The organism is Proteus sp. GOKU (assembly GCF_015475555.1).
In the GTDB taxonomy this organism is placed as follows: domain Bacteria; phylum Pseudomonadota; class Gammaproteobacteria; order Enterobacterales; family Enterobacteriaceae; genus Proteus; species Proteus mirabilis_B.
This window is the reverse complement of record NZ_CP034105.1, coordinates 4,028,358-4,141,308: the sequence shown is the minus strand read 5'-3', so window position 1 is coordinate 4,141,308 and position 112,951 is coordinate 4,028,358. Positions and strand designations below refer to the sequence as shown.

Here is a 112,951-nt window from a genome sequence, read left to right as displayed (position 1 = left end):
GGCGGACTCCCCTAAAAAAACAAGACTAAAAAATAAACAGGAAAAATGCAGTTAAACACTGTGTGCCTAAATACAAAGTGCACAACACCGTTCCTCTTCAATTCTTAATAAGGAACAACTCTTGGTGACAACGATTTTTTTTACATCGTGACTCACGATCGCAGACTGGCTATTCTGATCGTGACGGGGGATCATATCGCAAAATGAAACGAAGATCCTCTTTCTTTTGCACAGTTTTTATGGTTTTTATCCACAGGCTTGCTGATTTACGATAATTCACCAAATGAAATATGCAAAGGCGTTCTAGTGTACTTGAGTCGTCCTATAAATAGCAATTGGGGATAACTTTCTCTTTGCATAAATCTCCCTTTCTTATAGTAAGTGATCAAATATCTCTCATTTGATCCACTAAAGATCCTTGCGCTTTCACCATGAGTCCGTATAATCTTGCACCCTGCGTGCTTGTACCAACAAAGTCACTTATTAAGACCTTTTTTAGGCCGCTAATAAGCGTACTCGTTGCGCATAAGTCAGGATTGATTATCGGGTTTGCTAAAAAAGACGACAAAAATCGGTACTTAAAGCGTCATCTTCATTGACGCATTTGAGTGATTTTATTACAATCCCGCATCTTTCCATCATTGATGCTGCGATTGAAGTACCGGTTTGTTTATTTATTGCACGCCTGTCTGTCAACGCATTTGCTGAATCAGTAATTATATTAAGTAGGTAGAAATCGCCATGAAACGCACTTTTCAACCGTCTGTACTGAAGCGCAACCGTAACCACGGCTTCCGCGCTCGTATGGCCACTAAAAATGGTCGTCAGGTTCTGGCTCGCCGTCGTGCGAAAGGCCGCGCTCGTCTGACCGTTTCTTCGAAATAATAAAAGCTAACCATTCCGTGGTTAAGCTCGCTTTTCCAAGGGAGTTACGTTTGTTAACTCCCAAGCATTTCAATTTTGTTTTCCAGCAACCACAACGTGCGAGTTCTCCAGAAGTTACTATTTTGGGTCGCCAGAATGAGCTGGGGCATCCCCGCATCGGTCTAACAATCGCAAAGAAAAACGTTAAACGTGCTCATGAGCGTAATCGCATTAAACGATTAGCCCGTGAATACTTTCGTTTACATCAGCATGAATTACCGCCGATGGATTTTGTGCTATTAGTAAGAAAAGGGGTTGCTGAACTTGATAACCATCAATTGACGGAAGTATTGGGTAAATTATGGCGTCGTCATTGTCGCTTGGCTCAAAAGTCCTGATCTTGCTGATTAGGGGCTATCAACTGGGGATTAGTCCTCTGTTGGGGCCTCGTTGTCGTTTTAATCCTACATGCTCTAATTACGGAATTGAGGCATTGCGCAGGTTTGGAATGATAAAAGGTAGTTGGTTAACAGTGAAACGCATATTAAAATGCCACCCTTTACACGAAGGTGGTGATGATCCTGTCCCACCTAGAAAAAACGACGATAACAGAGAAAATTAACGATGGATTCGCAACGCAATCTTCTATTCATCGCTTTGCTGTTCGTTTCTTTCCTGATCTGGCAGCAGTGGGAGGGTGATAAAGTTTCACAAAACACCACCACTACCGCTCAGGTCTCGCAACAAGCGGACGTGCCAAGCAGTGATAGTCTTGCTGTAATTGGTAACAGCAATGAGCAGGCAAAATTGATTACCGTAAAAACTGACGTACTTGATATTCGTATCAATACTCAGGGCGGTACTATCGATGAGGCTGATTTGTTAGCCTATCCCGCCGAGCTTAATTCACAGACACCTTTCCGTTTACTGGAAACTACACCACAATTCCTGTATCAGGCTCAAAGTGGCTTAATCGGCCCAGATGGTCCAGATCAGAAATCTCGCCCAGTTTATAGTGCTGATAAAAACGAATTCGTACTTGGTGAAAACCAAGATGAATTACGCGTACCTATGACTTTCGTAAATGAAGAAGGCGTGAAATTCGTCAAAACCTTCATTCTGAAGAAAGGTCAGTACGATATCGGTATTGATTACAAAATTGAGAATACAACAGATAGAACGCTGACCATGAACTTCTACGGCCAGTTAAAACAATCTGTTAAATTGCCAGAAAGCCGTGATACAGGTAGCAGCAACTTTGCGCTACACACTTATCGTGGTGCGGCATACTCATCAGATGAAACCAACTATAAAAAATATAGTTTTGGTGATATCGAAGATAAAAACTTATCTCTAACCACAAATAATGGTTGGGTTGCAATGTTACAACAGTACTTTGCAACAGCATGGGTTCCTTCTAAAGATAGTCAGAACAATAACTTCTATTCTATCACTTTAGAAAACAAATCTATTGCTCTGATTGGTTATAAATCAGCACCGGTGACAATTGCACCAAATAGCAGTGCTGATATCAGCTCAACATTATGGGTTGGTCCTGAAATTCAGTCAGAAATGTCAGCCATTGCGCCACATTTAGACCTGTCTGTAGACTACGGTTGGTTATGGTTTATCTCTCAGCCACTGTTTAAACTGTTGAAATTCCTTCACAGCTTTATCGGTAACTGGGGCTTCTCCATCATCATGATCACCTTTATCGTTCGTGGTATCATGTACCCGCTGACTAAAGCACAGTACACCTCCATGGCGAAAATGCGTTTACTGCAACCAAAACTGGCTGCACTGCGTGAGCGTATTGGTGATGACAAACAACGTATGAGCCAAGAAATGATGGCGTTATACAAACAAGAGAAAGTGAATCCTCTGGGTGGTTGTTTACCACTGATTATCCAGATGCCAATCTTCCTTGCGTTGTATTACATGCTGATGGGCTCTGTTGAATTACGTCATGCACCATTCATGTTATGGATCCAAGACTTGTCTGCGCAAGATCCGTACTACATCCTGCCATTATTAATGGGTGTGACAATGTTCATCATTCAGAAACTGTCTCCAACAGCAGTCACTGATCCGATGCAACAAAAAATCATGACCTTTATGCCGGTTGTATTTACCGTATTCTTCCTGTGGTTCCCATCAGGTCTGGTTCTGTACTATATCGTCAGTAACTTAGTGACCATTATCCAGCAGCAGTTAATTTACCGCGGTCTGGAAAAACGTGGCTTACACAGCAGAGACAAAAAATAAGGTCACATGAGGAAAAACCTCTTCCTTGGTTACATTCAAAGGAAAGTGACATAAAATAGCGAAGGCGGTCTACAATGACCGCCTTCTGTTTTTTATATTGATATGATTATTCTGATTAAGCGAGTACACCATGCATAGCACTGATACTATCGTCGCTCAGGCCACACCTCCGGGAAGAGGCGGTGTTGGTATCCTACGCGTTTCTGGCCCTAAAGCGGCCCTTGTGGCACAAACCGTTTTAGGCAAGTTGCCTAAACCTCGTTATGCCGATTATCTGCCATTTCGCAATGATGACAACTCAGTACTTGATCAGGGTATCGCCCTTTTCTTCCCTAATCCGAACTCATTTACAGGTGAAGATGTTCTAGAACTACAAGGCCATGGCGGCCCCGTTATTCTGGATTTATTACTAAAACGTATTTTACAAATTCCCGGTGTGCGTATTGCAAACCCTGGGGAATTCTCTGAACGTGCATTTTTAAATGACAAGCTTGATTTAGCACAAGCAGAAGCGATTGCCGATTTAATTGATGCCAGCTCAGAACAAGCGGCTCGTTCAGCAATTAATTCATTGCAGGGTGCATTTTCCTCTCATATTAACGAAATGGTGGAATCATTAACTCACCTACGTATCTATGTTGAAGCTGCCATTGATTTCCCTGATGAAGAGATTGATTTTCTTTCTGACGGCATCATCGAAGGAAAACTTAACGCGGTTATTGCTGAATTAGATGACGTTCGTGCTCAAGCTCGCCAAGGTAGCCTGTTACGTGAAGGGATGAAAGTGGTTATCGCTGGTCGCCCTAATGCGGGCAAATCAAGCCTATTAAATGCATTAGCAGGTCGAGAAGCAGCTATTGTCACAGATATTGCTGGTACAACTCGTGATGTATTGCGTGAGCATATTCATATTGATGGAATGCCTTTACATATTATCGATACAGCAGGCTTACGTGAAGCCAGTGATGAAGTTGAACGCATTGGTATTGAACGTGCTTGGAAAGAGATTGAGCAAGCAGACAGAGTGCTATTTATGGTTGATAGCACCACAACCGATGCCACAACACCTGAAGATATCTGGCCTGAATTTATGGCTCGTTTACCAAATACCTTGCCTGTTACTGTTATTCGTAATAAATCAGATTTAACAGGGGAAAATGTCGAGATCACGGCACAAGGTAACTACCCGATGATCCGCTTATCTGCTCGTGATGGTATGGGTATTGAGTTACTTCGCGATCACCTAAAAGAAGCGATGGGCTTTAACAGCAATACTGAAGGTGGTTTCTTGGCTCGTCGTCGCCATTTGCAGGCATTAAATACCGCGGCAGAACATTTACAGCAAGGTCATGAACAACTGGTGTATGCAAAATCAGGTGAATTATTAGCTGAAGAGCTACGACTGGCTCAGCAAGCATTAAGTGAGATCACTGGTGAATTTACTTCAGATGACTTATTAGGCCGTATTTTCTCAAGCTTCTGTATTGGGAAGTAACCATTAAATATTACCTGCTATAGCGTGTAAATTTTAATTTAACGGTTATAGCAGGTAAAGTTCGATTTACACGCTATAACCACTAAACCTTGATCTACACGCTATAACCGGTATATTAGACATTAACGCCTATAACCGGTAGAAAATGATGATTATAATTAACGCCTATCAACTCAGCGTACATCTAAAAGATGTCCGATTAACAAAAAAACTTTCTCAAGGTAAAGTCGCCCAAAAAGTGGGAATTCGACAAGACACCGTGTCCAATTTTGAACTTAACCCTAATTCCACCAAACTAGAAACCTTTTTCAAACTACTCTCCGCACTAAATTTAGAGATGGAAATTCATCCTAAAGATGCTAAAAATAATTTAGCGCACAAAAGTGAATGGAAAGAGGAGTGGTAAATGGCGAGCCTTGATGTGTATATGAATGAATATCATGTGGGCATTTTTACTAAAAAAAGCTCAGGTGCGCATTCATTTCAATATGCTGAAGATTGGGTTAATCAACCGGGAAGTCGCCCTATATCTCTTTCTATGCCACTACAACTTCAAGAATATCAAGGAGATTGTGTCTATAATTTCTTTGATAATCTTTTACCTGATAATACTGAAATTAGAAATCGTATTGTGAGTCGCTATAATGCAAACTCAAATCAACCATTTGATCTATTAGCTGCCGTGGGTGCGGATACGGTTGGTGCATTACGGTTACTTCCTAGTGGTAGTACACCAGCTAATATAAAAAAAATAGAATATAACGAACTTGATAACGCTGAACTTGAAAAAATACTATTAGGATATCAATCCAATACACCACTCGGTATGCTTGAAGAATATACTGATTTCAGAATTTCTATTGCTGGTGCGCAAGAAAAAACAGCATTACTTTTAAAAGATGATCATTGGTGCGTACCACATAATAATACGCCGACTACACATATAATTAAGCTACCCATTGGTGTTATTGAGGGGCATTCCTACACAATGGATTTATCCGATAGTGTAGAAAATGAATATCTTTGTACCTTAATTGCCAAAGAATTTGATCTTCCTGTTCCTCACTGCTTTATTGTTAAAACAGAAAATATTAAAGCGCTTGCTGTAGAACGCTTTGATAGAAAATACTCATCAGATAAATCGTGGATAATACGCTTACCCCAAGAAGATTTTTGCCAAATTCTAAATATACCTTCAGCTCTAAAATATGAAAATGAAGGAGGACCTGGCATTATTAGTATAATGAATTATTTGCTTGGTTCATCAAATGCTGATCCAGACCGTTTTCATTTTATGAAGGCACAAGTACTATTTTGGCTTTTGGCTGCAACAGATGGGCATGCAAAGAATTTCTCTGTTTTTATCAATCAAGAAGGACGTTTTCACCTCACGCCTCTTTATGACATCATGTCTATCTATCCCTATTTTGAAGGACGAGGGTTTAATCCACGAGATGCAAAACTCGCTATGGGATTACAGGCAAGCCGACGCAAAAAATATGCCATAGAGCAAATTTTTCCTCGCCATTTTTACCAAACAGCCGAAGCTGTCGGCTTCGATCCTTCATTGATGACAGATATTCTTCGTTATTTTTATAAAGAAATGGACGATGCCATCAAACGCGTAAAACAACAACTACCTGATGATTTCCCTTCTGAAATTCGCAATAAGATATTGGATGGAATGAAAGCTCGCTCGGCAAGATTAGCCAATATTTAGCAGCTTACCTGCTATAGCGTGTAAACCTTAATTTAACGGTTATAGCAGGTAAAGTTCGATTTACACGCTATAGTCGTTTTTTAATAATTAAGTGATAGCTTTACTCATCTTTGTAGTTTGTTTTTTAAACAATTAATCCTTATTTATACTAATCAACATTACTATATTTTCCAGAAAGAAAATCATAGGAGATATCTATGGCCACGACTTCTTTTAGCAAAAATTTCATTGTTAAGGACAAACAGTCTATTGAACTTATACAGAATGCTTTAAGTTATCCTCGACATATAAAAATAGTAAAACGGAATTACGAAACAGAAAATAGACAAGGAATTGCGTTATTAAAACAACGATTGTCCAACTTGGAAAACTACTAAAAGAGTTTGGTAAAGAAACAACAATTAAACTCTTAAGTAGTTTTTCTAATAATTTAAATTGTGACGTTGAGAAATTTTTAACTTCTTCTACTAAAGCAATAAGATTTGAGCAAACTAATAATGCACAAACCTATTTAATATTAAATGATAATGGTGAAATTCTTGCTTACTTCTCTTTATCCTTTAAAGAACTTATTCTTGATAATGCAAAAATAAGTAAAACAAAAATACAACAACTCGATGGAATTTCTAAAAAAGCTGAAAGAATTAAAGCTTTTCTTATTGGTCAAATTGGGAAAAACACATCTATAATAAATAACCCTATTTCTTTAAAGTTAATCTTGAATGAGATTTATGCTGTCTTATCAGAAGCAAAAGCCCTTATTGGTGGTAGGATCATTATATTAGAATGGGAAAATAATAAAAATCTAATTCAACTTTATCAAAGATATGGTTTTACACTAATTGAAACCGAGAACAATTGTCCTTATTCTCTTCGCACTCTTTATATTCATATTATTGAAGAATAATAATAAATTAAATATCAATAAATAATACTTAGTTAAAATATTTATTTTTACATTTAATAAATAAAACTGATTACGCAATCGTTTACTTTTTACTTTTTCTATCTTGAATAAAGATCAATATATCTAACACGTATTAATACCATTATTAAATGTGCTTTTTAATGATCTAAATATAGAAAATCAGTCAATGACAATGCTAAACTTCGTTTTTAGTTAACTGGGTAAATATCCCCCTTATATTTAAGAGTCTATCGTGAGAACGCTTTATTTTACTGCGCTGACAACAGGCATTCTTTCTGCCATTTGGGCATTTGTTGCTAATCAATTTGACTTATTAAGCTGGGCTGGCTTTTTAGGTTGTACCGCCTATTTTGCTTATCCTAAAGAGGGTATTAAAGGATTAGCTGTCACTATGGCTACTATTATGAGTGGCGTAATTTGGGCATTGGCGATTATTTATGGTAGCCAAGTATTTAGTGATATTTCCATTTTTGGCTATGCTGTCACAGGTGTTATTGCCTTTGTGATGTGTATTCAAGCTAAAAGTGCACTACTCGCTTATATTCCCGGTACCTTTATTGGAGCATGCACTATATTTGCCGCTCAAGGGGATCTCTCTCAAACTATCCCTTCATTAATCGTTGGCGTTTTATTTGGTTACTCGATGAAAATGAGTGGACTTTGGGTTGCCAATAAATGGCCAAAAACAGCATAATTTATGCTAACTCAAATCTAAAAGCGGTATTTAGTTATGCTAAAGCCGCTTTTTTCTTTCTTAGCTATATAGTCAGCAATATAGTTAGTTATATAGTTAGCAAGGCACAATCATCGGTGTCCCAACAACAGGATCAGGAATAATTTGGCATTCCAAATCAAAAACTTGTTTGATTAGCGCTTGATTGATAATAGATTTTGGCTCTCCTTGCGCAATGATTTTTCCTTTCACCATCACCACCAAATTATCGGCATAACGACACGCTTGGTTTAAGTCATGTAAGACGGCAACAACGGTACGCCCCTGTTGTTGATTGAGTTTTCGAAATATATTGAGTAATTCAATTTGATAAGCAATATCTAAATATGTTGTTGGTTCATCTAGCAGTAAAATCTCTGTTTGTTGCGCTAATATCATCGCCACCCAAACACGTTGCCGTTGACCGCCAGATAACGAATCTACTGTTTTATCTGCAAATTCCACAATCCCAGTCTCTTTCATTGCGGTTTCTACAGCTAACTTATCTTCTTGGCTCCATTGATGCATAAAGCTTTGATGAGGAAAGCGTCCTCTTGCCACTAAATTAGCCACCGTGATCCCCGAAGGTGCTTGCATCGTTTGTGGTAATAACGCGATTTGACGAGCGAGTTTTTTGGTCGGTAATGACGTTAAAGGTTGAGCATCTAATGAAACATGGCCTGATAATGGTTTCAATAAACAACACAAGCTACGCAGTAGCGTTGATTTACCACAACCATTGGGGCCAATAATGACAGTGACCTTTTTATCAGGAATAGAAAGCGAAATATCTTGGCAAATCGTTGTCTGTTGATATCCCAACTTTAAACTGTGTGTCTGTAATCGGCTATTGTGCATAACATTATCTTTTTATTGAATGATCACATTAAGCAAAATAAGGGTGATAAATTAACACCACCCTTTGCTGTGATTTATATTTAGAAACGAACTTCTACTGAAGCACCAACCATACGAGGACGTTGGTAAATAGCGGTATCTTTATTATTATCTGGAATAAGAATTCGTTTATCAGAATCAAATAAGTTCTGAGCAAATAACGTCGTTCTACCCCATTTAAAGTTATAGCCAAGCTGTAAATTAGCTAACCAAAAACTATCTACTTTGCCGCTATCTGCATTATTCGCATTCGAGAAATAATCTCCCGAGAACTAAACATTACCGCTAATATCCATCGCCTGTGTTAATTGATATTTAGCACCGACATTCGCAGTATAACTTGGTGCTCGAGCTAACTCTTTTCCTTCAATACCACTGTTACCAAAGTCTTTGATTTTCGTTTTTAATAAACCAACACCTGTATTTAATTCAAGAGAGTCTATTGGTTGATAAGCAACTGTTAATTCAGCACCATAAGTTTCAACCTTTTTTGCATTACGAATAGTGGAAGAGTTTGGCCCTAAATAAAATGGCAGTTGCATATCTTTATAATCGTTGTAGAACAAGTTTGTCATCACACTTAACTTGTTATCCAACAGGCTATTACGTGTATAAAGGCTATAATTCCATACATATTCAGGTGAATACACGTAAGTAACGATCGGCTTACCAATCGTCACACCTGCGCCACCACCGTTATAGCCTCGGCCGACAGCAAAACCAACAGTTTGATTCACGGCAGGTTTCCACGCGATATCGGCTTTAGGGAGAAACGTGTTATAGGTTTCATCAAAATCGATAGCAACGGCTGCACTTCCCCCATTACGGGTGTGGTGCTCTCGTTCAAAACGCCCTGATAACGTTATGTCAATTTCAGGAAATAGTGCATAAGTTAATGAACCATAAGCAGAAGCTGTTTCTGTTTTATCATCAAAATAGCTACCACCAAAGATATTCACAAATTCATCTTGTTTGGCGTGGAAATAACGTAAACCAAAAATTCCGCTTAATGCTTCACTGTCTGTTTTAAAACGAAGCATAGGTTCAAATTCAAACTCTTTAGCATCAATATCTGCACGCGGGCTTTGTGCTTCAGTTAAGCGGCGTGTAGAAAAATCAGTATAAATCAGTGTGTTTTCAACACTCAAATTATCATTCGCTTCCCATGTGGTATTTAAAATACCGCTGGTTGTTTTACGTTTAATAACCGGACGAAAACGTGAAGGAGCATTTGGCGCTAAATTACTCGCCATATTGGCTTCATTTTGCGGTGATCGACTATCAAGATGGCTAACTGTTAACTTGGCTTTAAAATCAGGATTATCTAAAGAGTCATAAAGCAGTTTTCCACGAAATGTATTGGAATGGATATCGCGTGGATCACCCGTTGGCGAGTATTTATCCATGTGAACAAAGCTTTCACGCTCTTGTCTTTCTGCGGTAAAACGAAATGCTAATTTATCTTCAATCAGAGGCCCTGAAGTCATCACGGCATATTCACGAAGATCTTGCTGACCCGCCCCCAGTTTTACCGCATTTTCCCAATAGAATGTGGGATCTTGAGTTTTCACCAAAATCGCACCAGCAATCGCATTACGACCTTGCACATAGCTTTGCGGATCACGGAAAATTTCAACGGTATTCACATCCCACAACGATTGAGCACCATAACCAAACTCGTTGTAGGTAAATGAACGACCATCAACGGAGAAGTTAACTCTGGGGCGAGTACCGCCTAAAAAGGCAATCGCACCTTGTGCAGGTCCTGAACCATCAACACCACGAATAGCAGGTAAAGCATTGCTGTTTCCGTTATCCACAATGTTGGGTGTCATTTGCAGTAATGTGTTCACATCTGCATTTGGTGTGGCTTCTATTTTTTTCGCATCATAAACCGTGACACTCGAGCCTGTGTCATAGATAGATTTATTCAGTTTTTCACCAGTCACAATTAATACATCCACTTTTTCATCGTGTTTTTTGTTGTCTTGTGACGTTGACGTTTTTTCTATTTCTTGTGCATTTACACTAGGAGCGGCAATACATAAAGTTCCTAATAAAGCCGTTTGCACTAGTGTTGTTATTGTGGCTTTTTTAGCGCGTAGAGTAAGAATAGTAGACATAAGTCTATACCTTTCATGCCATAGAGCATGCCATTAGACGATTTATAAAATACCCTCATTACATCCCAAATGTTTAATTAGTCTTTCTGGCGACCATCCCATGACTCATCCTTAAGTTAGTAAATATTTACTTCCTTTATTATTATTTTAAGTTCTCTGTTTTCTTGTTAGTAACCACAACAAATAAAGCCCACCAATAACACCCGTCATTAAACCAACGGGCATCGTGATATTGATGGGTAGGCTTTGTGATAACACATCAGCAGAAAGTAAAAGGAGTGCGCCCATTAATGCAGAGCCCACAATGGGTAACTTTCCTGAATGGCTTAATCTGATCACTAATTGAGGTGCGGCGAGTGCAACAAAGGCAATTGGCCCTGCGCTGGCTGTCGCTAATGAGGCAAGTAATACGGCACTAAAAATCATCACCCATCTGACTCTGCCCACATGAACACCCAATTGCTGTGCCATGTCATCTCCCATTTCCATTAACGTTAATGACTTAGCATAAAAAATAATAAGTGGAACAAGGATCAGTAAACCAATAAAGGTAGGATAAACATGCTGCCAAGTACGGGCATTTAGTGAGCCCGCAAGCCAAAGGTTAGCCATGATGGCATTATCAATATTGCCCTTTACCAACAATAAACCATTAAAGGCATGTAAAATGGCACCGATACCAATACCGATTAAAATCATGGTGTAACCAGACATAACACCATTTTTTAATGACAGCAGATAAACAATGAGCGCCGTTGCCATTCCGCCTATTAACGTAGAAATAGCGATATCCACAACGGTGCCATTAAAAATAATAATTTGAAGTAATGCACCTGTTGCTGCACCTGTTGTAAAACCAATAACATCAGGTGAACCTAAAACATTACGAGAAATCGACTGGAAAATAGCCCCTGAAATACCTAATGCAGCGCCAACGCCCATTGCGGTAAGCAGACGAGGCAAACGGATATCCATGACGATTTTTTCTTTAATGCCGCCTTCTGATTGCCCAACAACAATATCTATCAATGTAGAAAATTCGATAGGAAACTTACCTGTTGTAAGGGCGAAAAATGCCAGAGAAATCATCAATAAAAACAAAATAAAGGCGATGATGATATCTTTTGGAGAGAAGATCCAAGACCATGTACCCAATTGGCAGATAATCTCATTATTTTTAAGTTTCATAATGTAATGATCCGCCAACGTTTAACCAGATAGATAAAGAAAGGTCCACCAATCAGTGAGATCATAATACCAACGCTAATTTCCCCCAGTGTGCCAATTAACCGCCCTAAGCAATCTGCGACTAACATCACTAATGCACCAATCAACATCGACATAGGTAAGATACGTCGATATTCAGCACCGACTAAGCGGCGAGCAAAATGAGGTGCGGTTAATCCTAAAAAGCTAATAGGTCCAACGGCTGCGGTTGCACTCCCTGCAAGAAGCACTATTGCAAAAGCCGATAATAACCAAACTCGTTTTTGGTTAGCGCCCAACGCATGGCTAATATCATCACCTAACGTCACGATATCTAACGAACGCGTGAGTGAGTAAGCAATCACACTTCCAATTACCACTAATACCGTAATTGGGTACAAAACATCGAAGCTACGTCCTTGTAATGAACCCACAACCCAATGACGGAATTGATCGAACACGCGTTCATCACTATTTACCGTAACAAGCTGTGTAATAGCGAGTAAAACAACGGAAAGCGCAACACCTGCAAGCACCATTCTCACAGGGTTAAGTCCGTGTCTTACCCCGCCAAGAAGATACACACCAATACCTGCGAAGAAAGCCCCTAATAAACCAAACCACATGTAAATAGTGACATCAGTGATCCCCGTTAGCGCAATTAAAGAGACAATCGCAACCATGGCTCCAGCATTAATGCCAAACAAGCCCGGATCAGCGAGTGGGTTGCGAGTCAAAGCTTGCATTAGTGTTCCGGCTCCGCCTAATGCGACACCAATCACTATTGCTAATAATGTGCGAGGAAAGCGTAGATAGCGCACTAATAAGTGCTCACTATTTGTCGTATCAAAATCGATAAAAGCCTGCCATGTTGTGTACATAGAAACAGGTCGGCTTCCTACAAATAAGCTTAATAGTGCAAAACAGAGCAATAGAAGAATAGCGCCTCTTATTCCCCACTTTATGCTATGGTGAGAAGTGAACATGCGTTATTACTTCTGTTGGCCAAAGCGCGTAACCATATCACTGATAATTTCTTGCGCGCTGTAATAATCAATACGAAACGAGTTTGCACCTAAACCATAAACTTGATTATTTTTTATAGAAGGTAGATTGGCAAGAATGGGATCAGCCATAAATACATCGGCTTCTTTGGCGGTTCCACTTAATAGGAACGTTGTAGGTGCAGTGAGTTGTGTTAAATGCTCATATTGAGCCCACACAAAATCTGAAACGGGTTTATCTTTCGGTTGCCACGCAAGATCTGCACTTTCAATGGTAAAACCGAGTTGTTGTAATAATACCGCGTGAGGGCTGGTGGTTAGCGAAACGGGATTAACAGTACCAGCGCCAAAATAAGAGATAATATTGACCTGACCTTCAGGGAGTTGTAGCGCTTCTTTCCCTTCTTTTACTATATTTGCAAAATGCTGTAATAGTGTAGCGGTCTCTTCTTCTTGTCCTGTTGCTTGTGCCAATTGTAACGCCAAGCTTTCCCAGCTCTGTTTGCCGTAATCTAAAACAATGGTCGGCGCGATTTGTTTAAATTGTTCAACTTGAGGATAGACCGTATCACCACCATTGATGGAAACAACGATTAAATCAGGTGCATAAAGATAAGCCATCTCTAATGAAACACTGCCCGCAGACCACAGTTTTTCAACCTTTCTCTCTTTTGCCACTTTATCCCATTGGGCAAAAAATTGGCCATTTGCCGCCGTTGAACTGGCAACCACCGGAGCTTGCATTGCAAGGAGCGTTCCGGTGATAGAAACTGATGCCGATAAAATACGCTGAGGTTTTGCGTTAATTTCAGTTTTAGTGCCATCAACGTTGGTAAAAGTGCGAGGCCAAGATTGGCTATCAGCGCCAACATCAGAAGCATTTGCTGTATTAACAATAAAAGAAAAAATAAAAAGACAGGCAATAGAGACAACGGATTTAAACATGACCACTTTCCAAGTAAATAATCTTTACTTTAAATAATAAATGTAATTATTAATGTTAATCATAATCAATATCATTAACAATAAGGATTTATGGGTTTGTGATCGGAAAAGTGAGAATGAGCGCACAAAAACAACTTTATAAAAAAACACCCAAGTCCAAGTTGTACTCAGGTGTTTCCGTTATTTTATTAATTTAATTGAAAATCTAATGAAACAATCAAAGGATTCAATAGGTTTTCAGGTTTAGGGCCTATGGGCTTTACACGTTTAACCGCAGCAATAGCCGCATTATCAAGAGAGGAAATACCCGAGGTACTTTCTATCTCAACCCTTGAAATCACACCTTCAGAGGTTAGTGAAAAGCTCACCACCACCTGACCTTCATGTTGCATGCGACGTGCTTGTGATGGATAACGTTTATGGCGCTCTATTTCTCGACGCAGTGAACTAATATAGTGATTATCAGATTCGCCTTGCCCTATTCCTTTCTCGCTTAATGCATGACTTCTTCCTGCTAACGAGCTTGCCGTATGTTGCGTTAAGCTTTCTGCCGATGCTTCTGAAGTCGTTTGCGCTACTTGGCTTTCTAAATCACGCTGTTTTATCGGCTCTACTTTTTCTTGCACCACCTGTTTTTTTACAGGTGTAATTGGTTTTATAGGTATAGGCTTTTCTTTTATTTTTTCAGGTATTTTCTTTGGTGCTTCAACAAACTCCCCTTTTTCGGCAATGGGTAAAACAATAGGCGTTTCTTGTGGCTCCGTTTCCACTAAAGGTTCCGGCACGACTGTAGATTGTTGAGGAGGTGAAAATACCACTTGGTAAACGGATAATGTATTTTCTTGTTGCTGATGAATATGGTGCGCACTTTCTGTCATAGAAAGTGAACGTAACACCCAACTTAATACGCCGATATAAACTAACGATATGCCAATCAGCCAATAATAAATATTAAACGGATGCCTGACAGAAAGTGCCAACATAAATAAAAGCTCCTTACTCTCTTTTAATTAAAATTGTGCAGTCACACCTAATCGGAATGTTCTTCCCGGCGCAGGCATACCTGATCGCGTTAAAGGATCAATGTAGTATTCGTTTAATAAATTACTGCCCGTTATTTCAAAAGATAAATTAGAGCTATATTGATAGTTAATGTAAGCATCAACGGTAAAGACTTTTGCCCAACGCATTGGGTTGTTATTTCTGCCATACATTTCTCGTGGTAATTTTTCTTTTAGCCATTTTTCATCTTTATTTTCCACTTCTGATGAATAAAGCCAGCGACTTCCAATTTCTAATTTATTGTCGAACCAACGAGTCCCTAAATGTAAATTAACCGAATATTTAGGTTGAAGAGAAGTACGTAAAAAACCACCAGGATAACCGCCCGTCATACACTCTTTAATACCCAAAAAACCAAATGGATCATAGTTACTAAAGGCATTTTTATCACATACTTTATTTTTATGGCTATAAACTAAAGCCGTATCCATAAAAATAAAGCCATTATCAAAGCGAGCTTGAACCTCCAGCCCCTCTAATATTTGCTTTTCAAATTGCCTAATTTGCCAATTCGCATCTCTATCAAACACATTTTCAATATTGGTACGAAAATAATTAATTTTAATATCGGCATGGCGCTCCACATTTAGCCAATCTGTCAAATCAAACACAACACCTAACTCAGTACTTTTTGCTCGTTCGGGTTTTAATTTAAAACCGTAATAACGCGCTTTTGACCCAGAAAAACCACTGGTATCTTCAAATAAACTAGGTAATCGTAGCTGCTCAGTATAACGTCCATAAAAACGCAATATATCGTTGGCATAAACCGTCGCAGATACTAAAGGGGAAAATGCGCCATGATGATAACTGGGCTCTGGTGCAAAATTATCTTTATCATAATCAAGATAAATAGGTATTGAATTAGAAACGCCCATTTCATACTTATTAACTAGTTCACCTGTAATTGGATCAGGTACTTTTTCATTAATATCAACATAGCCACTTAAGAAGATGTTTTTACTTTTAGGTAACTCTCCATTTTCATCATAAAGTAAGACTGTATGTTCCGTGATCATAAGACGTTTTTGGGCAGATTTTATGTTGAGATTTCCTTGTTTATCGCGAAGAAAATCATCCTGCATCATATCAACTTGAACTCTATTCACTTTTATCTTTTCTTTTATTTCTAATGGTAAGTTTTCATATTCAGGGTAAATAAACTTAGATTGCACAAACTCACGTATTTTTTTGTCTATTTCTGGATAACGTCGATAATTCTTTAGTTCTTCCGGTAAACCCTCTACATCAATACTGTGGTAGGCTCTATATAATAAATATTCCTCAGCAGTTAAAGTTCGTCGATAAGGAAGAATAAAGCCTCTTATTGATGGGGATTTTTCATAACCTTTTACGTTATTCCGTCGCTTATTATTTAAAAAAGTATCCGTTAAATGATAATAATGATATTTTCCGCCAGCAGTAATAGCTAACCAAGAAAGTGGCTTCCAATCTGTGGAAAGGGCTAAATTAATTTCATGACGTTGCCCTGCTCGCCCTGAGGTAACAAAATCAAGTCCTGTAGGTACTTCCAATTCATCACTGTCTAATTTTTCAAATTGATAATTACTAGAAAATGAAATAGAAAATTGAGGTGATAATTTAAATATCGAAGATAAATCCACGCCATAGCGGTTATTCTCTTGATAAAGAGATGCTGTATCAATAAAACGGGTATCTACTTTTGCATCCCATTTAGATAAATACCGTTCTTCATAATCAACCTCCTTTGAGACTCTGGGTTCACCACCACGAGTATTCGTATGCCCAGAAGTTAAATTACCCCATAAACGTAACAGTACATCCGCTTGCTTATCTTCTGGTTTCCACTGATAAGTTAATATTCCCGCCTGTTGATTAATCGTTGCTAATGGCCATTGAGTCACGACATTTTTTTCGTAACGAGCCCACTCTAATCTCAGAGGCATAATATCGCCAAATAGTAAGTCAGTGTATCGATAGTTAATCGAAAAACGGTGTGTTGATTCAGGGAATAATGTTCCTTTTACTAAAAATGAACGATTACGACTGGAGGTATTAGGTACTTCATTACCAGGACGATAAATATGGGCAATAAAAGGAACATAAGGCGTTAACCTTAATTTATAATCAATAGAATGGATTGCCTTCATATCATCCGTTTCGAGATAAGCTTCTGTATTTCTTTTTCCTGCTAAATAATTTCCTTTTTCTCGCAGTGCATAGGCAAATAATAAATTAAATTTTTCTTCTTCAAAACCAATCCCAAGTCGAAATGAATGATCATGAAAATTCCAATCTTTATTTTTTTGAGGGGTTATTTCTAAAGCAGGATCAACGACTCTTGAACCATAATGATAAAAATAAGGATAATTGCGATAATCTCCGAGCATATCTAAATAGGCTTCTTTATACCGTGTAGAGTTATTACTAATATCTCCTTTAAAATTAATCCCAAAAGAATCACCTATAGGCACAATATCTCGAATATCTAAGGTTTTTATCGCAATACCGCCACCAATACCAGTTTTCATATCAGGTGTTAATGAGGGACCTTTCTCAATATAGATACTGCTAATCAGATTAGAATCAATATAGTTACGATTAGATGCACCACTATAACCACGATAAACAGTAATTGCCTGCTCTGTCCCATCGACAGTCACAGGTATTCGACCTTGCCCTTGAATACCTCGAATATTAGGATCAAGCGCTCCCCCATTACGCGCTTCGCCACTATAAACACCAATAGCGCTTTTTAGTAAATCAGCGGGAGAAACGCCTTGATAACGCTCTAATAGCTCTTTTCCTAAATAAACATTAGAAACATCTTTCTCATAAACGTGTGAATAACCCTGTTTATCTTTTTCTTTATTATCAGAAATTTGAATATGACCAAGATCGGTTTTATCTTCTTTGGCTTGCAGATAAAAGCAAGGAGAATATAGCGATAGAGAAACGAAGATTGAAACAATTTTTCGCTTTTTAAAAAGCATTACATGCATTGTTTTACCTATTCAATTAATAAAGGAAGTCACTTATTTAATTAAAATTGTTTTTCTAATTTAAATAACACTTCATGTTGCTGATATTGATATAACCAATCCACATTGCTTAATCTTCGGGTATAACGTAGTTCTATTGTGGGATAAAACCCTAAAATAAAAGGCGATTTACTTTTAATATTAGTTGTGAAAATAACGCCATTGTCTTTTCTTCTCTTTTTTAATAAAGGATTATAGTTATTAAAGCATTTAATTTGATACTGTAAAAAAAGAGAGATATGCCAATTAGCTGACAATGGATAATAAACGCCAGTTTTTATACCATACAGCTGATAATTTAATAAAGTGTTTTTTTTACGATCTAACTGATAATTTAATTGATTAACTAATTGCATTCCATTATTAAAATAATAGTTATGGTAAGCACTATAACTTACTCGCTTATCATTTAAATTATTTAACGCTTTTTGATATTTCTTTATTTTATAATCCAAGCTTAAATTAATAGTTTGCTTTTTATTAATAAAATAAGAAAGCTGTGTTTCATTCCCCCATGCTTGATATTCATATTGTTCCCGTGATGATTTTATTTCGTAATAAGGTGTTATTGACCACTGATATTGAGGTTTTTGATAGCGATAACCCAGTTGTGTATATAATGCAAAAAAATTAGCATTACGGTGAGAGTGGTAATCTATATATCGAGCATAAGTATAAGAAGAAAAAGTATGGTGAGAATAAATAATAAAAGGTTGATAAAAAGAAAAATAATGAGTAATTCCTGTAGATGCAATAGGTTTTGCACCTCTTAGCGTCGTTTTTCCTTGGGTTGATTGAGAGACAATTTTTTCAGATAAGTAAGGTGCATGATTAATATTATCATCATAAAAAAAGCCAAGTTGATAGAAACGTTGGCCTTGAAAATAAGAGGCTAACTTAACCTTATAAAACTCAATAGATTGGATAATATTTTTAGATAAATCAACGATATTGCTCAGTTGATTAAGTTGTTGCTGTGCTTTTTTATATTCTCGTAAATGAAAATAAAGTTGAATTAATCCTGTTTGGGCTGGGATAAAATCGGCTTTTTGCTTAAGTTGTTGCTGATAATAAATTTCAGCGTTTAAAAAATCACCTCTGTTTTGTGCCAATAACGCCTTTGCGTAATTAACAAGTAATGCTTCATGTTGAGGTTGTTGTTGATAGTAAAGCAGTAATCTTTCTGCTTTTTGCCACTGTTGTTGTTGCAAATAGTGATAAAGTTGCTGACCTACTTTAGCTGTACTCGTTGTTTCAAGATAATAAAATAGTTTGTCGCGGCTCTCTTTTGCACTCCCATTAAATGAAAATAAAATTAGCGGTAAAGCCAGTAACCCTTTGGTTAAGAGTTGATAATAATTCATTATATATCCTTATAAAAACAAAAGAACAATTCCTTCAAATCGGCTTAATTTAGATAAAAAAAAACAGATAACCCTATACCAGATTATCTGTTGCTAACATTTAGCGTAATGACCACTAATACCACTTTTAAAGAATTAACCGATTGTTTTACCAAATAAATCTATAATATTATTTTTGAAAAAATCAAGAAGCATCCATGCTTACTGTCATTTATTCACTGTCACTGCTATTTTTCGTACCACCAAAACTAATATCTTTTTTATGATCTGAACTAAACACCACAATACCCGCTAACGCCTCTGCACTTTCACCAAAGAAAGCCCCTTCAACAACCCCTGATGTTGACCCTTCATTTGCATCTGCAGAAAACGTCACTTGATTATTTGCGGTATAAAGATTTCCTCCTGCTAAATCAATCGTACGTTGGCTATTAGTCAGCGAACCTGTAATTTCTTTTTGTGAGAAATTAACATCGAACGAGCCAGTAAGTAAGTTATTACCACTATATTGACTAATACCCGTTACCGTATAAGTAGCACTGTCTGTCGGTAATGTGGTTGTAACATCTTTACCAACATAATAGGTTTGGTGTGTTGCATCCGTTGCTGATGTTGTTTTTGCCCAGTCACCAAAATAGACATTGGCATCCGTGATTTTGGCAAAGTGAAAAACACCCATATCACTATGTTGATGATTAGATTGAACTGTATAAATTCCATTACTATCCGCTCCACCACTCATTCTTGCTGATGTTAACGAAGCAAAACCAATTTTTTTCCCACCTCCTACTGTACTAATACCAACACCCGGCTCTCCACCAGGCATTTGATGAGAACCATATTGAACAGCATCACTAGCTCCCACAGTCATGATGTTTAAAGGTCCGCTTTGATTAGAGTGAATTTCAGCATGTACTGCATGAGAGCCCATTAATATAAATAATGCACAGGTTAATTTATTACGTTTTTTCATAATAACTTCCTTATTATTCATTGGAGGGTGTGGCTACTTATTATAAATAGAAATAACAAGTAGCCACTTACAGAAATATTAATATTTTATCTATCTTTCCAGCTTCACTTACGAATATAAAGTTTGCTGTGTTGTTCGTAGGTAATATTAAATAAATCTCTTGTATTGTAAATAACACATTTTAATTAGAGAGATTTTAATTAACCCTATTTATGTTATGAGAATTAAATTAATTAAATGATTTACTTTGATTTTTTATTTAAACACATAAAAAACCAATAAATATTTCATGTTTATTTTTGTGAACAGTCTCGCAATTATTTATCTTTATTTGTTTTGAGACTAATTAATATTTATTAGGTGTTTTAGCTTTCTTATAAGTTATATATTAGAAATATAATCATTAATAAAATAAAAAAGCCTATCTCATTCATTATATTTTATTTATTTCCTCAGAAATTATTTTTATAAATATATCACGATCTTTATTCTGAATATTATTATTCCAAATAACACCTATTTCCCATTGTGTATACAAACCAGACAGTGGCAATAAAGTGATTTTTTGTTTATCACAAATAAGTTCTGCACTTTTAGGTACCAATGCCATTCCTAATCCTGCGGCAACTAATGCTAGCTGCGTTTGAATATCTTGCGATTGTTGTAATACACGAGGTTTGATTTGATGATGTTTCAGAAAATCATGGATTTGTTGATACAGTTTTTTTCCTTTTTCAGGAGACAACTGAATAAGCCCAAGCGTATTAAAGTAGTGTAGTGGATCATCATCAGCCTCTAGCACCATAATAGTTTGCGTGGGAATGGCTAACATCAATCGCTCTTGCACTAACGAAATACTTTTTAGTGGCTCTGTAACCGGTAAACGTGAAAACGCTAGATCAAGCTCACCTAAAAGTAATTTATCTTCCATTGTGTTAGAAGGCATATCATCAATATGAACGGTGATATCAGGATGAACATGATTAAATTTTGCCAATAGTGGTGTAATAAAATTTAATGAGGACAGACCAAATCCTGCATACAGCTCTACTTTTTGAGGAGCACTCAATTGGCGAGCTTGTTTTTCTAGAATACGGGCTTCTCTTAAAACTGATTGAGATTGGCTTAGTAAATACTGTCCTTCAGGGGTTAATTTTGCGCCGTGACGTCCGCGCTGGAAAAGAGTGACACCCAATTGAGATTCTAATGTTTTTATCTGCTTAGTTAGCGCCGGTTGGCTAATACAAAGCTTTGATGAAGCTTCACCAAAATGTTCTGTTTCAGCTAAAACAACAAAAGCATTCAATAAACGGGTATCCATGATTAATCATTAATCCTATCTTATTTTTCCTTTTATTATTCTAACATAGAATAAATAAATAAAATTAATAACCGCCGCCAATATATTAATAAATAAAACAAATAGATTAAATTGAGATTATTCTTTAACCAAAACAAAAACAGCTAACAAAATAAAAGCTGTTTTTTATTGAATTACGCTTTACCAAATCGAACTGAAATAGGATCTTGTTCATTTCCTAATTTTGTCGTTAATATCGAATAAAGTTCAGGTCTTCGCCCTGTTAGCCAACGTCTTCCGGTTGAGTTTTCTAATAATGAGAGATCAATATCTGCAATCACCATATCATCATTAATCGCTTTGCTCTCTTTTACTATCCGTCCATAAGGGTCGATGATCATTGCATTCCCTGTACGAACTTCTTCCTCATCACGACCTACACCATTACTAAATAACACAAACATGCCGTTATCATGAGCTCTTGCTGGTAACCAACGCATTAACCAGCCTCTTCCGTGCTCACCTTGAAATGCCGCTTGTAATGATTGAGGATCTTGATGTCGATTTTCCCAAAGTGTCATAGGGATCGGCTTCATACTATGTGGACTACGTGAATTTGTTCCACCAGTTTGATGAGGTGCGAGTAAAATATCGGCACCTAATAATGCATTAGCGCGTGCATTTTCTACCAAGTTATTATCCCAGCAAATTAATACTCCCATTTTAACGCCCCAAGGGGTTTCAAATACGGTGTATTGCTCACCACTTTTGATGATCGGATGTTCGAAAGCATGTAATTTCCGATGCTTATGCAAAGAGCCATCAGGCATACAAACAACCCATGTATTATAGAGTGTATTGTCTTCTGCTCGCTCAATAAGTCCGACACCTATCGCCATTTGATGCGCCATCGCTTTTTGTTTGATTAACGCTAAAGATGCGCTATCAGAAATGCGTTCGCTTAATGCGTAGACTTCATGCTTTGGCAATTGAGGAACGTGCCAATATCCTGTAATGCACATTTCAGGAAGCACTAATACCTTTACCTGCTGACTGGCTGCACTCTCTATAAATTGATGAATTTTCGCTAAATTATAAGCTTTGTCGTTTGCTTTATGCTGAAACTGCACAGTAGCAACGCGTAATGTTTTAGATGTGTTCATACGTTTTTACCTGTTAAGCCCTGTATTTATCTCAATATAAAAACGTATTTATTGCTTAAAAGATAATCACTTATTCTCTACTTTTGATAACCTTTTGGAATGAAATAGGATAACAGCAAGAAATAACAGGGTTCTACACCTCTGTTTCACGGAACAAATACCTTATTTTTTGGCATCATAATGGCAATAAAGGAGTATTTATGTCTGCTAAGTCCCTATTTATAATTCTTTCATTGTTAGGATTATCTGTTTCCTGTTTAGCGGGAGATGGTTTAGTGGATAGAACATGGCCAGCTTCTGGATTAGATACACAAAGCTATCGACAAGCATTAAGACAGCCGACTGCAAGCTCTCGATATACTCTTTTTAATATCACACCCGATATGCCTGTTCCGGGTGGTGCAAGCCATTCTGATCCTCAAGGTATTCGTTATATTGCAATGAAATATGGCCCTTATGGTCAGCCAGAGCACTATAAAACCTACCAAATTATGTTTTCTCACTATTCAAATAGTAGTACGAAGAAAATCCGCTATTTAGGTGAACTATATACCGTTGTCGGCGATATCTATTTAATTGATCCTTTTGCAACAACCAATGAATGGCAACGTGGTCGTAGCCAAATCGTTGAAGAGTATTATGAGATATTAGATGCTCACGGAAATAGAACAGGAAAAGGATTACGCTTTAACAATTGGGATAAACCAATTCATATAACTAAATGGTCATCAAATTAATATACTCTTAATCAATATTCCTTTTTGTTAACTCTTCCTTAATGTCGTCATTTTTTCTTTTATTAAAATAAGTACTTTGAATATTAACCCACGTTAATACTTTCGAAGTTTATATAAATAAAAAATATAAGAATATCAATAACTGACATTATTCTCTTAATTTCTATTTAATTTAATTATTTCTTTATATAGAAGTTTAATTCAAAGAAAAGTTAGTTTTTATTTCACTTATCTATTTAAAATAATCATTAGCTTATGAAAATCATAGAATATTATTTCAAACAGTTTCGCACTATCGCATTACCTGATCGTGTGTATTTAAAGAACAAGTTTATACGTAACTTAGGTTATCAACCTAACTTTAAAATACCGACATCACTTAATGAAAAAATTAATGCACGTATGTTATTTGATAGAAATCCAATTTATACGCGTTTAGCAGATAAGATTAAAGTGAGAGACTATGTGATAGAAAAGATTGGCCCACACTATCTGGTTCCTATCATTAACACCTATTCTCATCCTGATGAAATCGATATTACTCAACTTCCTTCACGCTTTGTACTCAAATGTAACCATGACAGTGGTAGTACAATCATCTGCCTTGATAAAACCACTTTTGATTTTGAAAAAGCAAAGAAAAAGCTTCAGTTTCATTTAAAACGCAATCTCTATCCTGTCACGCGCGAATGGCATTATAAAAAAATCAAAGCTCAAATTCTCTGCGAAGAATATATCGATTTATTTGATACACAAAATCCAATGATACCAACGACTTGTCGTCTTCACTGTTTTAATGGTCAGCCTCTTTATGCTGAAATTGATATTTCTGATACTAAAGGGAATGAGTACATTAATGTGTATGATACAAATTGGCAGTTACAACCTATCACATTAGAAGATCCCAACACCCCAGAACTTGTTGAAAAACCAGCTCAATTTGAAAATATGCTGCAATTAGCTGCTAAAATGGCAAGTGACTTTAATTATTGCCGAGTCGATTTTTTAATGTCTGAAAATAGGCTTATCTTTAGCGAAATGACTTTTACTCCAAATGCAGGACGTATTCCCATCAAACCTAAAGAGTGGGATTACAAATTAGGTGCATTGTGGTCATCGGTCAAATAGGTGTAATGCGATAACATGATCGCATGTAGTTATTACACCTATTTTCAGTAATCGCACTTTAGTCAGTCAGTCGTTGTGGATGAGTAAACACCGTTGCTCTTCCGCGACGACAAAAACCCACCAGCGTCACATTGTATTTATTAGCCACTTCAACCGCTAAAGAGGTTGCCGCAGAAACAGCGAATAAAATTTCTGCGCCACACATAGCGGCTTTTTGCACCATTTCATAACTGGCACGACTAGAGACTAATACTGCACCTTCACTCCACTTTTCTTTCGCTTTCATACCTAAAAGCTTATCAAGTGCGACATGACGACCAACATCTTCACATCCTCCCTGCATTTCACCTTCTGGCGACAACCAAACAGCAGCATGTGTACAACCCGTTAGCTCACCGATTTCTTGAACGGTTGTCATCTGCTCTAAGGCTTTATCAAGGTTTGAAAGTGAAAATGTTTGTGTAAAAGGTAACGGCGTAATCGGTCGGAAAATCTCTTCCAGTTGTTCAGTTCCACAAATACCACAGCCAGTACGACCAGTCATATTGCGGCGTCGCTCTTTTAATCCCATAAAACGTCGGCTTGATAATTCAACTTGAACTTCAATGCCTCCGTTACAACTTTCTACAATTTCGATACTGCGAATTTCATTAGAAGATTCTATAATGCCTTCTGATAAAGAAAATCCGACAGCGAACAACTCTAAATTTTTAGGGCTTGCCATCATAACGACGTGAGAAATTCCGTTGTACACTAATGCAACAGGAACTTCGAGTGCAATATAATCGTCTTCTTGTCTGTTAAGCGATCCTTTGTGTTGCACAATTGTTTGATCTACGCCAATGATTACACGTTTAGTTAACAATTTTGTCGATTTTGTTTCATCCATAAGATGAATTCCTAAATTTATTAATACATAATAACAATACGGGTAAAACGATTTTACACTACCTATCAGGCAATGAACCTGATCCTATTAAGGATAATAGGAATAAAAAAACAATCAGCTCCATTTTCGTGAAGAAAATCAGAGTCAGTAAAAGCAATGTATGATGAGGAGAGACCCCATGCAGGTCAGCAGAAGACAGTTCTTTAAGATCTGTGCTGGCGGTATGGCAGGTACTACAGCGGCGGCGCTCGGTTTTGCACCAGCAGTTGCGCTAGCAGGTTCACGTCAGTATAAATTACTGAGAGCCCGCGAAACCCGCAATACCTGTACGTACTGTTCTGTCGGTTGTGGACTATTAATGTATAGTCTGGGCGATGGCGCGAAAAACGCAAAAGAAACGATATTCCATATTGAAGGTGACTCAGACCATCCAGTAAACCGCGGTGCATTATGCCCTAAAGGTGCTGGTCTTGTGGATTTCATCCACAGTGAAGGTCGTTTAAAACACCCTGAATACCGTGCACCCGGCTCGGATAAATGGGTAAAACTCTCATGGGAAGAAACGTTTGATCGTATTGCGCGCTTAATCAAAAAAGACCGCGATGCCAACTTCCAGAAATTCAATAAAGAAGGTGTAGAAGTCAACCGTTGGTTAACAACCGGTATGCTTTGCGCCTCTGCAGCAAGCAATGAAACTGGGTTTTTAACTCAGAAATTCTCAAGAGCTCTTGGGATGCTAGCTGTCGATAACCAAGCGCGTGTCTGACACGGACCAACGGTAGCAAGTCTTGCTCCAACATTTGGTCGCGGTGCGATGACCAACCACTGGGTTGATATGAAAAACGCCAACCTTATCGTCGTTATGGGCGGTAATGCGGCAGAAGCACACCCTGTGGGATTCCGCTGGGCGATGGAAGCTAAAATCCATAATAACGCCAAGCTCATTGTTATTGATCCTCGCTTCACCCGTACTGCGGCTGTTGCGGATTTCTATACGCCTATCCGTTCTGGTACTGATATTACGTTCTTATCGGGCGTTATCTTATATCTGCTCGAAAATAAGAAATATCAAAAAGAATACGTTGAGGCTTATACCAATGCTAGCTTGATTGTCCGTGAAGACTACCATTTTGATGATGGTTTATTCAGCGGATATGATGCGGAAAAACGTAAATACGATAAAACCACTTGGAACTACGAGATGGATGAAAATGGTTTCGCAAAACGCGACACCACATTACAACATCCTCGTTGCGTCTGGAATCTGTTAAAACAACACGTTAGCCGTTACACGCCTGATGTGGTTACTCAGATTTGTGGTACACCAAAAGACGATTTCCTAAAAGTCTGTGAATATATTGCTGAAACAGCAGCGAAAGATAAAACAGCTTCTTTCCTGTATGCATTAGGCTGGACTCAACATACCGTTGGTGCCCAAAACATTCGTACCATGGCAATGATCCAATTACTGTTAGGTAATATGGGTATGGCTGGTGGCGGTGTTAACGCACTACGTGGTCACTCTAATATTCAAGGCTTAACTGACCTCGGTCTATTATCTCAAAGCTTACCGGGCTATATGACTCTGCCTTCTGAAAAGCAGACTTCATTAGAAACCTACTTAGCTGCGAATACGCCAAAAGCGACAGTACCAGGACAAGTTAACTACTGGGGCAATTATCCTAAATTCTTCGTCAGTATGATGAAGACATTCTATGGCGATAATGCTCAACGTGATAATGATTGGGGCTTCTCACTGTTACCTAAGTGGGACAAACCTTACGATGTTCTACAATACTTCGACATGATGGATAGAGGTGAAGTCAACGGCTATATCTGCCAAGGCTTTAACCCAGTTGCATCATTCCCGAATAAGAACAAAGTTGTTCGTTCATTATCAAAACTGAAATTCCTTATCACAATGGATCCGCTAAACACTGAAACTTCATGTTTCTGGCAGAACCACGGTGAAGAGAACGACGTTAAAACAGCAGATATCCAGACAGAAGTATTCCGTCTGCCAACAACCTGTTTCGCAGAAGAAGACGGTTCTATCGTTAACTCTGGTCGCTGGTTACAGTGGCACTGGAAAGGTGGTGATGCCCCTGGTGTTGCTATCCCTGATGCTGAGATTTTATCTGGTATTTTCCATCGTTTACGCCAACTCTATAGAGAAGAAGGCGGCGCGATGCCAGAGCAGGTGTTGAATATGACTTGGGATTACTTTGATCCTGATAATCCAACATCCGCAGAAGTTGCACAAGAAAGTAATGGTAGAGCATTAGTTGATTTAAAAGACGCTGATGGCAATATCATTCTGAAAAAAGGTCAACTGCTTAGCTCGTTCGCTCAGTTACGTGATGATGGTACCACAGCAAGTGGCTGTTGGATCTTCGCTGGTAGCTGGACAGAGAAAGGCAACCAAATGGCTAACCGTGATAACTCCGATCCATCAGGATTGGGTAATACATTAGGTTGGGCATGGGCATGGCCTCTTAACCGTCGCATTATTTATAACCGCGCATCGGCAGACCCACAAGGTCAACCGTGGGATCCTAAACGTAAGTTAATCGAATGGGATGGCAGCAAATGGACTGGTATTGATGTACCTGACTATAGCAACGCTGCACCGGGTTCTGATGTTGGTCCATTTATTATGCAGCCGGAAGGTATGGGACGTCTGTTTGCTATCGATAAGATGGCAGAAGGTCCATTCCCTGAGCACTATGAGCCAATTGAAACACCATTGGGTACTAACCCACTACATCCAAATGTGGTTTCAAACCCAGCAGCGCGTATTTTTAAAGATGACTGGAAAGATATGGGTAAAGCAGAAGATTTCCCATATGTCGGTACAACTTATCGTCTGACAGAACATTTCCACTTCTGGACTAAACACGCGCGCTTAAATGCGATTATTCAGCCACAACAATTTATTGAAATTGGTGAGCGTTTAGCCGCAGAAAAAGGCATTGTTCAAGGCGATACCGTAAAAGTCAGCTCAAAACGTGGTTATATCAAAGCTAAAGCGGTGGTTACTAAACGTATTAGAACCCTTGATGTTGATGGGCGCAAAGTGGATACCATTGGTATTCCTATTCACTGGGGCTTTGAAGGTGTCGCAGTGAAAGGCTTTATTGCGAATACGTTAACACCATTCGTTGGTGATGCGAATACACAAACGCCTGAGTTTAAAGCGTTCCTTGTTAATGTGGAAAAGGTGTAAGGAGATAAATTATGTCACTGCAATCCCAAGACATTATTCGTCGCTCTGCTACCAATTCCCTCACTCCCGCGCCTCAGGTGCGGGATTACAAGGAAGAAGTGGCAAAACTTATCGACGTAACAACCTGTATCGGCTGTAAAGCCTGTCAGGTTGCTTGTTCTGAATGGAACGATATTCGCGATAAAATTGGCACTAACGTCGGTGTTTACGATAACCCAACTGACCTAACTGCGAAATCATGGACAGTGATGCGTTTCTCTGAAGTGGAAGAGAACGGCAAACTGGAATGGTTAATTCGTAAAGATGGTTGTATGCACTGTGCTGATCCGGGCTGTTTAAAAGCTTGCCCAGCAGAAGGTGCCATCATTCAATACGCTAACGGTATTGTTGATTTCCAATCAGAACACTGTATTGGTTGTGGTTATTGTATTGCAGGTTGTCCTTTCGATGTGCCTCGCATTAATGAAGAAGATAACCGTGCTTACAAATGTACGTTATGTGTTGACCGTGTAGAAGTTGGTCAAGAGCCTGCATGTGTGAAAACTTGCCCAACAGGTGCGATTCATTTTGGTTCGAAAGAAGCCATGATCAATCTTGCTAGTGAGCGTGTTTCTGAACTGCAAACTCGTGGTTACGACAATGCTGGTCTTTACGATCCACAAGGTGTGGGTGGTACACACGTGATGTATGTTCTCCATCATGCTGACAAACCTAACCTGTATCATGGTTTACCAGAAAACCCAGAAATTAGCTCAACCGTTAAATTCTGGAAAGGTATTTGGAAACCATTAGCAGCAGTGGGTTTTGCCGCAACCTTCGCGGGTGCAATTTTCCACTATTTAGGTGTCGGTCCAAACCGTACAACTGAAGAAGATGAAGAAGAAGCGCTCAAAGAGATGGAAGCATCTTCTAAAACACAGACCTCTGTGAATAAGGAGGAGCAGAAATGATGAAGAAGAAAGGCGATAAAATTCTTCGCCACACCGCTTCTGAGCGTATTAACCATTGGTTAGTAGTGATTGTATTTCTGTTTACTGCTATCAGCGGATTGGGTTTCTTCTTCCCATCTCTGAACTGGTTCATGAATATTTTAGGTACACCAGAACTGTCGCGTCTGTTACACCCATTCGTGGGTAGCGTGATGGCGTTCCTCTTTCTCTTTATGTTCTTCAGATATCTGAAGCACAACTTTATCGATAAAGATGACTTAGTCTGGGCTAAAAATATTCATAAAGTGCTGCAAAATGAAGAAGCTGGCGATATTGGTCACTACAACCTTGGTCAGAAAGGGATCTACTGGACATTAAGTATCAGTCTGATCTTACTGACAGTTAGTGGTGTTATCATTTGGCGTCCTTATTTCGCAGAGTATTTCTCGATCCCAGTAATTAGAATTGCCTTATTAGTTCACTCATTATCAGCAATCTTACTGATAATCACCGTATTTGTTCATGCTTATGCGGCATTCTGGGTGAAAGGTTCAATTCGTAGCATGATTGAAGGCTGGGTAACTCGTGGTTGGGCTAAAAAGCACCACCCTCGTTGGTATCGTGAAATTCTCGAAGAAGAGAAAAAAGAAGCCGAAAAGCAGTCACAGAAATAATGCCCTAAAGTGTATTTCTGAACAAACGGAGGCTTGATCAGCCTCCGTTTTTTATTCAATTTACGCCCGTTTTTAAGACGTAAAAAAACAATAAAATCACGCTATTATTACCCACTGTCATGGCTTCATGTTTGCTTTTGATTTATTCTGAAGCCAAATCCTGTGGGTATTCACTATAAAATTTATGATAATAGGAAGATAGAACGTTATGAGTATTCGCATCGTTCCTAAAGAGCAATTAGGTAAAGAGCAATCAGAAAAAGGGATCAGTTTTATTCCACCCGTATTATTCCCTAATCTGAAAAACCTTTATCAACGTCGTGCTGAACGTTTTCAAACACTAGCAAAAGATAATCCTTTCGCAGACTACCTTGAATTTGCAGCAGAAATTGTCAAGGCTCAAGAGAAAGCACTTCATGACAATCCACTTGTCATTGATCTTGCCCCACTCCTTGCACAACAAGCCGGCGTAGCGCCTTTAGATAGAAAAACATTTAAACGCAGTAAACATTGGCACGCTTTATTAGCCTCGATTATTGCTGAATTACGTCCAGTTGTGCCTGAAAGTGCCACTATTACTTTAGAAAACCTCTCTAAAGCTTCTGAAACTGAATTAGAAGAAATGGCAACAGCATTACTTAATGATGAATATTCAAAAGTTTCAGCTGATAAATCTGTCTTTATTTGGGCAGCACTGTCTCTGTACTGGGCACAATTAGCAGCAAATATTCCAGGTAAAGCGAAAACAGAATACGGTGAAAATCGTCAATTCTGCCCAGTTTGTAACAGTATGCCAGTGGCAAGCATGGTACAAATCGGCACAACACAAGGTTTACGCTATTTACACTGTAATTTATGTGAAACACAGTGGCATGTTGTACGCATTAAGTGCACCAACTGTGAATTAACAGGTAAATTAAATTACTGGTCTTTAGACAGCGAAAATGCCCCAGTGAAAGCAGAAAGCTGCGGTGATTGTGGAAGCTATCTGAAAATTTTATATCAAGAAAAAGATGCCAATGTAGATGCTGTTGCTGATGATTTAGCGTCTATTGTTCTTGATGCAAAAATGGAAGAAGAAGGCTTTGCTCGTAGTAGCATTAATCCATTCCTGTTCCCAAATGAATAACAATTAGGTATTAGCATGACAAATGATACGCGCTCACTTTATAGCCAACTGCCGTCTATTGATAAGTTACTGCACCAAGCAGACATTCAAGCCCTTGTGGCTTCTTATGGTCAGACATTTATTGCAGAGCATTTACGAAAGTTACAAGAAGAAGCGCGTATCATTATTCGTCAAGAAAACGAGTTACCACAATGGCACAACCATTGGGCTAATGAATTAAAAAATCGCATTACACTACAACGAAAATCCTCAATTAAACCTGTTTTTAATTTAACAGGTACTGTTTTACACACCAATCTAGGGCGTGCATTAATGGCAGAATCCGCCATTGAAGCCGTTAGCCAAGTTATGCGCTCACCAGCAACCTTAGAGTATTCTCTTGATGGTGCGTCAAGAGGACACCGTGATCGCGCTATCGCTGACTTATTATGTGAATTAACAGGGGCAGAAGATGCCTGTATCGTGAATAACAACGCAGCCGCTGTTTTACTGATGCTAGCAACGGTAGCACCCAATAAAGAGGTTGTTGTTTCTCGCGGTGAATTAGTTGAGATTGGCGGTGCTTTTCGTATCCCCGATGTGATGACACAAGCAGGCTGTACACTCAAAGAAGTCGGAACAACAAACCGAACTCACCTTAAAGATTATCGTAACGCCATTAATGAGAATACGGGTTTGCTAATGAAAGTTCATACTAGCAACTATTGTATTCAAGGCTTTACCGCTGAAGTGCATGGCGACGAACTTGCAGCGCTTGGTAAAGAGATGAACTTACCAACCGCTATCGATTTAGGTAGTGGCTCAATGACTAATTTAGCCGCCTTAGGCTTACCTTCAGAGCCAATGCCACAAGATTATCTGCAACAAGGTATCGACCTTGTTACCTTCTCTGGCGATAAACTATTAGGTGGTCCACAAGCAGGGATAATCCTTGGTAAAAAAGTGTGGATTGAGGCTATTCAGCGCCATCCTTTAAAGCGTGCATTACGTGTTGATAAAATGACATTAGCCGCTTTAGGTGCCACATTACGCCTTTATCAGCAACCTGAAAAAATGGCTGTTGAAATTCCGACATTACGTTTGTTAACTCGGACACAAACAGAAATTAATGATATGGCGCAACGGTTATTGCCTCATTTTCAGGCATATTATGGGGATAACTACCATATCACGATATCCTCATGTGCTTCTCAAATAGGCAGTGGTTCGTTACCTATTGAAAGTTTACCGAGTGCAGCACTTACCTTTGAAGCCAAAGATGGAAAAGGTAGCCAGTTAGATGCGCTAGCTGCGCATTGGCGTAATTTAGAAAAGCCGATTATTGGTCGAATTACTGATGGTCGCCTGTGGCTTGATCTGCGCTGTCTTGAGGATGAAAATGCATTAATACAGGCACTTTTACTATGATTTTTGCGACAGCAGGTCACGTAGACCACGGAAAGACCACTCTTATACAGGCCATTACTGGGGTAGATACTACCCATTTACCTGAAGAGAAAAAACGCGGCATGACCATTGATTTAGGTTATGCCTATTGGCGTCAAGATAATGGCACCTCAATTGGTTTTGTGGATGTTCCCGGCCATGAGAAATTCCTTTCAAATATGCTCGCGGGTGTCGGTGGGATCTCTCATGCACTCTTAATTGTGGCTTGTGACGATGGCGTTATGGCACAAACCATCGAACATATTTCTATTTTACGTCTTGCTGGCTGTCCTCAAGTTACCGTTATTCTCACCAAAGCAGATCGCGTTACACCTGAGCGAATTGAAGAAGTTCGTTCACAAACAATCGACGTATTAGCCAATTTAGGCTGGCAACAACCTGATATTTTTGTCACCTCAGCCCCTTCTGGTGAAGGTATTTCAGCACTTCGTGACTACCTTGTTGAGTTACATCAACAAGAGCAACAACACCCTCAATGGCATAAGCGTTTTCGTTTAGCAATAGACCGTGTTTTTAGCATTAAAGGGGCAGGATTAGTTGTCACAGGTACCGCACTTGCAGGGCAAATTTCTGTTGGCGATACATTTTGGCTAACTGGCGCAGATAAACCAGTAAGAATAAGAGCCTTACATGCACAAAATCAGCCCGTAGAGCGTGCTGGTGCAGGTCATCGTATTGCAATTAACATCACAGGTGATGTCAGTAAAGAAAACGTCTCTCGTGGTGATTGGCTGCTTTCTCAAGCACCTAACTATCAATCTCATAAAATATTAGTCAGTTTAATTGCAGATGAACCTTTAAAGCATTGGCAGCCTGTACATATTCACCACGGTACACGCCATATTACGGGTCGTGTTGCTCTTTTAAATGATGCTAATGAAACACCACAGTTAGCTGAGCTTATTCTTGATGAACCCCTTTGGCTGGTGGATAACGATAGACTTATCTTGCGTGATATCAGTGCTCAACGCACTTTAGCCGCCGCAAAAGTCTTACATTTACACTCGCCACGTAGAGGTAAACGGCAAGCTGAGTTCTTAACTTGGTTACACCAACTTGATAGTGCAGATAACGTTAGTGCCCATTTAGCGTTATGTTTACCAAAAGGTGAGCTCTCTCTAAGTCAGTTTGCTTGGGCTCAGCAATTAACGGAGAGTGCGCTAACTCAGTTATTAGAAACCTTTGATCTAGTTAGCGTTGCAGGCGTTATTCTTTCTAAAGAGAATGCTGATAACGCAAAACAGAAATTACTCGATACCCTTGAGGAATATCACCAACAACATAATGATCAAATGGGTGTGGGTCGTTCTCGTTTAAAACGAATGGCACTACCTACTTATCATGATGAATTGGTCTATCACTTAATTGATCAATTACGTAAAGAAGGTGCTATTAGCCAAAGTCGTGGCTGGCTTCATCTTCCAACTCATGGTCTTGCCTTTTCTCCAGAACAAGATGCGTTATGGCAAAATGCTAAAGCCTACTTTGAGCAATCTGAACCTTGGTGGGTACGTGATCTCGCCAATGAAATGAAAAATGATGAGAAGGTGATCCGCTCATTATTACGTAAAGCAGCGCAATTAGGTTTAATTATTCCGATTATTGCTGATCGCTATTATACACACCAAGCAATAGAAAAATTTGCATCTATCATTGTGAAATATAATGAAAGCAATGGCAGTGTTACCGCCGCAGACTTCCGTGATGAATTATCCGTTGGGCGTAAATTAGCAGTGCAAATTTTAGAATATTTTGATCGCACAGGTTTTACTCGCCGCAAAAAAGATCTTCATATTTTACGAGACAAAGGGTTATTCTAAATACAGATGTTAACTTAGGCTAAATAAAATTATTTAGCCTATTTAAGGTTATCGCCTACAATATTTGTAAAATACCCCTTTATTCTTTATCGCTATACTCGGAAGAGATATGAAAAAAATATTAGGAAGTGCTTATCTTGCACTTATTCTTATAGCCTCACTCTTTATTGTTTTTGAGAAAACAACATTTATTTATACGGCACTTCTTTCAGTTGGTGCTTATTTTATTCTTTTCTCTCTTTGCTTTATTTTATCTGCTCGTATCTTATTTTCGGCTATTACCACCGGTACACTCTTCCTGATAACTAAGTTTATTAATCAGCTCAAAGTCCATTATTACAAAGAAACATTAATGTTCTCTGACTTTGATTTGGCTTTTGATAGCTCGAATTTAGGGACATTAGGTCATTATTGGGAAGCCGGTGTTGCATTGGTTGCGATGCTAATATGGCTTCTTATCAATATGTCTATTGCTTGGCGTTTTTCCCAAAAATCACGCCCAGCCTTGCGTATAAGTAGCTTACTCTTAATCGTCATCGGATTTACTACCATCCATTTCACCGTAGAAAAATGGCAAGCCGAATGGGAAGGTACACTTCCGGGAGGTCGAGGTACTGTCACTAATTTAATCATGTCTGGCTACCAAACGGCTTATCACCCTCCTTATTTCAAGGAAGATGCAAATTATTTTCTTGAACAAGCCAATAAAACCGTATTACCAGAAACACAGACAGACATAAAACCTGACATTGTCGTTTTATTACAGGAATCGACAGTTAACCCTCATATTTATCAATTTGATACCGATGTTGCACTGCCTGATTTATTTATGTTCCAAAAAGATGAAAATGTCAGCGCGCAAAGCCCTTTACGTGTACAAACCTTTGGTGGCGGTACTTGGCTTTCTGAATTTTCTGTATTAACAGGGCTAAATACGGATGATTTTGGTGCGCGTAAAAACTCTGTATTCTATTTTGTTGTCGATAATCTTAATGAAAGTTTATTCCGCCAACTAAAAGCTGAAGGTTATTACACCGTTTTACTCACCCCGTTTAATCGTAGTGCTTACCATGCTGGTTACGCTTATGAAAAAATGGGAATTGATGAAATCATTCAACCTCAAGAGCTTGGCTACCCGGGAACATTAGAGGAAAACCTCTGGAAAATATCGACAGTAGATATGCTGGGTTACGTTGAAGAGGTACTGAAGAAACGCACAGATAAACCCTTGTTCATATTCTCATTAACCATGTATGAACATGGCCCTTATGATGAATCGCACAGAGATATGTACCAAATTGCAGGTCATACCGAAAGCAGTAATGCACCGGGTAAATTTAGCCACTATATGGAAAAAATCGTTACCAGTGATCCAGCAATTAAAGATTTCTCCAATTTTGTTGCACAAAGAGAAAAGCCAACGATGTTCCTCTATTTTGGTGATCATCAACCTAATATAGAGTTAAAAAATTATCAGTCACCTTTTAATAACCCTTCGTATATTACTCAGTTCACCTTGAGAGATAACCTGTCGCAAGGCGCGCCAATAACAATGGGTGAATTAACTGATATTAGCTTCTTAGGTGGCATGATCTTAGAACGCGCTCGTTTGCCATTATCTCCTTTCTACAAAGCAAACATTCAAATGCGCCATTTATGTGAAGGTAAATTAAATGACTGTGAAGATGAGAAATTAGTTAACAGTTATAAAAATTATATCTATGACAAACTGAAAGTCGCAGGTAGTACAGATAATTAATTTTTATTACCTGAATAAAAGATGATCGGGATAATAAATTCAAAAAGATAAGTAATATCAAAAAGAAAGAGGCTAAATATTTAGCCTCTTTCTTTATTTCAAAAAATAAACCTGTAATTATTTGCGTGTCGCAACAATCACACTTGATGCTTTCACTAGTGCTAAAACATCACTGCCTTTTGCCAATTTCATCTCTTGTAAGCTTTCATTTGTAATAACAGCTGTCAGTTCTAAGCCTTTAGCTGTTTCTAAATGAACGGTAGAGTTCACCGCACCTTGTGCGATATGAGTTACTTTACCTGCAAATTGGTTACGTGCAGAGAAATTTAAACCGCAATCAGGTAGTGCTAAGACAACCCACGGTGCTTTAATAATGGCAATTGCTTCGCCATCTTTTTTGATCTTTAAACTATCACAGCTCTCTTTAGTAATAATCGTGGCAAGTTTTTCACCATGGGCTAAAGATAAAATCACTTCGCTATTAACGGCACCTTCAATAATATCAACAACTTTACCGACTAACTGATTGCGTGCTGAAACTTTCATTTATCCACCTCTATTATTGATGAGAAATTATATTAATAACACTATCAAATTACTGAGATAACTTTAGCATAAATATCATTAAATAAATTATTCTTAGATCATAGTTTAATGTTTATTTATTATTTAATAAACATAGCGTTATAAAAAAATAGAGATAACAAATTACTATTAAATTATTAAAAACGAATAAGTATAAATAATTTAGAAAGTTATGTTTTTAGCACTATCGATATAAACAAAATAGATAGCTTAATGCCTTTCTGTATTAAAAGGCATTTAAGCTATCTATCATTCAAATTAACTAAATATACTTATTGCCCGTTTTGAGCAAATGCCGCTAATAAGTGTAAAGCTGAAGAATAATAATCCGTATCTTTACTTAAATCGACATCTTCAATAGGTGTTTTCATCGTTAAATCTCTCACCGCCATCATGCCGGGAGTAAGGTTATATTCAGCGCGCTCTTGAGCATCAATACTTACCCAAGCAGGCGTTTTATAACGATCAAATTGCTGCCAATACTGCACAAAAGGTTGTAGTGCTAATTCATCATGTGCCCAAGCTAAATAAAGCGGAATACGTATTGCATCAAAGCTAAATCGCGCAGGCCATTTTTCACTAGGCTCTATCTTTCCATCTGGATATAAACTTACCCAGTCAGTGGGTAATTGATATTCACCAAATCGCATATTTCTAAGTAAAGACTGGCTATCATTAATTAACACTTTCCAACGAACATCGTTGCTTGTGCGATAAAAATCTTTCCATGCAGGGAAAATAAAATAGGATGGATTAATAATAATTTCTTCTGGCGTTTTAAAACCATTAATACCGGGTAAAAGTACGGTATAATTTTTTGTCTTAACTAAAGTATGTTCCAAAATAGCGTGTTGAATAGAATCAGAAGCTGAAAGATAACTTTCATCATTCCATTTCTCACCCGCTTTTAATAATGCCCACGCAATTAAGATATCACCGTCTGTCGCATTATTAGGATCAGGGGTATGTTCACTATTTTCTGGCTCATAACGCCATTTAAATAAGCCTAAATCACCACGATAAAGAGAAGCAGCTGTCCAGCGCCATAACTTATTAAATGTTTCATGATCATCACTCATTACAGCCATTAACATGCCATAGCCTTGACCTTCAGAGTGTGAAATATTTTTGTTAGCGCTGTCTATAACTCGCCCATCATCCTTAATATAGCGCTCTTTAAATTGTTCCCATCCTACTTGAGTATCTGCTGCCTGTATTGAAGGAGAAACCATAAGCAACAAACCTAAAATAAAAAAGGTAGAAAATAGAAAATTACAACGAGATAAGTGCCTAAAAGACATTGCCTTTCTCTCCTGCTATTGCCGACCGCTATCTGAGTTCGGTCGGCAGATTGCATATTATTTCAAGATAAACTCAAAAGATAGCAACTATCTTTTGTTCTTCACTTACTTCATCTTCTTCTATGACTTCTGTTTTGGGTAACAATGTTTTTTCACAAAAGTCCTGCATCCAAGAAGCAAATTCTTCTTTTAAGGCAGAATTATGTAAGCCATATTCAACAAAGGCTTTCATATATCCTAGCTTATTACCACAGTCATGTGATTTACCCACCAAGGTATATGCTTCAGCGACTTCTTTTTTCAATAATAAATCAATCGCATCCGTTAATTGAATTTCACCGCCTACGCCAGCAGGTAGACCATCTAATAATTCCCAGATAGTTTCAGAAAAAACATAACGACCAACAACAGAAAGGTTAGAAGGCGCATCTTCAGGATTTGGTTTTTCTACGATACGACGAATAGGTGCCCAATTACCTTGAGGACAGAAAACACCTTCACAATCTACAACACCATATTGTTGCACTTGGCTCATTGGCACAGGTTCAACCATGATTTGGCTACGTTCTGTTTTTTCAAAACGTTTTATCATTGCTGATAAATTATCATGTTGAGGATCGCAATAGTGTGCATTTAATAAAACATCAGGCAGTAAAACAATAAATGGATTATTGCCAATAACTGGACGTGCACAGCAAATTGCATGGCCTAAACCTAAGGCGTGACCTTGGCGAATTTGGACAATTTTGACATTGTCAGGACAAATTGAACGCACTTCTTCTAATAATTTATTTTTAATACGCTGTTCCAGCATATTTTCTAATTCAAAGCTGGTATCAAAGTGATCCGCAATTGAATTTTTAGAAGAGTGAGTCACTAAAATAATTTCCTCGACGCCAGCCTGAGCACACTCTTCAACAATATATTGAATTAAAGGGCGATCAACAATAGGCAGCATTTCTTTAGGAATTGATTTCGTTGCAGGTAACATACGAGTACCTAATCCAGCAACAGGGATAACCGCTTTCATCATAATAAAATCCTCTAATAAACATTTATCTAAAACTAATATTTAGTATTATTTTAAATTTACTCTTATATTTCATCAGGAATACTAGATATATTTTAAAAACAGTCACCTCCCTCTTCGTTAAAAAGAGATAACGTTATTTTTAATATATCTTTACTAAAAAACTTTCTATTTAAAATCCGGAATAAAATCCATATTTGTTACCACCCATTTCTTTTATAGAATAAAGTGTTTCATCCGCAGACTTTAATAATTCAGATAATGTTTTTCCATCTTTAGGATATTCAGCAATACCTAAACTAATTGAAGGGGTTAACATAAAATCTGAATTAATATCGATGGGCTTTTCCATTGATTTCCAAAGTGATTCTATTATTTCTAACAAAATCACAGAACAAGAACGTAATCCTTTAGGGAAAAGCACAGCAAACTCATCGCCACCAAGCCGCCCACAATAGACTTCATTATTTTCTAATTGTGACAACCGTTTTGATATTTCACATAATACTTTATCGCCTGCATGATGCCCGAATTGATCATTGATAGATTTGAATTTATCGCAATCTATAATACCAAGGCAAAATGAAGATGGCTGTGAAATATTTAAGCGTTCATTTTCGATTTTTTCAACAATACTTAATCGATTAGATATTCCAGTTAATGAATCAATATAGCTTTTATTAAATAACTCGTTTCTTAGCTCTACCTTATCAGTAATATCCAAGCTAATAAACACATAGTGAGAAATTAAATTACTTTCATCAAATACAGGGATAATACTAATATCTTCCCATACATCTTGTTGTGTATCGTTATTTCTCTTGGCTTCTAATCGATATACTCCCTTATTATCATTATTGCCATTCACACAACAATTAATTTGATTCTCATCAATTAAGTTAAATAATCTGTATTTTTTACCTTTTATATTTTCAAAGTGAACATTATTAAATTCACAATATTTTTCATTTGCATAAATAATGATGCCATTAATATCTGTTACTAACATCATGAAAACGTTATTAGTAAATTGCTTTATTAATAAGCATTTAGAATTATCATCGTTAAATATCATTTCATTCATTTTTGACCTCCTATGCTCATCAATAAAGCATATATATTATTATTCGGCTGATGAGTTATGCGCATAGCGGAAAATAAAGACATCTTTTGCATCAGTAGATTGACGATGCACTTGCATTTTGGCATTACCACCTTGATTCGTTAACCAGCCTTCATATAACCCTTCTAAAACACTGGCACTTGCAACACGCCACTGAGCATCATCTTGGCTTTGCGTAAAATGAGGCCATGCACAATGAACCAGTAAAAGTTCGCTCATTGCAGGAGATATCGTGACAAAACCCCATTTAAATAGTGTTAATACGCGATTAATATGTGATTCAAGTAATTGAATATTTTCGCTTTCAGGTAAAGGATAACGTAAGGCAATATCCTTACCTATATTTCTTAATTTATTTCCAGCAGTAGAAATATCATTGTCATTTAAGATTTGAAAAAATAATAATTGAGTTAGATCTTGCCAGCCACTTTCAAAAGGTAATTGTAAGATATCACTGTCATGCTTATTCATTATTTGTCTCCTTAATTATTTAGACAGGAAGTCTGGGGTATATTTTAAGTGTAACCACATATTATCTTCAGCATAATCACCCGATGTATCATGCGATAAGCTGACACCTAACTCGGTTTCTTTGTTTAAATAATATTTCGCGTCTAAACCTAATCTGTAAGTAAAATTCGTTTCGTCTTCTTCTGCGTACTGAGATTTAATACGAGGATCGCTCGCATTCTTTTTATTTAATGCGTTTTGCATATAACCATGCGTTGGGAAATAATCGCTGCCTTTTTGTTTGTAACTTTGTATCCCTATTGCACCATTTAATGAGACTTCACCTTTTTCAAAACGGCGGGTATAAGCAACAGGCAATGAAACAGACACATAGTCTTGTGGACTAAAGTAACCACCGTGTCCTAGTGAGAAGTAGTTCTGGTTATTTCTAAAGTTCATATAATCAACATGCACACCTGCTTTTACTTCTTGTTGATCGTCTTTATAGAACTTAGCATAAGAGCCAATCCACGCTTTCACTTCATCATTACTCGCAACACTTTTACCTTCGTAGTTATAGAAACCACCACCAGCATAAGCCCCAATTTTTCCATCATCCCAAGCATATTGAACTTTAGCGCCGTTACGAGTTACACGACCCCAACTTTCGCCAGTCATTGGATCAGTACGCCCCATATAAGAAAGTAGACTATCTTTTATGGCTCTGCGCTCTGCGGTCAGTGTTAATTGCCCATTTTGGCTAATTTGAGGTGAATATGTGAGGCCACCGACAACCGTTGCCGTATCTTTACCTAATGGCGTTGAACCCACATCAAAGCTGATATCCTTGTCTGATAAACGCAGTCCTAATTCAACACCAGAAGCACGTTGGCTTCCTGCTTCATCGGCATTAATTTTGTTTTTCTCATCATGGTTATCGCTATTCTTAGCAAAGCGTTCAGCATGTTGAAGCTGACCAGAACCAAAGCGGTTAGCTCTTTCTCCTGAAACCGAACCACTTGTCATCGAAACTGGATTAACACTAAATTCCCAACGGAACTCTTCACCAGGTACACTTGAAATACTCATTGGTGCTGAAATTTCGGTGACGTTAGATAATCCTTTATCACCATTACGATGACGTATAGCTACACCACCTTGTACCCAAGGTGAGACTTTTTCTTCTAGCTCACGAATAGTGCGCTGAACCGATGCCATCTCTTTACGTTCATAAATAGAACCCGCAATAGCAGAATTATCACTGCCTCCTAATGCATTTAATTGACCGGCAGAGGTGTTCAGTGTGCTACCACTGTTTTGCCATTGCGCACTACGCAGTAACGTTAATGCTTTACGATTTTCACCATTTAATTGCGCAATTTGCGCGGCTTGTAATAAATAAGCCGGTTGCGAGGATGAAGGAATTTGCTGCAACAACTGCTGTGCTTTTCTTCCATCTTTCTGAGCTAATGCCACTTCGATTTGAGCTTGGATTAATTTGCTATCTTTTCCTTGCTCTTTTTCTAAGTAAGAAAGAATTTTGTTTGATTGTTCAGGCATTGATTGCGCTAAATAAACACGACTTAATGCCATTAATAAATCAGGATCATTTGGTGATGCTTTTAAAGCAACAACTAACGTGTCATAAGCTGCTTTAATTTCGCCTTTTTCACGTAAGCTATCGGCTTGCGCAACTTTAGTCGCAACTTCTAAACGTTTTTTCTCAACAATCGGTGTTTCTTGTTGTAAAGCGGGATCATTAATCAAGCTAGATGCTTGTGTATAATGACCTAACTCATTGAGAACGTTGATGTGACCTGCGTAGTTACCTACCGAGCCTTTAGTGCCTTTTGCAATATCACTTTCAACTAATTGCAATGCTTCATCGTTTAATCCACTGTTAACCAATTTCTCTGCTAATTCACCCACATCATTTGGATAATCAGCGACTTGATTAATTAATGGACGTAAAATATTACGCATTGCTACAAGGTTTCCAGCCTGACGATAATGGTCAGCTTGCGCAAGTTGGCGATGAAAACGAGCACGCTGTAATAACTCTTTTTCAGCTTCAGTTTGTTGATTATGGCTACTTAGTAAGTTAAAAACTTTATCCCACTCTTTTTGCTCAACATAAAACAGAGATGCCACATAATCAGAATCTCTTGTTCTACGGTTTTGTAACTGTGAAATAGTATTTTTTGCGCCAACACTGTCGCCGTCAGCTGCCATTAAGCGTGCTAAATCAAGGTAAACCCAGTTATTTTGTGGGTTTTTACGCTGTGCTTGTAAAAGCAATTGTCTTGCTTGAACACGATTACCATTTTCTAACGCTTTTTGCGCTTCACGGCGTAATTTCTCAGAAGGATCGGTATTCGCTGTTAGTTTTTGACGCAAAGAGGCAGATTGTTGTGCCAGTAATTGTTCTGCTTTCGTATTCTGTCCTTCCTGAACTAATAAATAGTAATAAGCAGAAATCACTTTTTCATTATGGCTATTTTGCTGATAAAGCCCTGACAACAATTGGTGAGCAGCTGGTAAATTACCTTGCTTACGTAATAAGTCAGCTTGTAATAAGTTGGCAGATAACCCCTTTTCACCTGAAGCACTGGTTAATGGGGCTAATTGTTCAATAGCTTGTTGAATGTTTCCTTGTTTAGCGCGTTGTTGTGCGCTGCGTAATTGCGCATAAAAACCCGCATCTTCCGCTTGTTGCTTCCATTTACTGCCTTGTTCGCCACCCGATTGCGCAGCTTGATTTAATAAACGCTGACCTGTGGTTAAATCACCTGAACGTAATGCGATATAACCTAAACCCGCTAAGGCTTGCGCATCATTGTTATCTGACGCTAAAGCTTGTTTGAAATAGCCTTCGGCTTCTTTCAATTTACCTTTGTTTAATGCGGTATAACCTGCTTGGCGTGCATTACCTTGAATAGCACCTTGGTAATGCTCTGCAACCGCTTTATCGTTCGGGTTTGCTTGCAAATAGGTTTTATATAACACGTCATCATCAGGACGGACATTCAACCATAACAAAGCTTGACGCATACCTTTTTTGGCTGACTCATCACCTGAGATATTACCTAAAATAGTTATCCCTTCACGACGAGTCTCTTCGTTATAAGTTAATGTTAATCCTAATGCTTTTTGCGTTTCTTTATTATCAGGCATCAATGCAGCACGTTGTTTTAATCCCGTAATGGCTTGAGGCAACATTGCGGGTACACCTGCCATTGTTTGATAATATTCTAACGCCAGTGTTTCAGGTGGCTCACTGCTCACAAATAAACGTTGGTACGCTTTTATCGCTTCTTCGTGTTGGCCTTTTTTCGCTAACTCTCTGGCATATCCTAATTGCTGTTCACTAAATTGTGATGATCGGATGTTTTTTAATCCATCAATTCGTGGATCTTGCGGTGCAATTTGCGCAAGTTTTTCTCGCCAATAAGTTGCTTGTTTTTCATTACCTTGTTGTGCAGTAAAGAACGCCATTAAATACAGCGCATCCTGATTATTGCTTTCCATAATCAGTACTTTTTGCAGTGCTTCTACTGCACGCTCATCGTGCGCTCTACCATGCCAATAGTTAGCTTGTTCAATAAGAGAACTGACAATATTTGGATCAGTTGCTGCTATATTTGCCTCAACCGCCGTTGCTTGTACTTGGCTTGAAGCCCCTAAAATGCAACCTGCGTAGATGACTTTAACGATGATATTAAGTGCGTGATTTTTCATCTTATATCCCCCCTTATTTGTCTGAACGATGCTGTGATATCTGATGTAAACGACGAGTTGAACGACGTTGTAACCAGTAATAAGTCACGAGGCCCGTCAACGCACAAAAACCAACAGCTAAAAGACCCAGCAAATAGACGTGTCTAGAGCTATACCAAAGGAATTGTTGTAAGAAAGGTAAGTCACCTTGCGAGAAGTGTTCACCTAAATGGAAACTTTTTACGGTGTCTTTGCCACTAATAAGTGTGATGTCACCTTTAATCGCCGCATTTATTTGGGCTAAATTTAAGTCATTGATAATGGTTTTTATCGAATCATTACCTTTAGCTGTAACTAATACGACAACCCTATCGCTTGCCCAAGGTGAGATAAAACTCATCATGCCACGCCAGTCTTTCACTGAAGATAAGTAACTTGCAGCATCACCACTTTGAGATAAATAATCGCCAGCCATCCAACCTTTTGCTTTATCAATCAATGATTGAGGTTTAATTTCGACGTTTTTATTTAAAAATGAGAAAGCTTGTTGTGAAAAACGAGCGGGTAAAAATCCTTCACTACTTAATGAACCAATCGCTAACACATCCTGTTGAGAAAGATTATTTTTCTCAAGCTCTTTAGCACCTAAGAAAACTGATGCATGAGAAACCGGTGTACCAGTGGCATAACCCGATCTCGCCATTAAGTTCACTAAGGTATAAAGTTCTTCGATTGTTGGATTTTCAGGTAATAGCAGTGTGGTTTGTGAAAAATCCGCACGACGGCTAAATGGGAATGATGCTCCTGAAAAATAAGCCAAGTTCGGCATTCTTGAGTAGTGCCAAGTATTTTTAAATTGCAGCGTTGATTGCGGATCAATTTGGCTAATTAAGCTGCTGCCATCCGTTAAAATACAAGGAGCATCCTCAGGTTCACGTAAATCAAAATAAAACTGCAATTGATTCTGACTGTAGATCTGACGAGGATTTAAATAGAGCGTGCTATTTTGCTGCTCACTCTCCATTCCTAGCCATTGTCTTAACATACCTAAAGGTTCTGAACGCGCCGGATACAATGCACCTAAGAATTGGTTATTCAAAGAAGCAATCAATGAAGAACGACGACTATTTAGTTTATCCGAATGAGGGAAAACATATTTCAAATCTAAAGGCAGCGCATCACCATCCCACCAAAAGAGGTCGGGAGAAACACGAAACGAAAACTGATTCGGTGCATGGTTAATACCTTGACGTGAGAAGTCATCACTACCATTAGCAATTTGACTTAACGAAACAGGTTTATTGGTATTTAACCAACGAGGTGCATCATAATCTTTACGCATAGCAAGCGTTTGAGAAGGCACCACTAAGTGATCGTTTTGTGGCAATTTACCGTTGTTTAACGCCCATACAGCTTGGCGAAGAGATTTCTCATTATCACCACTGATCAGTAATAATTTGAAAACAGGATCGACCGGGTTATCAACAATGGTTAATTGCCCACTATTTCCTGAAGGTAATGTAATACCCGCAATAGTTTGTCCTGAATAGCCGACTAAAATACCATCACTTTCAGGTAACTGATTCATTAAGACAGGTAAATCAACTTGCTTAATATCATGGCTAAAACTGCCAAACCATGATGCAGCAATAGCTGCTGTTGTTACCTCTGCATGGTCAGGTTTATCTGACAATATGATAGGTAACGAGGTCGCTGTCATTCTGTCAGGGTCAAAGAACGGTAGGGGCAATCGTTCCAGACTATACCCGCCATTAATCCAGCGACCTCGATAATCTAATGATGAATCAGGTGAGATAACCAGACTTAATCCTTCAGCCAATGGAGGAATACATTGGTTTTCATCCAACGCATCACGATTGGCTAAACGAAAGCTAAGGTTATTCACATTCGTCAACATCATTTCAGGGATTTCTAAAACATATTCATGTTCTTGCCCACCTTCTTCTAAAGGTAGAAATCCCATAGGTTGACCATTTAGCATTAAGTGAAGTGTTTGATCGGATTGAATTAATCCTTGAGACGCTTTCACTTTCATCGTTAATGTAGCGTTATCAATAAATAAATCATTCGCCATATTAAACGTCACACCAGAAAGTAATTTTCTTCCTGATAACACGATAGGTGATGGATTTCCCATCTGTGCCAATGTTAATTGCTCTTCGATATTACGCGCTTCAGACAATACACCCTCTTCAAGTTGGATCGGGTTATTCGCATTTTGTTGCACAGGCGAATGTGTATAAGAAGTTGGATCAGGTAAAAGCTCCCCTCCTAGCTCTAACATTCCGGTATCTGCTTGGGAAAGATTAATACTTGCGATAGCTATCGCCGTTAGGCTTAGCATTAATGTCAGTTTCTTTTTCATGCTTAGTCATCCCCGTTAATAGATTGCACAGAGAGTGAAGCTTTTGCTTTTGTTCTTGCTGCTGGTGCTTTCACTTTTTGGCGACGACCAAAGAACAATTCAAAAATACAACGCGTAATGCCTGCCAATTCTTTAAATGGTTTGTCTTTATAATCTGCTTGATGGATCCATGCATCAGCACGACCAAAGATAATGCGCACTAATTTACGGCGAAGATTTAAATCAATAGGTAAGAATTCAAGGCGTAGTTGATTGCTTTCTAAACTCACCATATCAACAGGAACAGTAACTTCATCTCGTTGTACATTCAGAGTGATTGAAGTGACATTACGTTGGCGAAGTTCAGACATCTTATTTACGGCGATGCGAACGCCACCCATAGAAATATCTTCAGTGGTCGTCGTTAACTCAGCACCATCATCAAAATGTAATGTGATCGGTAGAGATGCGTTGATACGTGTATTCTTACGAATTTGTCGAGTCTCTTTACCAACCGCAATAGAGGCAAGAATGATAAATAAACTGTAAGTCGCCCAAGTAAGGTTTAAAACAATAACCAGAGGGTCAATACCTTGGAAGTCATTTAATAGGTAACGAACAACAACCCATGAAATCCCAGTGATAAGAAGAAGTGCAGTAATAATTAATGGACGCACAGTGAGGTAATCCATATAGCTTTTATCAAGCAAATCACCTTTATCTGTTACGTTAAATTTACCTAATTTTGGTGAAACTAAGCTCAGTAAAGTAGGTAATACCAAACTAAATGCCATAACGGTTTCATAAATTTCACCCCAGAAAGAGTAACGGTATTTACCGATATTTTTCGAGTTTACATAAACCGACATGATTAAGTGTGGTAATGCATAGGCAAATATCATGCTGGCAGATGAAGCGATAATATTGAGGTTAAATAACATAAACAGTAACGGAGCAGTCAAGAAGATGATACGAGGCAAACCGTACTGAAAGTGGAGCATGGCATTGAGATAACATAAACGCTGAGGGAATGTTAAACCACGACCTAACATTGGATTATCAACACGGAATATTTGCGTCATCCCTCTAGCCCAACGAATACGTTGGTTAACGTGTAATGCTAAACGTTCTGTTGCAAGGCCAGCAGCTAAAGGAATATCAATAAATGCAGAGTTCCAACCTAAACGTTGTAATTTAAGCGCAGTGTGAGCATCTTCAGTTACCGTTTCAACAGCGATACCACCGATTTCTTCAAGGGCACTACGACGCATAACAGCACATGAACCACAGAAGAATGTCGCATTCCAGTTATCATTACCACGTTGAACAGGACCATAGAAAAGTGCGCCTTCATGCGGTGCATCTTTAGCCGCACTTAAGTTACGTTCAAATGGGTCTGACGAGTAGAAATAGTGTGGTGTTTGGATCAGCGCTAATTTTGGATCTTCAAGGAAGCTTCCTACCGTTGCCTGCAAGAAAATACGTGTTGAGATGTGGTCACAGTCAAAAACGCAAATAAGCTCACCGTCTGTTAATCCCATCGCATGATTTAAGTTACCCGCTTTTGCGTGATCATGGACTTCACGTTCAATGTAAGTTACACCAACATCACCAGCGAATTGTTTAAATTCTTCACGGCTACCATCATCCAATATATAAACTTTCATTTTATCTTGTGGATAATCGATAGCTTGTGCAGCTAAGACGGTATCACGTACTACATCTAAGCTTTCGTTATATGTTGGAATATAAATATCAACAGTAGGCCATTGAGAAATATCTTTAGGTAAAGGTGCTATTTTTCTATTTAATGGCCATGATGTTTGGAAATATCCTAGGACTAATATTATCCAAGAATAAATTTCAGCCATAAATAAACCGCTACCTAAAACAGCCTCAATAGTTGTATTAAAATTTAAGGTATTTGTTGCACGCCAGTAGAGATAACGCGTTGACATCAACAATGAAATAAAAACCATTGTTAATAATCGTTTTTTTGATTTTTTAAAACCGATAACAAATAACAGCAATATATTGATAATACCGAATATATATTGTTGTTCGGCACTCATTGGCATAACAATGAGTGAAAACATTGTTATCAATAGAAAAGCCGTAATTAATGTTTTAAATATTTTATTCATAAACCCATACCTTTGTCATCGCCATAGATCTTTTCTTAAGACAAAGGCACCCCATCGACATTAATAAATATCGAAAAGAAATAAACCCATCTTAAAAAATAAAATAACAATGGCTAAAGATTGACACCAGTCAATATTATTTATTTACACAAAGAGTTTTGCTTATTTAGATTAGACAGAGGCAATAAATGACAATATATCTTTTAATGATATATTTTCATGAGCATGAACTCTATCCGTTTCTTTGCTATCAAATATTTTATTATCTGCTAACAAATTTTGCTTACTCTTAATTAAATTGTCTTTCTTTGCTTTAACAACTAAAGCATCCTGGTGATAAGAAGGAATAGACGATGAAGTAACAGGCTGTTTTGGTTCGTTTTTCACAACAAGTGAAGTTTCAGAAAACGTATTATTACTTAAATTACTAATTTTATTATTATCTTCTTTATTTATAACTACTGGTTCTATTTTGTTATCAACATCTTGTATTGTAGAGGAAGAAAAATCCTGAAAAGCAAAGGCATCTTCCTGAAACTTATCTTTTAGGTTACTAATATCATCATACATAGTGTGGCCCCTTTAATAACAGTACTCTAAACCTTGTTCAATAATTTGATGCTCATCCAAAATAAGGAAGAGAGAACCTTATAGATAATTTTCACAATAAGTTAAAAATATATCTTTATAAATTCATATTTAAACTCTCATTAAATCATCAATTAATGAACATCAACTATGTAGGGTAAAATAATCTTATAAATACTGATTTATTTAATAATAAATAAGCATCATCCGATTAGGAGTAATGATTATTTAAATTAAATTGTATAATTATTTTAATGAAAAAGACAACATCAAAAAAAGTGTAAAAAGTAAAACGGTACTCATTTTCACTTTATAAAAATGGGTACTTTTACTTAATTTAATATTTATTATCACTATCAAAAATAGCGTCTTTTTCACCTAAAAAAATGGGTTTTAAAACCAGATAATAACTAGAGTTAACTAATAACAATTTGTATAAATTTTATAAAAATAAAATTCTAAAATAATCATTTATTGATATTATTTCTTCTAAAAATCAAAGAACCCATCAAGATCAATTTTAATATCCCCTCATTTTTTCATTCTAAAAAAGACTAAAAAAATAACAATTAAAAACATAAAGAATTATTTATCCATATTGATCATCATCAAAACAGGTTTCTTTTTTACACCTAAAAGGTGACTTTATTGCTTTTTATCATATTACGACCGTTTTATTTTATTGAAATAAAATAAAATACATCAGCGTTGATTAAGTTTTAGAAAAAAACATCCAAATAAAAAACAAAAATAGATTATCAATCTATGATGTGTTTTATTCTTTACTTATAGTAAATACCGCTAAGAATAACCTGTATTCCAGAATAATTAACTTAAGCGATATTTTACCTATAAAATGATATTGTTAATTTAGCTTAACAAATATACAAGCGTGATGTGGTTCAAATAATAAATGTAACGATGAAAATCAGCACACTAATAACCACAACATATTGAATTAATTATATAATAAGTATTTTATTAGTTACAAATACTAATAATTAGTACAAATACCGATACTTACGCTTTTTTATATTAAAAATACTTAATTAACTACACCTTTCTACTAAGTAAGCAGTATCGTTTTAAGATTATCTTTTTATGTAACTATATAAATAAAGATATTCTTTAGATGAATTCTTTTAAGAGTAATCCTAAGAAACTAAGTTCTATTTTTTTTATTATTCAGCAAAAACAAATCAAATTAAGACTAATTTAATAAAAATAATTTAAAATAGCGGAATCGCTTCACCTACTCACAGAATAGCAAAAAGGCACTCTATCCTTATTTACTTCTATGCTATCTTTATTAAATGAATTAGGAGTATTCGAGATAACTGGAAAAAAGATGGATTTAGAACAATTAAAAAAAGAATTTCGTACAGGCAAGAAAATAAAGTTCATTTACTTTTGGGGACACAAAAGTAAAGGTAATGACATAGCAAAAAGTTGCTTTAGCCAATGGTATCCAGCACCTTTTATATTAGATGAAGTACGTTATGCCAGCGCTGAGCACTATATGATGGCTGAAAAAGCAAGGTTATTTAATGATATAGAAGTCAGAGAACGCATAATTACCACCTCTAATCCAGGTTCAGCAAAAGCATTAGGTAGAGAAGTAAAAGGATTTGACCAAAACATTTGGGAACAACACCGCATGGATATTGTTATCCGTGCCAATGTCGCTAAGTTTTCCCAAAATGAAGAACTTGGTAAATTTCTGATTTCAACAGGCAATCGTGTGCTTGTTGAGGCAAGCCCCGTTGATAAAATATGGGGCGTCGGATTAAGTGAGCAAGATAACGAGATTAACAACCCTCTTCTTTGGAATGGATTAAATTTATTAGGCTTTGCTCTAATGAAAGTACGTAGTGTTTTGATTGAAGGTAGTAATCAATAGATAAAGAAAACTCAACTGTCACCAATCACTGTTCTTCTTTAACCTAGTGTATATAAGCAGTAGAGATAACTTAAGTATTGACTGAAATAGAAATGGCCACGTAACGACAACCTTGTCGTTGCTATAAATAATATTTACAGAATAATTAAGAGACTGATATGTATTATGGTTTTGATATGGGCGGCACAAAAATTGAGCTTGCCGTTTTTGATAAAGATCTGACTCAAGTATGGCAAAAACGAGTTCCTACACCTAAAAATGACTATCAGGCATTATTGAATGTTTTTAAGGACCTGACTTTAGAAGCTGACAATGAACTAGGTTGTAAGGGAAAAGTGGGTGTAGGTGTTCCCGGTATTGTGAATTCTAAAGAAGGAACGGTATTTACTACTAATGTTCCAGCAGCTAAATACAAACCAATGGTTCACGATCTCGCACATATACTCAATAGACCCGTTAAAGTCGAAAATGATGCTAACTGCTTTGCTTTATCAGAAGCTTGGGACCCTGAGTTTCGTCATCACCCTTCGGTATTAGGTCTTATATTAGGAACGGGTGTGGGTGGTGGTTTTGTTATTGATGGCAAAGTATTGTCTGGCAAGAATGGGATTGCTGGTGAAATCGGTCATATGAATCTGAATGTGGATGCAGATAATGTGATCGGTGAAACGATGCCAAAAATTATTTGTGGTTGTGGTAAAAAAGCGTGTTTTGAAACCTATTTATCTGGTCGTGGCTTTGAGCGTATGTATAAAGCCTTCAATGATGCCCCACAAAGAGCTGTTGATATTGTTGAACAATATTATGCAGGAGATGCAAAAACACAAGAACATGTTGATCGCTATATGAAAGTACTTGCGATTTACCTTAGCAATATTCTTACTGTGCTTGACCCGCATTTAGTTGTTATTGGTGGTGGATTATCTCAATTTAACGCGCTGTATGAGCTATTGCCTGAATATCTTTCACGCTGTGTTTACGGAAATGCACAAATCCCATTAATAGAAAAAGCACGTCATGGTGATGCAGGTGGCGCTCGTGGGGCTGCTTGCCTTAATTTATTAGACTAATAAATAAAAAAGAGCCTTTCTTCTTTTATTAAAGGCTCTTCTATTTATGGCTTATAGTGTTTTACCAGCGTCATCACATTATTAAGGCTATCGTTATGGATAAGATTTGGTTTAAAAAAAGACTAACCTTTCTTGGTGGATTAACTATCACATTAGTCTTACTTCAACTTATTAACTCACTACTCTCCATCTCTCTTCTTCAATGGGGTATTATTCCAAGAACAGGAGAAGGTTTAATTGGTATTTTTATCGCGCCTTTTATTCATGGATCTTGGTCTCATCTATTTAGTAATCTACTCCCACTTCTTATTCTTAGCTTTTTATCCATGACGCAATCTCTACGAGAATATGTCTTATCAAGTATATTTATTATTATCGTAAGTGGTTTATTAGTTTGGATTTTTGGGCGAAATGCCATTCATGTTGGTGCAAGTGGATGGATTTTTGGATTATGGTCTTTGCTTATTGCTCACGCTTTTACTCGCCATAAAATTATCGATATCGTGATCGCACTCTTTGTTTTATTCTATTATGGATCAATGGCCTATGGCTTAATTCCGGGACAGTTAGGTGTATCAACAGAATCGCATATTTCAGGTGTTGTTGCAGGGTTACTTTATGCATGGTGTGCAAAAAAGCTAATTCGCCGTAAAAGCCAAGTAGTAGAAGTGGCTAAATAGCCACTTCTCTATAAAACGGTTACTTATGACCAATTGGCAGTATTGTTCTGCCATACATCTCATTTAATACTTCAGCCATTGCAAGATAAAAAGCACTGGCACCACAAATAATACCTTCAAAACCGGCAATTTTTAAAATCAGTGCATTACCAGTGATATTTCCAATCGCCAATAAAGCAAATAAAATTGTCAGACTTAAAAAGACAAACTGTAGCGCTCTATTGGCTTTTAACGTGCCAATAAACATGAAAAAGGTAAAGATCCCCCACAGCGCTAAAAACACACCTAAAAAGAGAGGTGTTGTTGGCTCGCTTAAGCCCATCACTGGTAATAACCAAATTCCTACCAATGTCACCCAAAAGAAGCCGTAAGAGGTAAATGCAGTGGCACCAAAAGTATTGCCTTTTTTGAACTCAAAAATTCCAGCAATAACCTGAGCTATCCCACCATAAAAAATTCCCATACTCATAATGACTGAGACTACTGGGAAAAAACCGGCATTATGTATGTTCAACAAAATCGTTGTCATACCAAAACCCATTAAACCTAATGGACCCGGATTGGCAATGCGTTCGTTAGTCATAAAACCTAAAACCTCTAAAAATAATAGGGGAAAATTAAAAAAAATTTGAAGGCGCTGGATGATAAGAGGTAACACATCTAAAAACAATGATCCCAAAGGGTATATTTTTGAATAACCGCTGGCACCGATCCCAAGGGTAAATAACTAGTGGATTTAACTTAGAGAAAAGAAGTATTTAGTGATAGATGCTTATATCACCAAAAAGAACAATGAAAAATAAAGGTCTATAATTTAAAGGTTAATATTAATCAGTTGATATATTAATACTTAAATTTACCTTAAAATGCGGTTTTATACATAGAAATGAAATAAAATCTAACATATTAATTAGTTGAATTATTAACCTATAAGCGAGCTTGTTATGAAAAAAATACTTGTATTATTAATCGGTAGTACTTTGGCTTTTGCATCTCAAGCAAGTACAACACATGAAGGTGGCTTTCAAGGCTCTATTCAAGCATCCACAATTGAACAAGGTGGATTCAAAGGCCCTTCTATTAGTGAAACAACAGTAGCTAAAGCAAAAGATCTTTCTGATGACACTTGGGTTATCTTAACGGGAAAAATTACCAAAAAAATTGGTGATGAACTGTATGTTTTTGAAGATAGCACTGGCGGTATCAATGTAGATATTGATAATAAAAGATGGCGCGGACAAACAGTCACACCAGAGAATACTGTCAGAATTGAAGGTAAAGTTGATAAAGAGTGGACAAGTACAGAGATCGATGTAAAACAAATTACCATTATCAAATAATTACCATCAAATAATTTGTCTTTAAATTAAATATAGCCTGATTATTACAAAGCTAATATATTGAAATATATTAGCTTTTTATTTTTCACTTTTTTATATTTTAGTTTAATCAATAAAATTGGATCCTTTATACAAATTTCTCCGCTTTAACCTCAAGCTAAGTTTAGGTTTATAGTTATTACCAGTTAAAGCACAACCACTCTTCGCAAGAGGTGCTTTAACTCATGAGATACCCTCATAGTCGTTTACATCCTAACTACTCTACGTTTACCCTGTTTTCTCCATTTTAAGCCTGCTATGCAGGCTTTTTTTCTACTTGTATCAAGTAATACTCTCGCAAAACATCAAAAAAGGATAAGCAAAGTATTATTTATACCTTTGTTTTCTATAAATATTTTTTTACAAAACTCTACGCGTTTATACCTTAATTAAATTGACCTTCCAGTAGGGGGAAAGATTATTGTTTCGTCTATCAACTTAATGAAAGGAATGAACAATGAAAAAGTTATTACTGCCTTCTATCATTGCAATCTCTGCTTTTACTAGTACAGCTTATGCTTCTAATCATAATGTTGTTGAAGTTTATAAAACAGAGAGTTGTGGATGCTGTACTTTATGGGCTGATGGTGTAAAAGAAGCTGGCTTTAACGTTAAAGTGAATATCGTTTCAGAAACACAATTAATGGAAAAGTACCAACAAGCAGGTGTACCCAATAATTTATTAAGTTGCCACTTTGCGACTTATCAAGGTAAAGACTTAGTCGGACATATCCCAGTTGATAGCTTAAAAAATATCGACTTAGTGGATAAATCTAAATCGGGTATTGCGGTTGGGGGAATGCCTGCAGGAAGTTTAGGTATGTATGCCGGTGATTATAAAGAGCCTTACCAAGTTATTGCTTTTGATAAATCAGGTAATCAATCTCTATTTAAGGCTTACAACTAGGTTTTTCTTACTGATTTTTCTTAGTTAGTTTTGTTCTTACTGTAGTGTTGTTTTAATAGCGATATATCTCTCCGATAGTGCTATTTTCCTCTGCCTGTATTCCGTTTACAGGCAGAGTTTTATTTTTGAATAGTAAATAATGTTGGCACAATAGGATTAGCAGGTGAAGGTTTTAAAAAAAATAGACAAATCAATCCTAAAACAACAAACCATGTTATTAAATGAAATCCATCTATAAAGGATGCGACATGAGACTCCCTTGTTATTAAAGCCATAACATCTTGAACGTTATCAAGCCCCTTTCCTAATAATTTTTGTTCCCCTGTTTGTACATAACCCCTTAGTGATCCTTGGTGTATATCATAAGATATTCTTAAATACGTATTCATTAAGGCTCCAGCTAGTGCTGGCATTAATACTCTTGCTATTGAAATATAAGCCCCAAGGTGCAACGCTTCACTGGGTTTAATGTTGGTCACAAATGAAGCAATTAAACCAATTAATAAAATACATTCTCCAATAGCTTGTACCACAATAAGCAAAAAGAAATCATCCGATCTCCACTGATAAGTAATTTGATGACCAAGTAAACAAGAAGCACCAATAATAGTCATTCCGATCATCATCACTAAACGAGGCTCTAGCCGACGTGCGATAATAATGGCTAAAGGACTACAAAGAAGATAGGTAATAAAACCAACATTGCTTATTTCTCCTATTTGTTGTGCTTTTAAACCTGCAACAATACTCAAAAAAGAAGGCACAAATAATGAGTTGGGCAACATTAAAAAACCGTATAAACAAGCAATGACAAAACAGACCCTTAAATTATAATTTGTCAGCCAATTTAGATATCCAAAACTTTTGCTATAAGTTACCGCTCTAATAATAAAAGTCAGTATTAAAATAGCACTACCAAGTAAACAAGAAATAATTAGCCCAGAGTCCCACCATCCAAGTAATTCACCTTGAACAACACTAATATATAATAGAGTTAAACCTAGGCATTTTAATGTCATTCCTCCCCAATCACTTTGTGCAAGTTGCTCTTTATTGATAGGTGTAATTGGCATTCCACGCCAAGCAAAAAACATAATAGCTAACGAAAATAACATTGAAACCCAATAGAGCCAGCGCCAATTTAAGATCTCAAATATTGAACCTGAAATTCCTATTCCTGCATCCATTCCTACTGAAACACGTAGGCTATAAGCCGCCATAACGATTAACCAAACATTAGGGTTTAAACTTCTTAATGCCAAAGAAATTGTCATTGGCAAATAGACACCCAAACAAAAACCAATCAAAAAATGCAGTATTAATAAAAAAGGTAGCCCAATAAAATCGCCATAACTAGAGACAAAAATACAACAGACAAAAAGTAATAAGCTTGAACTAATTAATATTTTCTCAGCACCATAAATCACCATAAACCAAGGTACTAATGTCATACTGATTAACTGAGCAGAATTAATTGCCACGTTTAACCAAGATCCTTGGACTACATCTAGAGCAAAAATGCCTCGTAGATCAGCCAAAGAAATAGAAAACATACGAATAAATAACGTAGATAAAATAGCACCAAGAAAAACAGAAAATACGATAAATAAAGGTCTATTTTCTTGTGCGCCAGACAAGAAATTAAGCGTCACCATCAACCTCCTCTATAGATAAACTTTCTGTGTCTATTTTTACCTCAACAGACATGCCAGCACGCAATTTAGCTAATAATTTATTATTACTATCAAAAGTGATGTAAACAGGGATACGTTGAACAACTTTAGTGAAATTGCCACTCGCATTATCGGCAGGAATTAATGCCGATTCGCCACTACTTTGCGCACCAATATAACGAACTTTTCCTTGATATATTTCATTAGGAAAAGCATCTATATTGATAGAAACAGTTTGTTCAGGAAGAATTTTTTTTATCTGTGTCTCTTTTAAATTCGCAATGATGTAAATATGATTTAGAGGAGTCAGTGTGACGATTTCTGTGCCAGGAGTAACTAAACTACCAAGATTGACTTTTATTTTATTTAACTGAGCATCAAAAGGGGCTTCTATTCTTGTATAAGTAAGTTCTGTTTCTGTTTGTTGATAACGTGTTTGAGCAATATTTTTTTCTGTTAGACGTATTTCTTCTTGAGCTTTAAGTAATACCAATGATTGTTTAGCTTGCTCCCATTCATTTTTAGCTGCGCTTTGTAATTTTATTAAACGTTGTAAATCAGATTGAGCGTCAAGGTAATTTTGTTGAGTTATAGCCCCACTTCGAATCAAATCTTTTCGTAATAAAGGATTTCTTTTCGCTTGAGCGACATCAATAACTGTCGCTTCATAGCGATTATGTAAAGTTTCGATATTAAGTTCAGACGCTTTTATCTCTTCTTTTAAATTATTAAACTGTAATTGTGCCTTTTTAAACTCGGCAATAGCGGTCTCTTTACTAAGTAACTGTTCGTTATCATTAATAATAGCAATAACATCTCCTTGTTTAACAAACTGATAATCCTCCTTTTTTATTTCAGAAATAAATCCCGTCATTCTTGATTTTAATATTGTAGGGTCTGTTTTTATGTAGGCATTATCAGTGGATTGATATCGTGCATCACTCCACCATTTATCCCAATCTAACGTTGCAGTTGTAATCAATACAATAACTAAAATGACAGCAATCCAAGGAGTATAAGTCATTATAAATTCTGTTATTTTTTCTTTTCTTGATGGCGTGTTTTTCATATTTCATTCCCAAATAACGATATTTCCACTCACTTAACTCGCAATCTAACATTGTTAGGTTGTATAAATATGGTAAACTAACATTGTTAGATATAAAAGAGGGAAATGAGAATTATTTATGAAAACACCTAAAATTGAACGGCTGAAAGTAGTAGATACCGCCCTTGCATTACTAGAGACAGAAGGTATTGAAGGCTTAACAATGCGTAAACTAGCGGATGCTTTACAGATAAAAGCAGCCTCTCTCTATTGGCACTTTGATAACAAACAGACGTTAATTGAAGGGATCGCGGATAGAATAGTCAGCGATGTTGCCGTAAATTTTGAATTTCATAATGATTGGAAAAAAGATATAACACGCCTTTCTTATGATTTAAGAAACGCATTTTTACGTCATAGGGACGGTGCCAGAGTATTTGCAGGTACTTATGTCATTTCTGAAAATGTATTACGTATAAATAATACTTTTATTAATGCAATTATGCAGTCAGGTACTTCAGCTCAATTAGCCAGCAAAATGACAATGGCGTTACTCTATTTTATTTTAGGATGTTGTATAGAACAACAATCCGTCATGCTCATTGAAAAAGCAGAATTAATGGATAAAAGAGAGGCATTTGAGCAATTAGTCCAAGATAAATTTCCTCAAACTTGGCAAGCAAGAGAGGTTCTTTTTGCTGATGATTTTACAAGTCGCTTCGAATTTGGATTAGAGCAATTATTGCTCGGTTTTCAGCATCAAATTAATTAGAATTGAAAAAATAGCCGCTTATAATAAGCGGCTATTTTATTTTCTTATTTTATAAATCAGACAGGGCCATAGCTAATAGCGGTTGCGATACCAATCGCCGCCATACCAATCACGGTCCAAACCATCAAGATTGGGAAAACAAATTTAACCCAACGAGTCCAAGGCACTTTTCCTACGGCCAATACTGCCATTAATACGCCAGATGTTGGTGTAATTATGTTAGTAAATCCATCGCCTAATTTAAGGATCAATACACCAGTTTGGCGAGTGAGATCCAAGATATCTAAGATAGGTACCATAATTGGCATCACTATAGAAGCTTGTCCGGTTCCTGATGTTACCAATAAATTAAATAATAAATTAAAGAAATAAAGTAACTGCGCTCCCCAAAAATGAGAGGTTTGCTGTAATGGAACGAGTGTGGCTTGAACAATAGAATCCAGTACACGACCTTCATCTAAAATAACAATCACAGCTCTTGCAATACCGACGACTAATGCACCATAAACTAAGGATTGAGCGCCTTTCATAAAGGTTTTTATATAGTCATTAGGGCCAATTTTAAACATCGCCGCAACCACAACACTCATCATAATAAAGATGGCAGATAAGTGCTCAATTCCCCATTTATATTCAAATGCACCGTATAAAAACAATCCAATAAATGCAATAAAGACCACAAGACTCAATTTCTGCATTAAAGAGAAAGTACCGTCCACGGTTTGATCTTTGTTAGCATCATAATCAGGATCATCTGTTGCTAGTCCATACATATAACTTTTAGCTGGATTATTCGCGATACGTCTTGCATACCAAACAATATAAGCAATAGTGACCACAATCAGAACTGAGAATAATACAATTCTAAAAATCACACCTGAAAATAAAGGCACTTCAGCTAAGGTTTGTGCTGTACCTAAAATAGTAGGATCTAAAACACCAACTGCATTTCCTGCATAATATCCTAGGTAAACAACAGCAACTCCCGTTATGGCATCTAATTTCATCGAACGCGAAAGGGCTATTCCTATTGGAATAAAAGCAATAACCGCATTTGCAGCTAATCCTAATGATGAAAGCATTCCAAATATAAACGCAACGGTAATAATCAGTGCTTGATAATTACCTTTTGTTTTGACAATTAACGCATTGATCCCTGAATCAATAGCGCGAGTTCTATCATAAATAGCAATCGCACCACCAATCATAAAAATCAGAAAAATAATACTCGCTGACTGCTTCAATCCCACAGGAATGGCATAAAAAACATCCATTAATGATGCAGGGTTTTGGTCAACATAACCAAAACTACCCGGTACAACTCGATTTAGTCCATTTACTGTTTCGCGTTCGTAAGTACCTGCAGGAATTAAATAAGTTGCAATAGCGGCTAAGATAACGATGCCAAAAATAATAATAAAAGCATCAGGCATAGCCCATTTTATTTTTTTATTCTTATCCATACATTCACCTTATTGAGACAAGCGCTTTAAAATATTGGCAAATAGCACCGTTCTTTCGGTTAATGAAGGCAAATCAATATATTCTTTATCGCTGTGTTGATATCCCCCAATAGGGCCTAAACCATCTACACTAGGTGTGCCAACTCCTGCTGTAAACGAAGCATCAGAGCCACCACCTGTTGAAATATCTTCAATATCAAGACCAAGCAGACGAGCTTGCTCTTTGATGATGTCAATTAATGCACTACTTTCAGGTGTTTTAACCATAGGAGGGCGATTAATACCACCATTAAGTGTAAGCTTAATTCCTTCTAATACAGGTTTGCTGCATACTTCTCTTACAAGTTTATCAATTTCAACACCTTGCTCATCGGTTGAAATACGAACGTCAATCTCAGCACGTGCATTAGGTGCGACGGTATTAACGGATGTACCACCAGAAATCAATCCTACGTTGACAGAAAGGCCGTCATCATGACGAGAAAGTGCGTGCAATGCTTGGATTTTATAAGAGAGCTCTTGAATAGCACTAATTCCCGCTTCTGGTGCAATACCAGAGTGAGATGCTTTACCTTCAATTAAAAGCTCATAAGTTCCCACACCTCGACGCGCACTCACAATCGCTCCATTAGCACGAGCTGGCTCCATCACTAAGGCATAGGATTTATTTTTGGCATACTGTTCAATCAGACCACGAGAAGTTTTTGAGCCAATTTCTTCATCACAATTTAAGAAGATTTCAACATTTTTATAAGCATTATTACCTGATTGCATAAGTGCATTGATAGCATAATAAGTCAGAACATGGCTGGCTTTCATATCAATAACACCAGGACCATAAGCACGAGTATCTTCGATACTAAATGGGCGTTCTGCCACTGTTCCTTTAGGAAAAACAGTATCAAGATGGGCAGCAATGAAAATCTGTGGATCTTTGGCTTCTTTATGAACTAAGCGATAATTATTGCCCAGTTTTTCATTATTAAAAACCTCAACAATAAAGCCTAATTGCTCATAACGTTGAATCAGTAAATTAGCAACGGCATCAACGCCCTCTTTATCATAAGATCCGCTTTCTGTGTTCACTAATTCTTTTAAAAATTCAACCATTTCATTGTATTGTGAATTAATTGTGTTTTGCATTTCTCTTACCTCTTGTAATTATAATTTGCAGTTTTTCTTAGCTTACTTTTGAGCTTTATTTCTCCTGAAAGAACTCGCTTATAAACTGCAATAAAACGCTAAAGAACGATCATTAGCGCTAATTTGTAATTTTCATTATTTATTAATAAATAAAACAACCTTAAACTTTACATATATTTAATATGATTGCATCTATTTTTTAAAATCATAACAACAATTAATTAAACTAGCGATAAACCGTAATTTGAAGAAATATAACTATTGAATAAGAGATCGGATGAGATAAGAGAATTAACCTGAATATTACTTGACTATTTAAATAAGAAATTAGACAAATAAAACCAAATAAAACATAAATTAATACTTCTCTAAATCAAATTAATACAGAAAGAATAAAACATAAATATAATAAAAATTTAAATTAAAGCATAATATTTATAAAAAATTATTTTAATAAAAAAACAAATACTATTAAAAAAACAATGTATTACAACACATACCTTTATTTATTTTTAAAATATAAAATATATTTTAGATTTTACTATTTAATATTCTATTCCTAGAAAAGGTAAATAAACACTCCTATTGAATAAGCGGTTTAACTTTAGTGATTTATTCTATAAGTTAAGCCCTCTTCATCAATAATTATTAAACATTATTATTACTAAGATTGTTGTTAATTCGCAACGCTAGCCTTATTTAATAAATATTATTTATAACTAAAGGCGAAAAACACTATAAATATAATAAAAAACCCAGTGATCTAATTAAGATTTCACTGGGTTTAAGTATAAATAACAATAAATTATTTATAAAAAGCTAATTTTTATTCAACTGTAACCGATTTTGCTAAGTTACGAGGTTGGTCTACGTCTGTGCCTTTAATTAAAGCAACATGATAAGACAACAACTGTAATGGTACGGTATAGAAAATCGGCGCGATAAGCTCTTCAACGTGAGGCAGTGAAATTAACTTCATCGTTTCGTTTTCTTCAAAGCCTGCATCTTGATCTGCAAACACATACAATAAACCACCACGTGCCCGAACTTCTTCGATATTAGATTTTAATTTCTCTAATAACTCATTGTTTGGCGCAATGATAATAACCGGCATATCTGCATCAATTAAAGCTAATGGACCATGTTTTAATTCACCAGCAGCATATGCTTCAGCATGAATATAAGAGATCTCTTTTAGCTTTAATGCACCTTCTACCGCAATTGGGTATTGGTCGCCACGACCTAAGAATAAAGCATGGCTTTTTTCTGAGAAGTCTTCAGCCAACGCTTCAATCACTTTATCTTTCGATAACATGCTTTCAATGCGGCTTGGCAATGCATGTAATGCTGTTGAAACTTCCTGTTCTAATGTCGCAACACCTTTAATACGTCCCATATATGCCACCAGCATTAATAGAACGGTTAACTGTGTTGTAAATGCTTTGGTTGATGCAACACCAATTTCAGCACCTGCTTTAGTCATTAAAACAAATTCAGACTCACGAACTAAAGAAGAGCCCGCGACGTTACAAATTGCTAAAGAAGATAAATAACCTAGCTCTTTAGATAAACGTAAAGCAGCTAATGTATCTGCTGTTTCACCTGATTGAGATAATGTGATCAGTAAGCTATTACGGCGAGTTGCTGGTTTGCGGTAGCGATATTCTGATGCAATTTCAACATCACAAGGAATACCTGCTAAAGATTCAAACCAATAACGAGAAACCATACCTGCGTTATAAGAAGTCCCGCAAGCTACAATTTGAATATGTTCAACTTTAGATAAGATCTCTTCAGCTTTAGACCCTAACTCACTGAGATCGATAGTTTCTGATTTTAAACGACCTTCAAGGGTATTTTTAATCGCCAGAGGCTGTTCGTAGATCTCTTTTTGCATGTAGTGGCGATAAACACCTTTATCACCCGCATCGTATTGAACATTTGATTCAATCGTATCACGATTAACTTCATTGCCATTCACATCAAAAATATGAACGTGGCGACGAGTAATTTCAACAATATCCCCTTCTTCAAGGTAGATAAAGCGACGGGTAACAGGTAATAATGCCAATTGGTCAGAAGCAAGGAAGTTTTCACCTACGCCAAGACCTACCACCAGCGGGCTACCAGAGCGAGCAGCGACTAATAACTCTGGTGTACGGCTATCCATAATCACGGTACCGTAAGCACCACGTAATTGAGGAATAACGCGTTGTACAACTTCACGTAATGTACCACCTTGACGCTGTTCCCAGTTAACAAGGTGAGCAATCACTTCAGTGTCAGTTTGAGAAGCAAACTGATACCCTTTTTTAATTAATTCTGCTTTCAGTTCTTGGTAGTTTTCGATAATACCATTGTGTACCACGGCAATAGTGCCCGATACATGAGGATGCGCATTATCTTCACAAGGTTCACCATGTGTTGCCCAACGTGTATGAGCAATACCTGTACCACCAATCACTTGTGTCTTTTCTGCTTCTTCTGCCAGCATTTGTACTTTGCCAGCTTCACGCAGACGTGTCATTTTACAGTCATTATCCACAACCGCTAAACCCGCAGAATCATAACCGCGGTATTCTAAACGACGTAAGCCTTCAATTAAGATTTCAGCGATATCGCGTTGTGCAACTGCACCTACTATTCCACACATTGTGTTATTCCTAAAACTGTGCGTTTATTCGCACTTGGATGTCTTATACCTGATTGGTTTTATTCCCCAAGCCATTGTAGAAAGCGGGGATATTTTTTGTTTTTAGAATAATAGCGTACAAGAAAAGGGCGCTAGTTAAATATACGCCCTTATCTTAAAATTATTGTTTTTTCTTCACTGGACGTTTCCATCCACTGATATGAGTTTGCTTAACTCGACTGATCACTAATTCGTTTTCATTCACATTTTTAGTGAGTGTTGTTCCTGCACCAATGGTTGCACCATTAGCAACAGTCACTGGCGCCACTAATTGGGTATCTGAGCCAATAAAGACATCATCACCAATAACTGTTTTGAATTTATTCGCACCATCGTAGTTACAAGTGATAGTACCTGCACCAATATTAACGTTAGCACCGACTTCAGTATCGCCTAAGTAAGTCAGATGACCCGCTTTAGAGCCAACACCTAGGCTTGCTTTTTTCATCTCAACAAAGTTACCAACGTGAGCTTTATCCGCTAATTCACTGCCAGGGCGAAGACGTGCAAATGGTCCAACAGTACACTCTTGTGCTAAGTTTGCATCCTCGATCACCGTATATGGGCTAATAATCGAGTTATCACCAATCACACAGTTTTTCAGGACGCAACCTGTACCAATTTCAACGTTATTTCCTAAAGTTACATCACCTTCAATAATAACGTTAGTATCAATCACGACATCTTGACCGTGAGTTAATGTGCCACGTAAATCAAAACGAGCAGGATCAAGCAACATAACGCCTTCTAATAATAAACGCTCTGCTTGTTCTGTTTGGTAAATACGTTCTAATGCAGCCAGTTGTAAACGGTTATTCACGCCTTCCATTTCACTATGACGACGAGGGTGAGCCGTTTCAATTTTACGACCTTCTTTATACGCTAACGCGATAATGTCAGTAATGTAATACTCTTTTTGTGCATTGTTATTATTGAGCTTACCTAACCAACGTTTTAAATCACCACCGTTTGCGACTAAAATACCCGTGTTGATTTCAGTAATTTTGAGTTGTTCTTCAGAAGCATCTTTTTGTTCGATAATGCCAGTCACTTCGCCATTTTCACGAACAATACGACCATAACCCGTTGGGTTATCTAAAATGACCGTTAATAAGCCAATACCGCCTTCTGGTTTTACTTCAATTAAACGTTCTAACGTTTCTTTAGTGATAAGTGGAACATCACCATAAAGCATCAGGATATCTTCATCATCAGCAAAGAAAGGCGCAGCTTGTTGCATTGCGTGACCTGTTCCTAGTTGCTCTGCTTGTAGTACCCAATTAACAGGTTGTGAACCTAATTTTTCTTTCATTAGTTCACCACCATGTCCATAGACAAGGTGTGTTTGTTGAGCACCTAGTGACTTGGCAGTATCAATCACATGTTGAACCATGGATTTACCCGCAAGTTTATGAAGAACTTTAGGTAACTGTGAATACATGCGGGTGCCTTTTCCCGCAGCAAGAATAACAACGCTTTTAGCTGAATTAGACATAATTAACCCGATAACTCCCGTAAAGAATGGCAAGTAAACCTGTTTATGCCAAATAATACTACATATTTCGTCACACAAAATATTTCATGACGCAAAAAAGCCAGTTAGCTAAGAACCAACTGGCTTTTTTATTCATAGACTGCCTATTTACATCAACGTCGAGTCAATTCGATTACACGTAGTTTTGCAATCGCTTTGGCTAATTCTGCTGATGCTTGAGCATAGTCAACATCACCATGAGAGGATTGAATGTGTTCTTCAGCTTTACGCTTAGATTCCAACGCTTTCGCTTCATCCAAATCACGACCACGGATAGCTGTATCTGCCAGTACAATGACGCCAGTCGGCTGAACTTCGAGAATACCACCTGAAAGGTAGATAACCTCTTCTTCGCCCGATGTTTTTACGACACGTACCATGCCCGGTTTTATGGCAGTTAATAACGGGGTATGCTGCGGATAAATACCGAGCTCACCTTCGCTACCAGTTACCTGAATTCGTTTGACTTCGCCGTCATATAACTGCTTTTCAGCGCTGACAACTTTCAGGTGGAACGATGTATCGGCCATATCAACCTCCCGTCAGCCGTATTAAAGCTTCTTAGCTTTTTCTACTGCTTCTTCGATAGTACCAACCATGTAGAACGCCTGCTCTGGCAGGTGGTCATAATCACCGTTCAGAATACCTTTAAAGCCACGGATAGTGTCTTTCAGGGAAACGAACTTACCTGGTGAACCGGTAAATACTTCAGCAACGAAGAATGGCTGAGATAGGAAGCGCTGGATCTTACGCGCACGCGCAACAACCAGTTTATCTTCTTCTGACAGTTCATCCATACCTAAGATAGCGATGATGTCTTTCAGTTCCTGATAACGTTGCAGGATAGACTGAACACCACGAGCAACATCATAGTGCTCTTGGCCAACTACCAGTGGGTCTAACTGACGACTGGTTGAATCCAGTGGGTCAACCGCAGGGTAGATACCTAATGAAGCAATTTGACGGCTCAGTACAACGGTCGCATCTAAGTGAGCAAACGTTGTTGCTGGTGATGGGTCAGTTAAGTCATCCGCAGGTACGTATACAGCCTGTACAGAGGTGATTGAACCCGTTTTGGTTGAAGTGATACGTTCTTGTAGAACACCCATCTCTTCAGCCAATGTTGGCTGGTAACCTACCGCTGATGGCATACGACCTAACAGTGCTGATACTTCAGTACCTGCTAAGGTGTAACGATAGATGTTATCGACGAATAACAGTACGTCACGGCCTTCATCACGGAATTTTTCAGCCATAGTCAGACCAGTCAGTGCTACACGCAGACGGTTTCCTGGTGGCTCATTCATCTGACCATAAACTAACGATACTTTGTCAAGAACGTTAGAATCTGTCATTTCATGATAGAAGTCGTTACCCTCACGAGTACGCTCACCAACACCAGCAAATACAGAGTAACCTGAGTGCTCGATCGCGATGTTACGGATCAATTCCATCATGTTAACTGTTTTACCAACACCCGCACCACCGAACAGACCTACTTTACCACCTTTAGCAAACGGACAGATTAAGTCCATTACTTTGATACCGGTTTCAAGCAGTTCTTGTGAGTTTGATAACTCTTCGTAGGTTGGTGCTTCACGGTGGATAGACCAACGTTCTTCAGTTGCAATATCACCTTTCATATCGATAGGTGTACCCAGAACGTTCATGATACGTCCCAGTGTTGCTTTACCTACTGGTACTTCAATTGGGTGGCCCAAGTTTTCAACTTTTAAGCCACGGCTTAAACCGTCTGATGTACCCATTGCGATACAACGAACGATACCACCGCCTAACTGTTGCTGAACTTCCAGCACCAGTTTTTCTTTACCATTCATAACCTCAAGAGCGTCGTATACTTTAGGGACGCTATCCTGAGGGAACTCGGCGTCCACTACGGCGCCGATTACCTGGACAATCTTTCCAGTAGCCATCTTGAATCCTCTACGTAATTCGTAAACCTAGCTGTTATACCGCGGCTGCACCAGACACAATTTCTGTAAGTTCCTGAGTAATGCTTGCTTGGCGTGCTTTGTTGTACACCAATTGCAGTTCTTTAATCAGGTTACCACCGTTATCTGTAGCGGCTTTCATCGCGACCATTCGGGCGGCCTGCTCACTCGCTAAGTTCTCTACGACGCTCTGGTAAACTTGCGATTCGATATAACGACGCAGTAAAGTATCCAGTAACGCCTTAGGATCAGGTTCGTACAGATAATCCCAAGATTTTTCTTTCAGCTCTTCGTCATCACCTGGTGGTAATGGTAAAACCTGAAGAATTTTAGGCTCTTGAGCCATGGTATTGATGAACTTATTTGCCACCACATACAGTTTATCTAAACGACCTTCGTCATAAGCCTGCAACATGATATTGACTGGACCGATAAGGTCTGACAGTTTTGGATCATCACCCATACCAGTTACTTGACCAACAACATTCCCGCCTACTGAGCCAAAGAATGAAGCGGCTTTAGAACCGATTAGTGCTAAATCTACCTGCACACCTTTTTCAGACCACTCTTTCATGTCTGCCAGCAGTTTTTTGAACAAGTTAATGTTCAAACCACCACACAAACCACGGTCGGTCGAAACAACCAGGTACCCGACACGTTTAACTTCACGCTCTTCGAGGTATGGATGTTTGTATTCCAGATTCCCTAACGCAAGGTGACCAATCACACTGCGCATGGTTTCTGCATAAGGACGGCTGGCTGCCATGCGTTCCTGCGTTTTACGCATTTTCGACGCGGCGACCATCTCCATCGCTTTAGTGATCTTCTGTGTGTTTTGCACACTGGCGATCTTCGAACGTATCTCTTTTGCGCCGGCCATTTCTGCTTCTCCTCATGAACCAGACGGCCTAATGTTTAACTATTAGGCCGAATAGTTATTACCAGGACTGAGTCGCTTTGAAGTTTTCTAGCACGCCTTTCAGCTTCGCTTCGATTTCTTCGTTATAAGTACCAGTCTGGTTGATTTCTTTCAATAAATCAGCATGTTCACGAGAGGCATAAGCTAATAAAGCCGCTTCAAATGGCACAACTTTTGAAATTTCAACATCTTCCAGATAACCACGTTCTGCTGCAAACAGTGATAAAGACTGTTGTGCGACAGACATTGGTTCGTACTGTTTCTGTTTCAGCAATTCAGTCACTTTCTGACCGTGGTTCAATTGTTTACGGGTAGCATCGTCCAGATCTGAAGCGAACTGTGAGAATGCTGCCAGCTCACGATACTGCGCAAGTGCAGTACGGATACCACCAGAAAGTTTCTTCATGATCTTAGTCTGAGCTGCACCACCCACACGAGATACGGAGATCCCTGGGTTAACAGCTGGACGGATACCTGCGTTAAACAGGTTAGATTCTAAGAAGATCTGACCATCGGTAATAGAGATTACGTTCGTAGGAACGAATGCAGAAACGTCCCCTGCTTGCGTTTCGATAATTGGTAACGCAGTCAGAGAGCCGGTTTTACCTTTAACTTCACCATTAGTGAAAGCTTCTACGTACTCAGCATTAACGCGAGCAGCACGCTCCAGTAAACGGGAGTGCAGATAGAAAACGTCACCAGGGTATGCTTCACGTCCAGGTGGACGACGAAGTAACAGTGAAATTTGACGGTATGCGACAGCCTGTTTAGACAGGTCATCATAAATTATCAGGGCATCTTCACCACGGTCACGGAAGTATTCACCCATTGCGCAACCTGAATAAGGAGCTAGATATTGCAGCGCTGCTGATTCTGATGCAGAAGCAACAACAACAATGGTGTTTTCTAACGCGCCATGTTCTTCTAATTTACGAACAACGTTCGAAATAGTAGAGGCTTTCTGACCGATAGCGACATAGATACATTTAATGCCAGAGTCGCGTTGGTTGATGATCGCATCGACAGCCAGAGCAGTTTTACCTGTTTGACGGTCACCGATGATCAATTCACGCTGACCACGACCGATTGGGATCATGGCATCGACGGATTTGTAACCTGTTTGTACAGGCTGATCAACTGATTGACGGTCGATAACACCAGGAGCAATCATCTCAACAGGTGAGAATCCATCATGCTCTACTGCACCTTTACCATCAATCGGCTCACCCAGTGTGTTTACCACACGGCCAAGCAGACCACGCCCTACAGGTACTTCCAGAATACGACCTGTACATTTAACTTTCATGCCTTCTGCTAAGTCAGCATAAGGACCCATCACAACCGCACCAACAGAGTCGCGCTCTAAGTTCAGTGCGATAGCGAAACGGTTACCCGGCAGTGCGATCATCTCACCCTGCATAACTTCGGCTAAACCGTGGATACGAATGATACCGTCACTAACGGATACAATCGTACCTTCATTGTGAGCTTCACTCACTACATTGAACTGAGCAATGCGCTGCTTGATCAGTTCGCTGATTTCAGTGGAATTCAGTTGCATATGCTCCAGTCCCCTTAAGACTGCAAGACGTCCGTTAATCGCTCTAAACGGCCACGAATACTGCCATCGATGACGAGGTCACCGGCGCGTATAATCATGCCTGCGATAACAGACTTATCAATTTTGCAATTCAGCTTCACTTTGCGTGATAGACGTTTTTCCATCGCTGCAGAAATGTTAGCTAGCTGCTGTTTAGTTAGCTCAATGGCAGAAGTTACTTCAACGTCAACCGTTGACTCTAGTACTGCGCGCAATTGAATAAATTGGCTCAATACTTCAGGCAACGTTGATAAACGGCCATTATCAGCCATAACACGAATTAAATTCTGAGCATGACCATCTAATTGTTCGCCACAAAGGTCGACAAAGATGTCAGCCAGTTTTTCTGATGCTAAAGAACCAGAAAGTAATTCGGTTACCTGCTCATTGCGTGCTACTTCAGCGGTGAACGCCAGCATAACCTGCCATTTATCGACAGCCTGGTTTTCCACAGCAAAGTCAAAAGCTGCTTTGGCGTAGGGGCGAGCTACCGTTGCTATTTCAGACATGCCCCTCCCTCCTTACAGTTCAGCGACCAGTTTATCAACGATGTCGCTATTAGCAGCTTCATCCACGGAACGTTCAATAATTTTCTCGGCACCTGCGATAGCCAGCATTGCGACTTGTTTACGAAGTTCTTCACGAGCACGTTTACGCTCTGCATCCAATTCGGATTGAGCTTGTGCAACGATCTTACTACGTTCTTGCTCTGCTTCTGCTTTAGCATCTTCAATCATTTGAGTGCGTTGTTTATTCGCGGATTCAATGATTGCTTGAGCTTCTGCTTTTGCTTTCGCTAGCTGATCGCCTGCATCGGCTTTCGCTAAATCTAAGTCCTTTTTAGCACGTTCTGCAGATGATAAACCGTCAGCAATTTCTTTTTGACGTTTTTCAATGGCCGCCATAATTGGTGGCCATACGAATTTCATACAGAACAAAACAAACAGGACAAATGCGACGGCCTGGCCGAGGATTGTTGCATTTAAATTCACAGCACAATACCTCTTTCTTGGTTATTAACTAACTTGATGCTTTTACTGCTCATTGCCATCATTAGGCAACAGCAAACATCACGTAAAGGCCCAGACCCACAGCAATCATTGGGATGGCGTCAACCAGACCCATAACGATAAAGAACTGTGTACGCAGAAGAGGGATCAGATCAGGCTGACGAGCAGCACCTTCTAAAAATTTGCCTCCGAGGATTCCGATACCGATTGCAGCACCGATTGCAGCTAAACCCATCATAATAGCGGCAGCCATGTACAGCAGATCCATACTCAGGTTTTCCATGACAGTCTCCAGTTTGTTTCAGTTATTTCTTCAAAGAGTTAATAATTAATGTTCTTCAGATGCCATCGACAGATAGACAATCGTTAGAACCATGAAAATAAATGCTTGTAACGTAATAATCAGTATGTGGAATATTGCCCAAGGAAGGCTTAATAACCACTGTGACCACCACGGTAACAGACCAGCAATAAGAATAAAGATCAGTTCACCTGCATACATGTTACCAAACAGTCGAAGACCGAGGGAAACAGGTTTTGATAGCAGGCTTACCCCTTCCAAGATTAAGTTGACAGGAATAAAAATTGGGTGATTAAAAGGCTGTAAAGTCAGCTCTTTTGTAAACCCTTTTATGCCTTTCATCTTAATGCTATAGAAAAGGATCAGGATAAATACACCAATTGCCATCGATAGAGTAATACTCACGTCCGCAGTCGGAACGATGCGTAACGCTGGTAACCCTAAGATGTGTTCACCGATATAAGGGATGAAGTCGATTGGTAATAAATCCAGGGCATTCATTAACAGCACCCAAACGAACACAGTCAATGCCAAAGGTGCAATGACCTTGCTCTTTCCGTGATACATATCACGGACGCTGCTATCAACGAAACCAATGATCATTTCTACTGCAGTCTGGAATTTTCCCGGTACGCCACTGGTTGCTCTTACTGCTACTTTTCTAAACAGCCATAGGAACAGAGCTCCCATCAGTACTGAAAAGAAAAGTGAGTCAATATTTAACACCCAGAATGATGGCGCATTTTCAGCATGGGGATTGACCAACTCGAAAGTACGCAGGTCCAACTGAAGGTTATTCAGGTGGTGACCTATGTAGTCTCTAGTGGTTAATGCTTCTCCTGATGCAGACATGATGCCAATTACCCTTTTGTTGTTAAAAACGCTAACCGTTAATGACGGCTGGTGCAACGACCTGCATAACAAGCACCGCTAAGTAGGTCATGACCAGTGGTGCAAATGCCGCTTTAAACACTCCTAAAGCAACAATCAGCAAGGCTATTGATAATATAACCTTCAACCCTTCACTGAAAGCAAAAAGCCAGTTTATGCGAACTGGAGCTTCTTCTTCGTTGACTTTCTGTAAGCGCATTAACAAAAGAAAAGCAATATTGGGTAACCAACATGCCAATCCGCCTAAAAAAGCCGAAAAACTCCAGTCTGTACTCTTTAAGTAGAAACCCGCACTGAGAATAACAAAAGTCATAAACTGCAAAAATAACAGTTTCAGTGCAACTTTCCCGTTGTAGAGGGAGACAGACATGACGTTTGTATTCTCCAGACTAGCTATCGTAAAAGGTATTACTGAATGATGTATCAAACTGTCTTTGCTATAAAGTGTCAAGTGACAAAAACGAGCAAATTATACGGGGCGTGGCAATGAATTCAATCAATAAGTAGCGAAAAAGTGAAGATTAATTTAAATTTCTTACCAAGGTTCCATTTATGAAAAATGATTAAGAACAAAAAGAGTAAAAATAATAGTGCTGAAGAAAATAAATAGCGTGATACACATCACAAATATAAAAGTATAAATAAAGCTTATTTCATAAAATATATAACAGAGTTAACAATTAAACTCCCTTTTATGAACAATTTAGTGGCAATTGAAAAATAATTAGCCAATTTTCAATTAAATAAATTCAATATTTTTATAATGCACAGAATTATTAATTTATTTTGGAAATAAAAAGAGAAAAACTGAGGTTACAAAGAGAATTAAAGTAAAAGATAATGAATTGTTAATTTATTGTTTTATTGAGGTGAATTTTAATGACTCTCATAAATCCCCATAAAACAAATGGCGATAACATTGTAAATATTATCGCCAGAGCACAAAAAATGAAAAAAGGATCTGTGAGACTCAAGATATTTGATTAAATAATCACCAAATGTCTTTGTTCATTCAATTCAGGTATCGATAAGCTAATCACTTTTTCAGGCATTTTTAATCCATTATCAGCAAGTTCATCTAACTCTTCTTGATGAATTTGTCCTTTCAATGCATAAAAACGACCATGTTCTTCAGTCACTAAATGAGAGCACCAAGAGAGCATATCGTTCATAGAGGCAAATGCTCTACTGATAACGCCATCAAAAGGCTTCTCTGTTTGGTATTCTTCAACGCGATATTGAACAGGTTCGATATTATCAAGTCCTAGTTCGTGCTGAACTTGCTTCATAAAGCGAACACGCTTACCTAAGCTATCCAATAATACAAAATGGTGATCGGGACGCATTATCGCCAGTGGAATACCGGGCAATCCAGGACCTGTTCCCACATCAATAAATCTTTCACCTTCAAGATATTGACTCACAACAATGCTATCCAAAATATGACGGATAAGCATTTGCTGTGGATCTCTTACAGAGGTGAGGTTGTAAGCTTTATTCCATTTATCAAGCATCGCGACATAACCCGTAAGTTTTTCAGCTTGAATATCTGTAAGCTCAATATTGGCTTGCTTAGCCAGCTTTTTTAGCCGATTAAGTAAGTCACTCATGATGCACTCCTGCGTAATAGGCCTTGTTTTTTCAACCAAACTAATAAAATGGAAATAGCAGCAGGTGTGACTCCTGAGATCCGCGATGCTTGTCCGATCGATGTCGGTTTGTGATCGTTAAGTTTTGCAATAACTTCGTTAGATAATCCGCTGACTTGTTTATAGTCCAGATCAATCGGTAACGCGGCATTTTCATTGCGTAGTTGTTTTTCGATCTCTTCTTGCTGGCGACTAATGTAGCCTTCGTACTTAACTTGGATCTCAACTTGTTCAGCAGCTTGTGGTTTTGAATCATCAATACCCGGTGCAAAACGAGTGATATTCTTCAGTATGTCGTAAGTCATCTCAGGGCGACGTAATAAATCTTCGCCATTAGCTTCTTTGGATAATGGCGTATTTAGCAATTCATTGATTTCTGAAAGATTATCAGCTTGTGGATGAACCCAAATATTTCTTAAACGTTGACGTTCTTTTTCAACAAGCTCAACTTTTTCACTAAATTGTGCCCAACGGTTGTCATCAACCATACCTAATTCACGACCAATTTCAGTTAGACGTAAATCAGCATTATCTTCACGTAACATCAAGCGATATTCAGCACGAGAAGTAAACATGCGGTATGGCTCTTTTGTACCAAGAGTACAAAGATCGTCAACTAATACACCAATGTATGCTTGGTCACGACGTGGGAACCAACCTTCTTGATCGAAGGCATAACGTGCCGCATTAAGTCCTGCGAGCATGCCTTGAGCAGCGGCTTCTTCATAACCCGTTGTACCGTTAATTTGGCCAGCAAAGAATAACCCGTTGATAAATTTGCTTTCTAGGGTTTGTTTTAGATCTCTAGGATCGAAGAAGTCATATTCAATAGCATAACCAGGTCTAATGATCTTCGCATTTTCCATACCTTTCATGGAATTTACTATTTGCATTTGAACATCAAAAGGTAAGCTGGTTGAAATACCATTTGGGTAAATTTCGTTACTTGTTAAACCTTCTGGCTCTAAAAAGATCTGATGTGAATTACGATCAGCAAATCTCATCACTTTATCTTCAATAGATGGGCAATAACGAGGCCCTATTCCTTCGATGACACCAGCGTACATTGGGCTACGATCGAGGTTATTACGAATAACATCGTGCGTTTTTTCGTTTGTGTATGTGATGTGGCAAGGCATTTGTTCAGGATGCTGATCCACATTTCCTAAAAACGAGAAAACAGGCATTGGAGTATCACCCAACTGAACAGCTAGTTGACTAAAATCGATAGTTCTCGCATCAATACGAGGTGGTGTACCTGTTTTTAAACGACCTACACGTAGCGGTAATTCACGTAATCTGTGTGATAACGAAACTGATGGAGGATCACCAGCACGACCACCACTGTAATTTTCTAAACCAATATGGATTTTACCATCTAGGAAAGTACCAACAGTTAGAACAACAGATTTAGCACGGAATTTTAAGCCCATGCGAGTGACGGCGCCCGTCACTTGGTCGTTTTCAACAATGAGATCTTCAACAGGTTGTTGGAAGATCATTAAATTAGGTTGATTTTCAAGAGTAGTACGAACAGCTTGGCGATAGAGAACACGGTCAGCCTGTGCTCTTGTTGCTCTTACAGCTGGACCCTTACTTGCGTTAAGGGTTCTGAATTGGATCCCTGCATGGTCAATAGCGGTTGCCATTAATCCACCCATGGCATCGATCTCTTTTACCAGATGCCCTTTACCAATCCCACCAATAGCTGGGTTACAAGACATTTGGCCCAAAGTATCAATATTGTGGGTCAGTAATAGGGTTTGACGCCCCATACGAGCTGCAGCCATAGCGGCTTCTGTACCGGCGTGACCACCACCGATGACAATGACGTCAAAGTGTTCTGGATAAAACATGTGTGAACCTTAAATGTTACGAATGCTGAATGTGTTGCATTGGGAAAACGAATTCTACTCAACTTTTTGACAGATACAAGCGAGCAGATCCGCAGGTAATTATTTAAAGATCTTTTTATTTAAAGATCTCTTTATTAGATCTTTTATTAGGGAAGCGATCCTCTGTGGATAAGTGGATTTTCTATTTAAAGATCATAAAAGTGTAAAGGATCATATACTGTGAATGATCCGTGATCTATCTGCTGATAAGCTGGGATCAAAATGACGACTTATACACAGGTCATTTCTTGATATAGCCTTATACAATGGATAACTACGGGTTAACCCCTGCTTTTAAGCAGAGTTATCCACATTCGTTTGCTGTTTTTTTGTGCAAATTAAAGTAAATTTTTCCAAGAAGCCATCCATTCTTCTGCTGGATCTTCCGGAATGTCGTACTTTTGAATATCAATTTCGAGACGATCGCCAAGGCGAGTTGCCCCTTTTTCCACCAATTTTTGATCCAATGTTCTGATCGCACCGCAGAAAGTGTCATATTCACTACTTCCTATGCCGATCGCACCAAAGGTGACATTACTAAGATCAACGGAATCAGCAGATATCTCATTAGCAAAAGGCAGTAAGTTGTCAGGAATATCACCCGCACCATGCGTTGATGTGACCACCAGCCAGATCCCTTCATTTGGAAGATCATTAAGAGAAGGTCCATGGTGCAGATCTGTCTCAAATCCTTCATCAGATAAGATCTCTGCAAGGTGTTCTGCGACATATTCAGCACTACCCATGGTACTGCCACTAATAAGAGTGACTTTTTTCATTAATGATCTCCTTATATTCAAGACGCGCTATTGTACGCTGTGAATCACTTGGGATCTACCTGTGGATAATGTGGTTATAAAAAAAAATAAGAATTTACCCTTATGGCTTGATCGTCCTTATTATCGGGTTTTGCAGTGAGATCAGGGTTTCTGTTGACTGAATTTCATCGATTGTCTGGATTTTGTTGATAAGTACGTCTTGTAAGGCTTCTATACTTTTACACATAACCTTCGTAAAAATACTGTATTGCCCTGTTGTGTAGTACACCTCTACAACTTCATCTAACTTATCTAGTTTATCTAATGCAGTGTGATAGTCTTTTGCGCTCTTAAGAATAATGCCAATAAAGCAGCAGACATCAAAACCGAGTTGCTTTTCACTAATATCAACTCGAGTTCCTGTAATAATTCCCGCCTGCTTCATTTTCTCAACTCGAACATGAATTGTGCCTGGGCTAACTTCGAATTTTTTGGCCAATTCAGCGTAAGGTGTTCTCGCATTCGCCATTAATGCGTGAAGTATGTCACGATCGAGATTATCGATCTGATAAATATTGTCCATAAATTCCCTCTGTTTTTAACGATAATACATTTTTATAGCGTTATTTTTAACGATTTAAAACAAGCAAGGCTATTATTAATGAAGTATATTGAATTTAGTACCCATTTTGTTGCTTAATCTATATCAGCAAAACACGACATCACCACTAGGGATACAAAAATGGAAAAATCATTCATCCAGACTCAACAGCAAATTAGCTTTGTTAAATCTTATTTTTCACGACTGCTGGAAAAAGAATTAGGACTGATTGAAGTTCAAGGACCGATCTTAAGTCGCCTTGGTGATGGAACTCAAGATAACTTATCTGGTCATGAGAAGGCAGTACAAGTTAAAGTCAAATCTTTACCAGATTCTACTTTTGAGGTTGTCCATTCATTAGCTAAATGGAAACGTAAAACATTAGGTCGTTTTGGATTTAGTTCTGGGCAAGGTCTTTATACTCATATGAAAGCTTTGCGACCAGACGAAGATCGCTTAACTCAAATCCACTCAGTTTATGTTGATCAGTGGGATTGGGAAAAAGTGATGGAAGATAAAGAGCGTACAGTTCCTTATCTTAAACAGACAGTGGGTAAAATTTATCAGGCAATAAAAGAAACTGAAAAAGCCGTCAGCGAAGAATTTGGTCTGGTACCGTTCCTGCCAGATCAAATTCAATTTATCCACACTGAAGAGTTACTGCGCCGTTATCCTGACCTTGATGCTAAAGGTCGTGAAAAAGCGATTGCAAAAGAATATGGCGCTGTTTTCTTAATTGGTATTGGCGGTAAGCTTTCTAGTGGTGAATCTCATGATGTGAGAGCACCTGATTATGATGACTGGACGACGCCAAACGAAGATGGATTTGAAGGTTTAAACGGTGACATTCTTGTCTGGAACCCTATTCTGCAAGATGCGTTTGAATTGTCATCAATGGGTATCCGTGTCGATCCTGAAACATTAATGCGTCAGTTAACATTAACAGATGATACTAAGCGTCTTGAGTTGGATTGGCACAAAGCATTAATGCATGGTGATATGCCACAAACTATCGGTGGCGGTATCGGCCAATCTCGTTTAGTGATGCTACTGTTACAAAAAGAGCACATTGGACAAGTACAATGCGGCGTGTGGGAAAAAGACACCCGTTTAGCTTTCGCCGATATGCTGTAATTATTGGCGCCAGCGTCGAAGTAAACGACTTTTTAATCCAGTATCAAAACGCCATATATGGTCAAAGATTTTCATGATGCTGGGTTTACCGTAATTGGATAGGGTAACCGCATGGAAGCGATTGTGCTGTTGCTGTTGGCTTTTTTTGATTTTGTTGATTAGGTTTTCGGGTAACCTTTGGGCGACAAAGTCAGAAATAACAACAGCATCAGCATCTTTCCATGCTGGGCTATTGAGTTTTTCTGCGACATTATCTAAACAAGCACTTAAATCCGTACCCCCTCTAAATGACTGATTCAAAAACTTGATAAGATCTTGCAGGCCATTAGACGATGACAACTGATAATGTACAGTTTCAGTGGAAAATAACATCACATGGCATGAACGATTATCAGCTAGCGCTATTTTCATCAATGCTAACCCAAAAGCTTTAGCACACTGCTCATTAAATCCCCCCATCGAACCTGATGTATCAATACATACAATAAAAGGTCCTCTCGGTCTTTCTTCATCATGATGATGAGTTACTGGACGCAATACAGTACGCTCTTGCCAATTGTCTCCTTGCAACCGATAAGTATTGAGTTGTTTTTCTACCAGCTTTCTATAAAACTCATATTCGATTTCATTAATACCTAACAAAGCGAGTTCAGCAGGAAGTAAGCGCAAGATATCATCACTGAGCCCTATTCCATTGACTTGCTCAGGTGTTGTATCGGGTGCTTTCTCAACAATAGTCACAGGTTCAAAAATCACACTCTCTTCAGGAAGTGATTTGGCTGTTTTGCTACGTCCAAGCAAACTTGCGAGTTTATGTAACTCAGGTTGTTGATCGAGAAAGTCGCTATAACGTTGAATAATTTTCTCATCGAAAGGTGTTTTTGTTAAAACGCCTTTGCTCATATCCCATAAACGCCCTGCTGCACGCTCATTTTCTGAGAATGTATTACTTAAGCTTCCACTTAACGCTAAACGTTCTTGTAATTCAGCAAGGAGTTGCTCTTGCTCTTGGTCAAATAGGGCTTTGTGTAATGCAGTGACTTGGAAAATTAAACTTATCCGCCAATGTTGAATAAACAAAGCTTGTTGAGCTGGTGAAAAAGGCTTATTGGTTTTGATCAGCTGCGATGCTTCTTCAATAAAAGAGGAATCTAGCTTGTTTAATTCAGCCAGTATTTGCTCTACTTGCTGATTAAATATGGCGTTACCTAATGACTGTGTTTGTTGATAAAGGGCAAATTCATCAGCAATCATGGTAGGTACTAAGGTTTCTTTTACTCTTTGCTGTAAGCTTTTTTTCCATTGGTGAATATCTTTAAGTAAGGCTTTTTTGAGTCTTGGGTGTTTTTCAAAAAATACCGCTAATTGAGGCGATGCAAGTACAGCAATAATAACTTCCTCAATAAGCTGCCCTTCATTTATGGCTAAAAGTATATCTAATGTTGAAAGTGTCAGCATAATATCATTACTTTATTTGGCTTTTTAATTGCGATAATTTTTCATTAAGCTGAACAAAACTTTGCTCGATGGAAATAAGCCAATCATTATCAATAAATAAATTTGGTTGATGATGATTAAATTTTTCCTGCTCACCATAAATTTCTTGAGTCAGATCTTTTAATTTATCTAGCCACTCTTTGTTATCTTCAATAGGAGCAGCAGGCGCTGTCTCTTTTTGCTGATAAAGAGATGTTGTTCGACGACTCACATCTAAAATTTCTAATACACCATCTTGGCGTATTTGCGCATTAATTGATTGTGGGAAACCAATACCATTTAAACGCGCTAATAATTCATCCCCTTTAGCTAAAAAGTTTTCTAATGCTTTTTGCTCGATAGTAATAAAGTTAACTTGAATACTATGGATATGCAGAGGGATGTGTAAAAACAACGTGAATTTATCAGCCTGCATTTTTTCTGATAGGCTAAAATGTGCATTTCGCCCAAACATTCCACTTTGTTTTTCAAAACGAAAGGCCTGTTGATCTTGTTTACTTCTTGTTGATTGCATCCACTCAGCCCATAAACTTTCTGTTTTTCTAATTAACTCTAGCTGGTGGTAGGCTTGCTCTGTTAAAAGGCTTTGTAATAGTTTATCTAATAACGCAAATGATGCTTGGTCATGCCACAGGCAATCTTTTAATAAAATAAGATCTAACGGTGAAATAGCACTACGACCATTAAAAAAAGCACTGGCTTGTAAAAGGCGTACCGCTTTTTTCCAGCGTCTATCTGAAACATAAGGTGCTGCATCACTTTTATCTAAAGACTCACGAAGTTGATAAATTAAATCAAATAAGTGGTCATCTAAAGTGATCTTTTCTAATTCTGATTGCCAACGTGAGAACTCTTCTGCGGTAATTTGAATATGTTCTGGAATATGAAAAGAGCCTACTTCTTTATTAATAAGTAATGCACGAAAATTTTTCTTATCTTGTACTTTGGTTAACCAAATACGAATAAGCATTCGGTCATATAGTGCTTCAAGACTACTGTCTGAATCCGGTAGTTCATTAGAGGCGGATACTAATAAACGCATTGGAATAGCAACTTCAGCTTCTCCATTTCTAAATTTACGCTCATTAATCGCCGTTAATAACGTATTAAGAATAGCAGGCCCTGCTTTCCATATTTCATCAAGAAAAACAACTTCAGCATCAGGTAAATATCCTTCAACCAAACGCTGATATTTACCTTCATCTTTTAAAGCTTGAATAGATAAAGGGCCAAAAATTTCTTCAGGGGTTGAAAAACGCGTCATTAGGTATTCAAAAGCTTTAGCCTCTTTAAAGGCTTCTTTCATTCTTCTGGCTATTAAACTTTTAGCAATACCTGGAGGGCCAAGTAAGAAAACACTCTCACCACTCAGTGCTGCAAGTAAACAAAGACGGATAGCTGACTGTCGCTCATAAAGCCCAGTTTCAAGATATTGGCTAAGTTGTGAAATCCGCTCTGCAAGTTGCATAAACACTCCTAATAATGGGTACTTATTTTCGTCATCACCCTGAAAATATCAGAAAAGGATTGCTGACATATAGTCAAACATTCTATTAGCACACAAATTGTTTATAACAAAAATCGATTCAGCTTCCTACTGCTTATTTTTGGTTCTTTTTTGTTTTACTAGCGAAACGTTTCGATGGTGATCACGTTTTTTCATTAATGTTGCTGAGATGATCGGTTTAAAATATTGAATGTCATTTATGCAATACATCTAGAATTTATTACTGAGAGTAAGGAAAAATCATGGAAGCGAAGAAACTTGTGATTTTAGGTAGTGTTAATGCTGATCATATTCTTAATGTTGCCCATTTTCCGCTTCCTGGTGAAACCATTTCAGGTAACCAATTTCAAATGGTCTTTGGCGGTAAAGGTGCTAATCAGGCAGTCGCTGCTGGGCGTTGTGGTGCGAATATTTCATTTCTTGCTTGTTTAGGAAATGACGATATTGGTAAAAAAGCCAAAGCTCAATTAATAACAGATAACATTGATACCAAGAGCATTGAATTAATTGATGACGTAGCAACAGGTGTCGCGCTGATTTTTGTTAATCAGCAGGGTGAAAATGTCATCGGTATTCATGCGGGTGCTAATGGACGACTAGATACAAGTTATGTTCAGCGCCATGGGAATATAATAAAAGAAGCTGATGCTCTATTAATGCAATTAGAATCACCACTTGATTCTGTTTTGAAAGCCGCTGAAATCGCTAAACAAGAAAATGTGCAAGTAATATTAAATCCAGCACCTGCTCAAGCATTACCTGATGAGCTGTTATCACTTGTGGATATTATTACGCCAAACGAAACAGAGACTGAATATCTGACTGGAATTAAAGTCGTAGATGATGAAAGTGCTCAACAAGCAGCGGATGTTCTACATAATAAAGGTATTAAAACGGTTCTTATTACATTAGGAAGCCGTGGTGTTTGGGTAAGCGAACTAAATAATAAAGGTTGTATTGTTCCTGCATTTAAAGTGAAAGCAGTAGATACCATTGCGGCTGGTGATACATTTAATGGTGCATTAATCACTGCTTTATTAGAGGGGCAATCTATGATGCCAGCGATTAAGTTTGCTCATGCAGCCGCTGCCATTGCTGTCACTCGAGCTGGTGCTCAACCATCAGTACCATGGCGTCATGAAGTGGATGCTTTTTTAGCTTCATCCTTATAGAGTGTTTCTTCTATATATAAAGAAAAAGAGAGCATAAGCTCTCTTTTTTAGTTTGAATAAAGCTATTAGGCTTTTTTCTTTTTATTAGTTAGATTATCGCCATCATGTTTATCAAGGAGTAAGAATACAAAGGAAGACAGCAATGTAATGATACCAACCGTAATAAAAGTATAATGGAAGTTATCAACCGTAGTACCCACATTCTCTGTATCAAAATATCCTAAAATAGATGCACTCACTGCAATACCAAAACTAATTGCTAATTGTTGAGTGACAGCCAAAACACTATTTCCTGAACTTGCGTTGTTGTCTGTTAAATCAGCCAATGAAATTGTATTCATTGATGTAAATTGTATAGACATGACCACTCCTAATAAAAAGAGTGGAATGACAAGATAGTAAATAGACATATCCGGTGATTGAAGTGAGAACTGAGCTATCATCAAACCAATGATAATTGTGATAGCAAAGAGTGTTCGGCGATAGCTAAATTTCACTAAGATCTTTGTGACAAATGATTTTGCTAAAATAGAACCTAAAGCCATTGGTGCCATCATCATACCGGAAATTATTGCAGGGTAACCAAAACCCACTTGCAACATAAGTGGCATTAAGAAAGGAATACACCCAGTTCCTAATCTTGTTGCAATATTTCCTGCAATACCGACAGAGAATGTGCGTGTTTTAAATATATTGAGAGGGATTAGTGGTTGCTGGTGGCGTCTTGCATGATTGACGTATAACCCTAGTAAAGAAAATCCCCCTAAAATAATGGCAATAGGAATATAGCGAGAGATATTTTTATCACCAAAAAGATCAAGACTGACAGAAAGCATGACTAAGCCAAAACCAAAGAAAACAAAGCCAAGTAAATCAAACTTACGTTTTGGCATGGTGAAATTAGGCATATGCTTGATGGCATAGAAAATACCTAATAGGCCAATAGGAATATTTATAATAAATATCCAATGCCAAGAGGCATAAGTCACCAATACCCCTCCTAAAAGAGGTCCTGCTATGGGACCTACTAATCCTGGCATTGTGACAAAGTTGAGAATGGGCAGTAATTCGCTGCGTGGATAAGCTCTTAATAAAGCAAGGCGTGCAACCGGCATCATCATTGCACCACCTATACCTTGTATAATTCGTGAAATAACAAGAAAAGTGAGGTTAGGAGAAAGTGCACATAATAAAGAGCCACCAGAAAATAAAGAAACCGCAATAATAAAAATTTTACGTGTTCCGAATCTATCGGCTAACCATCCACTGACGGGGATTAATAATGCAACAGTTAATGTATAGCTGATAACAGCCGATTGCATCGCGAGAGGAGAATGATTAAGGCTTTTTGCTATGTCTGGTAATGCCGTATTAAGAATGGTTGCATCGAGAGCCTGCATAAAGAAAGCCATTGCAGCAATCCAAGGCAACCCAGACATATTTTTGGCGGATTTCAACATGAAGCATATACCGTCTTTGTTCTATATTTTGATTATCGCTTCATTATAAACAGAAAACCTATAAAATTTGTATTAAAACTATTCAATCACTCGTTAATAAGATTAAACAGAGATCACGCGCCTTATTTCCATCTTTATCAATAATTGCCTGAACAATTTGATTATGTGTTTCCGGTTGAACAGTTTCATTACCCACAATAAGATCAAAATACTTTTTATAAGCAGAAAGAAATAATGAGCCAAAAGAGGCAAAGAACGGATTGCCACTTGCTTGATAAATGAGATAGTGGAATTGAGTATCGATATCTAGCCAATGTTGTCTATCAAAACTCTCATCAAGCAACTGCATTTCTCTACCAAATAAAGCAAGAGACTGTTTTTGGCTTTCGGTTGCATTAAATGCGGCTAAATAACAGGCTTGGGGTTCTATTGCTAAACGGACATGATGGAAATAATGGCTGACTTTATTAAATTCACCACTGTCTATCCACCAATTAAGAAGATCATTATCTAATAGATTCCAATTTTGCATTGGAGTGACACGAGTACCTATTCTTGGACGAGGTAAAAGCATTCCTTTAGCAGCAAGCATTTTTATTGCTTCTCTAATAACAGTCCTGCTGACGGAGAGTAATTCTGCTAATTCTATTTCTCCTGGTAACAAAGATTCAGGTTCATAGTGACCAGAAAGAATTTGTTTACCTAATTTTTCAGCAACTATATAAGAAAGATTCTTTTGAGAAGCTGAACGTTGTTCGCTAAATTGCATAATAAAGGTTACCTATACCATAATTTATCTTCTATCTTACGTGAGTCAGCTAGAGAAAGCTGTTCGGATTTTACGCTATCAGCATAAAATTAGAGCGTTTTTCTTTATTTTGTTGAAAAAAAAAGCGAACAGAAAAAAAGTTGAAATAAATACTTGCGCTAATCCGAGAACTCCCTATAATGCGCATCCACTGACCGACGATGAGCTGACAACAGCCGCGAAGGACAGCGAAGAGAAAAGAAAAAAGTTTGAAAAAACTCTTGACTCTTCAGAGGAATAACGTAATATACGCCTCCTCGCAACAACGCAGAAGACCGGAAACGGCAGCGAATGTTGCACTGCTCTTTAACAAATTATCAGACAATCTGTGTGGGCACTCGCAGAGACGATATCTTCTAAAATATTAGATGTATCAAGTCTTGAAGAGTGAACAACAAAAGTAAATTCATTTATGAATAGCTAAGTTTTCGATTTCTTTGAGCATCAAACACTTTTAATTGAAGAGTTTGATCATGGCTCAGATTGAACGCTGGCGGCAGGCCTAACACATGCAAGTCGAGCGGTAACAGGGGAAAGCTTGCTTTCTTGCTGACGAGCGGCGGACGGGTGAGTAATGTATGGGGATCTGCCCGATAGAGGGGGATAACTACTGGAAACGGTGGCTAATACCGCATGACGTCTACGGACCAAAGCAGGGGCTCTTCGGACCTTGCGCTATCGGATGAACCCATATGGGATTAGCTAGTAGGTGAGGTAATGGCTCACCTAGGCGACGATCTCTAGCTGGTCTGAGAGGATGATCAGCCACACTGGGACTGAGACACGGCCCAGACTCCTACGGGAGGCAGCAGTGGGGAATATTGCACAATGGGCGCAAGCCTGATGCAGCCATGCCGCGTGTATGAAGAAGGCCTTAGGGTTGTAAAGTACTTTCAGCGGGGAGGAAGGTGTTAAGATTAATACTCTTAGCAATTGACGTTACCCGCAGAAGAAGCACCGGCTAACTCCGTGCCAGCAGCCGCGGTAATACGGAGGGTGCAAGCGTTAATCGGAATTACTGGGCGTAAAGCGCACGCAGGCGGTCAATTAAGTCAGATGTGAAAGCCCCGAGCTTAACTTGGGAATTGCATCTGAAACTGGTTGGCTAGAGTCTTGTAGAGGGGGGTAGAATTCCACGTGTAGCGGTGAAATGCGTAGAGATGTGGAGGAATACCGGTGGCGAAGGCGGCCCCCTGGACAAAGACTGACGCTCAGGTGCGAAAGCGTGGGGAGCAAACAGGATTAGATACCCTGGTAGTCCACGCTGTAAACGATGTCGATTTAGAGGTTGTGGTCTTGAACCGTGGCTTCTGGAGCTAACGCGTTAAATCGACCGCCTGGGGAGTACGGCCGCAAGGTTAAAACTCAAATGAATTGACGGGGGCCCGCACAAGCGGTGGAGCATGTGGTTTAATTCGATGCAACGCGAAGAACCTTACCTACTCTTGACATCCAGAGAATCCTTTAGAGATAGAGGAGTGCCTTCGGGAACTCTGAGACAGGTGCTGCATGGCTGTCGTCAGCTCGTGTTGTGAAATGTTGGGTTAAGTCCCGCAACGAGCGCAACCCTTATCCTTTGTTGCCAGCGCGTGATGGCGGGAACTCAAAGGAGACTGCCGGTGATAAACCGGAGGAAGGTGGGGATGACGTCAAGTCATCATGGCCCTTACGAGTAGGGCTACACACGTGCTACAATGGCAGATACAAAGAGAAGCGACCTCGCGAGAGCAAGCGGAACTCATAAAGTCTGTCGTAGTCCGGATTGGAGTCTGCAACTCGACTCCATGAAGTCGGAATCGCTAGTAATCGTAGATCAGAATGCTACGGTGAATACGTTCCCGGGCCTTGTACACACCGCCCGTCACACCATGGGAGTGGGTTGCAAAAGAAGTAGGTAGCTTAACCTTCGGGAGGGCGCTTACCACTTTGTGATTCATGACTGGGGTGAAGTCGTAACAAGGTAACCGTAGGGGAACCTGCGGTTGGATCACCTCCTTACCTAAGAGATACGTGTTATGTGTAGTGCTCACACAGATTGTCTGATGAAGAACGAGCAGAAATACCGGTATAGGCTTGTAGCTCAGGTGGTTAGAGCGCACCCCTGATAAGGGTGAGGTCGGTGGTTCAAGTCCACTCAGGCCTACCAAATCGTATTGATACTGCGTTGTGAATTCACTCGTTTACTTATTGTAAACTTCGTGACTCCACGCCTTGTCTCACTGCGATTGGCTCAATTCTTAATTAAAGGAAACTTTCCAATAATAAAGAAACCTGAGAAACAAAAACGGTATTAAAGAATGCATTATGGGGCTATAGCTCAGCTGGGAGAGCGCCTGCCTTGCACGCAGGAGGTCAGCGGTTCGATCCCGCTTAGCTCCACCATAATCTCTTGAATATAAAATAATAATTCAGAGTATATTAGCAATAGTATACTGCGAATTATTTTGCTCTTTAACAATCTGGAACAAGCTGAAAAATTGAAAACAAATCAATATATCACCGAGGTATATTGATGAGTCTCTCAAAATCTCAGACCTTGAAGTGTGAACTCAAGACATTGGTCTTCGAGAGAAACATCTTCGGGTTGTGAGGTTAAGCGAATAAGCGTACACGGTGGATGCCTAGGCAATCAGAGGCGATGAAGGACGTGCTAATCTGCGATAAGCGTCGGTAAGGTGATATGAACCGTTATACCCGACGATTTCCGAATGGGGAAACCCAATATCCAATGGATATTATCATGACGTGAATACATAGCGTCATGAAGCGAACCGGGAGAACTGAAACATCTCAGTACCCCGAGGAAAAGAAATCAACCGAGATTCCCCTAGTAGCGGCGAGCGAACGGGGAACAGCCCAGAGTCTTAATCAATAGCAGCATCAGGAGAACGGTCTGGAAAGTCCGGCAGTAAAGGGTGATAGCCCCGTATCCGAAGATGCTGTTATTGTGAACTCGACGAGTAGGGCGGGACACGTGTTATCCTGTCTGAACATGGGGGGACCATCCTCCAAGGCTAAATACTCCTGATTGACCGATAGTGAACCAGTACCGTGAGGGAAAGGCGAAAAGAACCCCGGCGAGGGGAGTGAAAAAGAACCTGAAACCGTGTACGTACAAGCAGTAGGAGCCTCTTTATGGGGTGACTGCGTACCTTTTGTATAATGGGTCAGCGACTTATATTCTGTAGCAAGGTTAACCGTATAGGGGAGCCGTAGGGAAACCGAGTCTTAACTGGGCGAATGAGTTGCAGGGTATAGACCCGAAACCCGGTGATCTATCCATGGGCAGGTTGAAGGTTGGGTAACACTAACTGGAGGACCGAACCGACTAATGTTGAAAAATTAGCGGATGACTTGTGGATGGGGGTGAAAGGCCAATCAAACCGGGAGATAGCTGGTTCTCCCCGAAAGCTATTTAGGTAGCGCCTCGTGAACTCATCTTCGGGGGTAGAGCACTGTTTCGACTAGGGGGTCATCCCGACTTACCAACTCGATGCAAACTGCGAATACCGAAGAATGTTATCACGGGAGACACACGGCGGGTGCTAACGTCCGTCGTGAAGAGGGAAACAACCCAGACCGCCAGCTAAGGTCCCAAAGTCATGGTTAAGTGGGAAACGAAGTGGGAAGGCTCAGACAGCCAGGATGTTGGCTTAGAAGCAGCCATCATTTAAAGAAAGCGTAATAGCTCACTGGTCGAGTCGGCCCGCGCGGAAGATGTAACGGGGCTAAACCATGCACCGAAGCTGCGGCAGCGACACTATGTGTTGTTGGGTAGGGGAGCGTTCTGTAAGCCTGCGAAGGTGTACTGTGAGGTATGCTGGAGGTATCAGAAGTGCGAATGCTGACATAAGTAACGATAATGCGGGTGAAAAACCCGCACGCCGGAAGACCAAGGGTTCCTGTCCAACGTTAATCGGGGCAGGGTGAGTCGACCCCTAAGGCGAGGCTGAAAAGCGTAGTCGATGGGAAACGGGTTAATATTCCCGTACTGGTGGTAACTGCGATGGGGGAACGGAGAAGGCTAGGTTGTCCGGGCGACGGTCGTCCCGGTTCAAGCATGTAGGCAGAGTGATTAGGCAAATCCGGTCACTTAATGCTGAGGTGTGATGACGAGCCACTAAGGTGGTGAAGCAATTGATGCCCTGCTTCCAGGAAAAGCCTCTAAGCTTCAGGTTACCAACAATCGTACCCCAAACCGACACAGGTGGTCAGGTAGAGAATACTCAGGCGCTTGAGAGAACTCGGGTGAAGGAACTAGGCAAAATGGTGCCGTAACTTCGGGAGAAGGCACGCTGGCGGTAAGTGAAGTCCCTTGCGGACGGAGCCGAAGCCAGTCGAAGATACCAGCTGGCTGCAACTGTTTATTAAAAACACAGCACTGTGCAAACACGAAAGTGGACGTATACGGTGTGACGCCTGCCCGGTGCTGGAAGGTTAATTGATGGGGTTATCCGTAAGGAGAAGCTCTTGATCGAAGCCCCAGTAAACGGCGGCCGTAACTATAACGGTCCTAAGGTAGCGAAATTCCTTGTCGGGTAAGTTCCGACCTGCACGAATGGCGTAATGATGGCCAGGCTGTCTCCACCCGAGACTCAGTGAAATTGAACTCGCTGTGAAGATGCAGTGTACCCGCGGCAAGACGGAAAGACCCCGTGAACCTTTACTATAGCTTGACACTGAACATTGAGCCTTGATGTGTAGGATAGGTGGGAGACTATGAAGTGTGGACGCCAGTCTGCATGGAGTCAACCTTGAAATACCACCCTTTAACGTTTGATGTTCTAACCTAGGTCCATAATCTGGATCGGGGACCGTGTCTGGTGGGTAGTTTGACTGGGGCGGTCTCCTCCTAAAGAGTAACGGAGGAGCACGAAGGTTGGCTAAGCATGGTCGGACATCATGCGGTTAGTGCAAAGGCATAAGCCAGCTTGACTGTGAGAGTGACGGCTCGAGCAGGTACGAAAGTAGGTCTTAGTGATCCGGTGGTTCTGAATGGAAGGGCCATCGCTCAACGGATAAAAGGTACTCCGGGGATAACAGGCTGATACCGCCCAAGAGTTCATATCGACGGCGGTGTTTGGCACCTCGATGTCGGCTCATCACATCCTGGGGCTGAAGTAGGTCCCAAGGGTATGGCTGTTCGCCATTTAAAGTGGTACGCGAGCTGGGTTTAGAACGTCGTGAGACAGTTCGGTCCCTATCTGCCGTGGGCGTTGGAAGATTGAGAGGGGTTGCTCCTAGTACGAGAGGACCGGAGTGAACGCACCACTGGTGTTCGGGTTGTCATGCCAATGGCATTGCCCGGTAGCTAAGTGCGGAAGAGATAACCGCTGAAAGCATCTAAGCGGGAAACTTGCCTCGAGATGAGTCTTCCCTGTCACCTTGAGTGACCTAAAGGAACGTTTAAGACTAAGACGTTGATAGGCTGGGTGTGTAAGCGTAGCGATACGTTGAGCTAACCAGTACTAATGAACCGTGAGGCTTAACCTGACAACACCGAAGGTGTTTTGTCTGAGAGACAAACAGTAGATGAAGTAAGCTTGTTTAAGATTGAATATTGCTGGTTATGACGAGAAATCGAAGTAACGGGTAATAAAACCGAATTTGCTTGGCGGCCATAGCGCAGCGGACCCACCTGAATCCATGCCGAACTCAGAAGTGAAACGTTGTAGCGCCGATGGTAGTGTGGGGTCTCCCCATGTGAGAGTAGGGAACTGCCAGGCATTAAATAAGACGAGAAAGCCAACCCAATGGGTTGGCTTTTTTACGTTTGGGGTTTTAGCTACTCTGAATAAAAAACTATTTTAATTGCTGATAAAGTAATGAACCCGCCGCTGCTCCTGCAACATCGTAAGCAAAATCATGCTATAGAGAATAAATAAAGCTAAAACTGTTGTTATATTCCTCTATAAAAGAGCCACTCTTAACGCTGTTGAACCCTATTCCTGGCACTCTATTGGCACGATTATTCTCTTCTAACATCACTTAATTTGATATCTTTTAGCTCTGGTTATCTCAGACAGATCTTATTAGAAATAGATAATGAGGATATAAATACACTTTTTATTATTAAGTGTATTTCGTATTTAGATATTTTTGACGAGGATATTATTGTGGTTCCTGCTCTTCTGAACTTAATAAATCATAGTTTAAGAGGTTTTTATTCCCATCAATAACAGTTATGGATGATTTAGGCTGATAGCATTCATTTAATGGTGAATGGCATTGTTTTGGTGAGTTATGTTCTATCCCAAGCCAGCTACTTAACAGCCAATAGTTATTTACTGTTGAATAAGGCTTATTTACTGCATCATCATTAATAATAGGTTTAATAGATGATGGGCTATACCAAATAAATAGGGGTATATCATAAGCTTCTTTTCGTGGTGTATTTACACCATGATGATAACGGATCTCTCTATTTTTATCGAGACGCTGTAAAGCGTGATCTGCAAAGTAGAGAATAGAAGCTGGCTTATCTTTGACTCTCTCAATAATGTCATTAATTAATTTATCTGTATAAGCGATAGAGCTGTCATAGCAGTTATCATCATCTTCTTGTGTGAATTTCTTTAAATATTGATTCGGAAATCGATTACAAGCCGGTTCGTGGCTACCATATGTATGTAAGATGATGAGTTTTTTCTGTGCAGATGGCTCATTGAGAGCCTGATCTAAATAAGGAAGTAGCTCTTCATCATATCCGATAAACTCATTCCACTTTTTATTTTGAGCCATATTAGCAATAACAGAAATAACACTGGTCTTTTGATTGCCTTCACCTTGGTTACTTAGCCAATATGTTTTAAATCCGGCGTGATTAGCGAGAGAAACAATATTATCAGCATAATGATTTTTATCCTGTAACTGCTCCAACCCTATATTTGAGAGTGAAATGGGTACAGAGAGAATAGTTACTGGTGCGGGAGAATAAACTTGATTGAATAGAATAAGATTATTCTTTTCTTTCATTAGGTTAGGTGTTGTATCATGCTGATAGCCATAAATTCCTAGATGATCTCTGCGAACTGACTCACCAAGGATAAGAATATAGATTTCTGTATTATCACTGTTTTTATTATATTGATACTCAACTTTCTGAGCAGCAATTTTTCTAATTTGGCGATTTTCATGAAAGGTTCGGACAAGTGCTGCGGCATTATAAAAAGGGGTATTTAGAAGAGTATATTCTGCAAGTAATTTACTTTTGTTATCGTTTCTTAATGCTAAGTTTTTATATATTGGAATAATGGCGATTAATATAACAAATGCAATCACACTTTTTTTTGTTGTTTTTAGATCAGAGACTCGAGCCGCTTTATGGATGAGAAAATAGTAAATGGCAAAAGCACATAGATAAAATAAGACATAGTACTTATTATAAGAAAGCATACCGACAGTTTCACTGCCGTTAGTATTAATAAAAGTTTCAGCAATAGATGATGAAAAAGCAATATCGTGTTCACGATAAAAAAACAGAGAAATAGAAAGGTTTAAAGCCCATAATGCACTAATAATGAAGGTTATTACTTTTCCAAAAACAGAACGATAAATACCACTACACATCAGCATAAGTAGCCAACCAATAAGAACAATATAGATTTTTTGTTCTATATACAGCGTTGAACCACCCAATATTGCAGGTACGATAGATAAGAAAAATAAAAGTGCGTAATGAGTTAACCGAGACATAATCTATTTAAAAACTACCACCTCTTCTTATGTAGAATAAAAAGTTAACCATTTACTTTTTGACAATACAAGCCTTGTTTGGCTGAAGTGTGTCTGAAATTGCTATTATTATGGCTATTCCTCACTATTTTGGGCTTTTTGAGTTTATTAATAAGCGATATAGCAAATAAGTTGTGTTTGTTTTTGTTTGTAATTTATTGATTTTAATTTAATTTATCTTTCTATTTATAATAATGAAATAACTAATAATAAGTTATTTAAATAATCGTATAGATATGTAGTTAAAGCTTAAAATTATTCTAAATAAGTAGATAATAGAAATATCATCGAGATTTTTATGATGATTGATGAAAATGTTGAAAATGAATAACCCCAAAGTTAAAAATCACTTTGGGGTTACTTTTATTTAGAAAGATAACATTATTTCAAGCTGTTAGTGTTGTTTACCTTGTTCAATGCCTAAGCCAATTTGAGAACGAATAAACTGTGCTTGGAATTTTGCTTTCTCTTGCTCACCTAAAGATGATTTATCTGTAATAGAGAAAAGCCACGAGACAACAAAAGCAATAATTATTGAGAATAATGCTGGATATTCATAAGGGTAGATAGGTTTTTCATGGCCTAAAATACTCACCCAAATTGTTGGTCCTAAAATCATTAATGTGACCGCTACTAATAAACCAGACCATCCTCCCGCCACAGCACCTCGTGTTGTAAGCCCTTTCCAATACATAGATAACAATATGATTGGGAAGTTACAGCTTGCCGCAATAGAGAAAGCTAATCCCACCATAAAGGCGATATTTTGCTTTTCAAATAAAATACCTAAACCGATAGCGACGATGCCTAAGATAACGACAGTAATTTTAGATACTTTTAGCTCTTGTCTTTCATCGGCATGACCATTTTTAATTACATTGGCGTAGAGATCATGTGATACCGCAGATGCACCCGCTAGAGTTAGTCCTGCAACAACAGCTAAGATAGTGGCGAAGGCAACGGCTGAAATAAAGCCTAAGAAGAAATTACCGCCAACAGCATCGGCTAAGTGAACTGCCGCCATATTGGTTCCACCAATCAAAGCACCAGCGGCATCTTTGAACACAGGATTAGGGCTAACGAGTAAGATAGCGCCGAAACCAATGATAAAAGTAAGGATATAGAAATAACCGATAAAACCTGTTGCATAGAAAACACTCTTACGGGCTTCTTTTGCATCGCTAACAGTAAAGAAGCGCATGATGATATGAGGAAGTCCCGCCGTACCAAACATAAGTGCAAGACCTAAAGAGAGAGCAGATATAGGATCAGAAACCAAACCACCAGGGCTCATGATAGAGAACCCTTTTGAGTGAACACTAACGGCTTCTTTAAATAAGGTGTTGAAATTAAAATCGACAGCTTTCATAACCATAACAGCCATAAAACTTGCACCTGCAAGTAATAAAATGGCTTTAATGATTTGAACCCATGTGGTGGCTAGCATGCCCCCGAATAGAACATATAGCACCATTAGAATACCGACGAGTACAACGGCAATATGATAATTTAAGCCGAAAAGGAGTTCGATTAATTTTCCGGCACCTACCATTTGTGCAATCAGATAAAGTGCAACAACAACTAGTGATCCAACAGCTGAAAGTGTTCTAACGGGTTTAGGGCTTAAGCGATAAGAAACAACATCAGCAAAGGTATAACGCCCTAAATTACGTAAGCGTTCAGCAATGATAAAAAGAATGATAGGCCAACCGACTAGAAATCCAATTGAATAGATAAGTCCATCATAACCCGAGGTATAAACTAGTGCAGAGATCCCTAAAAAGGATGCGGCAGACATAAAGTCACCGGCGATAGCCATTCCGTTTTGAAAACCCGTAATTTTCCCGCCAGCAGTATAGTAATCAGCACGAGAGCGGGTACGTTTAGAAGCCCAATAAGTGATGTAAAGTGTTAATCCTACGAATATTAGGAACATTATAATGGCCTGAATATTCATAGGTTGTTTCTCACCTCCTTCTGTTATTGCGGTAGCGTAAGCAACCGTTGAGGAGAGGAAAAATAAGCTTATTGCATAGAGTAACTTTCTCATTTTTCTACCTCTTCAATAATTTCAGCGGTAAGTTTGTCGAACTCTGTATTGGCTTTAATAACGTAAATGCCTGTTAATAAAAATGAGGCGATGATTAAGCCCATACCAATAGGAATACCTCGAGTAATGTAGCTTCCTTCATACAGTGGCGTACCTAACCATTGTGGATAGAACGCTATAAGTAAGATAAATGAGACATACATAACGAGCGTAATAATTGAAAGTGTCCATGAAAAACGACTACGTTTATTAACCAGTTCTTTAAAGCGAGGGTTGTTTTCTATCTCTTGATAAATATTGGCATTCATCAGAGTTCTCCTCTATATAATTGTTTGGTTTATCACTTGATTTAGAGGCTTCAATCCCCCGCATTTCATGATTTTTAGGTAAGAGAGCCCAGCAAAGACATTTTCATGCCTTTGCTTTGTCGTATTACGTTTTTTAAATGACAGCTATTTGTTGTGTGTTAAGCAGTGAGTGATAGAGACTGTTTTTCTTCTAACAGTTTCTCTACAACACCCGGATCAGCGAGTGTTGAGGTATCCCCGAGGTTAGTTGTGTCGCCAGAGGCAATTTTACGCAAGATACGACGCATAATTTTCCCTGATCGTGTTTTGGGTAAGGAATCTGTCCAATGTAGGATATCTGGTGTGGCTATTGGTCCTATTTCTTTACGTACCCAGTTGCGAACTTCAGTGTAAAGTTCAGGTGTTGGCTCTTCACCGTGATTTAAAGTGACATAAGCATAAATAGCTTGCCCTTTAATATTGTGAGGAATACCAACTACTGCGGCTTCTGCAATTTTAGGGTGTGCAACAAGAGCGGATTCAATCTCTGCTGTTCCTAAACGGTGACCTGAAATATTCAAGACATCATCAACACGTCCTGTTATCCAATAGTCACCATCTTCATCACGGCGAGCACCATCACCAGAGAAATACATACCTTTAAAGGTTGAGAAGTAAGTTTGTTCAAAACGCTCATGATCACCAAAAAGTGTTCTTGCTTGACCCGGCCAAGAATCAGTAATCACTAAGTTGCCTTCGCAAGCCCCTTGTTGTACTTCTCCCATATTATCGACAATTGCTGGCTGAACACCGAAGAAAGGACGTGTTGCTGAACCCGGTTTTAGGTCCATAGCACCCGGCAATGGCGTTATCATGAAACCACCGGTTTCTGTTTGCCACCATGTATCAACAATAGGACATTGGCTACGCCCCATCTTCTGATAGAACCATTCCCATGCTTCAGGGTTAATAGGTTCACCTACAGAGCCTAGAATACGCAGAGAAGTACGTCGAGTACCTTCAATCGCTTTATCACCCTCAGCCATTAATGCACGGATTGCGGTAGGTGCAGTGTATAAGATATTGATTTGGTGCTTATCAACAACTTGGGCCATACGGTTAACCGATGGATAATTAGGAACACCTTCAAACATAACGGTAGTGGCACCATTTGAAAGAGGACCATACAGTAAGTAGCTGTGTCCTGTTACCCAACCCACATCAGCGGTACACCAATAAATATCGCCTTCGTGATAATCAAAGGTGTATTTAAAGGTCATTGATGCATAAACGAGATAGCCCCCAGTTGTGTGCAGTACACCTTTAGGTTTACCTGTTGAGCCAGAGGTATACAGAATAAAGAGAGGATCTTCCGCGTCCATAACTTCAACATCACATTCTGTGCTGACACCTTGAATGATTTCATCCCACCAAACATCACGTCCTTCAATCCATTGTTCGGTATGTCCTGTTCGACGAAATACCACTACATGATTAATAGGAGGGATATCGGCATGATTTAAAGCATCATCAACATTTTTCTTTAACGGGATAGCGCGACCCGCACGTAATCCTTCATCAGCTGTGATCACTAATTTAGCTTTTGAATCGATGATCCGACCTGCAACAGCTTCAGGAGAGAAACCGCCAAAAATGACAGAATGGATAGCTCCAATACGAGTACAAGCGAGCATAGCAACCGCGGCTTCTGGCACCATCGGCATATAAATCGCCACAACATCGCCTTTTTTAATACCTAAGTTTTTTAATACGTTAGCGAACTGGCAAACATCTTGATGGAGTTGTCGGTAAGTGATTTTTTTCGACTCATTCGGTGAGTCGCCTTCCCAAATAATGGCGACTTGATCTCCTCGTGTTTTAAGGTGGCGATCAAGACAGTTTTGACTGATATTTAGCTGACCATCTTCAAACCAGCGAATGCGTACATGGCCTGGGTCAAAAGAAGTATTCTTTACCACAGTATATGGTTTTATCCAGTCAATGATTTTCCCTTTATCTGCCCAAAAGGCCTCTGGGTTTTTGATGGATAATTCATAATCTTTTTGGTATTGCTCTTTATTGATCAGGGCGTGTTCTGCAATGCTTGCAGGAATATGATGTTGGTTTATTTTTGTCATAATAGTTCTCCTCACTGTTGTTAATACTATGTCAAAAAGTCGTTAACAAAAGAGGGCGAATAAAGATTGTTTCTTTTTTGCGCAGAAGATCACGAATTAATGGAAATGCTTTTCATGGAATGTTCAATTAGTGCTAAAGCTAGCTAGGCATTATTTATCTACTATTTTCTTGTTTAATAGGATCATCGTTTAATAGAACGCTTTTAAATTAAAATAATATACTGTGAAAATTAATTTAACCGTGCTGGATAAAAAAACCACAAAAATAATATGGATATGATAATGATTTTCATTAACGTTTTTTTCACTATAATGAAATGAAAAGATAAATCACATGGTGTGATCCAAGATAAAACAGCACTGGAGATTAATATGAGCTATACATTACCTGCACTGCCTTATGCTTATGATGCATTAGAGCCTCACTTTGATGAGCGTACAATGGAAATTCACCATACTAAGCATCATCAAACTTATGTGAATAATACCAACACCGCATTAGAAAAGTTACCTGAGCTTGCTGGCTTAGAGATTGATGAGTTAGTTAAAAATCTTCATAAAGTGCCTGCCGATCAACGTACTTTTTTACGTAATAACGCAGGTGGTCACTCTAACCACTCATTATTCTGGAAAGGTCTGAAGCTAGGCACTCAATTACAAGGTTCACTAAAAGACGCGATTGAACGTGATTTTGGTAGTGTTGATGCCTTTAAAGAGTTATTTGAAAAAGCAGCTGCTAGCCGTTTTGGTTCTGGTTGGGCTTGGTTAGTATTAAAAGACGATGGCAAACTTGCGGTAGTTTCTACAGCAAACCAAGATAGCCCATTAATGGGTGAAGAGTTAGCTGGCGCATCTGGTTACCCAATTGTAGGGTTAGATGTGTGGGAGCATGCTTACTACTTAAAATATCAAAATCGTCGCCCTGATTATATTAAAGCGTTCTGGTCGGTGGTTAACTGGGATGAAGCGCAAAAGCGTTTTCAGAGCAAAGCATAATTGAGTAGATAGCTTCCTTTCTCTTTTATATTTTCAATGCCGACATTTGTCGGCATTGTTTCTTTTGAACACTATCTTTACTATGAGTTATTCTTTTCTGTTTAGGTAGTGAGCTATGCGTTATTTTCCTAGTGTTTTTATCGGTAATGTCACAACAACATCTAATGGATTTACCAGTGCGATCACCAAAAGGCTGGTGGATGGCCATATCAAATTAACATCACTGGGATTAGAAGGTGATGAGCAAGCAGAAAAGAGTTTTCACGGTGGCCCTGATCGCGCACTTTGTCACTATCCTAAAGAGCATTATCTTTATTGGGCTGAGCAATTCCCACAATTGACAGACTTTTTTCATGCCTCTGCATTTGGTGAAAATATCTCAACAACAGGTATGACAGAAGAGAATGTCTTTATTGGTGATATTTATCAGTGGGGAACAGCATTAATTCAAGTGACTCAACCTCGCTCTCCTTGCTACAAACTTAACACAGTGACTGAAGTCAGTAACTTTTCGCAAATTATGCAAGATAGTGGTTATTGTGGTTGGTTGTATCGTGTTGTGAGTACAGGTGAAACAGGTAGTCATCATCCGCTTGTCTTGGTTTCAAGAAACAGTGATGTCTCTGTTAAAGAAGCGATTTCGATTGCTTTTCATATGCCATTTGATGAAGAGCTTTATCATCGTTTATTAAGTGCTGCCGGATTATCAGCAAGTTGGAGCAAGACTATGCAGTTAAGACTGCAAAATCAAACTATTGAGAGTTTTAATCGACGGTTATTTAAAGAGTAAATAGTTAACTTATTGATAATTAATATTATTATTAATAAAAATTAGCTTGTAGGCTAATTTTAAGTTAAGGAAAAGCTTGTGTTTGAGATTTTATACCACCCAAATGCTTGGAATGAAGTATTAGAGTTACCTCTTCAAATACGAGTTAAATACGATAAACTTATTACTAAGATAGAGCACGATGCTCGTTTATTAAGAGAGCCTGATACAAAATATTTAGGGGATGGTCTTTTCGAGATCCGTACTATGGGTACTGATATTGCTAGAGGCATATGGATATACCATAAAAGAAATACAATTATTATGCTTCGTGTCTTTATTAAGAAAACACAAAAAATATCAAAGAAAGAGATTGAGATCGCCTAAAAACGATTGATGGAGGTGCTCAATGAAATTGAGAAGTCATAAAGAATTACATAATGAGATGATGGAAGATGAAGAATATCGTGTGGCTTGGGATGATGAAACGCGCAAGGAAAAATTGAGAGACACATTGGCCCAATGGCGAAAACGCGATAATCTGACAAAAGCACAAGTTGCTGAGCGAATGGGTGTAACACCACCAGTAATTACCAGAATAGAAAATAATATTACTAAAGCGAGTGTAGATACCTTAGCGAGATATGCGTACGCTTGTGGTATTAAGAACCCAATAATCCCTCTTTACTAAAAAAAACACCTCCCTAAAAATAGGCGAGGTGTTTTTTATGTATTAACGAAAAATTATGGATGTGCAATAAATCCGATTGCGTCATAAACCTTATCTAAGGTTGCTTGAGCGCGAGCTTTGGCTTTATCAGCACCTTCTTTCATGATTTTATTGAGCAGTGCTTCATCATTACGGAAAGTGTTAAAACGCTCTTGAATGTTGGTTAGCATTTCAGATACTGCATCAGCGACAGCACCTTTTAGATGACCGTACATTTGGCCTTCAAATTCAGCTTCTAATTCAGGGATCGTTTTACCTGTAACACCCGCTAAAATATCGAGTAAGTTAGAGACACCTGCTTTGTTTTCAAGATCGTAAATAACGCGAGGTGGCTCTTCTGAGTCTGTCATTGCACGTTTGATCTTTTTAGCTGCTGCTTTTGGATCTTCCAGCAATGCGATAACGTTATTACGGTTATCATCAGACTTAGACATTTTTTTAGTCGGATCTTGTAATGCCATTACACGAGCACCGCCTTTTGGAATAAAAGGATCTGGTACGGTGAAGATATCGCCATAAATAGCGTTAAAGCGCTGAGCAATATCACGGCTTAATTCAAGATGTTGTTTTTGGTCGATACCAACAGGTACTTGGTTTGTTTGATAAATCAGAATATCCGCTGCCATTAATACAGGATAATCGAATAACCCTGCGTTGATGTTTTCAGAGTGACGAGCTGATTTATCTTTAAATTGAGTCATTCGGCTCAATTCACCAAAATAGGTATAGCAGTTAAGTGCCCAGCTTAATTGTGCATGTTGTGGAACATGTGACTGAACAAAAATAGTGCTTTTTTCTGGATCAATACCACAAGCAAGATACAGAGCCAGTGTATCTAAGGTTCTTTTTCTTAGCTCTTTAGGATCTTGGCGTACTGTAATGGCGTGTTGGTCAACGATACAGTAAATGCAATCATAGTCATCTTGCATTTGTACCCATTGACGCAGTGCACCCATATAGTTTCCGATAGTTAATTCACCAGAAGGTTGTGCACCACTGAATACAATTGGCTTTTGTGCCGTTTTTTCTACTGAAGTCGTCATTTTAATTCTGTTCCACAGTTGTCATTGGCGTGATATCGAGGATAGAGAGCAAGTCAGCAAAATTATCGAGAGTAAAATCAGGTTTGCTGTCTGCAATAGATACGCCGTAGTTATAGCCGTAGGTTAAACCTACGCAAGGGCACTCAGCCGCTTGTGCTGCAATAATATCGTTGCGAGAATCCCCAACAAAAAGGAGTTCTTCCTTTTTAACACCAAACGTGCCCATTGTTAAATATAATGGTGCTGGATGCGGTTTTTTTTCTTTCACATCATCGCCACCTAACACTAAGGAAAAATATTTTTCAATTTCCAGCTGTTGTAGTAATGGTGCAATAAATGGTGTTGGTTTGTTTGTCACGATACCCAGAGGAATATTGTGTGAAGCTAATACTTCAAGGGTTTCTTTAACATGAGGGAATAAATCACTGCCTGTTTTGACTGAGGTTGCATAATGTTGATCAAAAAGATCACGCATCTCTTTTAATAAGGTATCAGTCACATCCTCGACACCTGCATTGTGTAAAGCGCGTGTTAGTAGCATATCCACGCCGTTTCCAACCCAGATAGTGACATTATGTTTGCCAGCTGGAGGGAAACCTTTTGCTTTTAATGCGTAGTCTGTTGCTTCGGTAAGACCGACAGCGCTGTCGGTGAGAGTGCCATCAAGATCAAAGGCGATAGCACGGATACCTTTGAGTTTTTTATCTGTCATTACGATACCTTTTCTAATTCACGGCGCATATTGTCGATAACATGCTTATAGTCTGGCTGATTGAAAATAGCAGAGCCAGCAACGAACATATCAGCGCCAGCTTGCGCAATTTCAGCAATATTATCGACTTTGACACCGCCATCAATTTCTAAACGAATGTCATAACCACCATCGTCAATCATCTTACGAACTTGGCGTAATTTATCGAGGGTATTAGGAATAAATGATTGTCCACCAAAGCCTGGGTTAACAGACATCAGCAGAATAAGATCCAATTTATCCATAACATAGTCGAGATAGTTTAATGGGGTTGCTGGATTAAGCACTAAACCTGCTTTACAACCACAATCTTTAATTAATTGAATAGTACGATCGACGTGGTCACTGGCTTCAGCGTGAAATGAGATATAAGTTGCACCCGCGTTTGCAAAATCAGGGATGATACGGTCAACAGGTTTAACCATTAGATGAACATCAATAGGTGCTGTAATGCCGTAGTTACGTAGAGCCTTACAAATTGGCGCACCAAATGTCAGATTAGGAACATAGTGGTTATCCATGACATCGAAGTGGACAACATCAGCACCCGCTGCGAGCACTTTTTCAGTATCTTCACCAAGGCGAGCAAAATCAGCGGATAAAATAGAAGGGGCAATCAGAAAATCTTTCATCGCATTCTCCAGACAACACTCCCATTGTCGGGAGGTGTTAACGATTATTTATATAAGGCAAGTAATTCGTTCACTTTGCTACGACCGAGTGTGTTGCTACTGATTGTTCTTCTGACTTTCACACTGTGTAGCTCTTTTGCGTCTACATACCACTCTTTTGTTAACGCAGTCTCATGATTTGATATTAACACGGGTATCTGTCTCTCGTAAGCCAGCATTGAGGCAAGTTGAGCCAGATGTTCCTGCTCTTGAAAACTAAAGCTATTTGTATGGTATGACGTGAAATTTGCAGTCGGTGATAATGGTGCATAAGGAGGATCGCAATAAACGACGGCGCCTTTTTTTGCATTTGTCATAGTTGATGAATAGCTTTGGCAAACAAATTCGGCTTTTTGGGCTTTTTCAGAAAACCAAATTAGCTCGGCTTCAGGAAAATAAGGTTTTTTATAACGACCAAAAGGGACGTTGTATTCGCCTTTTGAATTATAACGACACAGCCCGTTGTAGCAATGACGGTTAAGATAGAGAAATAACACACTACGCTGATAAGCGTCCGTTGAACGATTAAAGTCTTGTCGTAGTTGATAAAACTCTTCTGCGATATTCATTTGAGGGGTAAATAATAAGCGGGCATCCTTCATAAATTTTTCAGGATGTTGCTTTACCGTATTATAGAGATGAATTAGATCACTATTTATATCGGCAAGAATATATGAATCGTATTCTGTATTCAAAAAAACAGAACCGGCACCCATAAAAGGTTCAATTAAACAATTACCCTCGGGCAGATGACGTTTAATGTCATCTACCAAAGGATATTTACCACCAGCCCATTTTAGGAATGCGCGTTTTTTTTTCATGCCGTCCAAATTTCTCAATCGTTTCAGAGTCGCCGATTGTACTCTGTTTCAGACAGCATATCAGCGGTGAACTTCGTCTTAATTATTTTTTTAGATCCTGATGAACATGTTTCATCGGTCTAACCCAAGGTTGTTTTGCTTGCACTGGCGCTGGTAAAGAAGAAACGGCCTGTTTGGCTTCGCTTATATTACGATAATTTCCATAGATGAGTACATACCATGGGTTACCGTTACGCTGTGTTTTGTAAATAGCGTAGTTTCCATTGAGGTTCTTTTTAGCGAAAGCCTCTAAGGTATCTTGGCGACTTGCACCACTTAATTGCAACGTATAGTTAGTAGCAGGAATAGCACTTAAATTACCTGCTGATAATGAGCCTGAAACAACAGGTTTAGTTGTTGTAGGTTTAGGTTGTGTTGTTGCTGGTGGTGTTACCGGTTTTGTCGGTGGTGTTTTTACTTCAGCCGGTTTTTGTACAGGTTTGGTAGCGGGTGGCTGTGTAACAGGTTGTACTGGTTTTGGTTGTTGTGCATTTAATTGCTGGCTAGTCGCTTGATTTATGCCCGCTTGTTGTTGATTTAATGAATCAACGATATCTCCAGGGATCTCAACACGTTGACCTTGCGAATCAATCATTGGCGGTAAATTTTGTGAAGGTGGTGTCGCAGGCTGTATATCTTGCCCAGAAATAGATTGAGGTGTTGATGGCTGATCATTTTCTGAAGGCGTAACGGATGACGGTTGCTGAGACAGATCGATATTTCTTTCTGTATTGGTCGGAGAGGTAGGTTCAGTTGTTTCTGGTGATTTTAATGCTGAACTTATTGCGATAATTAGCAGAATAAGGACTAAAACACCTACACCAATCATCATCTGTTGACGGGATACAGAGAATCGTGCGTTTTTTAATGGATTGCTACGAGGTCGGTTGGTTCGACGTTCAGGTCTATCCGATGTATCAGGTTTGAGTGAATTATCACCCTTGGTTTCATTGTCAGGTTTGAACTCGTCCATTATGCCCTCCGTCAGAGCGTCAAAAAGCGAAAAATATTCTATTCAGCCTTAGCCATTACCTCATAGTATAAGGATGAAACGCTTTTTCTGAAACGTTGCATTTGACAATATTAACCAGAATTTTCCTTAAATGAATATTCTGGTTTGTTTCTTGTCAGGTAATGGGGAGCTTAATTTGCATTAATGCAAGATGTTATCGCTTTGCGGACTTGTTCGCGAGTAATATCGGCACGTAATTCGGATTGACCGATACCTTTTGGTAAAACTAGGTGTAATTTGCCACCAGATACCTTTTTGTCTCTCATCATATGAGGCAAATAGTCATCAGGTGTCATTTCAATAGGACCGTTGACGGGGAGATTAGCTTTCTCAAGCAATTGAATAACACGTTGAGTCTCTTCTTCAGTGAATTGATCAAGCGCTTGAGATGTTCTTGCCGCCATTACCATACCTGCAGCAACGGCTTCACCATGCAACCAAACACCATATCCCATATGAGCTTCAATGGCGTGTCCATAAGTATGGCCAAGGTTGAGTAGTGCGCGTAAACCACTTGTTTCTTTTTCATCAGCAGCAACGACGTCAGCTTTTAGCTCGCAGCAACGACGGATACAAAAAGCCATAGCTTTAGGATCAAGAGCCAAGAGTTTATCAATATTATTTTCAAGCCAGATAAAAAAGTCTTTATCTAAAATGATGCCATATTTAATAACTTCAGCTAAACCCGATGAAAGTTCACGAGGCGGTAATGTGGCAAGACAATCGAGATCGATAACAACAGAAGCGGGCTGATAAAACGCACCAATCATGTTTTTGCCAAGAGGGTGATTAACTGCGGTTTTTCCACCAACAGAAGAGTCAACTTGTGACAATAGTGTTGTTGGTACTTGGATAAAGCGAACACCACGTTGATAGCTTGCTGCGGCAAAACCGGTTAGATCACCAATAACACCACCACCTAATGCGATAAGTGTTGTATCTCGATTGTGATTTTTTTCTAATAATGCAGTAAAGACATCATTCATGATCTCAAGCGATTTATATTGTTCACCGTCAGGTAAAATCACGCTATCAACCAAAACACCTTGTTTTTTTAAGGTGTCTGTTACCTTTTCTAAATAGAGTGGAGCAAGTGTCACGTTTGTGACTATCATAACTTGCTGCCCTGATTTTAAAGGTAAAAAGGTATCTTCTTGATGAAAAAGGCCAGAAGCAATGGTAATGGGATAGCTTCTTTCACCTAATGTGACAGTGATTTTTTCCATAACAGTGGCCTTCTTCTTATTGTCTTTACTTAACCTTATAAATAGCTGAATTTATTAGTTTTGTTCTAATAATTCAATTATTTGATTGGCTACAATTTTTGCACTCTGATCATCAGTATGAATAGTGATGTCAGCAATCTCTTCATAAAGAGGATTACGTTCTTCAGCTAATGTCTCTAGGACATCGCGCACAGGTTCAACACCTTGCAATAAAGGACGTTTTTTATCACGTTGGGTACGAGCGAGTTGTTTTTCAATATTGGTTTCTAAATAAACAACCACACCACGTGCAGATAGTCTGTTACGGGTTTCTCGCGATTTCACCGAACCACCACCTGTTGCAAGTACAATGCCTTGTTTTTCAGTGAGTTCGTTGATTATTTTCTCTTCTCGTTGACGGAAGCCTTCTTCGCCTTCAACATCAAATACCCAACCTACATCCGCACCTGTACGCCGCTCAATTTCCTGATCGGAATCATAAAACTCCATACTAAGTTGTTGAGCTAACTGACGACCAATAGTGCTTTTGCCGGCACCCATAGGCCCAACCAGAAAGATATTACGTTTCTCTGCCATGTTTTTGGTATTACTAAGATATTCGTTAATGATAACCCGCCCCGCCAAATTCATTCAGCGACGGGACCTAAACTGAAATTTATGAGTGTTTATCTAATTCACACCTGATAACATTTGTTATCTACTCTCATAATAAGACTGAGTTCTTTCAGTAGATCGCTATAAAATAACCACATGCTGTCATAAGCGACAACATAGGATAAAAATCCCTTTGCCCACAGTACATAACAAAAACTACTAAAAAAAGTAATTATCTTTGTTGGCAACGCGGAGATTCTAACACAATTTAGTCGGAAAACCGCATCTGATAATATTGTCTTTTTCGTCATCAATCGATCAATATTACATATAAAAAGCCCTACCTCCAAGAATAGAGGAAGTGCATAAAATGTATCCGTATTTTTATTGTGATGTTTCAGGCTCACTCAAATTAGCTAACCCTTGTAAGCTAAATCGTCCTCATCGTCAAATCTATAAATACTGATTATAAGAAAAAACAATGAATAACTCTCAGTTTAATCCTAGTAAAAAACATATAGTGCTTTGTATTTTATAATAAAAGTATTTATTGCATAAAAAATTAGATTAATTTGGGTGTAATAAAAATAACCAATTCATGGCGGCTGTGTTGATCTCTTTTATGACTGAAAAGTACGCCTAGTAATGGAATAGAGGATAAGAAAGGGATCTTTGCCGTGTGTTCTTGTTGTTTTTGCTGAAATATACCGCCTAACATAATGGTTTCTCCATCACGAATAGTCACTTCTGTGCTGATCTCTTGTTTATCGATAGATAGATGTTCACTTCCACCTTGAACAAGTGCAATACCCGGTGTGTTTTGACTAATTTTAAGTATTAATCTTATCTTTTTATTTCTTTGGATCATGGGGGTTACTTCCATACCCAAGACAGCCTCTTTAAATTGAACTCGTGTCATTTCATTATCTCGGCTGACATAGGGGATCTCCGTTCCTTGTTTGATGGATGCTGTTTTTTCATGAGCAGTCGTTAGCCGTGGACTTGCAATAATAGATAACTGTTTTTCTTGCTCTAACGCGCTTAATTCAAGCTCTAATAGACGCCCATTAATTCTGGCAATATTAAATGCAATATAGTGAAGGGGATTTTTGGTGTTTTGATGGAGTGATAAAGCAGAAAGTGAAGGGGTCGATAACGTTGAATTAAGTGAAGAGGTTGTTGGAATAGCATTAGGTATTGTAGATGCGGCTTCAGTTTGTGTTTTTAAGGCTTGTAATCCCCACTGAGTGCCTAATTCATTTAAAGCATCCTGACTGCTACTCACAATATGTGCGGTGATATGAACTTGTTGTTGGGGAGTATCCCGTAATTTTAACCAATCCTCAATTTCAGACAGTGTCTTACTATTATCAACTATAGAAAGACTGTTTGATTCACTATCTACAATAATGCGCCCCTGCTGACTAAGTAATGGAATGGTATGATTACTTAGTTGTTCACCTAATTTCTCAGCATCAGCATAATTTAAAGAATAAAGCTGATGATGTAATTCTTCAGGCTGCTCTGTGGTTGATGTTCGCTCTTCAATAAATGTGGATGATATTTTTTCATCTTCGATATTCTCAGGAAAGAAGGGATCTCTGGTATGAGCCCAAATGGCAGTTGCCATAAATAAGATGACAATTAAAATTCCTATCTTCATGATATATCACCCTGTATTGCGCTAGGATAACTTAGCTCTGTCAGGCTCATTTGTACTGAAATTAAATGGGTTTCTATTGGAACAATATTCAGAGAAATAAGCGCTAAGCTCGTTTGATTAAGGTATTCCAATAGCGTTAAAAACTGTGAGTAAGACAAAGTAAAAGTAAGTTTATATAAAGAGTTAGGCATGACTTCCCAAATCTCCGGTATAAAGTGATAAGTCATCAATAAGCGTTGTAATTGCTCACTAACTGGTGAGTTATTTAATGGAATGTCATACTCTATTTGCTGTGTGATCAGTGAATTAATAGAAGGTATTGTCTCTAACGTACTTTGATGGTGATTAATGCGCTGTAGTCTTTGAGCCATTTCTATGTATTGTTGAGTTATCTCTTGCTGGTAATCTGTGTAGATAAAGAGGTAATAAAATAGAAAGGCAATAAAAGGTATAATTAAGCTCAGTAAAGTGAGTTTCCACTTAGGTAAAAACGCAATAAATAACAACCATTGTGCATTTATTCTCATTGGCTTCCCTCATCTTCTTCATTTTCGTACTCTCGATCTAGCTCTTCTGATTTTCCGTTTAAATGTACTTCTGTATAAGACGGATCAGCTTTGCTTTGTTGTAAATAGCTCAACGTTAAAGAGGCTAAAACAGGGTGACTTTTAAGATTGGTAATAAAGGAGAGTGATTGTGTATTGGGGAGAGTAAGGTGCAGTGAGCGTTGATTATCGGCTTCATCATAGTGGCTAATCCAACCTGCTGAAGGAAGATGCGTTTCGATAGCACGAAAGAAGCGAATGTAATGTAAATAGCGCAGCCAGTTTTGATAATAGAGTGAATAGTGTTGATAGCGTAAAAGTGTCTGCTTTCTTTGTTCTTGATATATATCGAGCTGTTTTAGTAATAAATCTTCTTGTTGTTGTGTTTGACGTTGTTGCGCTGTTATGTGTGTTCGCTTTTGTGTTAGATGGTAAGTGTAATAGCTACAAATCACGAAAGTGATTGCGACTAATGATAGCGTTTGAGAAAGCCATAACCATGCTTTTTGTCTAAATAACCTGTGCCGCCAAGGTAGGTAATTTACTTGATACATAACACCTCTTCAGGGCGTAATGCCAAACCCAATGCAACAAGCGGAATGAGATCTTTATTTGGCGTTGTTTTAAATAAATCATGGGAAAGATTGGGCCAAACAGGCATTAACTGACTAAAATATTTCTCATTATCACCTGTTAAATAACACTGCTCTAATGGCCAATGATATTTTTCTATTAACTGGTCAATACAGGCTTGCTGTTCTTGTTGGTTTTCATAAGAGAGCGTGCCGTAATGGGGCATGTTTTCATCAGATGATACCCAAAATAGCGTTTTGTTTTTACAGTAAAAAAGTGGATTTTGAGGTGAAATATCAAGGTGAGAGGCTAAATAGCGTAGTGCACATGCAGGGATATCAATCGCAGTTATTGTTAAGTTTATTAGAGAAAATAAGTCAATATACTTATCTAAAATCGTTTTATGGCACAGATGAATAGCGAGTTTCCCTTTATTTTGTCGATAATCAAAATTAACAGGGATTTTCGTATTTTGTGTGTAAGATGTGGCTCGTAGTTGCGCTAACCGATAACATGCTGCTGATGTAAGGGAAATAGCATGAGGCAGTGGAATAATTTGATAGTTTTCATAAATATCAGGTAGCGAAAGCGTAACATTATTAATAGAGGGCAATTTTTTACGCCAATCTATTAGGATTTTTCTTAATTTTGTGCCATTTAAATCGTCATTAAGAGGTAAAGGGAATTGCCAAAATGCACCGATCTTCCATTGTTTATTCTGCTGAAATACCAAAACTGCATTGATATGATGAGTGTTAATTTCAATACCAATCTGGTAATTGTGTGTTTCCATAAATGATATCCATATCTATTGATGAGTAATTGCCTATTTTCAAAGAGGCGTTACCTTTATACTACGCACTGTTTGTTTATAAACCGCCCAATTCACACTACATGGGAAATTTAAGGTGAAGTTCTTAAAATATTTTTTCATCTTCGTTTTTGCTTGCATAATTTTGGGAGCAGCCTCGATATACGGTATGTATAAGTATGTTGAGCCTCAGTTACCCGATGTCGCGACATTAAAAGATGTTCGTTTACAAACCCCTATGCAGGTATTTAGTGCAGACGGAGAGTTGATCGCGCAATACGGCGAAAAACGTCGTTTACCGCTAACATTGGAGGAAATGCCTCCTCAACTTATTAATGCCTTTATCGCAACAGAAGATACGCGTTTTCGTGAACACCACGGTATTGACCCTATTGGGATCTCACGTGCTGTTGTCGTGGCATTAACATCAGGACAAGCCTCTCAAGGCGCGAGTACCATCACGCAACAATTAGCTCGAAATTTCTTTTTAACACCAGAAAAGAAATTAATGCGAAAAATCAAAGAAGCTTTTTTGGCGATCCGCATTGAGAAAGAGCTTACTAAAGATGAAATTTTAGCGTTGTATCTAAATAAAATTTATCTAGGTAACCGAGCTTATGGTGTCGGTGCTGCGGCTTACGTTTACTTTGGTAAGAGTGTTCATGAGCTTAGTCTAAATGAAATGGCAGTGATTGCTGGCTTACCAAAAGCGCCATCAACACTTAACCCGCTCTATTCTTATGATCGTGCCTTAAAACGTCGTAATGTCGTTTTACAGCGTATGTATGAAGAGAACTATATCACTCGTGCACAGTATGAAAGTGCAAGAGCAGAGCCGATAGTTGCTAAATACCATGCACCGCAAATTGATTTCTCCGCACCTTATCTCACAGAAATGGTGAGAATGGAGATGTATGAGCGCTATGGTGAAAATGCTTATACAGATGGCTATAAAATCTACACTACGGTTGTTCGTAAAGATCAACTAGCAGCAGAAAAAGCGTTGCGTGACAATGTTATCGATTACGATATGCGTCATGGTTACCGAGGTGCTCAAGAAGTTTTATGGAGTGAAGGGCAAACGCCATGGGATAACGAAGCTATCAACAAGAAATTAAAAGGGATCCAAACTTATGGTCCTTTAATTCCGGCTGTTGTGTTATCTGCGGATGCTAAAGAAGCCAAAGTTATCTTAAAAACGGGTGACAACATTACGTTAGATTTAAAAGCGGTTCGTTGGGCTCGTAAATTTATTTCTGACACTTCTCAAGGTGCAACACCGACAAAAGTTGATGCCGTTGTCCATGTTGGTGAGCAAATTTGGGTACGTCAAAATAACGAAAACAGTTGGGTATTAGCGCAACTTCCGGGTGTTAATGCAGCATTTGTTGCATTAGATCCAATCAATGGAGGGATTATTGCGCTTGTTGGTGGTTTTGATTTTGAGATCAGTAAATTTAACCGTGTTTCTCAATCTTTACGCCAAGTCGGTTCAAACATTAAACCTTTCTTATATGCTGCGGCGTTAGATAAAGGGTTGACGTTATCGACACTACTTAATGATTTACCTATTAGCCGTTGGGATGCTGGTGCAGGTACAGATTGGCGTCCTAAAAACTCACCGCCAACTTATGCCGGTCCTATTCGTTTACGCCAAGGTTTAGGTCAGTCTAAAAACGTAGTAATGGTACGAGCAATGCGCGCAATGGGTGTGGATTATGCCGCTGATTATCTATTGCGCTTTGGTTTCCCTAATCAAAATATTGATAGAACAGAATCTTTAGCATTAGGTTCACCATCATTTACACCAATGCAAATGGTACGAGGGTTTGCTGTTATGGCAAACGGCGGATATCTCATCGAGCCTTATTATATCCAACGTATTGAAAATGCTGATGGTGAAGAGCTGTTTACTGCAAAACCGAAAGTAGCTTGCCCAGATTGTACAGATATCCCTGTTATTTACGGCGATACAATGCGTTCTATTGCATTATCTGATGACTATATGGAAAACGTTGCTCAATCTAATAAATCTCAGCCTGAAACAGCTGAGCCTGAAATTGAATTAGAGCAAGCACCATTAGCTGAAACTGTAAAAGAAAGCCCTTATGCACCACACGTTATCAGCACTCCACTGGCTTACTTAATGCATGATGCATTAAGAACAAACCTTGTGGGTGAACCTGGATGGTCTGGTACAGGTTGGCGTGCCGTTCGTGATCTTAAACGCCAAGATATTGGTGGTAAGACAGGAACAACAAACAGCTCTAAAGATGCGTGGTTCTCTGGATATGGTGCCAATATTGTTGCCACAGCTTGGATTGGCTTTGATGACAGTAGCCGCAATTTAGGTCGAACTGCTGCTAGTGGCGGTGAAGCGGGTGCTAAAACAGCACAACCTATTTGGAACGACTTTATGAAAGTGGCTCTGGATGGTGTGCCAGTTAATATGATGCCTGCACCAAAAGGTGTCGTCGCTGTTCAAATTGATAGAAGAACAGGAAAGCTGGCAGGTGATGGCTCTTCAATGAAAGAATATTTTATTGATGGAACCCAACCGACAGAAAGAGCAAAAAATGAAGTAGGAACACAGATTTTTGAGGATAATGGCGAGTCTAACGAGTTATTCTAATTAATCGAAAATAAAAACCGGATGTCAAAGTCCGGTTTTTTATTATCTACTTATTTTGTAATAGATAGCGATGGGCTAAGAAGAGAGCACTGACGCTACGAGCTTCTGTGAAGTCTGGATGGTCGAGTAAATCCATCATTTTTGCGATAGGCCAACGTATTTGGAACAGTGGTTCAGGTTCATCACCTTCAAGTTGTTCTGGATAAAGGTCATGCGCAATAACAATGTTCATTTTGCTAGAAAAGTAAGACGGCGCCATAGAAAGCTTTGCAAGTTCTATTAATGAATGGGCACCATAGCCAATTTCTTCTTTTAGTTCGCGGTTTGCGGCTTGCAGGGCATTTTCACCGGGATCAATTGCGCCTTT

At 38.6% G+C, this 112,951-nt stretch carries 91 protein-coding genes, 2 tRNA genes and 3 rRNA genes (1 of these 96 running past the window's edge); 35 read left to right on the top strand and 61 right to left on the bottom strand.

The features are described 5' to 3' along the window. Positions 1–741 precede the first annotated feature (741 nt). The 8 genes from rpmH to EHE21_RS18820 all read left to right on the top strand — a co-directional run bounded on the left by rpmH (position 742) and on the right by EHE21_RS18820 (position 7,966). Entirely contained in the window at positions 742–885 is a 144-nt protein-coding gene (gene rpmH / locus EHE21_RS18855; RefSeq protein WP_004246509.1) for a 50S ribosomal protein L34, read from the top strand. Positions 886–902: 17 nt separating this feature from the next. Next, a complete protein-coding gene (gene rnpA, locus EHE21_RS18850) occupies positions 903–1,262 on the top strand; it encodes a ribonuclease P protein component (protein ID WP_071788569.1) in 360 nt (119 codons plus the stop codon). Further along, positions 1,226–1,486: a membrane protein insertion efficiency factor YidD gene (yidD, locus tag EHE21_RS18845; RefSeq protein WP_072064717.1), complete on the top strand. Its 261-nt coding sequence runs from the start codon at positions 1,226–1,228 to the stop codon at positions 1,484–1,486. The genes rnpA and yidD overlap by 37 nt, the downstream gene beginning before the upstream one ends. A 2-nt stretch (positions 1,487–1,488) precedes the next feature. Continuing rightward, entirely contained in the window at positions 1,489–3,129 is a 1,641-nt protein-coding gene (gene yidC, locus EHE21_RS18840) for a membrane protein insertase YidC (protein ID WP_194951536.1), read from the top strand. Positions 3,130–3,259: 130 nt separating this feature from the next. Then, positions 3,260–4,624, top strand: a complete 1,365-nt coding sequence (gene mnmE, locus EHE21_RS18835; RefSeq protein ID WP_023583363.1) for a tRNA uridine-5-carboxymethylaminomethyl(34) synthesis GTPase MnmE — start codon at positions 3,260–3,262, stop codon at positions 4,622–4,624. A gap of 148 nt (positions 4,625–4,772) precedes the next feature. After that, the gene (locus tag EHE21_RS18830; RefSeq protein WP_072070485.1) at positions 4,773–5,030 is read left to right on the top strand and encodes a helix-turn-helix domain-containing protein; all 258 of its coding nucleotides are present in this window, start codon (positions 4,773–4,775) and stop codon (positions 5,028–5,030) included. Beyond that, the gene (locus tag EHE21_RS18825; RefSeq protein ID WP_194951535.1) at positions 5,031–6,344 is read left to right on the top strand and encodes a type II toxin-antitoxin system HipA family toxin; all 1,314 of its coding nucleotides are present in this window, start codon (positions 5,031–5,033) and stop codon (positions 6,342–6,344) included. It begins immediately after the preceding gene. A 1,160-nt stretch (positions 6,345–7,504) separates the two neighbouring features. After that, the gene (locus tag EHE21_RS18820; RefSeq protein ID WP_088494149.1) at positions 7,505–7,966 is read left to right on the top strand and encodes a DUF1097 domain-containing protein; all 462 of its coding nucleotides are present in this window, start codon (positions 7,505–7,507) and stop codon (positions 7,964–7,966) included. A gap of 96 nt (positions 7,967–8,062) precedes the next feature. On the opposite strand, the gene EHE21_RS18815 is transcribed toward EHE21_RS18820, so the two are convergent. The 11 genes from EHE21_RS18815 to EHE21_RS18765 form a co-directional block, all read right to left on the bottom strand. Continuing rightward, positions 8,063–8,842, bottom strand: a complete 780-nt coding sequence (locus EHE21_RS18815; RefSeq protein ID WP_194951534.1) for an ABC transporter ATP-binding protein — start codon at positions 8,840–8,842, stop codon at positions 8,063–8,065. A 311-nt stretch (positions 8,843–9,153) separates the two neighbouring features. Next, a complete protein-coding gene (locus tag EHE21_RS18810) occupies positions 9,154–11,004 on the bottom strand; it encodes a TonB-dependent receptor (protein ID WP_324187748.1) in 1,851 nt (616 codons plus the stop codon). Between the two features lie 147 nt (positions 11,005–11,151). Continuing rightward, a complete protein-coding gene (locus EHE21_RS18805; protein WP_194951533.1) occupies positions 11,152–12,192 on the bottom strand; it encodes a FecCD family ABC transporter permease in 1,041 nt (346 codons plus the stop codon). Then, on the bottom strand, positions 12,189–13,196 hold the full coding sequence (locus EHE21_RS18800; protein ID WP_194951532.1) for a FecCD family ABC transporter permease: 1,008 nt from the start codon (positions 13,194–13,196) through the stop codon (positions 12,189–12,191). The genes EHE21_RS18805 and EHE21_RS18800 overlap by 4 nt, the downstream gene beginning before the upstream one ends. Positions 13,197–13,202: 6 nt before the next feature. Then, positions 13,203–14,159 carry a Fe2+-enterobactin ABC transporter substrate-binding protein gene (gene fepB, locus EHE21_RS18795; protein ID WP_194951531.1) on the bottom strand — a complete coding sequence of 319 codons (957 nt, stop codon included), beginning with the start codon at positions 14,157–14,159 and terminating at the stop codon, positions 13,203–13,205. A 188-nt stretch (positions 14,160–14,347) separates the two neighbouring features. Next, positions 14,348–15,142, bottom strand: a complete 795-nt coding sequence (locus EHE21_RS18790; RefSeq protein WP_194951530.1) for an energy transducer TonB — start codon at positions 15,140–15,142, stop codon at positions 14,348–14,350. A 27-nt stretch (positions 15,143–15,169) separates the two neighbouring features. Further along, the gene (locus tag EHE21_RS18785) at positions 15,170–18,205 is read right to left on the bottom strand and encodes a TonB-dependent receptor domain-containing protein (protein ID WP_194951529.1); all 3,036 of its coding nucleotides are present in this window, start codon (positions 18,203–18,205) and stop codon (positions 15,170–15,172) included. A 41-nt stretch (positions 18,206–18,246) separates the two neighbouring features. Further along, on the bottom strand, positions 18,247–19,608 hold the full coding sequence (locus EHE21_RS18780; protein ID WP_194951528.1) for a surface lipoprotein assembly modifier: 1,362 nt from the start codon (positions 19,606–19,608) through the stop codon (positions 18,247–18,249). Positions 19,609–19,819: 211 nt separating this feature from the next. Next, a complete protein-coding gene (locus EHE21_RS18775) occupies positions 19,820–20,581 on the bottom strand; it encodes a Slam-dependent surface lipoprotein (protein WP_194951527.1) in 762 nt (253 codons plus the stop codon). A gap of 433 nt (positions 20,582–21,014) precedes the next feature. After that, entirely contained in the window at positions 21,015–21,902 is an 888-nt protein-coding gene (locus EHE21_RS18770) for a LysR family transcriptional regulator (protein WP_194951526.1), read from the bottom strand. A gap of 173 nt (positions 21,903–22,075) precedes the next feature. Beyond that, positions 22,076–23,044, bottom strand: a complete 969-nt coding sequence (locus tag EHE21_RS18765; protein ID WP_194951525.1) for a nitrilase family protein — start codon at positions 23,042–23,044, stop codon at positions 22,076–22,078. Positions 23,045–23,244: 200 nt separating this feature from the next. On the opposite strand from EHE21_RS18765, the gene umoA reads away from it, so the two are divergent. After that, complete coding sequence (gene umoA, locus EHE21_RS18760) at positions 23,245–23,781, top strand: UmoA family flagellar biogenesis regulator (protein ID WP_075673724.1); 537 nt, start codon at positions 23,245–23,247, stop codon at positions 23,779–23,781. A gap of 255 nt (positions 23,782–24,036) precedes the next feature. Further along, entirely contained in the window at positions 24,037–24,909 is an 873-nt protein-coding gene (locus EHE21_RS18755; RefSeq protein ID WP_194951524.1) for an ATP-grasp fold amidoligase family protein, read from the top strand. 58 nt (positions 24,910–24,967) lie between these two features. Here EHE21_RS18755 and fdhD read toward each other — a convergent pair whose 3' ends face one another. Further along, a complete protein-coding gene (gene fdhD, locus EHE21_RS18750) occupies positions 24,968–25,798 on the bottom strand; it encodes a formate dehydrogenase accessory sulfurtransferase FdhD (RefSeq protein WP_194951523.1) in 831 nt (276 codons plus the stop codon). A gap of 178 nt (positions 25,799–25,976) precedes the next feature. Between fdhD and fdnG the strand changes: the two genes are divergently transcribed. From fdnG to EHE21_RS18715, 7 genes are all read left to right on the top strand, one after another. Further along, the gene (gene fdnG / locus EHE21_RS18745; RefSeq protein ID WP_109850233.1) at positions 25,977–29,024 is read left to right on the top strand and encodes a formate dehydrogenase-N subunit alpha; all 3,048 of its coding nucleotides are present in this window, start codon (positions 25,977–25,979) and stop codon (positions 29,022–29,024) included. An 11-nt stretch (positions 29,025–29,035) separates the two neighbouring features. Then, positions 29,036–29,974, top strand: coding sequence for a formate dehydrogenase subunit beta (fdxH, locus tag EHE21_RS18740; RefSeq protein WP_194951522.1), 939 nt, complete (start codon positions 29,036–29,038; stop codon positions 29,972–29,974). After that, positions 29,971–30,627 carry a formate dehydrogenase cytochrome b556 subunit gene (fdoI, locus tag EHE21_RS18735; RefSeq protein WP_072070496.1) on the top strand — a complete coding sequence of 219 codons (657 nt, stop codon included), beginning with the start codon at positions 29,971–29,973 and terminating at the stop codon, positions 30,625–30,627. The genes fdxH and fdoI overlap by 4 nt, the downstream gene beginning before the upstream one ends. A 208-nt stretch (positions 30,628–30,835) precedes the next feature. Beyond that, the gene (gene fdhE / locus EHE21_RS18730; protein WP_088494160.1) at positions 30,836–31,756 is read left to right on the top strand and encodes a formate dehydrogenase accessory protein FdhE; all 921 of its coding nucleotides are present in this window, start codon (positions 30,836–30,838) and stop codon (positions 31,754–31,756) included. A gap of 15 nt (positions 31,757–31,771) precedes the next feature. Then, the gene (gene selA, locus EHE21_RS18725) at positions 31,772–33,163 is read left to right on the top strand and encodes an L-seryl-tRNA(Sec) selenium transferase (RefSeq protein WP_194951521.1); all 1,392 of its coding nucleotides are present in this window, start codon (positions 31,772–31,774) and stop codon (positions 33,161–33,163) included. After that, positions 33,160–35,022 carry a selenocysteine-specific translation elongation factor gene (selB, locus tag EHE21_RS18720; RefSeq protein ID WP_194951520.1) on the top strand — a complete coding sequence of 621 codons (1,863 nt, stop codon included), beginning with the start codon at positions 33,160–33,162 and terminating at the stop codon, positions 35,020–35,022. Before selA ends, selB begins: the two co-directional genes overlap by 4 nt. Before the next feature lie 109 nt (positions 35,023–35,131). Then, positions 35,132–36,781, top strand: a complete 1,650-nt coding sequence (locus tag EHE21_RS18715) for an LTA synthase family protein (protein ID WP_194951519.1) — start codon at positions 35,132–35,134, stop codon at positions 36,779–36,781. A gap of 117 nt (positions 36,782–36,898) precedes the next feature. Here the strand turns inward: EHE21_RS18715 and EHE21_RS18710 are convergent, their stop codons facing one another. The 9 genes from EHE21_RS18710 to EHE21_RS18670 all read right to left on the bottom strand — a co-directional run bounded on the left by EHE21_RS18710 (position 36,899) and on the right by EHE21_RS18670 (position 50,066). Next, positions 36,899–37,327: a TOBE domain-containing protein gene (locus EHE21_RS18710; protein ID WP_194951518.1), complete on the bottom strand. Its 429-nt coding sequence runs from the start codon at positions 37,325–37,327 to the stop codon at positions 36,899–36,901. Between the two features lie 311 nt (positions 37,328–37,638). Further along, positions 37,639–38,667 (bottom strand): glycosyl hydrolase family 8, encoded by a 1,029-nt coding sequence (locus EHE21_RS18705; RefSeq protein ID WP_088494165.1) that lies wholly within the window; start codon positions 38,665–38,667, stop codon positions 37,639–37,641. A gap of 73 nt (positions 38,668–38,740) precedes the next feature. Then, complete coding sequence (galU, locus tag EHE21_RS18700; RefSeq protein ID WP_228766717.1) at positions 38,741–39,700, bottom strand: UTP--glucose-1-phosphate uridylyltransferase GalU; 960 nt, start codon at positions 39,698–39,700, stop codon at positions 38,741–38,743. A gap of 169 nt (positions 39,701–39,869) precedes the next feature. Next, the gene (locus tag EHE21_RS18695; RefSeq protein ID WP_088494166.1) at positions 39,870–40,781 is read right to left on the bottom strand and encodes a sensor domain-containing diguanylate cyclase; all 912 of its coding nucleotides are present in this window, start codon (positions 40,779–40,781) and stop codon (positions 39,870–39,872) included. A gap of 39 nt (positions 40,782–40,820) precedes the next feature. Further along, positions 40,821–41,291 carry a cellulose biosynthesis protein BcsD gene (gene bcsD, locus EHE21_RS18690; protein WP_088494167.1) on the bottom strand — a complete coding sequence of 157 codons (471 nt, stop codon included), beginning with the start codon at positions 41,289–41,291 and terminating at the stop codon, positions 40,821–40,823. 15 nt (positions 41,292–41,306) lie between these two features. Then, entirely contained in the window at positions 41,307–45,008 is a 3,702-nt protein-coding gene (locus EHE21_RS18685; RefSeq protein ID WP_194951517.1) for a cellulose biosynthesis protein BcsC, read from the bottom strand. Positions 45,009–45,021: 13 nt separating this feature from the next. After that, positions 45,022–47,373 (bottom strand): cellulose biosynthesis cyclic di-GMP-binding regulatory protein BcsB, encoded by a 2,352-nt coding sequence (gene bcsB / locus EHE21_RS18680; protein ID WP_194951516.1) that lies wholly within the window; start codon positions 47,371–47,373, stop codon positions 45,022–45,024. 2 nt (positions 47,374–47,375) lie between these two features. Next, positions 47,376–49,496, bottom strand: a complete 2,121-nt coding sequence (gene bcsA / locus EHE21_RS18675) for a UDP-forming cellulose synthase catalytic subunit (RefSeq protein WP_194951515.1) — start codon at positions 49,494–49,496, stop codon at positions 47,376–47,378. Positions 49,497–49,667: 171 nt separating this feature from the next. Further along, positions 49,668–50,066, bottom strand: coding sequence for a hypothetical protein (locus EHE21_RS18670; RefSeq protein WP_194951514.1), 399 nt, complete (start codon positions 50,064–50,066; stop codon positions 49,668–49,670). A gap of 1,366 nt (positions 50,067–51,432) precedes the next feature. On the opposite strand from EHE21_RS18670, the gene EHE21_RS18665 reads away from it, so the two are divergent. From EHE21_RS18665 to EHE21_RS18655, 3 genes are all read left to right on the top strand, one after another. Continuing rightward, positions 51,433–51,984: an NADAR family protein gene (locus EHE21_RS18665; protein ID WP_194951513.1), complete on the top strand. Its 552-nt coding sequence runs from the start codon at positions 51,433–51,435 to the stop codon at positions 51,982–51,984. A gap of 158 nt (positions 51,985–52,142) precedes the next feature. Further along, positions 52,143–53,054 (top strand): N-acetylglucosamine kinase, encoded by a 912-nt coding sequence (nagK, locus tag EHE21_RS18660; protein WP_194951512.1) that lies wholly within the window; start codon positions 52,143–52,145, stop codon positions 53,052–53,054. A 95-nt stretch (positions 53,055–53,149) separates the two neighbouring features. Then, complete coding sequence (locus EHE21_RS18655) at positions 53,150–53,734, top strand: rhomboid family intramembrane serine protease (protein ID WP_194951511.1); 585 nt, start codon at positions 53,150–53,152, stop codon at positions 53,732–53,734. A 19-nt stretch (positions 53,735–53,753) separates the two neighbouring features. Here EHE21_RS18655 and satP read toward each other — a convergent pair whose 3' ends face one another. Further along, a complete protein-coding gene (satP, locus tag EHE21_RS18650; protein WP_072065220.1) occupies positions 53,754–54,317 on the bottom strand; it encodes an acetate uptake transporter in 564 nt (187 codons plus the stop codon). A gap of 346 nt (positions 54,318–54,663) precedes the next feature. Between satP and EHE21_RS18645 the strand changes: the two genes are divergently transcribed. Continuing rightward, positions 54,664–55,074, top strand: a complete 411-nt coding sequence (locus tag EHE21_RS18645; RefSeq protein WP_416384071.1) for a YgiW/YdeI family stress tolerance OB fold protein — start codon at positions 54,664–54,666, stop codon at positions 55,072–55,074. A 496-nt stretch (positions 55,075–55,570) separates the two neighbouring features. Continuing rightward, the gene (locus EHE21_RS18640; RefSeq protein ID WP_194951509.1) at positions 55,571–56,020 is read left to right on the top strand and encodes a DUF411 domain-containing protein; all 450 of its coding nucleotides are present in this window, start codon (positions 55,571–55,573) and stop codon (positions 56,018–56,020) included. 119 nt (positions 56,021–56,139) lie between these two features. On the opposite strand, the gene EHE21_RS18635 is transcribed toward EHE21_RS18640, so the two are convergent. Then, positions 56,140–57,675 (bottom strand): MFS transporter, encoded by a 1,536-nt coding sequence (locus tag EHE21_RS18635; RefSeq protein ID WP_194951508.1) that lies wholly within the window; start codon positions 57,673–57,675, stop codon positions 56,140–56,142. Then, positions 57,662–58,762: an HlyD family secretion protein gene (locus EHE21_RS18630; RefSeq protein ID WP_194951507.1), complete on the bottom strand. Its 1,101-nt coding sequence runs from the start codon at positions 58,760–58,762 to the stop codon at positions 57,662–57,664. Before EHE21_RS18630 ends, EHE21_RS18635 begins: the two co-directional genes overlap by 14 nt. Before the next feature lie 118 nt (positions 58,763–58,880). On the opposite strand from EHE21_RS18630, the gene EHE21_RS18625 reads away from it, so the two are divergent. Next, positions 58,881–59,513, top strand: a complete 633-nt coding sequence (locus EHE21_RS18625; RefSeq protein WP_075674273.1) for a TetR/AcrR family transcriptional regulator C-terminal domain-containing protein — start codon at positions 58,881–58,883, stop codon at positions 59,511–59,513. A gap of 56 nt (positions 59,514–59,569) precedes the next feature. Here EHE21_RS18625 and EHE21_RS18620 read toward each other — a convergent pair whose 3' ends face one another. The 17 genes from EHE21_RS18620 to asnC form a co-directional block, all read right to left on the bottom strand. Then, positions 59,570–60,976, bottom strand: coding sequence for a YfcC family protein (locus tag EHE21_RS18620; RefSeq protein WP_102949440.1), 1,407 nt, complete (start codon positions 60,974–60,976; stop codon positions 59,570–59,572). Positions 60,977–60,985: 9 nt separating this feature from the next. Beyond that, positions 60,986–62,119: a M20 family metallopeptidase gene (locus EHE21_RS18615; RefSeq protein ID WP_088494180.1), complete on the bottom strand. Its 1,134-nt coding sequence runs from the start codon at positions 62,117–62,119 to the stop codon at positions 60,986–60,988. Between the two features lie 826 nt (positions 62,120–62,945). Continuing rightward, positions 62,946–64,772, bottom strand: a complete 1,827-nt coding sequence (gene glmS, locus EHE21_RS18610; protein WP_088494181.1) for a glutamine--fructose-6-phosphate transaminase (isomerizing) — start codon at positions 64,770–64,772, stop codon at positions 62,946–62,948. Between the two features lie 160 nt (positions 64,773–64,932). Beyond that, a complete protein-coding gene (gene glmU, locus EHE21_RS18605) occupies positions 64,933–66,306 on the bottom strand; it encodes a bifunctional UDP-N-acetylglucosamine diphosphorylase/glucosamine-1-phosphate N-acetyltransferase GlmU (RefSeq protein WP_194951506.1) in 1,374 nt (457 codons plus the stop codon). Positions 66,307–66,458: 152 nt separating this feature from the next. Beyond that, positions 66,459–66,875 (bottom strand): F0F1 ATP synthase subunit epsilon, encoded by a 417-nt coding sequence (locus EHE21_RS18600; protein ID WP_006534340.1) that lies wholly within the window; start codon positions 66,873–66,875, stop codon positions 66,459–66,461. Between the two features lie 21 nt (positions 66,876–66,896). Further along, positions 66,897–68,279 (bottom strand): F0F1 ATP synthase subunit beta, encoded by a 1,383-nt coding sequence (gene atpD / locus EHE21_RS18595; RefSeq protein WP_023583323.1) that lies wholly within the window; start codon positions 68,277–68,279, stop codon positions 66,897–66,899. A 34-nt stretch (positions 68,280–68,313) separates the two neighbouring features. Continuing rightward, complete coding sequence (atpG, locus tag EHE21_RS18590; RefSeq protein WP_006534342.1) at positions 68,314–69,177, bottom strand: F0F1 ATP synthase subunit gamma; 864 nt, start codon at positions 69,175–69,177, stop codon at positions 68,314–68,316. A 58-nt stretch (positions 69,178–69,235) separates the two neighbouring features. After that, positions 69,236–70,777, bottom strand: a complete 1,542-nt coding sequence (atpA, locus tag EHE21_RS18585; protein WP_006534343.1) for a F0F1 ATP synthase subunit alpha — start codon at positions 70,775–70,777, stop codon at positions 69,236–69,238. Between the two features lie 14 nt (positions 70,778–70,791). Beyond that, positions 70,792–71,325, bottom strand: coding sequence for a F0F1 ATP synthase subunit delta (atpH, locus tag EHE21_RS18580; RefSeq protein WP_006534344.1), 534 nt, complete (start codon positions 71,323–71,325; stop codon positions 70,792–70,794). Positions 71,326–71,337: 12 nt separating this feature from the next. After that, positions 71,338–71,808: a F0F1 ATP synthase subunit B gene (gene atpF, locus EHE21_RS18575; RefSeq protein ID WP_036914499.1), complete on the bottom strand. Its 471-nt coding sequence runs from the start codon at positions 71,806–71,808 to the stop codon at positions 71,338–71,340. Between the two features lie 61 nt (positions 71,809–71,869). Next, entirely contained in the window at positions 71,870–72,109 is a 240-nt protein-coding gene (gene atpE, locus EHE21_RS18570; RefSeq protein WP_004246596.1) for a F0F1 ATP synthase subunit C, read from the bottom strand. 45 nt (positions 72,110–72,154) lie between these two features. After that, positions 72,155–72,979: a F0F1 ATP synthase subunit A gene (atpB, locus tag EHE21_RS18565; protein ID WP_072071088.1), complete on the bottom strand. Its 825-nt coding sequence runs from the start codon at positions 72,977–72,979 to the stop codon at positions 72,155–72,157. Positions 72,980–73,010: 31 nt separating this feature from the next. Then, the gene (atpI, locus tag EHE21_RS18560) at positions 73,011–73,388 is read right to left on the bottom strand and encodes a F0F1 ATP synthase subunit I (RefSeq protein ID WP_088494183.1); all 378 of its coding nucleotides are present in this window, start codon (positions 73,386–73,388) and stop codon (positions 73,011–73,013) included. 613 nt (positions 73,389–74,001) lie between these two features. Beyond that, the gene (gene rsmG / locus EHE21_RS18555) at positions 74,002–74,628 is read right to left on the bottom strand and encodes a 16S rRNA (guanine(527)-N(7))-methyltransferase RsmG (protein WP_088494184.1); all 627 of its coding nucleotides are present in this window, start codon (positions 74,626–74,628) and stop codon (positions 74,002–74,004) included. Next, positions 74,625–76,523, bottom strand: coding sequence for a tRNA uridine-5-carboxymethylaminomethyl(34) synthesis enzyme MnmG (mnmG, locus tag EHE21_RS18550; RefSeq protein ID WP_194951505.1), 1,899 nt, complete (start codon positions 76,521–76,523; stop codon positions 74,625–74,627). Before mnmG ends, rsmG begins: the two co-directional genes overlap by 4 nt. A gap of 377 nt (positions 76,524–76,900) precedes the next feature. Then, positions 76,901–77,341 (bottom strand): FMN-binding protein MioC, encoded by a 441-nt coding sequence (gene mioC, locus EHE21_RS18545; protein WP_194951504.1) that lies wholly within the window; start codon positions 77,339–77,341, stop codon positions 76,901–76,903. 100 nt (positions 77,342–77,441) lie between these two features. Further along, a complete protein-coding gene (gene asnC / locus EHE21_RS18540) occupies positions 77,442–77,903 on the bottom strand; it encodes a transcriptional regulator AsnC (protein ID WP_023583317.1) in 462 nt (153 codons plus the stop codon). A gap of 159 nt (positions 77,904–78,062) precedes the next feature. On the opposite strand from asnC, the gene asnA reads away from it, so the two are divergent. After that, complete coding sequence (gene asnA / locus EHE21_RS18535) at positions 78,063–79,055, top strand: aspartate--ammonia ligase (RefSeq protein WP_088494187.1); 993 nt, start codon at positions 78,063–78,065, stop codon at positions 79,053–79,055. Here asnA and viaA read toward each other — a convergent pair whose 3' ends face one another. Both viaA and ravA read right to left on the bottom strand, forming a co-directional pair. Next, complete coding sequence (viaA, locus tag EHE21_RS18530) at positions 79,056–80,513, bottom strand: ATPase RavA stimulator ViaA (RefSeq protein WP_194951503.1); 1,458 nt, start codon at positions 80,511–80,513, stop codon at positions 79,056–79,058. Positions 80,514–80,520: 7 nt separating this feature from the next. Next, the gene (gene ravA / locus EHE21_RS18525; RefSeq protein WP_194951502.1) at positions 80,521–82,020 is read right to left on the bottom strand and encodes an ATPase RavA; all 1,500 of its coding nucleotides are present in this window, start codon (positions 82,018–82,020) and stop codon (positions 80,521–80,523) included. Between the two features lie 281 nt (positions 82,021–82,301). On the opposite strand from ravA, the gene rbsK reads away from it, so the two are divergent. Continuing rightward, positions 82,302–83,231 (top strand): ribokinase, encoded by a 930-nt coding sequence (gene rbsK / locus EHE21_RS18520; RefSeq protein ID WP_194951501.1) that lies wholly within the window; start codon positions 82,302–82,304, stop codon positions 83,229–83,231. A 65-nt stretch (positions 83,232–83,296) separates the two neighbouring features. Here the strand turns inward: rbsK and mdtD are convergent, their stop codons facing one another. After that, entirely contained in the window at positions 83,297–84,691 is a 1,395-nt protein-coding gene (gene mdtD / locus EHE21_RS18515) for a multidrug transporter subunit MdtD (RefSeq protein ID WP_194951500.1), read from the bottom strand. A gap of 82 nt (positions 84,692–84,773) precedes the next feature. Then, positions 84,774–85,460, bottom strand: a complete 687-nt coding sequence (locus EHE21_RS18510) for a FadR/GntR family transcriptional regulator (RefSeq protein ID WP_194951499.1) — start codon at positions 85,458–85,460, stop codon at positions 84,774–84,776. A gap of 494 nt (positions 85,461–85,954) precedes the next feature. Here EHE21_RS18510 and EHE21_RS18505 point away from each other — a divergent pair. From EHE21_RS18505 to rrf, 5 genes are all read left to right on the top strand, one after another. Next, a 16S ribosomal RNA gene (locus EHE21_RS18505) occupies positions 85,955–87,497 on the top strand. 71 nt (positions 87,498–87,568) lie between these two features. After that, positions 87,569–87,645: transfer RNA gene (locus EHE21_RS18500), tRNA-Ile, on the top strand. A gap of 160 nt (positions 87,646–87,805) precedes the next feature. After that, positions 87,806–87,881: transfer RNA gene (locus EHE21_RS18495), tRNA-Ala, on the top strand. Between the two features lie 208 nt (positions 87,882–88,089). Further along, positions 88,090–90,992, top strand: a 23S ribosomal RNA gene (locus tag EHE21_RS18490). Between the two features lie 117 nt (positions 90,993–91,109). Further along, positions 91,110–91,225: ribosomal RNA gene (gene rrf / locus EHE21_RS18485) — 5S ribosomal RNA — on the top strand. The 16S, 23S and 5S rRNA genes sit together here with 2 tRNA genes alongside, the layout of an rRNA operon. A 385-nt stretch (positions 91,226–91,610) precedes the next feature. On the opposite strand, the gene EHE21_RS18480 is transcribed toward rrf, so the two are convergent. From EHE21_RS18480 to acs, 4 genes are all read right to left on the bottom strand, one after another. After that, a complete protein-coding gene (locus tag EHE21_RS18480; RefSeq protein WP_194951498.1) occupies positions 91,611–93,194 on the bottom strand; it encodes a phosphoethanolamine transferase in 1,584 nt (527 codons plus the stop codon). A 433-nt stretch (positions 93,195–93,627) separates the two neighbouring features. Then, positions 93,628–95,283, bottom strand: a complete 1,656-nt coding sequence (locus tag EHE21_RS18475) for a cation acetate symporter (RefSeq protein WP_194951497.1) — start codon at positions 95,281–95,283, stop codon at positions 93,628–93,630. After that, positions 95,280–95,591 carry a DUF485 domain-containing protein gene (locus tag EHE21_RS18470; protein WP_088494195.1) on the bottom strand — a complete coding sequence of 104 codons (312 nt, stop codon included), beginning with the start codon at positions 95,589–95,591 and terminating at the stop codon, positions 95,280–95,282. The genes EHE21_RS18475 and EHE21_RS18470 overlap by 4 nt, the downstream gene beginning before the upstream one ends. Positions 95,592–95,749: 158 nt before the next feature. Next, on the bottom strand, positions 95,750–97,708 hold the full coding sequence (gene acs / locus EHE21_RS18465; RefSeq protein WP_194951496.1) for an acetate--CoA ligase: 1,959 nt from the start codon (positions 97,706–97,708) through the stop codon (positions 95,750–95,752). Between the two features lie 372 nt (positions 97,709–98,080). Between acs and sodA the strand changes: the two genes are divergently transcribed. The 4 genes from sodA (at position 98,081) to EHE21_RS18445 (ending at position 100,164) form a co-directional block, all read left to right on the top strand. Next, positions 98,081–98,704, top strand: a complete 624-nt coding sequence (gene sodA / locus EHE21_RS18460) for a superoxide dismutase [Mn] (protein ID WP_075672604.1) — start codon at positions 98,081–98,083, stop codon at positions 98,702–98,704. Positions 98,705–98,819: 115 nt separating this feature from the next. Continuing rightward, complete coding sequence (yiiM, locus tag EHE21_RS18455; RefSeq protein ID WP_194951495.1) at positions 98,820–99,494, top strand: 6-hydroxyaminopurine reductase; 675 nt, start codon at positions 98,820–98,822, stop codon at positions 99,492–99,494. Between the two features lie 78 nt (positions 99,495–99,572). Further along, positions 99,573–99,860, top strand: coding sequence for a type II toxin-antitoxin system RelE/ParE family toxin (locus EHE21_RS18450; protein WP_194951494.1), 288 nt, complete (start codon positions 99,573–99,575; stop codon positions 99,858–99,860). 22 nt (positions 99,861–99,882) lie between these two features. Beyond that, positions 99,883–100,164 carry a helix-turn-helix domain-containing protein gene (locus tag EHE21_RS18445; protein ID WP_088494199.1) on the top strand — a complete coding sequence of 94 codons (282 nt, stop codon included), beginning with the start codon at positions 99,883–99,885 and terminating at the stop codon, positions 100,162–100,164. 53 nt (positions 100,165–100,217) lie between these two features. Here the strand turns inward: EHE21_RS18445 and trpS are convergent, their stop codons facing one another. The 11 genes from trpS to EHE21_RS18390 form a co-directional block, all read right to left on the bottom strand. After that, on the bottom strand, positions 100,218–101,246 hold the full coding sequence (trpS, locus tag EHE21_RS18440; RefSeq protein WP_075672602.1) for a tryptophan--tRNA ligase: 1,029 nt from the start codon (positions 101,244–101,246) through the stop codon (positions 100,218–100,220). Between the two features lies 1 nt (position 101,247). After that, positions 101,248–101,958 carry a phosphoglycolate phosphatase gene (locus EHE21_RS18435; protein WP_194951493.1) on the bottom strand — a complete coding sequence of 237 codons (711 nt, stop codon included), beginning with the start codon at positions 101,956–101,958 and terminating at the stop codon, positions 101,248–101,250. Beyond that, complete coding sequence (gene rpe / locus EHE21_RS18430) at positions 101,958–102,629, bottom strand: ribulose-phosphate 3-epimerase (RefSeq protein ID WP_099076132.1); 672 nt, start codon at positions 102,627–102,629, stop codon at positions 101,958–101,960. The genes EHE21_RS18435 and rpe overlap by 1 nt, the downstream gene beginning before the upstream one ends. 44 nt (positions 102,630–102,673) lie before the next feature. Beyond that, positions 102,674–103,489, bottom strand: a complete 816-nt coding sequence (gene dam, locus EHE21_RS18425) for an adenine-specific DNA-methyltransferase (protein ID WP_194951492.1) — start codon at positions 103,487–103,489, stop codon at positions 102,674–102,676. Positions 103,490–103,571: 82 nt separating this feature from the next. Then, positions 103,572–104,501: an SPOR domain-containing protein gene (locus EHE21_RS18420; protein WP_194951491.1), complete on the bottom strand. Its 930-nt coding sequence runs from the start codon at positions 104,499–104,501 to the stop codon at positions 103,572–103,574. A gap of 170 nt (positions 104,502–104,671) precedes the next feature. After that, positions 104,672–105,766, bottom strand: a complete 1,095-nt coding sequence (gene aroB, locus EHE21_RS18415) for a 3-dehydroquinate synthase (protein WP_194951490.1) — start codon at positions 105,764–105,766, stop codon at positions 104,672–104,674. A gap of 54 nt (positions 105,767–105,820) precedes the next feature. Then, positions 105,821–106,342, bottom strand: a complete 522-nt coding sequence (gene aroK, locus EHE21_RS18410; RefSeq protein WP_036914409.1) for a shikimate kinase AroK — start codon at positions 106,340–106,342, stop codon at positions 105,821–105,823. A 580-nt stretch (positions 106,343–106,922) separates the two neighbouring features. Then, a complete protein-coding gene (gene pilQ, locus EHE21_RS18405) occupies positions 106,923–108,023 on the bottom strand; it encodes a type IV pilus secretin PilQ (protein ID WP_194951489.1) in 1,101 nt (366 codons plus the stop codon). Beyond that, positions 108,020–108,550 carry a hypothetical protein gene (locus tag EHE21_RS18400; RefSeq protein ID WP_194951488.1) on the bottom strand — a complete coding sequence of 177 codons (531 nt, stop codon included), beginning with the start codon at positions 108,548–108,550 and terminating at the stop codon, positions 108,020–108,022. Before EHE21_RS18400 ends, pilQ begins: the two co-directional genes overlap by 4 nt. Beyond that, the gene (locus EHE21_RS18395) at positions 108,547–109,122 is read right to left on the bottom strand and encodes a fimbrial assembly protein (RefSeq protein WP_194951487.1); all 576 of its coding nucleotides are present in this window, start codon (positions 109,120–109,122) and stop codon (positions 108,547–108,549) included. Before EHE21_RS18395 ends, EHE21_RS18400 begins: the two co-directional genes overlap by 4 nt. Further along, positions 109,110–109,934 (bottom strand): hypothetical protein, encoded by an 825-nt coding sequence (locus EHE21_RS18390; RefSeq protein ID WP_194951486.1) that lies wholly within the window; start codon positions 109,932–109,934, stop codon positions 109,110–109,112. Before EHE21_RS18390 ends, EHE21_RS18395 begins: the two co-directional genes overlap by 13 nt. Before the next feature lie 115 nt (positions 109,935–110,049). On the opposite strand from EHE21_RS18390, the gene mrcA reads away from it, so the two are divergent. Next, positions 110,050–112,584, top strand: coding sequence for a peptidoglycan glycosyltransferase/peptidoglycan DD-transpeptidase MrcA (gene mrcA, locus EHE21_RS18385; RefSeq protein WP_194951485.1), 2,535 nt, complete (start codon positions 110,050–110,052; stop codon positions 112,582–112,584). Positions 112,585–112,630: 46 nt separating this feature from the next. Here mrcA and nudE read toward each other — a convergent pair whose 3' ends face one another. Further along, a protein-coding gene (gene nudE, locus EHE21_RS18380; protein ID WP_194951484.1) for an ADP compounds hydrolase NudE crosses the window boundary here: on the bottom strand, positions 112,631–112,951 show its 3' portion. 231 nt of this gene lie beyond the right edge of the window; the window shows 321 of its 552 coding nt (coding positions 232–552); its start codon lies off the right edge, out of view; the stop codon is at positions 112,631–112,633.

What these genes read in the sequence shown, in the direction of transcription:
- atpI (WP_088494183.1), bottom strand. Translation starts at nt 73,388, where the DNA reads ATGTCTGTCTCCCTCTACAACGGGAAAGTTGCACTGAAACTGTTATTT.
- mnmG (WP_194951505.1), bottom strand. Translation starts at nt 76,523, where the DNA reads ATGTTTTATCCAGAACACTTTGACGTCATTGTCATCGGTGGTGGTCAC.
- EHE21_RS18800 (WP_194951532.1), bottom strand. Translation starts at nt 13,196, where the DNA reads ATGTTCACTTCTCACCATAGCATAAAGTGGGGAATAAGAGGCGCTATT.
- nagK (WP_194951512.1), top strand. Translation starts at nt 52,143, where the DNA reads ATGTATTATGGTTTTGATATGGGCGGCACAAAAATTGAGCTTGCCGTT.
- EHE21_RS18615 (WP_088494180.1), bottom strand. Translation starts at nt 62,119, where the DNA reads ATGCAAAACACAATTAATTCACAATACAATGAAATGGTTGAATTTTTA.
- EHE21_RS18810 (WP_324187748.1), bottom strand. Translation starts at nt 11,004, where the DNA reads ATGTCTACTATTCTTACTCTACGCGCTAAAAAAGCCACAATAACAACA.
- fdxH (WP_194951522.1), top strand. Translation starts at nt 29,036, where the DNA reads ATGTCACTGCAATCCCAAGACATTATTCGTCGCTCTGCTACCAATTCC.
- yidD (WP_072064717.1), top strand. Translation starts at nt 1,226, where the DNA reads ATGGCGTCGTCATTGTCGCTTGGCTCAAAAGTCCTGATCTTGCTGATT.
- EHE21_RS18775 (WP_194951527.1), bottom strand. Translation starts at nt 20,581, where the DNA reads ATGAAAAAACGTAATAAATTAACCTGTGCATTATTTATATTAATGGGC.
- umoA (WP_075673724.1), top strand. Translation starts at nt 23,245, where the DNA reads ATGTCTGCTAAGTCCCTATTTATAATTCTTTCATTGTTAGGATTATCT.
- EHE21_RS18655 (WP_194951511.1), top strand. Translation starts at nt 53,150, where the DNA reads ATGGATAAGATTTGGTTTAAAAAAAGACTAACCTTTCTTGGTGGATTA.
- acs (WP_194951496.1), bottom strand. Translation starts at nt 97,708, where the DNA reads ATGACAAAAATAAACCAACATCATATTCCTGCAAGCATTGCAGAACAC.
- pilQ (WP_194951489.1), bottom strand. Translation starts at nt 108,023, where the DNA reads ATGAAGATAGGAATTTTAATTGTCATCTTATTTATGGCAACTGCCATT.
- EHE21_RS18600 (WP_006534340.1), bottom strand. Translation starts at nt 66,875, where the DNA reads ATGGCCGATACATCGTTCCACCTGAAAGTTGTCAGCGCTGAAAAGCAG.
- selA (WP_194951521.1), top strand. Translation starts at nt 31,772, where the DNA reads ATGACAAATGATACGCGCTCACTTTATAGCCAACTGCCGTCTATTGAT.
- EHE21_RS18710 (WP_194951518.1), bottom strand. Translation starts at nt 37,327, where the DNA reads ATGAAAGTTTCAGCACGCAATCAGTTAGTCGGTAAAGTTGTTGATATT.
- EHE21_RS18435 (WP_194951493.1), bottom strand. Translation starts at nt 101,958, where the DNA reads ATGACAGATAAAAAACTCAAAGGTATCCGTGCTATCGCCTTTGATCTT.
- EHE21_RS18715 (WP_194951519.1), top strand. Translation starts at nt 35,132, where the DNA reads ATGAAAAAAATATTAGGAAGTGCTTATCTTGCACTTATTCTTATAGCC.
- EHE21_RS18765 (WP_194951525.1), bottom strand. Translation starts at nt 23,044, where the DNA reads ATGAACACATCTAAAACATTACGCGTTGCTACTGTGCAGTTTCAGCAT.
- ravA (WP_194951502.1), bottom strand. Translation starts at nt 82,020, where the DNA reads ATGCAACTTGCAGAGCGGATTTCACAACTTAGCCAATATCTTGAAACT.
- glmS (WP_088494181.1), bottom strand. Translation starts at nt 64,772, where the DNA reads ATGTGTGGAATAGTAGGTGCAGTTGCACAACGCGATATCGCTGAAATC.
- EHE21_RS18780 (WP_194951528.1), bottom strand. Translation starts at nt 19,608, where the DNA reads ATGAATTATTATCAACTCTTAACCAAAGGGTTACTGGCTTTACCGCTA.
- EHE21_RS18400 (WP_194951488.1), bottom strand. Translation starts at nt 108,550, where the DNA reads ATGAGAATAAATGCACAATGGTTGTTATTTATTGCGTTTTTACCTAAG.
- mnmE (WP_023583363.1), top strand. Translation starts at nt 3,260, where the DNA reads ATGCATAGCACTGATACTATCGTCGCTCAGGCCACACCTCCGGGAAGA.
- sodA (WP_075672604.1), top strand. Translation starts at nt 98,081, where the DNA reads ATGAGCTATACATTACCTGCACTGCCTTATGCTTATGATGCATTAGAG.
- EHE21_RS18445 (WP_088494199.1), top strand. Translation starts at nt 99,883, where the DNA reads ATGAAATTGAGAAGTCATAAAGAATTACATAATGAGATGATGGAAGAT.
- EHE21_RS18770 (WP_194951526.1), bottom strand. Translation starts at nt 21,902, where the DNA reads ATGGATACCCGTTTATTGAATGCTTTTGTTGTTTTAGCTGAAACAGAA.
- satP (WP_072065220.1), bottom strand. Translation starts at nt 54,317, where the DNA reads ATGACTAACGAACGCATTGCCAATCCGGGTCCATTAGGTTTAATGGGT.
- EHE21_RS18470 (WP_088494195.1), bottom strand. Translation starts at nt 95,591, where the DNA reads ATGAATGCCAATATTTATCAAGAGATAGAAAACAACCCTCGCTTTAAA.
- EHE21_RS18785 (WP_194951529.1), bottom strand. Translation starts at nt 18,205, where the DNA reads ATGCATGTAATGCTTTTTAAAAAGCGAAAAATTGTTTCAATCTTCGTT.
- fdhD (WP_194951523.1), bottom strand. Translation starts at nt 25,798, where the DNA reads ATGGATGAAACAAAATCGACAAAATTGTTAACTAAACGTGTAATCATT.
- viaA (WP_194951503.1), bottom strand. Translation starts at nt 80,513, where the DNA reads ATGCTGACACTTTCAACATTAGATATACTTTTAGCCATAAATGAAGGG.
- EHE21_RS18825 (WP_194951535.1), top strand. Translation starts at nt 5,031, where the DNA reads ATGGCGAGCCTTGATGTGTATATGAATGAATATCATGTGGGCATTTTT.
- EHE21_RS18805 (WP_194951533.1), bottom strand. Translation starts at nt 12,192, where the DNA reads ATGAAACTTAAAAATAATGAGATTATCTGCCAATTGGGTACATGGTCT.
- fdoI (WP_072070496.1), top strand. Translation starts at nt 29,971, where the DNA reads ATGATGAAGAAGAAAGGCGATAAAATTCTTCGCCACACCGCTTCTGAG.
- EHE21_RS18635 (WP_194951508.1), bottom strand. Translation starts at nt 57,675, where the DNA reads ATGGTGACGCTTAATTTCTTGTCTGGCGCACAAGAAAATAGACCTTTA.
- atpE (WP_004246596.1), bottom strand. Translation starts at nt 72,109, where the DNA reads ATGGAAAACCTGAGTATGGATCTGCTGTACATGGCTGCCGCTATTATG.
- EHE21_RS18705 (WP_088494165.1), bottom strand. Translation starts at nt 38,667, where the DNA reads ATGTCTTTTAGGCACTTATCTCGTTGTAATTTTCTATTTTCTACCTTT.
- mdtD (WP_194951500.1), bottom strand. Translation starts at nt 84,691, where the DNA reads ATGTTGAAATCCGCCAAAAATATGTCTGGGTTGCCTTGGATTGCTGCA.
- EHE21_RS18815 (WP_194951534.1), bottom strand. Translation starts at nt 8,842, where the DNA reads ATGCACAATAGCCGATTACAGACACACAGTTTAAAGTTGGGATATCAA.
- asnC (WP_023583317.1), bottom strand. Translation starts at nt 77,903, where the DNA reads ATGGACAATATTTATCAGATCGATAATCTCGATCGTGACATACTTCAC.
- EHE21_RS18685 (WP_194951517.1), bottom strand. Translation starts at nt 45,008, where the DNA reads ATGAAAAATCACGCACTTAATATCATCGTTAAAGTCATCTACGCAGGT.
- aroK (WP_036914409.1), bottom strand. Translation starts at nt 106,342, where the DNA reads ATGGCAGAGAAACGTAATATCTTTCTGGTTGGGCCTATGGGTGCCGGC.
- EHE21_RS18390 (WP_194951486.1), bottom strand. Translation starts at nt 109,934, where the DNA reads ATGGAAACACACAATTACCAGATTGGTATTGAAATTAACACTCATCAT.
- mioC (WP_194951504.1), bottom strand. Translation starts at nt 77,341, where the DNA reads ATGAAAAAAGTCACTCTTATTAGTGGCAGTACCATGGGTAGTGCTGAA.
- EHE21_RS18475 (WP_194951497.1), bottom strand. Translation starts at nt 95,283, where the DNA reads ATGAGAAAGTTACTCTATGCAATAAGCTTATTTTTCCTCTCCTCAACG.
- EHE21_RS18395 (WP_194951487.1), bottom strand. Translation starts at nt 109,122, where the DNA reads ATGTATCAAGTAAATTACCTACCTTGGCGGCACAGGTTATTTAGACAA.
- EHE21_RS18640 (WP_194951509.1), top strand. Translation starts at nt 55,571, where the DNA reads ATGAAAAAGTTATTACTGCCTTCTATCATTGCAATCTCTGCTTTTACT.
- fepB (WP_194951531.1), bottom strand. Translation starts at nt 14,159, where the DNA reads ATGTTTAAATCCGTTGTCTCTATTGCCTGTCTTTTTATTTTTTCTTTT.
- yiiM (WP_194951495.1), top strand. Translation starts at nt 98,820, where the DNA reads ATGCGTTATTTTCCTAGTGTTTTTATCGGTAATGTCACAACAACATCT.
- galU (WP_228766717.1), bottom strand. Translation starts at nt 39,700, where the DNA reads ATGATGAAAGCGGTTATCCCTGTTGCTGGATTAGGTACTCGTATGTTA.
- EHE21_RS18695 (WP_088494166.1), bottom strand. Translation starts at nt 40,781, where the DNA reads ATGAATGAAATGATATTTAACGATGATAATTCTAAATGCTTATTAATA.
- EHE21_RS18755 (WP_194951524.1), top strand. Translation starts at nt 24,037, where the DNA reads ATGAAAATCATAGAATATTATTTCAAACAGTTTCGCACTATCGCATTA.
- EHE21_RS18625 (WP_075674273.1), top strand. Translation starts at nt 58,881, where the DNA reads ATGAAAACACCTAAAATTGAACGGCTGAAAGTAGTAGATACCGCCCTT.
- rpmH (WP_004246509.1), top strand. Translation starts at nt 742, where the DNA reads ATGAAACGCACTTTTCAACCGTCTGTACTGAAGCGCAACCGTAACCAC.
- bcsA (WP_194951515.1), bottom strand. Translation starts at nt 49,496, where the DNA reads ATGAATAAAATATTTAAAACATTAATTACGGCTTTTCTATTGATAACA.
- rsmG (WP_088494184.1), bottom strand. Translation starts at nt 74,628, where the DNA reads ATGAGTGACTTACTTAATCGGCTAAAAAAGCTGGCTAAGCAAGCCAAT.
- atpA (WP_006534343.1), bottom strand. Translation starts at nt 70,777, where the DNA reads ATGCAACTGAATTCCACTGAAATCAGCGAACTGATCAAGCAGCGCATT.
- atpB (WP_072071088.1), bottom strand. Translation starts at nt 72,979, where the DNA reads ATGTCTGCATCAGGAGAAGCATTAACCACTAGAGACTACATAGGTCAC.
- EHE21_RS18830 (WP_072070485.1), top strand. Translation starts at nt 4,773, where the DNA reads ATGATTATAATTAACGCCTATCAACTCAGCGTACATCTAAAAGATGTC.
- atpH (WP_006534344.1), bottom strand. Translation starts at nt 71,325, where the DNA reads ATGTCTGAAATAGCAACGGTAGCTCGCCCCTACGCCAAAGCAGCTTTT.
- aroB (WP_194951490.1), bottom strand. Translation starts at nt 105,766, where the DNA reads ATGGAAAAAATCACTGTCACATTAGGTGAAAGAAGCTATCCCATTACC.
- rbsK (WP_194951501.1), top strand. Translation starts at nt 82,302, where the DNA reads ATGGAAGCGAAGAAACTTGTGATTTTAGGTAGTGTTAATGCTGATCAT.
- trpS (WP_075672602.1), bottom strand. Translation starts at nt 101,246, where the DNA reads ATGACGACTTCAGTAGAAAAAACGGCACAAAAGCCAATTGTATTCAGT.
- bcsD (WP_088494167.1), bottom strand. Translation starts at nt 41,291, where the DNA reads ATGAATAAGCATGACAGTGATATCTTACAATTACCTTTTGAAAGTGGC.
- EHE21_RS18620 (WP_102949440.1), bottom strand. Translation starts at nt 60,976, where the DNA reads ATGGATAAGAATAAAAAAATAAAATGGGCTATGCCTGATGCTTTTATT.
- EHE21_RS18790 (WP_194951530.1), bottom strand. Translation starts at nt 15,142, where the DNA reads ATGTTGGCACTTTCTGTCAGGCATCCGTTTAATATTTATTATTGGCTG.
- EHE21_RS18665 (WP_194951513.1), top strand. Translation starts at nt 51,433, where the DNA reads ATGGATTTAGAACAATTAAAAAAAGAATTTCGTACAGGCAAGAAAATA.
- EHE21_RS18420 (WP_194951491.1), bottom strand. Translation starts at nt 104,501, where the DNA reads ATGGACGAGTTCAAACCTGACAATGAAACCAAGGGTGATAATTCACTC.
- EHE21_RS18510 (WP_194951499.1), bottom strand. Translation starts at nt 85,460, where the DNA reads ATGCAATTTAGCGAACAACGTTCAGCTTCTCAAAAGAATCTTTCTTAT.
- atpG (WP_006534342.1), bottom strand. Translation starts at nt 69,177, where the DNA reads ATGGCCGGCGCAAAAGAGATACGTTCGAAGATCGCCAGTGTGCAAAAC.
- EHE21_RS18670 (WP_194951514.1), bottom strand. Translation starts at nt 50,066, where the DNA reads ATGTATGATGATATTAGTAACCTAAAAGATAAGTTTCAGGAAGATGCC.
- fdhE (WP_088494160.1), top strand. Translation starts at nt 30,836, where the DNA reads ATGAGTATTCGCATCGTTCCTAAAGAGCAATTAGGTAAAGAGCAATCA.
- dam (WP_194951492.1), bottom strand. Translation starts at nt 103,489, where the DNA reads ATGAAAAAAAAACGCGCATTCCTAAAATGGGCTGGTGGTAAATATCCT.
- asnA (WP_088494187.1), top strand. Translation starts at nt 78,063, where the DNA reads ATGGAAAAATCATTCATCCAGACTCAACAGCAAATTAGCTTTGTTAAA.
- glmU (WP_194951506.1), bottom strand. Translation starts at nt 66,306, where the DNA reads ATGTCTAATTCAGCTAAAAGCGTTGTTATTCTTGCTGCGGGAAAAGGC.
- EHE21_RS18480 (WP_194951498.1), bottom strand. Translation starts at nt 93,194, where the DNA reads ATGTCTCGGTTAACTCATTACGCACTTTTATTTTTCTTATCTATCGTA.
- bcsB (WP_194951516.1), bottom strand. Translation starts at nt 47,373, where the DNA reads ATGAAAAAGAAACTGACATTAATGCTAAGCCTAACGGCGATAGCTATC.
- yidC (WP_194951536.1), top strand. Translation starts at nt 1,489, where the DNA reads ATGGATTCGCAACGCAATCTTCTATTCATCGCTTTGCTGTTCGTTTCT.
- EHE21_RS18630 (WP_194951507.1), bottom strand. Translation starts at nt 58,762, where the DNA reads ATGAAAAACACGCCATCAAGAAAAGAAAAAATAACAGAATTTATAATG.
- selB (WP_194951520.1), top strand. Translation starts at nt 33,160, where the DNA reads ATGATTTTTGCGACAGCAGGTCACGTAGACCACGGAAAGACCACTCTT.
- atpD (WP_023583323.1), bottom strand. Translation starts at nt 68,279, where the DNA reads ATGGCTACTGGAAAGATTGTCCAGGTAATCGGCGCCGTAGTGGACGCC.
- rpe (WP_099076132.1), bottom strand. Translation starts at nt 102,629, where the DNA reads ATGAAAGATTTTCTGATTGCCCCTTCTATTTTATCCGCTGATTTTGCT.